Source organism: Bacillus sp. ABA4_010, from assembly GCF_056159105.1.
The window spans coordinates 1-113,524 of the sequence record NZ_JBSWUN010000001.1 but is presented as its reverse complement, the minus strand read 5'-3'; the positions used below and the strand labels follow the sequence as shown (position 1 = coordinate 113,524).

Below are 113,524 nucleotides of genomic sequence, written 5' to 3'. Positions count from 1 at the left end.
GTCCCAAAGTATACGTTAAGTGGAAAAGGATGTGGAGTTGCTTAGACAACCAGGATGTTGGCTTAGAAGCAGCCACCATTTAAAGAGTGCGTAATAGCTCACTGGTCGAGTGACTCTGCGCCGAAAATGTACCGGGGCTAAACGTATCACCGAAGCTGTGGATGGACATCTACGATGTCCGTGGTAGGAGAGCGTTCTAAGGGCGGTGAAGTCAGACCGGAAGGACTGGTGGAGCGCTTAGAAGTGAGAATGCCGGTATGAGTAGCGAAAGATGGGTGAGAATCCCATCCACCGTATGCCTAAGGTTTCCTGAGGAAGGCTCGTCCGCTCAGGGTTAGTCGGGACCTAAGCCGAGGCCGAAAGGCGTAGGCGATGGATAACAGGTTGATATTCCTGTACTACCTCCCCACCGTTTGAGCAATGGGGGGACGCAGAAGGATAGGGTAAGCGCGCTGTTGGATATGCGCGTCCAAGCAGTAAGGCTGAGAAGTAGGCAAATCCGCTTCTCGTAAGGTTGAGCTGTGATGGCGAGGGAAATAAAGTACCGAAGTTCCTGATTTCACGCTGCCAAGAAAAGCCTCTAGCGAGGTGGGAGGTACCCGTACCGCAAACCGACACAGGTAGGCGAGGAGAGAATCCTAAGGTGTTCGAGAGAACTCTCGTTAAGGAACTCGGCAAAATGACCCCGTAACTTCGGGAGAAGGGGTGCTCTGATAGGGTGCAAGCCCGAGAGAGCCGCAGTGAATAGGCCCAGGCGACTGTTTAGCAAAAACACAGGTCTCTGCGAAGCCGTAAGGCGAAGTATAGGGGCTGACACCTGCCCGGTGCTGGAAGGTTAAGGGGAGAGGTTAGCGCAAGCGAAGCTTTGAACCGAAGCCCCAGTAAACGGCGGCCGTAACTATAACGGTCCTAAGGTAGCGAAATTCCTTGTCGGGTAAGTTCCGACCCGCACGAAAGGTGTAACGATCTGGGCACTGTCTCAACGAGAGACTCGGTGAAATTATAGTACCTGTGAAGATGCAGGTTACCCGCGACAGGACGGAAAGACCCCGTGGAGCTTTACTGTAGCCTGATATTGCATTTTGGTACAGCTTGTACAGGATAGGTAGGAGCCTTGGAAGCCGGAGCGCCAGCTTCGGTGGAGGCATCGGTGGGATACTACCCTGGCTGTATTGAAATTCTAACCCGCACCCCTCATCGGGGTGGGAGACAGTGTCAGGTGGGCAGTTTGACTGGGGCGGTCGCCTCCTAAAATGTAACGGAGGCGCCCAAAGGTTCCCTCAGAATGGTTGGAAATCATTCGTAGAGTGTAAAGGCACAAGGGAGCTTGACTGCGAGACCTACAAGTCGAGCAGGGACGAAAGTCGGGCTTAGTGATCCGGTGGTTCCGCATGGAAGGGCCATCGCTCAACGGATAAAAGCTACCCCGGGGATAACAGGCTTATCTCCCCCAAGAGTCCACATCGACGGGGAGGTTTGGCACCTCGATGTCGGCTCATCGCATCCTGGGGCTGTAGTCGGTCCCAAGGGTTGGGCTGTTCGCCCATTAAAGCGGTACGCGAGCTGGGTTCAGAACGTCGTGAGACAGTTCGGTCCCTATCCGTCGCGGGCGCAGGAAATTTGAGAGGAGCTGTCCTTAGTACGAGAGGACCGGGATGGACGCACCGCTGGTGTACCAGTTGTCTTGCCAAAGGCATCGCTGGGTAGCTATGTGCGGACGGGATAAGTGCTGAAAGCATCTAAGCATGAAGCCCCCCTCAAGATGAGATTTCCCATAGCGTCAAGCTAGTAAGATCCCTGAAAGATGATCAGGTTGATAGGTCAGAGGTGGAAGCACGGCGACGTGTGGAGCTGACTGATACTAATCGATCGAGGACTTAACCAATTTTAAAGCACAACGTGCTTTTCTCAGCTGCAGTTATCTAGTTTTGAAGGAATAACCTTCATATTGTCTGGTGATGATGGCGAAGAGGTCACACCCGTTCCCATGCCGAACACGGAAGTTAAGCTCTTCAGCGCCGATGGTAGTTGGGGGTCTCCCCCTGTGAGAGTAGGACATTGCCAGGCAATATAAAAAGACTGACACCAATCAGTTTTTTTATATCCCATGGTTTCTTCTAAAAAAACATTTTAAAAAAATGATTGACTTAGAGAAAGGGAACATGGTAAGATATAAAAGTTGCTTCACAGCGACAATGAACTTTGAAAACTGAACAAAACAACAAAACGTCAACGTTTAATTTTTATTTTATGAGCAAGTCAAACATTTCTTCGGAGAGTTTGATCCTGGCTCAGGACGAACGCTGGCGGCGTGCCTAATACATGCAAGTCGAGCGGACAGATGGGAGCTTGCTCCCTGAAGTCAGCGGCGGACGGGTGAGTAACACGTGGGCAACCTGCCTGTAAGACTGGGATAACTTCGGGAAACCGGAGCTAATACCGGATAACACCGAGGACCACATGGTCCTTGGTTGAAAGATGGTTTCGGCTATCACTTACAGATGGGCCCGCGGCGCATTAGCTAGTTGGTGAGGTAACGGCTCACCAAGGCGACGATGCGTAGCCGACCTGAGAGGGTGATCGGCCACACTGGGACTGAGACACGGCCCAGACTCCTACGGGAGGCAGCAGTAGGGAATCTTCCGCAATGGACGAAAGTCTGACGGAGCAACGCCGCGTGAGCGATGAAGGCCTTCGGGTCGTAAAGCTCTGTTGTTAGGGAAGAACAAGTACCAGAGTAACTGCTGGTACCTTGACGGTACCTAACCAGAAAGCCACGGCTAACTACGTGCCAGCAGCCGCGGTAATACGTAGGTGGCAAGCGTTGTCCGGAATTATTGGGCGTAAAGCGCGCGCAGGCGGTTCCTTAAGTCTGATGTGAAAGCCCACGGCTCAACCGTGGAGGGTCATTGGAAACTGGGGAACTTGAGTGCAGAAGAGGAAAGCGGAATTCCACGTGTAGCGGTGAAATGCGTAGAGATGTGGAGGAACACCAGTGGCGAAGGCGGCTTTCTGGTCTGTAACTGACGCTGAGGCGCGAAAGCGTGGGGAGCAAACAGGATTAGATACCCTGGTAGTCCACGCCGTAAACGATGAGTGCTAAGTGTTAGGGGGTTTCCGCCCCTTAGTGCTGCAGCTAACGCATTAAGCACTCCGCCTGGGGAGTACGGCCGCAAGGCTGAAACTCAAAGGAATTGACGGGGGCCCGCACAAGCGGTGGAGCATGTGGTTTAATTCGAAGCAACGCGAAGAACCTTACCAGGTCTTGACATCCTCTGACAACTCTAGAGATAGAGCGTTCCCCTTCGGGGGACAGAGTGACAGGTGGTGCATGGTTGTCGTCAGCTCGTGTCGTGAGATGTTGGGTTAAGTCCCGCAACGAGCGCAACCCTTGATCTTAGTTGCCAGCATTCAGTTGGGCACTCTAAGGTGACTGCCGGTGACAAACCGGAGGAAGGTGGGGATGACGTCAAATCATCATGCCCCTTATGACCTGGGCTACACACGTGCTACAATGGACGGTACAAAGAGTCGCGAGACCGCGAGGTGGAGCTAATCTCATAAAACCGTTCTCAGTTCGGATTGCAGGCTGCAACTCGCCTGCATGAAGCCGGAATCGCTAGTAATCGCGGATCAGCATGCCGCGGTGAATACGTTCCCGGGCCTTGTACACACCGCCCGTCACACCACGAGAGTTTGCAACACCCGAAGTCGGTGAGGTAACCGTAAGGAGCCAGCCGCCTAAGGTGGGGTAGATGATTGGGGTGAAGTCGTAACAAGGTAGCCGTATCGGAAGGTGCGGCTGGATCACCTCCTTTCTAAGGATTACTAAGAAAAGCGAAGGCGTATGCCGTAGCTAGACAGTAAGAATCGTTGACGAAAACGTTTTGTTCAGTTTTGAAGGTTCATCCTTCAATATCAAATGCACCAAGTGGTGCATGGTTGTTCTTTGAAAACTAGATAACAGTAATAGCTGAGGAAAGTGAAAGCTTTTCTAATGTAAGAAACATGTAGCCGTAAGGCGAATGGTTAAGTTAGAAAGGGCGCACGGTGAATGCCTTGGCACTAGGAGCCGATGAAGGACGGGACTAACACCGATATGCTTCGGGGAGCTGTAAGTGAGCTTTGATCCGGAGATTTCCGAATGGGGAAACCCACTGTTCGTAATGGAACAGTATCTTTACCTGAATACATAGGGTATGGAAGGCAGACCCGGGGAACTGAAACATCTAAGTACCCGGAGGAAGAGAAAGCAATTGCGATTTCCTGAGTAGCGGCGAGCGAAACGGAATTAGCCCAAACCAAGAGGCTTGCCTCTTGGGGTTGTAGGACACTCTATACGGAGTTACAAAGGAACGAAGTAGATGAAGAGGCCTGGAAAGGCCCGTCAAAGAAGGTAACAACCCTGTAGTTGAAACTTCGTTCCCTCTTGAGTGGATCCTGAGTACGGCGGGACACGAGAAATCCCGTCGGAAGCTGGGAGGACCATCTCCCAAGGCTAAATACTCCCTAGTGACCGATAGTGAACCAGTACCGTGAGGGAAAGGTGAAAAGCACCCCGGAAGGGGAGTGAAAGAGATCCTGAAACCGTGTGCCTACAAGTAGTCAGAGCCCGTTAACGGGTGATGGCGTGCCTTTTGTAGAATGAACCGGCGAGTTACGATCCCATGCAAGGTTAAGTTGAAGAGACGGAGCCGCAGCGAAAGCGAGTCTGAATAGGGCGAATGAGTATGTGGTCGTAGACCCGAAACCAGGTGATCTACCCATGTCCAGGGTGAAGTTCAGGTAACACTGAATGGAGGCCCGAACCCACGCACGTTGAAAAGTGCGGGGATGAGGTGTGGGTAGCGGAGAAATTCCAATCGAACCTGGAGATAGCTGGTTCTCTCCGAAATAGCTTTAGGGCTAGCCTCAAGATAAGAGTCTCGGAGGTAGAGCACTGATTGGACTAGGGGCCCCCAACGGGTTACCGAATTCAGTCAAACTCCGAATGCCGAAGACTTATTCTTGGGAGTCAGACTGCGAGTGATAAGATCCGTAGTCAAGAGGGAAACAGCCCAGACCACCAGCTAAGGTCCCAAAGTATACGTTAAGTGGAAAAGGATGTGGAGTTGCTTAGACAACCAGGATGTTGGCTTAGAAGCAGCCACCATTTAAAGAGTGCGTAATAGCTCACTGGTCGAGTGACTCTGCGCCGAAAATGTACCGGGGCTAAACGTATCACCGAAGCTGTGGATGGACATCTACGATGTCCGTGGTAGGAGAGCGTTCTAAGGGCGGTGAAGTCAGACCGGAAGGACTGGTGGAGCGCTTAGAAGTGAGAATGCCGGTATGAGTAGCGAAAGATGGGTGAGAATCCCATCCACCGTATGCCTAAGGTTTCCTGAGGAAGGCTCGTCCGCTCAGGGTTAGTCGGGACCTAAGCCGAGGCCGAAAGGCGTAGGCGATGGATAACAGGTTGATATTCCTGTACTACCTCCCCACCGTTTGAGTAATGGGGGGACGCAGAAGGATAGGGTAAGCGCGCTGTTGGATATGCGCGTCCAAGCAGTAAGGCTGAGAAGTAGGCAAATCCGCTTCTCGTAAGGTTGAGCTGTGATGGCGAGGGAAATAAAGTACCGAAGTTCCTGATTTCACGCTGCCAAGAAAAGCCTCTAGCGAGGTGGGAGGTACCCGTACCGCAAACCGACACAGGTAGGCGAGGAGAGAATCCTAAGGTGTTCGAGAGAACTCTCGTTAAGGAACTCGGCAAAATGACCCCGTAACTTCGGGAGAAGGGGTGCTCTGATAGGGTGCAAGCCCGAGAGAGCCGCAGTGAATAGGCCCAGGCGACTGTTTAGCAAAAACACAGGTCTCTGCGAAGCCGTAAGGCGAAGTATAGGGGCTGACACCTGCCCGGTGCTGGAAGGTTAAGGGGAGAGGTTAGCGCAAGCGAAGCTTTGAACCGAAGCCCCAGTAAACGGCGGCCGTAACTATAACGGTCCTAAGGTAGCGAAATTCCTTGTCGGGTAAGTTCCGACCCGCACGAAAGGTGTAACGATCTGGGCACTGTCTCAACGAGAGACTCGGTGAAATTATAGTACCTGTGAAGATGCAGGTTACCCGCGACAGGACGGAAAGACCCCGTGGAGCTTTACTGTAGCCTGATATTGCATTTTGGTACAGCTTGTACAGGATAGGTAGGAGCCTTGGAAGCCGGAGCGCCAGCTTCGGTGGAGGCATCGGTGGGATACTACCCTGGCTGTATTGAAATTCTAACCCGCACCCCTCATCGGGGTGGGAGACAGTGTCAGGTGGGCAGTTTGACTGGGGCGGTCGCCTCCTAAAATGTAACGGAGGCGCCCAAAGGTTCCCTCAGAATGGTTGGAAATCATTCGTAGAGTGTAAAGGCACAAGGGAGCTTGACTGCGAGACCTACAAGTCGAGCAGGGACGAAAGTCGGGCTTAGTGATCCGGTGGTTCCGCATGGAAGGGCCATCGCTCAACGGATAAAAGCTACCCCGGGGATAACAGGCTTATCTCCCCCAAGAGTCCACATCGACGGGGAGGTTTGGCACCTCGATGTCGGCTCATCGCATCCTGGGGCTGTAGTCGGTCCCAAGGGTTGGGCTGTTCGCCCATTAAAGCGGTACGCGAGCTGGGTTCAGAACGTCGTGAGACAGTTCGGTCCCTATCCGTCGCGGGCGCAGGAAATTTGAGAGGAGCTGTCCTTAGTACGAGAGGACCGGGATGGACGCACCGCTGGTGTACCAGTTGTCTTGCCAAAGGCATCGCTGGGTAGCTATGTGCGGACGGGATAAGTGCTGAAAGCATCTAAGCATGAAGCCCCCCTCAAGATGAGATTTCCCATAGCGTCAAGCTAGTAAGATCCCTGAAAGATGATCAGGTTGATAGGTCAGAGGTGGAAGCACGGCGACGTGTGGAGCTGACTGATACTAATCGATCGAGGACTTAACCAATTTTAAAGCACAACGTGCTTTTCTCAGCTGCAGTTATCTAGTTTTGAAGGAATAACCTTCATATTGTCTGGTGATGATGGCGAAGAGGTCACACCCGTTCCCATGCCGAACACGGAAGTTAAGCTCTTCAGCGCCGATGGTAGTTGGGGGTCTCCCCCTGTGAGAGTAGGACATTGCCAGGCACGCTAAAAAGATTAGTCAAATGACTAATCTTTTTTTATTTTTTGCACAAGATTAGACAAATTTAATATGATAATCCATAATAAAATGAAAATACATACGTCAGATTACTAGTTATAATCTTTGCAGCAGGTTTTGAAAAGGTAAAGTTGGGTAATCCTATAATTAAACTACCATTAAATTAAAACGGTAGTGGGTGCCTGCGAATACCAGTGCATCCACCAGACTACCTTGTACGCTGACTCACTACTTCGTTGAGTGTGGGAATGGTTAGAACGTTGACGATTTTCCCTAGCAGACGTTTTTCCTGCTAGAATTTATATCTTCAGTTTTCAAAGAATTTAGATGCAGTTTGTCAATATAGAGTGGCTAGGCGTAAAATGCAAGTAAGAATGCTTGAAAAAAACTTTCATAAATTTTATATTATAGATAAAGTCAAATATAGTCAAAGTCAGAGGGAGGGACTTATGCGAAATATATCTGACATCATTGAACAATATTTAAAGCAAATTCTTAATTCGAGCGAAAAAGACATTTTGGAAATTAAGAGAAGCGAGATTGCTGATAAATTTCAATGTGTCCCTTCGCAAATCAATTACGTGATAAACACTCGCTTTACGTTAGAGCAAGGATATATAGTGGAAAGCAAACGAGGGGGCGGAGGTTTCATACGAATCATTAAAGTGAAATCTCATAACACCTCTCATTTATTTGAGCAAGTGCTCAGTATGATTCCAAATAAGATAGCACAAACGAGTTCAGAAAATCTTATTATACGTTTAGTAGAAGAAGAGGTCATTACTCACCGTGAAGCGAAGATGATGTTAAGTGTTATGGACCGCTCTGTTATCGGAGTAGAGTTGCCATATCGCGATGAATTGAGAGCAAAGTTATTGAAAGCAATGTTAAACGCTTTAAGATATCGATAATGAACCTCTAGTGTATTCAAAGTCGGGAGAGGTGGAAAAATGGTTTGTGAGCAATGTAATTTAAGACCAGCAACCCTTCATTTTACAAAGGTAATCAATGGACAAAAATCAGAAATCCGTTTATGTGAACAATGCGCGAAAGAAAATGGAGAGATGTTGGGCATGTCAGGTAGCACGGGCTTTTCCATTAATAATTTGTTAGCCGGTCTATTAAACATGGATTCCTCTCAAAAGGAAGCCTCAACACAACCTTTTAATCCGAGTCAGGTTGAACAATGTCCAAACTGTCAATTAACTTATCGGCAATTTGCTAAATTCGGACGATTCGGCTGTTCCCAATGCTATGATACTTTTCGAAGTTCACTTACCCCTTTTTTAAAAAGACTTCATGCTGGTAATCACGTTCATTCAGGAAAAATCCCTAAGAGAATCGGAAGCAATCTACATTTAAAAAAGGAATTAGAGCAACAAAGGTTGAAATTAAAAGAATACATTTTGCAAGAGGAATTCGAAAAAGCAGCAATGTTAAGGGATCAAATAAGAGAGTTGGAAAAGCAAATCCGAGATAAAAAAGGAGGGGGAAGGGCAAATGGAGAATGAATCCTTCTTTAATCAAGCGATTAGTTCTTGGATGAGCCAAAATGGACCTGATTCTGATATTGTGTTAAGCAGTCGAATTCGATTAGCTCGAAATTTAGAGCAATACCCTTTCCCAATTATCGCGACAAATGAACAAGCGTTGGAACTTGTAGCGATGTTTAAGGAGAATATAAAGGATCTTTCCCTTGCTTTGTCTAATCTAGAGTTCTTGGAGATGACCGACTTAAAACCACTTGAAAAAAGAGTATTAGTTGAAAAACATTTGATTAGTCCTCAATTAGCTGAAGAGGCCAATTTTGGAGCTTGTCTTCTTTCGCCAAATGAAGAAATCAGCATTATGGTGAATGAGGAAGATCATTTACGCATACAATGTTTATTTCCAGGGCTTCAGCTTTCAGCGGCACTTCAAAAAGCGAATGAGTTGGATGATTTGATTGAGGCACATGTCAACTACGCATTTGATGAACAAGTAGGTTACTTGACTAGTTGTCCAACGAATGTAGGAACAGGGCTTAGAGCATCTGTGATGATGCATTTACCTGCTCTAGTCATGACGAGACAAATAGATCGTATTATCCCTGCTATCAACCAACTTGGCTTAGTGGTCCGAGGAACATATGGAGAGGGAAGTGAAGCTCTCGGGAATATATTTCAAGTGTCTAATCAAATTACATTGGGCAAATCGGAAGAAGACATTGTTAATCATTTAAACAGTGTTGTTCAACAAATTATTGCCCAGGAGCGTTCGGCAAGGGATGCTTTAGTGAAAACGTCTAATTTAGAGTTAGAAGACCGTGTTTTCCGTTCTTACGGAACACTTCTTTATAGCCGCATTATTGAATCCAAGGAAGCTTCTCGGTGTTTATCAGATGTCCGTTTAGGAATTGATCTTGGATATGTCAAAGATATACCACGAAGTATTTTAAATGAATTAATGATTATTACCCAACCTGGATTTTTACAGCAATACGCAGGAAGAGCTCTAAGGCCTGACGAACGTGATATTAGAAGAGCATCTATTATTCGTGCATGTCTGACCTTAAGAAAATTTAATGATACAAATATGGAGGGTGATGAATAAATGATGTTTGGTAGATTTACAGAACGCGCACAGAAGGTCTTAGCTTTAGCACAGGAAGAGGCATTGCGTTTAGGTCATAATAATATTGGAACAGAACATATTTTATTAGGAATTGTTCGCGAAGGTGAAGGGATTGCGGCAAAGGCACTGCTAGCTCTTGGCTTAGGACCGGAAAAAATTCAAAAAGAGGTCGAGTCTCTAATTGGCCGGGGACAAGAAATTACACAAACGATTCACTATACTCCGAGAGCCAAAAAGGTTATTGAGCTATCAATGGATGAAGCACGTAAACTTGGACATTCTTACGTAGGAACAGAACATATTTTACTAGGACTTATACGTGAGGGTGAAGGTGTCGCTGCTCGAGTTTTAAATAATGTAGGGGTAAGCTTAAATAAAGCAAGGCAGCAAGTACTTCAGTTACTAGGAAGTAATGAAGCTTCATCAAGCCATCAAGGGGGAGCAGCAGCTAATGCTAACACGCCAACTCTTGATAGTCTTGCAAGAGATTTAACAGCTATTGCAAGAGAGGGAAGATTAGATCCTGTTATTGGGCGTAGCAAAGAAATTCAACGTGTGATTGAAGTGTTGAGCCGTCGTACAAAGAACAATCCTGTATTAATTGGTGAACCAGGTGTTGGTAAAACAGCTATTGCAGAAGGCTTAGCACAGCAAATTGTCAATAACGAAGTGCCTGAAATTTTGCGTGACAAACGTGTTATGACGCTTGATATGGGGACTGTAGTAGCTGGGACAAAATATCGCGGAGAATTTGAAGATCGTCTCAAGAAAGTAATGGATGAAATTCGTCAAGCAGGGAACATTATTTTATTTATCGACGAATTGCATACTTTAATTGGTGCTGGGGGAGCTGAGGGAGCAATTGATGCATCAAATATTTTGAAGCCATCTCTAGCTCGAGGCGAACTGCAATGTATTGGCGCCACAACGTTGGATGAATATCGTAAATATATCGAAAAAGATGCGGCTTTAGAGCGTCGTTTCCAGCCAATTCAAGTTGATGAACCAACGATGGAAGAGTCTATCCAAATCTTACAAGGATTAAGAGACCGGTATGAAGCACATCACCGCGTTTCTATTACAGATGAAGCTATTGAGCAGGCTGTGAAACTCTCAGATCGTTATATTTCAGATCGATTCCTGCCGGATAAGGCTATTGACTTAATTGATGAAGCTGGCTCTAAAGTGCGTTTACGTTCTTTCACAACGCCTCCTAATTTGAAAGAGTTGGAGCAACGATTAGAATCTGTGCGTAAGGAGAAAGATGCTGCTGTCCAAAGTCAAGAATTTGAAAAGGCTGCATCATTACGTGATACAGAGCAAAGACTACGTGAAGAATTAGAAGAAACAAAGAAAGAATGGAAAGAAAAACAAGGCCAAGAAAATTCGGAAGTAACGGTTGAAGATATTGCCATGGTGGTAGCAAGCTGGACGGGTATTCCTGTATCCAAACTCGCTCAGGAGGAAACAGAGCGTTTATTGAATATGGAAGAGATTCTCCACTCGCGTGTCATTGGTCAAGAAGAAGCTGTTAAGGCTGTAGCTAAAGCCGTTCGCCGAGCACGTGCGGGGTTAAAAGATCCAAAACGCCCTATTGGATCATTTATTTTCTTAGGACCAACTGGTGTAGGGAAAACTGAATTAGCTCGTGCATTGGCCGAATCCATCTTTGGTGACGAGGATGCGATGATTCGAATTGATATGTCAGAATACATGGAGAAGCATTCTACATCTCGTCTCGTCGGTTCTCCTCCAGGATATGTTGGGTATGATGAAGGTGGACAGCTAACAGAGAAAGTAAGAAGAAAACCGTATTCGGTTGTATTATTAGATGAAATTGAAAAAGCGCATCCCGATGTATTCAACATCTTATTGCAAGTATTAGAGGACGGACGTTTAACAGATTCAAAAGGACGTACAGTTGACTTCCGTAACACAATCTTAATTATGACATCGAATGTCGGAGCGGACACGCTAAAGAGAAACAAATATGTAGGCTTTAACGTGCAGGATGAGAGTCAGGATTATAAAGACATGAAAGGGAAAGTGATGGGCGAGCTTAAGCGTGCTTTCCGCCCAGAGTTCTTAAACCGTATAGATGAAATCATTGTCTTCCACTCACTCGAAAAGCAACACTTACAAAACATCGTCACGCTAATGGCGAAACAATTAACTACTCGATTAAAAGAACAAGACATCGAGTTACATTTAACAGATGAGGCTATTGCTAAGATTGCTGAGGAAGGGTTTGACCCAGAGTACGGGGCTCGTCCACTTCGTCGAGCAATTCAGAAGCATATTGAAGATCGTTTATCTGAAGAACTCTTAAAAGGGACGATCCAAAAAGGCCAAAAAATTGAGCTGGATGTGGTAGAAGGAGAATTTAAAGTTCGTTCTATTGAAGCGAGCGGAATTAGCCAATAAGACAAAATAGTTGATAAGCAACAGGCATACGTTTATAAGTCGTATGCCTTCTTTTTTCTCATTCTATAAGGAAAGCGCTTGACGGTGGAAGAATATTCTTTTGGGTAATATTGGATAAAATAACAAAAACGAGGTTACAACATGGCAAAGAAAAAAACAAAATTTATGTGTCAAGACTGTGGGTATGAATCACCTAAATGGATGGGGAAATGCCCGGGCTGCGGTAAATGGAATACAATGGTGGAGGAAGTCGAGCAAGTTACAGCCAATCGACGGGGAGCCTTCACGGGAGCGACGACTTCCGTTTCGCTAAAACCTCAATCCATCAGTTCAATCGAATCTACGAGCGAACCGAGAATTTTTACGAAGTTAGCTGAATTAAACAGGGTATTAGGGGGAGGGATTGTTAAAGGGTCCTTAGTGTTAATTGGAGGAGACCCTGGGATTGGGAAATCCACGCTGCTTCTACAAACATCCGCTCAATTAGCTGAAAGTGATTATAAGGTGTTATACATTTCCGGAGAGGAATCGACAAAGCAAACGAAACTCCGTGCCGATCGACTCAATATTAATGCCCCTCAACTATATGTACATTCTGAGACGAATCTGGAGCTAATTACGCACATCATCTCTGAAATGGATCCAGATTTTGTTGTTATCGATTCTATTCAAACCATCTATCACCCCGATATTACGTCAGCACCAGGGAGTGTCTCTCAAGTACGCGAGTGTACAGCCGATTTAATGAGAATTGCAAAAACAAAAGGAATTGCAATCTTTATTGTCGGGCATGTTACAAAAGAAGGAGCAATTGCCGGGCCTAGATTGTTAGAACATATGGTGGATACGGTGTTGTATTTCGAAGGAGAAAGGCACCATACGTATCGGATTTTAAGAGCCGTAAAAAATCGTTTTGGTTCTACGAATGAAATGGGCATCTTTGAGATGAAAGAAGTAGGATTGGAAGAGGTGCTAAACCCATCTGAGATTTTCCTAGAGGAACGTTCGCAAGGGGCGGCTGGTTCAATCGTTGTTGCATCAATGGAAGGAACAAGACCTGTTTTGGTAGAATTACAAGCATTAATTAGTCCGACAAGTTTTGGAAATCCGAGAAGAATGGCTACAGGTATTGACCACAATCGTGTGTCACTTATTATGGCGGTGTTAGAAAAGCGAGTTGGACTTTTATTGCAGAATCAAGATGCTTATTTAAAAGTAGCTGGTGGAGTGAAACTGGATGAACCAGCTATTGATTTAGCTGTTGCTGTGAGTATTGCTTCTAGCTTCCGAGATGTTTCTTCACAGGCGACGGATGTAGTAATTGGTGAAATTGGGCTGACAGGGGAAATTCGCCGGGTTTCTCGGATTGAACAACGTGTACAAGAAGCTGCTAAATTAGGGTTCCAACGAGTGATTCTTCCAGAACGAAATCTAGGGGGGTGGACTGTTCCGAAAGGTGTGGAAGTGATTGGAGTTTCGACTGTAGCGGAAGCATTGCAGTACACGCTAGGGGGATAGGGATGGAAAAAGAAAAGGACAATGATCAACAAATCTCTGACATTCTAAAGCTCGTGGCACCTGGAACACCCATCAGAGAAGGAATTGATAATGTGTTGAGGGCCAAAACGGGAGGCTTAATTGTACTAGGTTATAATGATCACGTGAAGCATCTCGTGGATGGCGGTTTTTCAATTGATTGCCTATTTACCCCTGCACATTTGTACGAATTGGCCAAAATGGACGGGGCGATTATTTTAAATGAGGAAGGGAGCAAGATTTTATTTGCGAATGCACAGCTCATTCCGAACCCCTCGACTCCGTCTTCAGAAACAGGAATGCGGCATCGAACAGCTGAGCGCGTAGCAAGGCAAACAGGTGCCTTAGTGATTGCCATATCTCAAAGAAGAAACGTTATCACGTTATACAAAGGCTCCTTACGTTACGTGTTAAAAGATATTGGTGTCATCTTAGCAAAAGCAAATCAAGCTTTAGAAACATTAGAAAAGTATAAGGCGGTGCTAGATGACGCGATTAATAATTTAACGGCCTTGGAGTTCGAAGAACAAGTCACGCATGTGGAAGTGATTCAATCTTTGCATCGGATTGAAATGGTATTGAGAATTAAAAATGAGATTTTAAGTTATATTGGTGAATTAGGGGTAGAAGGACGTTTAATTCGCCTCCAAATGAATGAGTTGCTGGCAGATGTAGAGCAGGAAGCCGTGTTGCTTATTAAAGACTATACCTTTAATTCAGAGCAAGACCCTTATAAGATTATTGCGAAAATGCAAGAGATGTTTAACAATGTACTGCTTGATGATCAGACGCTGCTCCGGTTAATGGGCTATCCGGTTTATACGAGTTTTGAGGATGCTATTCAGCCAAGGGGGTATCGAATGCTTCATAAAATTCCTCGACTCCCCATTATTATTATTGAAAATCTAGTGGAACATTTTCAACATTTAAGAGGGGTATTCAACGCATCTGTGGAAGAACTAGATGATGTAGAGGGAATTGGCGAAATTCGAGCGAAGAAAATTAAAGAAGGGTTGAAAAGACTAAAAGAACAGTATTTTCTAGGAAGGAAAATATAGCGAACCAACACATGCTCGTCTAGAACATAACATTTTGATTACAAATTGGACTTTATAGCAAATAAGAGGTTTCAATCATTGTAAACTGTTTATAATGAATAAAGGGAGGTGAGTACGTGTTAAAGCGTATTGTACAATTATTTTTTATTATCACAGGCGGAACACTAGGTGTTTTTTTTATACCGGAACTTATAGATTTATTAAATATGCAAGGTATGACGTTCTTAGAAAAATCATATGTTCATGCTGGATTAGGAGCATTGTTGTTTTACGTTGTGACATTTTGGGTTGTCGATTATGTCGTCAACTTTATCCGTTGGTTTGAAGAAACATTGGTAAAAGCCCCCGTGACGGATGTGTTATTTGGAAGTCTGGGATTAATTCTTGGGTTAGTGGTGGCTTATCTTGTGGTGTTACCTTTAAAGAGTGTTCAAATTCAAGTGGTCAACACCGTGCTCCCTATTTTTTTAACGATTTTACTAGGGTATTTAGGTTTTCAAGTGGGGTTTAAAAGAAGGGATGAGCTCGTCAATTTGTTCTCTATTCCTGCCCGTATTGGAAAAAAGAAGGCCTCAGAAGAAGAGCAAGAAGCAGAACGAGTAGCAGCAGGGAAAAAACTCAAAATTTTAGATACAAGTGTCATTATTGATGGGCGCATTGCGGATATTTGTCAAACTGGATTTTTAGAAGGGGTTCTTGTCATTCCCCAATTCGTCTTAGAAGAGTTGCAGCATATTGCGGATTCTTCCGACGTGTTAAAACGAAACCGTGGTAGAAGAGGACTCGATATTTTAAACCGTATTCAAAAAGAATTGGCCATCAAAGTAGAGATTTATGAGGGAGATTTTGATGAAATTCAGGAAGTAGACAGTAAGTTGGTCAAGCTGGCTAAACTAACTTCAGGTGTTGTGGTTACAAATGATTTTAACTTAAATAAAGTATGTGAGCTCCAAAGCGTATCGGTCTTGAACATTAACGATTTGGCGAATGCTGTTAAACCTGTAGTATTGCCTGGGGAAGAATTAACGGTACTTGTCATTAAAGATGGAAAAGAGCATAATCAAGGTGTTGCATATTTAGATGATGGGACGATGATAGTTGTAGAAGATGGTAGAGACTATATCGGAAAGACAATCGAAGTACTTGTCACGAGTGTTTTGCAAACATCTGCCGGACGGATGATTTTTGCCAAACCAAAGCTTTTAGAAAAGGCGTTATAAAAAATAGCACGGTTTCCTCCACGGATAACTTTTAGACAAAGTGAAAGAGAAAGATAGAGGAGAAGGCATTTATGAATTATACGGTGGTTATTCCTGCTGCAGGGCAAGGAAAGCGTATGAAGGCCGGGAAAAACAAACAATTTATTAAGTTGCGTGAAGCTCCTGTCATTATTCATACATTAAGAGTATTTGAGCAGGATGAATGGTGTAAAGAGGTTGTCTTAGTCATTAATCCAGAGGAACGAAAAGAATTTGAGCAACTTCTCACTTCATACAGCATTCAGAAAGTCCGCTCTTTAATTGAAGGTGGAGCAGAACGCCAGCATAGTGTGTATAATGGGTTGAACACGTTAGACGATGAAGGCATTGTGTTGATTCACGATGGGGCGAGACCATTTGTAGCACGAGAGTCCATTCATCAATTAGTACAGGTTGCCCAAGAGGAAAAAGCCGCTGTGTTGGGAGTTCCGGTTAAAGATACAATTAAGAGAGTTCAAGGCGGCCATATCGTCGATACGATTGAACGCTCAAGCTTGTGGGCTATCCAAACGCCGCAAGCTTTTCTTGTTCCTTTCATTAAGCTAGCCCATGAAGAGGCACGAAAGCAATCCTTTTTAGGAACTGACGATGCTAGTTTAGTGGAACAACTGGGGGAGCGGGTTAAAGTAGTCGAAGGCGACTATGATAACATCAAATTAACAACTCCTGAAGATTTATGGTATGCTGAAGCCATTCTACAAAAAAGAGAACAAACAAAATAAGGTGGGAATAAGATGAACATTCGAATTGGGCAAGGGTTTGACGTCCATGAATTCGCTGAAGGGCGTCCGCTTATTATAGGGGGAATTGAAATCCCGCACACGGTTGGATTGTTAGGTCATTCCGATGCAGATGTCTTATTGCATGCGATTTCCGACGCTATATTAGGAGCTATTGCGAAAGGGGATATCGGAAAGCATTTCCCGGATACGTCAGCAGACTTTAAAGATGCAGACTCGGCGGAATTATTGAAGCAAGTTTGGGCGATGGCAAAAGCGGAAGGATATGAACTAAGTAACGTTGATTGCACGATTATCGCTCAAAAGCCAAAGATGGCTCCTTATATTGATGTTATGAGGGAACGTATTGCTTCTTTGTTAGAAGTATCTGTTGCTCAAGTGAATGTAAAAGCAACCACGACAGAAAAGCTTGGTTTTACAGGACGGGAAGAAGGGATCGCAGCTCAAGCGGCTGTACTCGTTTATCAAAAATAAAGAAAGACGTTCTTTGCCAACCTGTTGTTTGGTGTTAAAATAACGATGGATACTACATACGATTAGATAAAATGGAGGGCACTCAGACCATGTCAAAAGAAGTACGCGTCCGTTATGCACCTAGTCCGACTGGACATCTTCACATTGGAAATGCACGAACGGCTTTATTTAACTATTTATTTGCCAAAAATCAAAATGGAAAATTCATCATTCGAATTGAAGATACGGATAAGAAAAGAAATATTGAGGGCGGAGAAGAAAGTCAGCTTAAATATTTAAAATGGCTTGGCATCAATTGGGATGAGAGCATTGATGTGGGCGGAGAGTACGGGCCGTATCGCCAATCAGAACGAACAGAGATTTATCAAAAATATACGGAAGAACTGCTTGAAAAAGGCTTGGCTTATAAATGTTATTGTACCGAGGAAGAGCTTGAGCAAGAGCGTGAACAGCAATCTGCTGAAGGGCAAACCCCTCAATACTCAGGGAAGTGCCGCCATTTAACAGAAGAGCAACGCGTTGAATTGGAAAAAGAAGGCCGCCAGCCAAGTGTTCGCTTCGCTGTCCAAAGCGAACGAATTTACACATTTAATGATATGGTAAAAGGTGAGCTTTCCTTTGAGGCAAATGGAATTGGTGATTTTGTTATTGTGAAAAAAGATGGGACGCCTACTTACAACTATGCAGTAGCAGTAGATGATCATTTAATGCAAATGACCCATATTTTGCGTGGGGACGACCACATTTCGAACACACCTAAACAATTAATGATCTATGAAGCACTTGGATGGGAACCACCTATCTTTGGACATATGACGTTAATTGTGAATGAAAGCCGCAAAAAATTAAGTAAACGTGATGAATCTATCATTCAGTTCATTGAGCAGTATGCAGATTTAGGTTACTTACCGGAAGCGTTATTCAACTTTATTGCCCTTTTAGGGTGGTCTCCAGTCGGAGAAGAGGAGATTTTCTCACAGGAAGAATTCATTAACATCTTTGATGCAGAACGCCTGTCTAAATCACCGGCGCTATTTGATACAAACAAGCTTCGCTGGATGAACAACCAATACGTGAAGCAGCTAGAAGTAGATCGATTAGTGGAACTTTCTCTGCCTCACTTGATTAAAGCAGGTAAGGTAGAAGAAACGATGGATGAAGAAAAGAAAAAGTGGGTTCAAGACTTAATCGTTCTTCATCAGGAAAAAATGAGCTATGGAGCAGAGATTGTTGAGTTGACGGAACTTTTCTTTAAACAAGAAATTGACTATAATCGTGAAGCGCGTGAAGTATTAGAAGAAGAGCAAGTGCCAGAGGTGTTAAAGGCGTTTGCGGATGAATTGAAAGCTTCAGATGATTTCTCTGCTGATGCGATTAAGGCTGCAACAAAAGCCGTTCAAAAAGCAACTGGCCAAAAAGGGAAAAAATTATTTATGCCAATTCGTGTGGCAACAACGGGGCAAACTCATGGGCCAGACCTTCCACAGGCGATTCACTTACTTGGAAAAGAAACGGTTTTAGCTCGTTTAGAGCGAGTTATTGGTTAACAACAGAGAAATTTTATAATATAGTGAATATAGATTTATATTGTTAAAAAGCGTCGAGAAGGAAAAGTAAAAAGTACGGCCATTACAGAGAGAACCGCCTTTGGCTGAAATCGGTTCATGAGTCCGCCTTTTGAAGTGCACCTTCGAGCCTTTTGCTGAACGGAGAACTATTTTTTAGTAGGCAAAAGCGGATTCTCTACCGTTATAAGAGCAGAGTTGGGGCTTTATCAGCCTAAACAGAGTGGAACCGCGTAACAAACATTACGTCTCTGTGTCTTAGACGCAGAGGCTTTTTTTTGTTCCATGATTGTGAAAATGAACTATCAAAAATAGGGGGATGGGCAAATGTTTAAGGTGTTAAAAGAGGATATTGAAGTTATCTTCGACCAAGATCCTGCAGCAAGGAGCTATATAGAGGTCATCCTAACTTACTCCGGACTGCATGCCATTTGGGCGCATCGTTTGGCTCATGCACTTTTTAAACGAAAATGGTTTTTTCTGGCCCGTGCCATCTCACAAATTAGCCGCTTTTTTACCGGAATTGAAATTCATCCAGGTGCTAAAATCGGCCGCCGCTTTTTTATCGATCACGGAATGGGAATTGTAATAGGGGAAACGTGTGAAATAGGAGATAATGTTACGGTTTATCAAGGAGTGACCTTGGGAGGGACAGGAAAAGAAAAAGGAAAGCGGCATCCGACTATTGAAGACAATGTTTTGATTGCGACAGGGGCGAAAGTTCTTGGGTCAATTACAGTAGGAGCTAATTCAAAAATCGGCGCAGGGTCGGTTGTGTTACACCCTGTTCCTTCTAACTCGACTGTCGTCGGTATCCCGGGGAAAGTGAGAATCCAAAACGGTGTTCATGTGGGCAAAGACTTAAACCACCGAGATTTACCGGATCCGGTAGCAGATAAGTTCAAAGAACTAGAAGAAGAGATGGAAAAGCTAAGACAAGAACTGAAACAATTAAAGGAAGGGACGTATGAAAATGAGCATTAAACTTTACAATACATTGACTCGGAAAAAAGAAGAGTTTCAACCGCTGGAAGAAAATAAGGTGAAAATGTATGTATGCGGTCCGACTGTATACAACTACATTCACATCGGAAATGCACGACCAGCAATTGTGTTTGACACCGTCCGCCGTTATTTAGAATTTAAAGGATATGAAGTGCAATACGTGTCTAATTTCACGGATGTGGACGACAAGCTCATTAAAGCCGCTAACGAATTAGGGGAAGATGTGCCAAGTATCGCGGAGCGTTTTATTGAGGCGTATTTTGAAGATGTCTCTGCCCTTGGATGCAAAAAGGCGACAGTTCATCCACGTGTAACGGAGAGCATGGATATTATCATTGACTTTGTTTCTGCTCTTATTGAAAAAGGGTATGCTTATGAAGCGGGAGGAGATGTTTATTACCGTACACGTAAATTTGACGAATACGGAAAACTGTCTCACCAATCAATTGATGAACTGCGTCTTGGTACTCGAATTGAAGTAGGAGAGAAAAAGCAAGATCCATTGGATTTCGTTTTATGGAAAGCGGCGAAAGAGGGAGAGATTTACTGGGATAGCCCTTGGGGGAAGGGAAGACCGGGGTGGCATATTGAGTGCTCAGCGATGGCACGAAAATACCTTGGAGAGACCATTGATATTCATGCAGGCGGACAGGATTTGGCATTCCCTCACCATGAAAATGAAATTGCGCAGTCGGAAGCTTTAACCGGCAAACCATTTGCTAAGTATTGGCTTCATAACGGCTATATTAATATTGATAATGAAAAAATGTCCAAATCGCTTGGGAATTTTGTTCTTGTTCATGACATTATTAAAAAACATGCTCCACAGCTGTTGCGATTCTTTATTTTATCCGTTCACTATCGTCATCCGATTAACTACAGTGAGGAAATTCTGGAGAATACAAGAAAAGGATTGGAGCGTCTCCACACATCTTATCAAAATTTAAAACATCGATTGGAGAGTTCTAATAATCTAACAGATCATGATGACCAATGGTTGAAGACGATACAAGCGCTTCATGAAACGTTTGTACGTGAAATGGATGATGATTTTAACACAGCTAATGCGATTGCCGTATTGTTTGATTTATCGAAACAGGCCAACCTGTACTTATTAGAAAAAAACACATCAAAAACGGTTGTGAAAGCTTTTATTGATGAATTGGTGTTACTTGCTAATGTTCTTGGCTTGAGCTTTGAAGAGGAAGAATTGCTCGACGAGGAAATTGAAGCATTAATCCAACAGCGTATAGATGCAAGAAAAAATCGTGACTTTGCTTTGGCAGACCAAATTCGTGATGAGCTGAAAGCACAAAATATCATTTTGGAAGACACAGCACAAGGAACGAGATGGAAAAGAGGCTAAGCAGTCATGACAGACAGTGTAAAACAAGTAGACGCAAAGCAGTTAAATAGTTTGGCTCTGGCGTACATGGGAGATAGCGTATTTGATGTCTATGTACGCCATCACCTCCTTGCTAAAGGGGGCATTCGGCCGAATCATTTGCATAATCAGGCAAAACAGTTTGTTTCAGCTAAAGCGCAAGCAAAAGTGGTCCTGACATTAAGAGACCAGGATTTCTTTTCGGAGGAAGAAACAGCTGTTTTGAAACGAGGACGTAACGCAAAATCAGGGACTGTTCCTAAAAATACGGATGTGCAAACATATCGATACAGTACCGCTTTTGAAGCATTGATCGGTTATCACTACTTACTGAAAAACGAACAGCGGATGGAAGAAATCATTTTTACTGCTATTCGTTTAACCGAAGAACAGAAAGGAGGCCAATAATATGGAACAGGAATACATCATTGGAAGAAACCCTGTCTTAGAGGCCTTAAAATCCGGAAGAGAAATTAATAAAATGTGGGTAGCAGAAGGTGCCCAAAAAGGCTCCATCAATCAAATTATTCAATTAGCAAAACAAAACGGAGTATTAACTCAAGTCGTTCCAAAGCGGAAAATTGAACAAATGGTAGAAGGCAACCATCAAGGGGTCGTCGCTCAAGTGGCAGCTTATGAATATGCAGAGATGGAGGACTTGTTTCAAAAAGCAGAAGAGCGAAACGAAGTACCGTTCTTTTTATTGTTGGATGAAATTGAAGATCCTCATAATTTAGGTTCCATTATGAGAACGGCGGATGCAGTGGGAGCGCACGGAATTATTATACCGAAACGCCGAGCAGTCGGTTTAACTGCGACAGTGGCTAAAGCTTCGACGGGAGCGATTGAACATATCCCTGTCACACGGGTTACCAATTTATCAAGGACGATCGATGAGTTGAAAGAAAAAGGATTATGGGTGGCAGGAACAGATGCAAAAGGAACGGATGATTATCGCCAGCTTGATGGAACAATGCCTCTATTATTGGTAGTCGGGAGTGAAGGAAAAGGCATGAGCCGCATTATCCGTGATAAATGTGACTTCCTTGTCCGCCTTCCAATGGTGGGGCAAGTAACTTCTTTGAATGCTTCCGTAGCGGCCAGTTTATTAATGTATGAGGTATTTCGTAAACGCCATCCGCTAGGTGGATAAAAATGAATATCCTGCTTGTAGACGGATACAACATCATTGGTGCCTGGCCGGAATTACGGCGATTAAAAGACTCCGATTTACCGGCTGCCCGTGATTTGTTAATTGAGAAGATGGCCGAATACAAAGCGTACACTGGTTTTCAGGTCATTATCGTATTTGATGCCCACCTTGTACATGGCATTGAGAAAAAGGCGAAAAATCATACTGTTGAGGTCATTTTTACAAGAGAAAATGAAACGGCGGATGAACGCATTGAAAAGCTTGCGATATCTTTAAATGATATCCGTACACAAATTCATGTAGCGACGTCGGATTTTACAGAGCAGTGGGCGATTTTTGGACAAGGTGCCTTAAGGAAATCAGCCCGGGAACTTAGAGAAGAAATGTTGGAGATTGAAAAAGATATTAAACAGGATGTCAAAGCGATTCAGGAAAAAAAACCGGTGGCACGAATCAAACTTTCAGATGATGTTGTAGAAATATTCGAAAAATGGCGACGAGGAGAGCGCTGAGACAGTTGACGCTTTAAAAAAAGCTACTGTATAATATTTCTATCTACATGCGGTCGGGGGGATTAGCGTGGGCTCTAAAATTGGGAGAAAGTCAAATGCAAATTTGGATCAGCTAGAGGATGAAGCAATCGTAGAGATGGTGCACAATGGTGACAGCGATGCATTGGAACATTTAATACACAAGTATAAAAACTTTGTGCGCGCAAAGGCAAGGTCTTATTTTCTAATTGGGGCAGATCGCGAAGACATCGTTCAAGAAGGAATGATTGGCTTATACAAAGCCATTCGGGATTTTAGGGAAGACAAGCTAACTTCTTTTAAGGCGTTTGCTGAATTATGTATCACACGCCAAATCATTACAGCGATTAAAACGGCTACAAGGCAAAAACATATCCCATTAAATTCATATGTATCGTTGGACAAGCCAATTTATGATGAAGAATCAGACCGTACCTTGATGGATGTAATTTCAGGGGCGAAGGTTATGGATCCTGAAGAATTAATTATTAATCAGGAAGAGTTTGACGACATTGAATTAAAAATGGCTGAGCTATTGAGTGATTTAGAAAGAAAAGTGCTAGTCCTTTATTTAGATGGACGCTCTTATCAAGAAATATCGGAAGAACTGAACAGACATGTGAAATCTATTGATAATGCTTTGCAAAGAGTGAAGCGGAAACTCGAGCGCTATTTGGAATATAGGGAAGTCACTTTATAGTTTTCTTTCCCGCCGAATATTGACATGAAAAGAACCAGTGTGTTAACTTTTTATGGACATCATCAATATATTGGGTGGTTTAACATGCGTAAAAAAGTAATACTCGCTTGTGAGGAATGTGGCAGTCGCAATTATACAACCATGAAAAGCGATGAAAATTCTCAAAAGCGTTTAGAAATAAAAAAGTTTTGCAAGGCTTGCAATAACCATACGAGCCATCGTGAGACGAAATAACATCGTGTTTTATTGAATAACTGACGGATTAAGCACCCCTGTATAATTGGAGGTAACCTATATTATGAATCGTCTTGGGAAATTTTTGCGTGACGTCGTACGGGAAATGAAAAAGGTAAGCTGGCCGAAAAGGAAAGAGCTGACTACCTATACAATTACTGTATTAACGACGGTTGTTCTCATGACTGTTTTTTTTGCTGCGGTAGATTTAGGCATTTCTTCTTTAATTCGATTAGTGCTTGAATAAATTGGCCAAAAAGATGGTATAATAGTTGGAGAATAAATTTTTAATTAAAAAGCCCGGAAACGGGTTTTTTAATTTGCTTTCTAAACATGTAAAAGTTGACGGATCAAGTCGGGTGTAATCCTAATTTAAAAGTAATTGGGGAGGGACGGACGGATAGTCCTCGTAAATGGAGAAAAATTGGTATGTTGTCCATACTTATTCTGGATACGAAAATAAAGTGAAAACAAATCTTGAAAAGCGTGTTGAAACAATGGCGATGCAAGATAAAATTTTCCGCGTGGTAGTTCCAGAAGAAGAAGAGAAAGAAATTAAGAATAATAAAACAAAAGTAACAAAGAAAAAAGTATTTCCAGGCTATGTTTTAGTCGAAATCATCATGACGGATGATTCTTGGTATGTCGTACGAAATACACCAGGTGTTACAGGGTTTGTAGGATCAAGCGGTTCAGGATCCAAGCCAACGCCGCTTTTACCTGACGAAGTGAACATGATTCTAAAGAGAATGGGCATGGATGACGACCTTGCTGATTTTGATTTTGAATTAAATGAAACAGTTATGGTAAAAGAAGGACCTTTTGCGAACTTTGAAGGTGCGATTGAAGAGATTGATATGGACAAGCGCAAAGTGAAGGTTCTTGTAAATATGTTCGGGCGTGAGACGCCGGTAGAATTAGATTTTAATCAAATTGATAAAATATAATTACAAAAAACTTGCATTTATCACAGATTGATGATAATATTTCATAAGTCAGTATGTCTCAAACAAGAGACTTATAATGCAATTTCCTTATTTGATATAAAGGAACATTTGAGTGGGAGGGTATTACCCTATTACCACATCACGGACTTAAGGAGGTGTGTCTCGTGGCTAAAAAAGTAATTAAAATGGTGAAGTTGCAAATCCCTGCTGGTAAAGCTAATCCAGCGCCGCCGGTTGGTCCTGCATTAGGTCAAGCAGGTGTAAACATCATGGGATTCTGTAAAGAATTTAATGCTCGCACAGCTGATCAAGCTGGTCTAATTATCCCTGTTGAAATTACGGTATTTGAAGACCGTTCATTTACATTTATTACGAAAACTCCTCCTGCTGCTGTATTGCTTAAGAAAGCAGCTGGCATCGAGTCTGGTTCTGGTGAACCAAATCGTAATAAAGTTGCAACAGTCAAGCGTGATAAAGTACGTGAGATTGCTGAAACAAAAATGCCTGACCTTAATGCTGCTAGCGTAGAAGCTGCTATGCGCATGGTTGAAGGTACAGCGCGCAGCATGGGTATTGTTATCGAAGACTAATCCCATGTTTAAACAGGTTGTTGAAGGTTGCGGGGAGGAAACGTCCAATTCGCAACCTTTATTCGTGGGAGGTTATTCCGCTAAAACCACATAAGGAGGAAATTAACAATGGCTAAAAGAGGTAAAAAGTACGTAGAAGCTGCTAAATTAGTAGACCGTACACAAGCTTATGCAGTAGCAGAGGCGATCGAATTAGTAAAGAAAACAAACACTGCGAAATTTGACGCAACAGTAGAAGTTGCTTTCCGTTTAGGCGTAGACCCTAAGAAAGCGGATCAGCAAATTCGTGGTGCGGTTGTATTACCGCACGGTACTGGTAAAGTACAACGCGTTTTAGTATTCGCAAAAGGTGAAAAAGCGAAAGAAGCAGAAGCTGCTGGTGCTGATTATGTTGGCGATGCAGACTACATCAACAAAATCCAACAAGGTTGGTTCGAGTTCGATGTAATCGTAGCTACACCTGACATGATGGGTGAAGTTGGTAAATTAGGTCGCGTATTAGGTCCTAAAGGCTTAATGCCAAACCCTAAAACTGGTACAGTAACATTTGATGTAACAAAAGCTGTTAACGAAATCAAAGCTGGTAAAGTTGAATACCGCGTTGATAAAGCTGGAAACATCCACGTACCAATCGGTAAAATTTCTTTCGAAAACGAAAAGTTAGTTGAAAACTTCGCGACAATTCACGAAACAATGATGAAAGTAAAACCATCAGCTGCTAAAGGTACTTACATGAAGAACGTAGCAGTAACTTCTACAATGGGCCCTGGAATCAAAGTTGATCCAGCGACATTCGTAGCGAAGTAATTTTACACAGAAAATACCATTTGACTTCGAGCGAGTCATTTATTATAATAGATTTTGTTGTTAAAAAAGAAATCATTTGTACCGTAGACAGTAGGTGCCTGGTTGGCTTAATTTCCTGCCGAGGTGTATTATAAAAGCATTTGTGTGTTTTGTATGCTTATAATACCTCCATGTCTGCCATGGAGGTATTTGTTTGCATTACACCTTGTTGATACGAGTGTACGGAACGAAATCTACAGGAGGTGTAACAATGAGCAAAGTAGTTGAAGCTAAAAAACAAGTAGTATCTGAAATCGCTTCTAAATTACGTGAAAGCAAATCAACAATTGTTGTTGACTACCGTGGTTTAACAGTTGCGCAAGTAACTGAACTTCGTAAAACTTTACGTGAAGCTGGCGTTGAGTTCAAAGTATACAAAAACACTTTAACTCGTCGTGCTGCTGAAGAGGCTGAATTAGCTGGTTTAAACGAATACTTAACAGGTCCAAATGCAATTGCCTTCAGTGCTGAAGATGTAATCGCTCCTGCGAAAGTATTAAACGACTTCGCTAAAAAGAATGAAGCTCTAGAAATCAAAGCTGGTGTTATCGAAGGAAACATCGCGACTGTTGAAGAAGTTAAAGCTCTTGCTGAACTTCCATCTCGCGAAGGCTTACTTTCTATGTTGCTTAGCGTTCTTCAAGCTCCAATCCGCAACCTTGCACTTGCTGCAAAAGCTGTTGCTGATCAAAAGGAAGAGCAAGGCGCTTAATTTAAACCCAAATCTTGTTTCAATAATATGAAAAGCAAAAATAAGGAGGATATTAAAATGACTAAAGAACAAATCATTGAAGCGGTTAAAAATATGACTGTTTTAGAACTTAACGACTTAGTAAAAGCTATCGAAGAAGAGTTTGGTGTAACTGCGGCTGCTCCTGTAGCTGTTATGGGTGGCGCTGCTGGTGGCGACGCTGCTGCTGAGCAAACTGAATTTGAAGTAGTACTTGCTAGCGCTGGTGCTCAAAAAATCAAAGTTATCAAAGTTGTACGTGAAATCACTGGTCTTGGCTTGAAAGAAGCTAAAGAATTAGTTGACAACACTCCAAAAGCTCTTAAAGAAGGCGTTTCTAAAGAAGAAGCTGAAGAAATGAAAGCTAAACTTGAAGAAGTTGGCGCTTCTGTAGAAGTTAAGTAATTTCCATTTAGTCTATTGAAAGCTCGCTTATCATAAGCGAGCTTTTTTGATTTTGTCGACAGAGAGCTTTATACTGAATAGTGGATGAGCTTTAAATACAATAGAAGGAGGTTGGTTGTGTTGGCGGAACATTATTACTCCAATCAACCATCTGTGGCAAGCGACCGTCAAGTTTGGGATTTCACGCTTCGTGGCAATAAATTGATTTTTACCACAGATCAAGGGGTCTTTTCGAAAAAGGAAGTCGACTTTGGGTCCCGGGTATTAATAGAAGCTTTTGCTTTCTCTGAGGTAGAAGGTCCAATTTTAGATGTTGGGTGCGGTTATGGTCCGATTGGTCTGTCGTTAGCGAAAGAGCGACCATCAACCGTTGTACATATGGTGGATGTGAACGAAAGAGCGATGGAATTAGCTCGACTCAATGCACAAAAGAATAACATTTTGAATGTGCATGTTTTCAATAGCCATTGTTATGATGGAGTAAAACCGTACGAGCAATATGCGGCTATTTTAACAAATCCTCCTATTCGGGCGGGGAAAACGGTTGTTCATGCTATTTTGGAAGGGGCTGTCCAACGGCTTTTGCCTGGTGGAGAGCTTTGGGTAGTTATCCAAAAGAAGCAGGGGGCGCCATCTGCCTTAGAGAAGTTGGAATCTTTATTTGGAGAAGTTGAGGTAGTGGAAAAGAAAAAAGGTTATTATATAATACGTGCAAAAAAGGTTGACGAGTAAAAGTCGTTGTGGTAGTATTATAAAATGCCAATATGTCATTATTCTGTATAAGCTTTTATTATACATAAAATGTATAAATTTGGTTTGTATGGAAATGCTAATAAAATCAATAGTTCGTTTTTTAGAAAGTTGTGGTTTCCTATTTAAAAGAAGCCATTTTTCTTTTGTTTAATAATAAACATTTTCTTGTTTATTATCAATGTTTAATTTATTAACAATAACGCTTTATTTGAGGGGTGAATGAGTTGACAGGTCAACTAGTTCAGTATGGACGCCACCGCCAACGAAGAAGTTATGCTCGTATCAGCGAGGTATTAGAATTACCAAACCTTATTGAAATTCAAACCTCTTCATATCAATGGTTTCTTGATGAGGGTCTTAGAGAAATGTTTCAGGATATTTCTCCGATTGAAGACTTTACTGGCAATTTATCACTTGAATTCATTGATTACAGCCTAGGCGAACCAAAATATTCTGTAGAAGAATCAAAAGAGCGAGATGTAACGTATGCAGCGCCTCTTCGTGTGAAAGTGCGCTTAATTAATAAAGAGACTGGGGAAGTAAAAGACCAAGATGTATTTATGGGTGACTTCCCGCTCATGACGGAAACAGGTACGTTTGTCATCAATGGTGCTGAACGTGTTATCGTTTCCCAGTTAGTTCGCTCACCAAGTGTGTATTACAGTGGTAAAATTGATAAAAACGGTAAAAGAGGCTATACAGCTACCGTTATTCCAAACCGAGGTGCATGGTTGGAATACGAAACAGATGCTAAGGACGTTGTATATGTACGTATTGATCGTACCCGTAAACTTCCAGTGACTGTACTGCTTCGTGCTCTTGGCTTCGGGTCTGATCAAGAAATCATCGATTTAATCGGTGACAATGAGTATTTACGTAATACTCTTGAAAAAGACAATACAGAAAATGCAGAAAAAGCGTTATTAGAAATCTATGAGCGTTTACGTCCTGGTGAACCACCAACTGTAGAAAACGCAAAAACGCTTTTAGTATCCCGTTTCTTTGATCCAAAACGCTATGATTTAGCGAATGTGGGACGCTATAAAATTAATAAAAAACTTCATATTAAACATCGACTATTCAATCAACGTTTAGCTGAAACACTCGTTGATCCAGAAACAGGCGAAATCATTGCAGAAAAAGGTACAATGATTGACCGTCGTACACTGGACCGCATTTTGCCGATGATTGAAAATGGAGTAAACTTCAAAAATTACAATCCTGTAAGTGGTGTGTTAGAAGATAGCATTACCCTTCAGTCTATTAAAATTCATGCTCCAAACGATCCGGATGGAGAAAAAGTAATCAATGTTCTTGGGAATGCGTATGTAGTTGAAGAAGTGAAAAATATCACACCAGCTGACATTTTAGCTTCCATCAGCTATTTCTTTAACTTATTGCATCATGTAGGAGACACAGATGATATTGATCATCTAGGTAACCGCCGTCTGCGTTCAGTTGGAGAATTATTGCAAAACCAATTCCGAATTGGTTTATCCCGTATGGAGCGTGTTGTACGTGAAAGAATGTCTATTCAAGACACAAACACGATTACACCGCAGCAGTTGATTAACATCCGACCAGTTATTGCAGCGATTAAAGAGTTCTTCGGAAGCTCTCAGTTATCACAGTTCATGGATCAAACAAATCCATTAGCAGAATTAACGCATAAACGTCGTTTATCTGCATTAGGTCCTGGTGGTTTGACACGTGAACGTGCTGGCTTCGAAGTTCGTGACGTTCACTACTCTCACTATGGACGTATGTGTCCAATTGAGACTCCAGAGGGTCCGAACATCGGGTTAATTAACTCCCTTTCTTCATTTGCAAAAGTGAATAAGTTTGGGTTTATTGAAACACCGTACCGTCGTGTAGATCCGGAAACAGGTAAAATTACGGCGCGTATTGATTATTTAACAGCTGATGAAGAAGACAACTATGTAGTAGCACAGGCGAATGCTCGTCTAGATGAAGATGGCTCATTCTTGGATGAAAACATCGTTGCACGTTTCCGTGGTGAAAATACGGTAGTTAAACGTGACCGTGTTGACTACATGGACGTATCACCAAAACAAGTTGTATCTGCTGCAACAGCATGTATTCCGTTCTTAGAAAATGACGATTCAAACCGTGCATTGATGGGTGCGAACATGCAACGTCAAGCAGTTCCGTTGTTAAAACCGGAAGCTCCAATCGTTGGTACAGGAATGGAGTATGTATCAGCAAAAGATTCAGGAGCAGCTGTTATTTGTAAACACCCTGGTATTGTTGAGCGTGTAGAAGCGAAGCAAGTTTGGGTGAGACGTTATGAAGAAGTAGATGGCCAAAGAGTCAAAGGTAATCTTGATAAATATAATTTATTAAAATTCATTCGTTCAAACCAAGGAACTTGCTACAATCAACGTCCAATCGTATCAGTTGGCGATGAAGTAGTAAAAGGAGAAATCCTAGCAGACGGACCGTCCATGGAGCTTGGAGAATTGGCTTTAGGACGCAATGTTCTTGTTGGATTCATGACTTGGGACGGATACAACTATGAAGATGCGATCATCATGAGCGAGCGCTTGGTAAAAGATGATGTTTATACATCTGTTCATATTGAAGAGTATGAGTCTGAATCTCGTGATACGAAATTAGGACCTGAAGAGATCACACGTGATATTCCAAACGTTGGGGAAGATGCCCTTCGTAACTTGGATGAGCGTGGAATTATCCGCGTTGGTGCTGAAGTAAAAGACGGAGATTTGCTGGTTGGGAAAGTAACACCAAAAGGTGTAACGGAATTAACAGCTGAAGAACGTTTATTACACGCTATTTTCGGTGAAAAAGCACGAGAAGTTCGCGATACTTCTCTTCGTGTACCACACGGCGGCGGTGGAATTATTCTTGATGTTAAGGTCTTCAACCGTGAAGACGGCGATGAATTGCCACCAGGTGTAAACCAACTAGTTCGTGTATATATTGTTCAAAAACGTAAAATTTCTGAAGGCGATAAGATGGCCGGACGACATGGTAACAAAGGGGTTATCTCCCGCATCTTGCCTGAGGAAGACATGCCTTACTTACCAGACGGTACACCAATCGATATCATGTTGAACCCATTAGGGGTACCATCTCGTATGAATATCGGTCAGGTACTAGAGCTTCATTTAGGAATGGCTGCTCGTAAATTAGGCATTCATGTTGCATCTTCTGTATTTGATGGTGCGCGTGAAGAAGATGTATGGGCAACAATCGAAGAAGCTGGCATGTCTCGTGATGCTAAAACAGTTCTTTATGATGGACGAACAGGTGAACCGTTTGATAACCGTGTATCAGTTGGTGTCATGTACATGATTAAATTGGCGCACATGGTTGATGACAAACTTCATGCTCGTTCAACTGGTCCTTACTCATTAGTAACGCAACAGCCGCTTGGAGGTAAAGCTCAATTCGGTGGTCAGCGTTTCGGTGAGATGGAGGTTTGGGCACTTGAAGCATACGGTGCTGCTTATACATTACAAGAAATCTTAACCGTTAAATCCGATGACGTTGTTGGACGTGTGAAAACATATGAAGCCATCGTTAAAGGAGAAAACGTTCCTGAGCCAGGCATCCCTGAATCATTCAAAGTATTGATTAAAGAGCTTCAAAGTTTAGGAATGGACGTTAAGATGTTGTCCGGTGATGAGAAAGAAATCGAAATTTCAGACATTGATGATGAGCATGAGCAATCAAATGATAACATCATGATGGAGTCTGAAAGGGAGCTTGTGGAAGAAGAACAAAAAGCCCCTGTTGTGAAAGAGTAATTTACGCTAAGCGTTTTACTATATAAGGGAAAACCTGGAGACTAAAAGGGAGGTAGGCCCCTTGCTAGATGTAAATAACTTTGAGTATATGAAAATTGGTCTTGCTTCACCTGATAAAATCCGTTCTTGGTCTTATGGCGAGGTCAAAAAACCAGAAACGATTAACTATCGTACGTTAAAGCCAGAAAAAGACGGGTTATTCTGTGAGCGCATTTTCGGCCCAACAAAAGATTGGGAATGTCATTGTGGTAAATATAAACGTGTACGTTATAAAGGTGTTGTATGTGATCGATGCGGAGTAGAAGTTACTCGTGCAAAAGTACGTCGTGAGCGTATGGGTCATATTGAATTAGCTGCACCTGTCTCTCATATTTGGTATTTTAAAGGTATCCCTAGCCGTATGGGACTTGTCTTAGACATGTCCCCTCGTGCGCTAGAGGAAATCATTTACTTTGCTTCTTATGTAGTGACAGAAACAGGTGATACACCGCTTGAGAAAAAGCAATTACTTTCTGAAAAAGAATACCGCGCTTACCGCGACAAATACGGTCAAACGTTCCAAGCTTCTATGGGAGCTGAGGCAGTTAAGAAGCTTCTTCAAGATATCGATCTTGAAAAAGAGGTTGATTCATTAAAAGAAGAATTAAAAACTGCTCAAGGACAGCGCCGTACGCGTGCTATTAAGCGATTAGAAGTGCTTGAAGCATTCCGTAACTCTGGAAATGAGCCTTCTTGGATGATTTTAGACGTATTACCTGTCATTCCACCTGAACTGCGTCCAATGGTTCAGCTTGACGGAGGTCGCTTTGCAACTTCTGACTTGAATGATTTGTACCGTCGTGTAATCAACCGTAACAATCGCTTGAAGCGTCTTCTTGATCTTGGAGCACCAAGCATCATCGTTCAAAACGAAAAGCGTATGCTTCAAGAAGCTGTCGATGCTTTAATCGATAACGGCCGTCGTGGTCGTCCGGTTACTGGTCCTGGTAACCGTCCATTAAAATCACTTTCTCACATGTTAAAAGGTAAACAAGGTCGTTTCCGTCAAAACCTTTTAGGAAAACGTGTTGACTACTCTGGACGTTCGGTTATCGTTGTAGGTCCGAACTTAAAGATGTATCAATGTGGGTTGCCAAAAGAGATGGCTTTAGAGCTGTTTAAACCTTTTGTTATGAAAGAGTTAGTGGAGCGTGGTTTGGCGCACAACATTAAGAGTGCCAAGCGTAAAATTGAGCGCGTTCAACCAGAAGTATGGGATGTTTTAGAATCTGTTATTAAAGAGCACCCGGTGTTGCTGAATCGTGCACCGACTCTTCACAGACTAGGTATCCAAGCGTTTGAACCGACTCTTGTAGAAGGGCGTGCAATTCGTTTGCACCCGTTAGTATGTACAGCATACAATGCCGACTTTGACGGTGACCAAATGGCCGTCCACGTACCGCTTTCTTCAGAAGCTCAAGCAGAGGCTCGTTTGTTAATGCTTGCGGCTCAAAACATCCTAAACCCGAAAGACGGGAAGCCGGTTGTTACTCCTTCACAGGATATGGTATTAGGTAACTACTACTTAACATTAGAGCGTGAAGGTGCAGTTGGAGAAGGTATGGTGTTCAAGGACACAAATGAAGCATTGCTAGCGTACCAAAACGGTTATGTTCATCTGCATACACGTGTCGCTGTATACGCAGGTTCTCTTCATAATGAAACATTTACAGAAGAGCAAAACCAACAGTTGTTAGTAACGACAGTCGGTAAATTAGTCTTTAACGAGATTTTACCGAAGTCATTCCCATATATTAATGAACCGACAAAGCAGAACCTTGAAGTGAAAACACCTGAGAAGTACTTTGTTGATAAGGGTGCCGATGTGAAAGAGTTCATTAAGAACCAACCAATTATCGACCCGTTCAAAAAGAAAATTCTTGGGAACATCATTGCAGAAGTATTCAAACGTTTCAAAATCACAGAAACGTCTAAAATGCTTGACCGCATGAAAGATTTAGGGTTCAAATATTCCACTAAAGCTGGTATTACCGTTGGTGTAGCGGATATCGTAGTATTAGGGGAAAAAGAACAAATCTTGAAAGACGCTCAAATTAAAGTAGATAACGTATTGAAGCAATTCAGACGTGGTTTAATTACAGAAGATGAGCGTTATGATCGTGTTATTGCTATCTGGAGTGCAGCAAAAGATGTAATCCAAGGCAAATTGATGGCGTCTCTAGACCGCCGCAACCCAATCTTCATGATGAGTGATTCAGGTGCCCGTGGTAACGCGTCCAACTTCACTCAGCTTGCAGGTATGCGCGGACTCATGGCCAACCCGGCTGGGCGAATCATCGAATTACCGATCAAATCAAGTTTCCGTGAAGGTTTAACAGTATTAGAGTACTTTATTTCTACGCATGGTGCGCGTAAAGGTCTTGCCGATACGGCTCTTAAAACAGCTGACTCTGGTTACCTTACACGCCGTCTAGTAGACGTAGCCCAAGATGTTATCATTCGTGAAGATGATTGCGGAACAGACCGCGGCCTTCTTGTAGCGTCATTAAAAGACGGTACAGAAGTAATCGAACATCTGGAAGAGCGTTTAGTCGGACGTTATGCGAGAAAATCAATTCGAAACCCAGAAACGAATGAAATCATCGTTGGTGAAAACGAATTGATTACAGAAGATACATCTAAAACTATCGTCGATGCTGGAGTGGAAGAGGTATGGATTCGTTCTGCCTTTACATGTAACACGCGTCACGGTGTATGCAAAAAATGTTATGGCCGTAACTTGGCAACTGGTGCAGAGGTTGAAGTGGGTGAAGCAGTTGGTATCATTGCTGCTCAATCCATCGGTGAACCAGGTACACAGTTAACAATGCGTACATTCCATACAGGTGGGGTTGCCGGAGACGATATCACTCAAGGTTTACCTCGTATCCAAGAGTTGTTTGAGGCGCGTAATCCGAAAGGTCAAGCTGTCATCTCTGAAATTGCAGGTACAGTAACGGCTATTAACGAAGGGCGCGACCGTCAGCACGAAATCGTTGTTCAAGGTGACATTGAGTCCCGTACGTACACAGCTCCTTATAGCGCAAGACTTAAAGTGGCAGAAGGCCAACAAGTTGTAGGCGGTCAAGAGCTGACAGAAGGTTCAATTGATCCAAAAGAATTACTAAAAGTAAAAGACATTACGTCTGTACAAGAGTACTTGTTGCGTGAAGTACAAAAAGTATACCGTATGCAAGGGGTAGAAATTGGTGATAAGCACGTTGAAGTTATGGTACGCCAAATGCTTCGTAAAGTGCGCGTAATGGATGCAGGAGATACAGATGTATTGCCTGGTTCTCTATTAGATGTTCACCAGTTTACTGATGCGAACGAAAAAGTTTTACTAGAAGGAAAACGTCCTGCTACAGGTCGCCCTGTTCTTCTTGGTATTACAAAAGCATCACTTGAAACAGATTCCTTCTTATCTGCAGCATCCTTCCAAGAAACGACTCGTGTTCTTACAGATGCAGCAATTAAAGGAAAACGTGATGAGTTGCTAGGCTTGAAAGAAAATGTTATTATCGGTAAGTTGGTTCCAGCAGGAACAGGTATGACTCGATACCGTTCAGCAGATCCGGTTGCACATCAAACTGAAGAGCCTGTCATGATTGACTAAAGCAAACTAGTTTTTATATCCACATTCTCTTGAATGGATGGGACAAAAAAATCATTTTTTGATGTTGACATCCATTCGGGAGAATGTTACTATAACAAAGGTGCTCCTATAAACCACCTGTTACTTTGGAGGATATTATGTCTTATGAAAAAGTAGCAAAAGCAAAAGAAGTGATTGTAGGAACGAAGCAAACAGTCAAAGCTCTTAGAAATCAAAGAGTACAAGAGGTATTTGTGGCAAAAGATGCTGATCCACACCTTGTTGAAAAGGTGATTCAGACAGCTATTGAGTTTCAAACCCCAGTTTCTTATGTAGATTCTATGAAAAAGCTTGGAAGAGCTTGTAATATAGAAGTTGGAGCTTCTGCTGTTGCAATAATTAGTTAACATGTTTTTGAACTGTATTAGTTTCAAAAACTTTGTTTTTTGTTTAAAAATGAACCACCTGGGTATGTGGTCTTAAAAAAGTCTGAAAGGAGGAACATAAATGCCTACTATTAACCAATTAGTACGTAAGGGACGCGAAAGCAAAGTAGAAAAATCAAAATCTCCTGCGTTAAACAAAGGTTACAACAGCTTCAAAAAAGCGCAAACTAACGTAATGTCTCCACAAAAACGTGGGGTTTGTACGCGTGTGGGTACTATGACACCTAAGAAGCCGAACTCCGCGCTTCGTAAATATGCTCGTGTACGTTTAACTAACGGTATTGAGGTAACAGCTTACATTCCTGGTATCGGTCACAACTTACAAGAACACAGCGTAGTATTAATTCGCGGTGGACGTGTAAAAGACTTACCAGGGGTACGTTACCACATCGTTCGTGGTGCGCTTGACACTGCAGGTGTTAACAACCGTATGCAAGGTCGTTCTAAGTATGGTACTAAGAGACCAAAAGCAGCGAAAAAATAATAAAAGCAAACTATAGTATGCAATACGAAAGGAGGAAATCAAATGCCACGTAAAGGACCTGTTGCAAAGCGTGACGTTTTACCAGATCCGATTTACAATTCTAAACTTGTAAGCCGTCTTATCAACAAAATGATGATTGACGGTAAGAGAGGTAAAGCTCAAGAAATTCTTTATAATGCATTCGATATCGTTAAAGACCGTACTGGTAAAGAGCCAATGGAAGTATTCGAACAAGCTCTTAAAAACATTATGCCTGTATTAGAAGTTAGAGCACGTCGTGTAGGTGGTTCTAACTATCAAGTACCGGTAGAAGTTCGTCCAGAGCGCCGTACGACTCTTGGTCTTCGTTGGTTAGTAAACTATACTCGCCTTCGCGGTGAAAAAACGATGGAAGAGCGTTTAGCGAACGAAATCTTAGACGCAGCTAACAACACTGGTGCTTCCGTTAAGAAACGTGAAGACACTCACAAAATGGCAGAAGCAAACAAAGCGTTTGCTCACTATCGCTGGTAATATAATATATTATTTAGAGCTGTTAGGATATTTATGCTTAACAGCTCTGAAAATAAAACTAACCTAATACTTAGCAAAGGAAGGAGAAAGACCCCATGGCTAGAGAGTTCTCCTTAGAAAACACTCGTAATATCGGGATCATGGCTCATATTGATGCTGGTAAAACAACAACAACTGAGCGTATCCTTTACTACACTGGCCGTATCCACAAAATTGGTGAAACTCATGAAGGAGCTTCACAAATGGACTGGATGGAGCAAGAGCAAGAGCGTGGTATCACTATCACATCTGCTGCAACAACTGCTCAATGGAAAGGCCACCGCGTTAACATCATCGATACACCTGGACACGTAGACTTCACAGTAGAAGTTGAGCGTTCTTTACGTGTACTTGATGGTGCTGTTGCTGTACTTGACGCTCAATCAGGTGTAGAGCCTCAAACTGAAACAGTTTGGCGTCAAGCAACAACTTACGGAGTACCACGTGTCGTGTTCGTTAACAAAATGGACAAGATCGGTGCAGATTTCTTATACTCTGTAAAAACTATCCATGACCGTTTAGGAGCAAACGCTCACCCGGTTCAACTTCCTATCGGTGCTGAAGATCAATTCGAAGGAATCATCGACTTGATCGAAATGAAAGCAACTTTCTACGGAAATGATTTAGGTACAGATATTCAAACTCGCGAAATTCCTGAAGAATATCAAGAATTAGCGGAAGAATACCGTGCGAAATTAGTAGAAGCTGCAGCTGAGCTTGATGAAGAATTAATGATGAAATATCTTGAAGAGGGAGAGCTTACAAACGATGAGTTGAAAGCTGCTATCCGTCAAGGTACAATCAACGTTGAATTTTTCCCTGTTCTTTGTGGTTCAGCATTCAAAAACAAAGGCGTTCAGCTTATGTTAGATGCTGTAATCGACTATTTACCTGCACCAGTTGATGTTCCTGCAATCAAAGGTACTACACCTGATACAGACGAAGAAGTAACTCGCGAATCTAGCGATGAGGCTCCGTTCTCAGCTCTAGCATTTAAAGTTATGACGGATCCTTACGTTGGTAAGTTAACGTTCTTCCGCGTATACTCTGGTGTATTAAACTCTGGTTCATACGTGCAAAACTCTACGAAAGGTAAGCGTGAGCGTGTAGGACGTATTCTACAAATGCATGCTAACTCTCGTGAAGAGATTTCTCAAGTATATGCAGGGGATATCGCTGCAGCTGTAGGTCTAAAAGATACTACAACTGGTGATACTCTATGTGATGAGAAGAGCCTTGTTATCTTAGAGTCAATGGAATTCCCTGAGCCTGTTATTTCTTTATCTGTTGAGCCGAAGTCAAAAGCGGACCAAGATAAGATGACAACAGCTCTACAAAAGTTACAAGAAGAAGATCCAACTTTCCGTGCGGAAACAAACCAAGAGACTGGACAAATCATCATCTCTGGTATGGGTGAGCTTCACCTTGATATCCTCGTTGACCGTATGCGTCGCGAATTCAAAGTAGAAGCTAACGTTGGTGCTCCTCAAGTAGCATACCGTGAAACATTCCGCGCTGCTGCTGAAGTTGAAGGTAAGTTTGCTCGTCAATCTGGTGGTCGCGGTCAATACGGTCACGTATGGATCGAATTCTCACCTAACGAAGAGGGCAAAGGCTTCGAATTCGAGAACGGTATCGTAGGTGGAACAGTACCTCGTGAGTACATCCCTGCAGTTCAAGCTGGTCTTGAAGATGCTATGGGCAACGGTGTATTAGCTGGGTACCCATTAATCGACGTTAAAGCTCGCTTATTCGATGGTTCTTACCATGATGTAGACTCCAGTGAGATGGCGTTTAAAATTGCTGCGTCTATGGCTCTTAAAAATGCTGCGAAGAAATGTAATCCAGTCATTCTTGAGCCAATGATGAAGGTAGAGGTTGTTATTCCAGATGAGTACTTAGGTGACATCATGGGTGACATCACTTCCCGTCGTGGACGTGTAGAGGGTATGGAAGCGCGTGGTAACGCTCAAGTTGTACGTGCATTCGTTCCACTTTCTGAAATGTTCGGTTACGCAACTGCATTACGTTCTAACACACAAGGTCGCGGAACGTACTCTATGCACTTCGATCACTACGAAGAAGTACCTAAAACAATTTCAGAAGAAATTATCAAAAAAAATAAAGGTGAATAATTGATTTTCATTCTTTATTGAAGTATAACTACTTATGTACGCTGTGAAAGTGAACAAAATTTACTTTCACAGCAACACATATATCTATACGATACTTACTTAAAAGGTTAAGGAGGATTTTCAAATGGCTAAAGAAAAATTTGACCGTTCGAAAACACATGCTAATATTGGTACAATTGGTCACGTTGACCATGGTAAAACTACATTAACAGCTGCTATCACAACTGTACTTGCTAAGCGCAGTGGTAAAGGTGCAGCTATGGCTTATGACATGATCGACGCTGCTCCAGAAGAGCGCGAGCGTGGTATCACAATCTCAACTGCACACGTTGAGTACGAAACTGAAAACCGTCACTATGCACACGTTGACTGCCCAGGACATGCTGACTATGTTAAAAACATGATCACTGGTGCTGCTCAAATGGACGGCGGTATCTTAGTAGTATCTGCTGCTGACGGCCCAATGCCACAAACTCGTGAGCACATCCTTTTATCTCGTCAGGTAGGTGTACCTTACCTTGTTGTATTCTTAAACAAATGTGACATGGTAGACGACGAAGAGTTATTAGAATTAGTAGAAATGGAAGTACGTGACTTACTTTCTGAATACGACTTCCCTGGTGACGATGTACCAGTAATCAAAGGTTCTGCTCTTAAAGCTCTTGAAGGAGACGCTGAGTGGGAAGAAAAAATTATCGAGCTTATGGCTGCTGTAGATGACTACATCCCAACTCCAGCTCGTGACACTGAAAAACCATTCATGATGCCTGTTGAGGACGTATTCTCAATCACAGGTCGTGGTACAGTTGCTACTGGTCGTGTTGAGCGTGGTGTAGTTAAAGTTGGTGACGTAATCGAAATCATCGGTTTAACTGAAGAGCCAAAATCAACTACAGTAACAGGTGTTGAAATGTTCCGTAAGCTTCTTGACTATGCAGAAGCTGGAGACAACATTGGTGCACTACTTCGTGGTGTAGCTCGTGAAGATATCCAACGTGGACAAGTACTTGCTAAACCAGGTACAATCACTCCACACACAAAGTTCAAAGCTGAGGTTTACGTTCTTTCTAAAGAAGAGGGTGGACGTCACACTCCATTCTTCACAAACTACCGTCCACAGTTCTACTTCCGTACAACTGATGTAACTGGTATTTGTAACCTTCCTGAAGGCGTAGAAATGGTTATGCCTGGCGACAACATCGAAATGACTGTTGAGCTTATCGCTCCAATCGCGATTGAAGAAGGTACTAAATTCTCAATCCGCGAAGGTGGCCGTACAGTAGGCGCTGGCGTAGTAGCATCTATCCAAGAGTAATCTTGATGGATCAAAGAGCAGGATTCAATCCTGCTCTTTTTTTATGTGATGAATACCTTTATTAGTTAAATGATTCCATTTGTATATTTCCTTGCAAAATGTACAGAAGTTATATATAATATTAAAAGTGTTCAACATTAGAGAAAAAATATTTTTTTAGTGTTGCAAGGTGAGCCCATTTTTAGTATAATAAAAATGTTGGTCTTTGACTGCGATGATATGGAAGGTTGCTGACACACCCGGCCGCTTTGCCATGGCGAGTGTGAGGAAATTTCCATTGAGAATGTCTATCTGAGAAATAGGCGAAAAAGGAGGGAAAATAATGGCAAAAGAAAAAATTCGCATCCGATTAAAAGCGTATGATCACAGAATTCTCGATCAATCTGCTGAGAAAATTGTTGAAACTGCAAAACGCTCAGGTGCTGCGGTATCTGGTCCAATTCCATTACCGACTGAGAAATCAGTTTACACGATCTTACGTGCGGTTCATAAATATAAAGATTCTCGTGAGCAATTCGAAATGCGCACTCATAAACGTTTAATCGATATTGTGAATCCAACTCCACAAACAGTTGATTCATTAATGCGTTTAGACTTACCGTCTGGTGTAGATATCGAAATTAAACTTTAATTTTAAATAAAAAGCAAATTATTCTAGGAGGTGTGACTAATGACCAAAGGAATCTTAGGAAGAAAGATCGGTATGACTCAAGTGTTTGCTGAAAACGGAGAGTTAATCCCAGTAACAGTAATTGAAGCTACTCCAAACGTAGTTCTTCAAAAGAAAACTGTTGACACTGATGGATATGAAGCGATCCAAATTGGTTTTGAAGATCTTCGCGAGAAGTTATCAAACAAACCAGCTAAAGGACATGCTTCTAAAGCAAACGCTACTCCTAAGCGCTTCGTTCGTGAACTTCGTGGTGCTAGTGAGTATGAGGTTGGTCAAGAAGTCAAAGTTGATATTTTCGCGGAAGGCGACATCATTGATGTAACAGGAATTTCAAAAGGTAAAGGTTTCCAAGGTGCAATTAAGCGTCACGGACAATCTCGCGGACCTATGTCTCACGGTTCTCGTTACCACCGTCGTCCTGGTTCAATGGGACCTGTTGCTCCAAACCGTGTATTCAAAGGTAAAAAACTTGCTGGCCGTATGGGCGGAGAGCGCATTACAGTTCAAAACTTAGTTGTTGTTAAAGTTGATACTGAGCGCAACCTTTTATTAGTAAAAGGAAACGTACCTGGTGCAAGAAAAGCATTAGTAACAGTTAAAAGTGCGGTTAAATCAAAATAAGCATTCTTTTAGGAAAGGAGGAAATACCCAATGCCTAAAGTAGCATTGTTTAACCAAAACGGTCAAAACGTTGGTGAAATCACATTAAACGAAGCCGTATTTGGTATTGAACCAAACCAACATGTACTTTTTGAAGCGGTAGTAATGCAACGTGCAGCTATGCGTCAAGGTACATCTAAAGTAAAAAATCGTTCTGAAGTAAGTGGCGGTGGTCGTAAACCATGGCGCCAAAAAGGTACTGGTCGTGCTCGTCAAGGATCTATCCGTTCTCCGCAATGGCGCGGTGGTGGTACAGTATTCGGGCCGGTTCCACGCAGCTACAGCTATAAATTACCTAAGAAGGTTCGCCGTTTAGCAATTAAATCGGCATTATCTTCAAAAGTTCAAGAGAATAACATTTTAGTTCTTGAAGCTTTAGCTTTTGAAGCTCCAAAAACTAAAGAAATGGTGGCGGTTCTTAAGAACTTATCAGTAGACCGCAAAGCTTTAATCGTAACTGGCGATGCAAACGAAGCTGTTGCATTATCAGCTCGCAACATTCCTGGTGTGACTGTTGTATCAGCTACAGGTTTAAGTGTGTTAGATGTTATTAGCCATGACAAACTTGTTATTACGAAAGATGCGGTTGAAAAAGTAGAGGAGGTGCTTGCATAATGAAAGATCCTCGTGATATTATTAAGCGCCCCGTAATTACTGAACGTTCAACTGATTTAATGACTGAGAAGAAATACACTTTTGAAGTGGACGTAAATGCTAACAAAACTCAAGTTAAAGATGCGATCGAAAAAATCTTTGACGTAAAAGTTGAGAAAGTAAACGTTATGAACTACAAAGGTAAATTCAAGCGTGTAGGTCGCTATAGCGGTCTTACAAATCGTCGTCGTAAAGCAGTTGTTACATTAACTCAAGACAGCAAAGAAATCGAATTCTTTGAAGCTTAAGTCTAAAAGAGAAGGAGGGAAATTCACATGGCGATTAAAAAGTATAAACCAACGTCAAATGGTCGTCGTGGCATGACAGTTTCTGATTTCGCTGAAATCACTACTGATAAGCCAGAAAAATCATTGCTTGCGCCTCTACACAGAAAAGGCGGACGTAATAACCAAGGTAAAATGACTGTACGTCACCAAGGTGGCGGACATAAGCGTCAATATCGTATCATCGATTTTAAACGCGACAAAGATGGAATACCAGGACGCGTTGCTACAATCGAGTACGATCCAAACCGTTCTGCTAACATCGCATTAATCAACTATGCGGATGGTGAAAAACGTTACATCCTAGCTCCTAAAAACTTAACAGTTGGTACGGAGATTATGTCAGGTCCAGAAGCTGATATTAAAGTAGGTAACGCTCTTCCTTTAGCTAACATTCCAGTGGGTACTGTTATCCACAACATCGAGTTAAAACCAGGTAAAGGCGGACAATTAATTCGCTCTGCAGGTACATCTGCACAAGTACTTGGTAAAGAAGGAAAATACGTACTTGTACGTTTAAACTCTGGTGAAGTTCGTATGATTCTTGCTACTTGCCGCGCTTCTATTGGTCAAGTAGGTAACGAGCAACACGAATTAATCAACATCGGTAAAGCTGGTCGTTCTCGCTGGTTAGGTATTCGTCCAACAGTTCGTGGTTCTGTAATGAACCCTAACGATCACCCACACGGTGGTGGTGAAGGTCGTTCACCAATCGGACGTAAGTCACCAATGACTCCTTGGGGTAAACCAACTCTTGGATTCAAGACTCGTAAGAAGAAGAACAAATCAGACAAATTTATCGTTCGTCGTCGTAAAAAATAACGGGATTGAGCTACGGTTCAGCCGAACCGTAGAACAATCACGAAGGGAGGTTCAATCATGGGTCGCAGCTTAAAGAAAGGACCTTTTGTTGACGGTCATTTAATGAACAAAATTGAGAAATTGAATGAAACTGACAGCAAGCAAGTAGTTAAAACTTGGTCTCGTCGTTCAACGATTTTCCCTCAATTTATTGGTCATACTATTGCTGTATACGATGGTCGTAAACACGTTCCTGTTTATGTTACTGAAGACATGGTAGGTCACAAGCTAGGTGAATTTGCACCAACTCGTACTTACAAAGGTCACGCAAGTGATGATAAGAAAACAAGACGCTAATATGAGAGGAGGCATTTAAATGCAAGCAAAAGCTGTTGCTAGAACAGTTCGTATTGCTCCTCGTAAAGTTCGTTTAGTGGTGGATTTAATTCGAGGAAAGCAAGTAGGTGAGGCAGTATCAGTTCTTCGCCTGACAAATAAAGCTGCTTCTCCAATCGTGGAGAAAGTGTTGAAATCTGCGATTGCTAACGCAGAACACAACTACGAAATGGACGTTAACAATTTAGTTGTTACTCAAGCGTACGTAAACGAAGGTCCAACTTTAAAACGTTTCCGTCCACGTGCTATGGGTCGTGCGAGCCAAATTAACAAACGCACAAGCCACATTACAATCGTGGTATCTGAAAAGAAGGAGGGGTAATCAGTGGGTCAAAAGGTAAATCCAGTCGGCTTGCGTATCGGGATTATCCGTGATTGGGAATCTAAATGGTACGCTGAAAAAGACTACGCAGATTTATTACATGAAGACTTAAAAGTCCGTGAATATATCACAAAACGCTTAAACGATGCGGCTGTTTCTAAAGTAGAAATTGAGCGTGCTGCAAACCGTTTAAACATCACTGTTCACACAGCTAAGCCTGGTATGGTAATTGGTAAAGGTGGTACAGAAGTTGAAGCACTTCGTAAAGCACTTAACCAATTAACTGGCAAGCGTGTTCACATCAACATCGTTGAAATTAAAAGAGCTGATTTAGATGCTAAATTAGTTGCTGACAACATTGCACGTCAACTTGAAAATCGTGTATCGTTCCGTCGTGCACAAAAACAAGCGATCCAACGCTCAATGCGTGCTGGCGCACAAGGTATCAAAACAATGGTATCTGGCCGTTTAGGTGGCGCTGATATCGCTCGTTCTGAACAATATAGTGAAGGTACTGTTCCTCTTCATACTCTTCGCGCTGATATTGACTACGGTACAGCTGAAGCTGATACAACTTACGGTAAATTAGGCGTTAAAGTATGGATCTATCGTGGAGAAGTTCTTCCTGCTAAGAAGAAAACTGAGGAAGGAGGAAATTAATTATGTTAATGCCAAAACGCGTTAAATATCGTCGTGAACACCGCGGAAAGATGCGTGGTCGTGCAAAAGGCGGCACTGAAGTACATTTCGGTGAGTTCGGTTTGCAAGCTTTAGAAGCTTCTTGGATTACAAACCGTCAAATCGAGTCTGCACGTATTGCGATGACACGTTACATGAAACGTGGCGGTAAAGTATGGATTAAAATCTTCCCTTCTAAGCCTTACACAGCTAAACCACTAGAGGTGCGCATGGGTTCCGGTAAAGGTGCTCCTGAAGGATGGGTAGCGGTAGTTAAACCTGGTAAAGTAATGTTCGAAATCGCTGGTGTATCTGAAGAGATCGCTCGTGAAGCATTACGTTTAGCTTCTCATAAATTACCAGTTAAATGTAAGTTTGTAAAACGTGAAGAAATTGGTGGTGAATCTAATGAAAGCTAATGACATTCGTGATCTTACCACTGCTGAAATCGAACAAAAAGTTAAAGCTTTAAAAGAAGAGTTATTCAACCTTCGCTTCCAGTTAGCTACTGGCCAATTAGAAAACACTACACGTATTCGTGAAGTGCGCAAATCGATCGCTCGTATGAAAACTGTTGTTCGTGAAAGAGAGATCGCTGCTAGCAAATAATATAGTCTGAAGGGAGGCTTTCAGAATGAGTGAACGCAATCAACGCAAAGTTTACACAGGTCGCGTAGTATCTGACAAAATGGATAAAACGGTCACTGTTCTTGTAGAAACGTATAAGAAGCATTCTTTATACGGCAAGCGCGTTAAGTACTCTAAAAAGTTCAAGGCTCATGATGAGAATAATGAAGCAAAAATGGGCGATATTGTGAAAATCATGGAAACTCGTCCGCTATCTGCTACTAAACGTTTCCGTCTAGTAGAAGTCGTAGAAAAAGCTGTTATTATCTAATGAATCTAATGATCGGATAGAATGATAAATCCGAAGGGAGGTTTCATGCATGATTCAACAAGAATCTCGTTTAAAAGTTGCCGACAACTCTGGTGCACGTGAAGTACTAACAATTAAAGTATTAGGTGGATCTGGACGTAAAACTGCTAACATCGGTGATGTTATCGTTTGTACAGTGAAACAAGCAACACCAGGCGGCGTTGTTAAAAAAGGTGATGTTGTTAAAGCGGTAATCGTTCGTACGAAAAGTGGTATGCGCCGTAAAGACGGTTCATACATCCGTTTCGACGAGAATGCTTGCGTAATCATCCGTGATGACAAAGGCCCACGTGGTACTCGTATCTTTGGACCAGTTGCACGTGAATTACGCGACAACAACTTCATGAAAATCGTTTCTTTAGCTCCAGAAGTTCTTTAATCATATAAAATTTTAGATAGCCTTTTAAGGAGGTGCGACTAGGATGCATGTTAAAAAAGGTGATAAAGTAATGGTCATCTCTGGTAAAGATAAAGGTAAACAAGGCGTTATCCTTGAAGCTTTCCCAAAGAAAGACCGTGTACTTGTTGAAGGTGTGAACATCGTGAAAAAGCACGCTAAGCCTTCTCAAATCAACCCACAAGGTGGAATCATTAGTAAAGAGGCCCCTATCCATGTATCTAACGTAATGCCATTAGATCCTAAAACTGGTGAGCCAACTCGTGTTGGTTACAAAGTGGAAGATGGCAAAAAGGTACGTGTAGCAAAAAAATCTGGTGAAATTTTAGATAAATAATGTAATGAAAGGAGGTACAACAGATGAACCGCCTAAAAGAAAAGTACGTTAAAGAAATTACACCTGCTCTAATGAGCAAGTTTAACTATAAATCAGTAATGCAAACTCCAAAGATCGAAAAAATCGTTGTGAACATGGGGATTGGTGACGCAGTTCAAAACGCAAAAGCGTTAGACGTTGCTGTTGAAGAATTAGCAACTTTAACTGGTCAAAAACCAATCGTAACTCGTGCGAAGAAGTCAATCGCTGGTTTCCGTCTTCGTGAAGGTATGCCAATCGGTGCAAAAGTTACATTACGCGGAGAGCGTATGTATGAATTCTTCGATAAATTAGTATCGGTTTCACTTCCACGTGTACGTGACTTCCGTGGAGTATCTAAAAAATCTTTCGACGGACGCGGTAACTATACTTTAGGTATTAAAGAGCAAATCATCTTCCCTGAAATTGATTATGATAAAGTAACAAAAGTACGTGGTATGGATATCGTAATCGTTACAACTGCAAACACAGACGAAGAAGCTCGTGAATTATTAACACAATTCGGTATGCCGTTCCAAAAGTAATGTACTGCCAACGTTAAGCAGAGGAGGCGAGAATGTGGCTAAAAAATCAATGGTTGTGAAACAAAAGCGTGAACCAAAGTTTAAAGTGCAAGCGTACACTCGTTGTGAACGCTGCGGACGTCCGCACTCTGTAATCCGCAAATTTAAACTTTGCCGTATCTGTTTCCGAGAACTTGCTTACAAAGGTCAAATTCCTGGTGTTAAAAAAGCTAGTTGGTAAAACCCAAGAGTGGGAAGGAGGTAAAATCACATGGTAATGACTGATCCAATTGCAGATATGCTTACTCGCATCCGTAATGCGAACATGGTGCGTCATGAGAAAATTGAAATTCCAGCATCAAACATTAAAAAGCAAATCGCAGAAATTCTTAAACGTGAAGGTTTTGTTCGTGATGTAGAATACATCGAGGACAACAAACAAGGTATCATTCGTATTTTCTTAAAATACGGTGCAAACAACGAACGTGTAATCACTGGTCTTAAACGTATCAGTAAACCTGGTTTACGTGTATACGCTAAGTCTACTGAAGTACCTCGTGTACTTAACGGTTTAGGTATTGCAGTTCTTTCTACTTCTCAAGGTGTGTTAACAGACAAAGAAGCTCGTCAAAAACAAGCGGGCGGAGAAGTATTAGCATACATCTGGTAATTATTTCGAAAGTGAACGGAGGTGTAAAGTATGTCACGTGTTGGTAAAAAACCATTAGAAATTCCTGCTGGCGTTACATTTACTAACGACAACAATACAGTAACTGTAAAAGGTCCAAAAGGTGAATTAACTCGTACATTTCATTCAGATATTGAAATTAAAGTTGAAGAGAACGTAATTAGCGTATCTCGTCCGAGCGACCAAAAAGAGCATCGCGCTCTTCACGGTACAACTCGTAGCGTTTTAGGTAACATGGTTGAAGGTGTTACTAAAGGCTTCGAGCGTGGCTTAGAACTTATCGGGGTAGGTTACCGTGCACAAAAGCAAGGTAACAAAGTCGTACTAAGCGTTGGTTACTCTCATCCAGTAGAAATCGTACCTGAAGCAGGTATCGAAATCGAAGTTCCAACTCAAACTAAATTGATCGTTAAAGGTATCGATAAAGAGCGCGTTGGTGCAGTAGCAGCAAACATTCGTGACGTTCGTCCACCGGAACCTTACAAAGGTAAAGGGATTCGTTATGAAGGTGAATATGTTCGCCGCAAAGAAGGTAAAACTGCTAAGAAGTAATGCCGCGTAGGTAGAAGAAAGGAGTGACCAAAATGATTACGAAAGCTGATAAAAATGCAACTCGTAAGAAAAGACATGCTCGTGTTCGTGCAAAATTATCTGGAACTGCAGTACGTCCTCGTTTAAACGTATTCCGTTCTAACAAACACATTTATGCGCAAATCATTGATGATGTTAATTCTGTAACAATCGCAAGTGCTTCTACTATGGATAAAGAACTATCTTTCGAAGGCACTAGCAATGCAGACGCTGCTCAAAAAGTTGGCGAGTTAGTTGCAAAGCGTGCGGTTGAAAAAGGTGTTAAAGAAGTAGTATTTGATCGTGGCGGTTATTTATATCATGGTCGTGTAAAAGCTCTAGCTGATGCTGCTCGTGAAGCTGGGCTACAATTTTAATCGCAAAAGGAGGGAAAAACAAAGATGCGTCGTATGGATCCAAACAAATTAGAACTTGAAGAGCGCGTAGTTACCATCAACCGCGTAGCGAAAGTTGTTAAAGGTGGTCGTCGTTTCCGTTTTGCTGCTCTTGTAGTAGTAGGCGACAAAAATGGTCATGTTGGTTTCGGAACTGGTAAAGCGCAAGAGGTACCAGATGCGATTCGAAAGGCTATTGAAGATGCGAAGAAAAACTTAATCACTGTACCTATGGTTGGAACTACAATTCCACACGAAGTGATCGGACAGTTTGGTGCAGGTGAAATCTTCATGAAACCAGCTTCTGAAGGTACTGGGGTTATCGCTGGTGGTCCAGTTCGTGCCGTGCTAGAATTAGCTGGCGTAAGTGATATCCTTTCTAAATCTTTAGGCTCTAACACACCAATCAACATGGTTCGAGCTACTATCGAAGGTTTAACACAGTTGAAGCGCGCTGAAGATGTTGCAAAGTTACGTGGTAAGACTGTAGAGGAACTGTTAGGATAAGGAGGGAAAACAAATGGCGAAAAAATTAGAAATTACCCTCACTCGTAGCGTGATTGGTCGTCCAGAAGATCAACGTGTAACTGTTCGTACTCTTGGTTTACGCAAGATGCACCAAACAGTTGTACTTGAAGATAATGCAGCGATTCGCGGTATGATTAATAAAGTTGCTCACTTAGTGACTGTTAAAGAACAAGACTAAGGATACAATGTTACTATAAGGAGGTGCTCCGAATGAAACTTCATGAGTTAAAACCAGCTGAAGGTTCTCGTAAAGAACGCAATCGTGTAGGTCGTGGTATCGGTTCTGGTAACGGTAAAACTTCAGGTAAAGGTCATAAAGGTCAAAACGCTCGTTCTGGTGGTGGCGTAAGACCTGGATTTGAAGGTGGTCAAACTCCTTTATTCCGTCGTTTACCTAAACGTGGTTTCACTAACATCAACCGTAAAGAATTCGCGATCGTAAACTTAGATACATTAAATCGCTTTGAAGATGGTACTGAAGTAACTCCAGAATTATTGATTGAAACTGGTGTTGTTAGCAACGCTAGAGACGGTATCAAAATTCTTGGTAAAGGTACTTTAGGTAAGAAGTTAACTGTTAAAGCTAACAAATTCTCCTCTACTGCTAAAGAAGCGATTGAAGCTGCAGGCGGTAAAACTGAGGTGATTTAATGTTTCAGACAATCTCCAATTTTATGCGCGTGGGTGATATAAGAAAGAAAATTGTATTCACCTTACTAATGTTAATTGTCTTTCGTCTGGGTACCTTCATTCCGGTACCAAGCGTTAACACCGATGTGTTAAAGCTCCAAGATCAATTTAATGTTTTTGGAGTTTTAAACACGTTTGGTGGGGGCGCTTTACAAAACTTCTCAATTTTTGCGATGGGTATTATGCCGTATATTACAGCTTCCATTATTGTACAGTTGCTACAAATGGATGTTGTGCCAAAATTTACGGAATGGTCAAAGCAAGGGGAAGTCGGACGCCGTAAATTAGCTCAGTTTACCCGCTATAGTACAATCGTGCTTGGATTTATCCAAGCATTGGGTATGTCTATAGGGTTTAATAATTTATCTGGCGGGCAATTAATTGCAAATCCTGGAATCCCAACATACCTTCTGATTGCTACAGTATTAACAGCAGGAACTGCTTTTTTAATGTGGCTTGGTGAGCAAATCACAGCAAAAGGTGTCGGGAACGGAATTTCCATTCTTATCTTTGCGGGGATTGTTGCTGGAATTCCAACCACAGTTAATCAGATTTACGCGCAGCAATTTGAAGATGTTGGAGATCAATTGTTTATCCGTATTGTTACGGTTATCCTAATTGCTCTAGCCGTTTTAGCGGTTATTGTTGGAGTTATCTTTATTCAGCAAGCGCTGAGAAAGATTCCAATTCAATATGCAAAAAAAGCAGCTGGCAACAACATGGTTGGCGGTCAGTCCACTCATTTACCTTTAAAAGTAAATGCGGCTGGAGTTATTCCTGTAATTTTTGCAGTTTCATTTATCATTACTCCACCAACAATTGCATCGTTTTTTGGATCAAATGATGTAACGGATTGGATTGAGAAAACGTTCGATTATACGAAGCCTGTTGGTATGATTATTTATGTTGCCTTAATTATTGCTTTCTCTTATTTCTACACCTTTGTTCAAGTAAATCCTGAACAAGTGGCAGAGAATTTGAAAAAGCAGGGCGGCTACATCCCAGGTATACGTCCAGGAAAGAACACTCAAGAGTATCTAACAAAGATTTTATATAGATTAACCTTAGTAGGTTCTCTATTCCTTGCAGTCATTTCTGTTCTTCCTGTCTTCTTTATCCAAATCGCTGACTTACCACCGTCTGCTCAAATTGGCGGTACAAGTTTGTTAATTGTTGTTGGTGTTGCGCTTGAAACAATGAAACAGCTTGAGAGTCAGTTAGTTAAACGCCATTATAAAGGATTTATTAAATAAGGAGTTTAGTGGGAGGCAGTCTTTGCTTTCCATTAAACTGATATAAGAGACTGAGGGGAGAATAATAGATGAATTTAGTTTTAATGGGCCTTCCTGGTGCTGGGAAAGGTACACAAGCTGAACGAATTGTAGAAAATTACGAAATCCCTCATATCTCAACAGGAGATATGTTCCGCGCTGCAATGAAAGAAGGAACAACACTAGGGTTAGAGGCAAAGTCTTATATAGATAAGGGTGAGCTTGTTCCCGATGAAGTCACGATCGGTATTGTTCGTGAACGGTTAGCGAAGGCTGATTGTGAAAAAGGCTTTTTGCTTGACGGGTTCCCAAGAACAGTGGCTCAAGCAGAAGCGCTGGAACAGATGCTTGATGGACTAAATCGTAAAATTGATTATGTCATCAATATTGATGTAGACCAAAGTATTCTAATGGATCGTTTGACAGGACGCCGCATCTGTAAAGAGTGTGGATCAACGTACCACCTTGTATTCAATCCGCCTACGCAAGAAGGTGTATGTGACAAGTGTGGCGGTGAACTTTACCAACGTGCAGATGACAACAGCGAAACTGTTGCGAACCGTTTAGAAGTGAACGTAAAGCAGTCAAAACCTTTACTTGATTTCTATGAAACAAAGGGCTACTTACGTAATATTGACGGCGATCAAGATATCAACGTTGTATTTGAAGATGTTCGCGCATTACTTGGGGGCTTACGTAAATGATTATTTGCAAAACGCCGAGAGAAATCGCGATTATGCGTGAAGCAGGGCGAATTGTTGCGTTAACTCATCAAGAGTTGAAAAAGCACATTCAACCAGGCATCACAACTCTGGAATTGGATGCAATTGCCGAAAAGTTTATTCGTCAACATGATGCAATTCCATCTTTTAAAGGGTATAATGGTTTTCGCGGTAGTATATGTGCTTCTGTAAACGAAGAATTAGTCCATGGTATTCCAGGCACGCAAGCTGAAGGATGGCGACATTATCAGTATTGATATTGGCGCTAAATATAACGGTTATCATGGTGATTCGGCTTGGACTTATGCTGTAGGGAATATTGATGAGGAAACTCAAAAGCTGTTAGAAGTAACAGAGCAATCCCTTTACAGAGGATTAGAACAAGCCAAACCAGAAGATCGTTTATCAAATATTTCCCATGCTATTCAAACATTTGTAGAAGCCCATAACTTTTCAGTTGTAAGGGAATATGTTGGTCACGGTGTTGGCCAAGACTTACATGAAGATCCGCAAATTCCGCATTATGGTCCACCGAATAAGGGACCTCGCTTACGTCCGGGGATGGTTCTTGCAATTGAGCCGATGGTGAACGCCGGCAGCCGTTATGTCAAAACATTGGCAGACGACTGGACTGTTGTCACTGTAGATGGTAAGATGTGCGCGCACTTCGAGCATACTATTGCAATTACTGAAACGGGCTATGAAATTTTAACAACGCTGTAACTAGTTAAGATATATAGATCAGTCTCTATCTCTATCCATTCCTCATTAGATAAAACTGGGCAGTATGCGGTAATTATCTAAATTCATGATGATCGTTTCGTCTGAATTGCTTCGAAAATGGTAAAGATGTATATTACAAACGTGATTCATCTTGAATTTAATGATTCCGAATCTCCGAATGTTGAGAACAGGTTGTAGATATAAGATAAATGAATATATTACTTGTTCAGAAAGAAAGGAGAGCAATTTGATGGCGAAAGACGATGTAATTGAAGTGGAAGGCACTGTTGTTGAGACTTTACCAAACGCAATGTTCAAGGTAGAATTAGAAAATGGTCATACAGTGCTTGCTCACGTTTCTGGTAAAATTCGTATGCACTTCATTCGTATCTTACCAGGTGACAAAGTGACCGTTGAATTATCACCTTATGATTTGACACGTGGTAGAATTACGTACCGATTTAAATAAAACCTATGCACTCCGTACTATCAAGGAGGTATGAACAATGAAGGTCAGACCATCGGTTAAACCGATTTGCGAAAAATGCAAAGTTATTCGCAGAAAAGGTAAAGTAATGGTTATTTGTGAAAACCCTAAACATAAACAAAAACAAGGCTAATAACAAGGAGGTGCACTTTTTACATGGCACGTATTGCTGGTGTTGATATTCCGCGTGACAAACGCGTAGTAGTATCACTAACTTATATTTTTGGTATTGGTCGCTCAACTGCTGAAAAAGTATTAGCAGAAGCAGGCGTTTCTGAAGATACACGCGTACGCGACTTAACAGAAGAAGAATTAGGTAAAATCCGTGACATCGTTGACCGTTTAAAAGTTGAAGGGGATCTTCGTCGTGAAGTATCTCTTAACGTTAAACGTTTAATCGAGATCGGTTCTTTCCGTGGTATCCGTCACCGTCGTGGTTTACCGGTTCGCGGTCAAAATACGAAAAACAACGCTCGTACACGTAAAGGCCCACGCCGTACTGTAGCGAACAAGAAAAAATAATTAGTAAAGGAGGTTCTTGACCTATGGCACGCAAAACTAATACACGTAAACGTCGTGTTAAAAAGAGCATTGAAGCTGGTATTGCTCACATCCGTTCAACATTCAACAACACTATCGTAACAATTACAGATGTTCATGGTAACGCTGTTGCTTGGTCTAGTGCTGGAGCACTTGGATTCAAAGGCTCTCGTAAGTCTACACCATTTGCTGCGCAAATGGCTGCAGAAACTGCTGCTAAAGCATCTCAAGAACATGGTATGAAAACTCTTGAAGTAACTGTTAAAGGACCTGGTGCTGGTCGTGAAGCTGCTATTCGTGCACTTCAAGCTGCTGGCTTAGAAGTTACAGCTATTAAAGATGTAACGCCAGTTCCACATAACGGTTGCCGCCCGCCAAAACGTCGTCGTGTATAATTAGTCTGTATAAAAATTGTATCTTTGTCTATAATGGGATAGGTACAGTATGATTCATACAGATAAGTTCATTGATTTGTTGTGCACATTCGGGAACTGTCTAATAGGGAATTTCGGTTAGACAATAGAGCGTAAGGCTTGTTGATTGTCTAGCCGGGGTTTCGACGTTTTGAAGGAGGGTTTAAAAAATGATAGAGATTGAAAAGCCAAAAATCGAAACGGTAGAAATCAGCGATGATCGAAAGTACGGTAAATTCGTCGTCGAACCACTTGAGCGTGGATATGGTACTACTTTGGGTAACTCCTTACGTCGTATCCTATTATCCTCACTCCCTGGTGCCGCTGTAACATCTATTCAGATAGATGGTGTATTACACGAATTTTCAACAATCCCTGGGGTGGTTGAAGACGTAACTAACATTATCTTAAATGTGAAAAAATTAGCGTTGAAAATCTATTCAGATGATGAAAAAACGTTAGAAATTGATGTTCAGGGCCAAGGTGCCGTGACAGCTGCCGACATTCAAGCTGATAGCGATGTTGAGATTTTAAATCCCGATCTTCACATTGCTACATTAGAAACGGATGCGCATTTACGTATAAGATTGACAGCTAAAACGGGTCGTGGCTATAGTCCAGCAGATTCGAATAAGCGTGAAGATCAACCGATTGGTGTTATTCCGATTGACTCTATCTATACACCTGTTACACGTGTCTCTTATTATGTAGAGAATACACGTGTTGGACAGATGACAAACTATGATAAATTGACGCTTGATGTCTGGACTGATGGAAGCATCGAGCCAGAAAAAGCTGTAGCGTTAGGTGCGAAGATTTTAACGGAGCACCTTAACATTTTTGTTAACTTAACAGACGAAGCGCAAAAAGCAGAGATTATGGTTGAAAAAGAAGAGGATCAGAAAGAAAAAGTTCTAGAAATGACTATTGAAGAACTTGATTTATCTGTCCGTTCATATAACTGTTTAAAACGTGCGGGTATTAATACTGTACAAGAGTTAGCAAACAAAACAGAAGAAGATATGATGAAAGTTCGTAACTTAGGACGGAAATCATTAGAAGAAGTAAAAGCGAAGCTTGAGGAATTAGGCCTAGGCTTACGCAAAGATGACTGAATAGTATTCAACAAAGGAGGGGACCTCACATGGCATACCGTAAATTAGGTCGTACAAGTGCTCAACGTAAAGCACTTCTTCGTGATTTAACGACTGATTTAATTATCAACGAGCGCATTGAGACAACGGAAGCTCGTGCGAAAGAGCTACGTTCAACTGTAGAAAAAATGATTACTTTAGGTAAGCGTGGAGATTTACATGCTCGTCGTCAAGCTGCTTCTTTCATCCGTAATGAAGTAGCAAATGAGGAAGCTGGACAAGACGCTTTACAAAAGTTATTCGCTGACATCGCACCTCGTTATGAAGAGCGTCAAGGTGGATACACTCGCATCTTAAAAGTTGGACCTCGTCGCGGAGACGGTGCTCCAATGGTAATCATTGAGCTAGTTTAATAATTGGGTATAATAACAAGGGCGTGACAGTTCAGAAATTGTCTAGCCCTTTTTTTATTAGCCAGTCTAAATAAAAGCAGCAGGCTATTAGCGTGAATGCATGCTTTCTATATTTATGAAAAGGGAGGGAGAGGATCGGTTTTAACACGGTCTAACTTCCTCTCATTAGAAAGCAAGACTACGCGTTTACATTTAGCACCGAAAGTCCCCTACAAGGTCGCAGACGCGACCTGTTACAGCTCTTAGGATACACCATCTGGAAATCAATCTTCTTTTGATGATGGTTGCTTCGATTGGGCTTGTCCTCAAACTGTCATTCCTCTTTAAAAGGGTACATTACACCTGTCGATGCCGTTCAACCATGTGCTAGTCGGGGATGAACAAGGTGCTTGCGCTTTCTTATTTATTTTTCATATTGATTATAGTAGAGTAGAGAATAATATAGAATTGTCTTGAAAGAGCTGAGAGGAGGATAGCCTTGTCAGATACAATACTAGAAGTGAAAAATTTATCTTTTCGTTATCGTGAAAACGCTGATTGGGCGTTGAAGGACGTCTCATTTTCTGTAAAACAAGGGGAATGGTTTGCTATTGTTGGACATAACGGTTCCGGTAAATCGACTATGGCTAAAATTTTAAATGGGTTACTCATTCCTCATGATGGAACGGTTACAGTAGGTGATGTTGCTTTATCTGAGGAAACCATTTGGGATGTTCGCAAAGAAATTGGTATGGTATTTCAAAATCCGGATAACCAATTCGTTGGGGCGACTGTGAAAGACGATGTCGCTTTTGGATTAGAGAATAATGGAGTATCAACGGAAGAGATGCGCGGAAGAGTCGAAGAGGCGATTGAGCTTGTTAATATGTCTGCTTTTGTGAATCAAGAACCGCACCATCTTTCAGGCGGTCAGAAGCAGCGTGTAGCCATTGCAGGAGTCATTGCGGTTCGTCCGTCCATCATTGTATTGGACGAAGCGACATCTATGCTTGATCCAATAGGAAGAAAAGAAGTGTTGGAAACGGTTCGCTATTTAAAGGAACAGCAAAACTTAACCATCATTTCAATTACCCATGACTTAGAAGAGGTAGCAGCCGCAGACCGAGCCATTGTGATGAATAAAGGCTCTTTATTTGCTGAAGGAACTCCAAGTGAGATTTTTGCTTTAGGCGAGAAACTCACCGATATTGGACTTGATTTACCGTTTTCCGCTAAACTGAGTCAGTCATTGAAACAAAGTGGGGTCCCGGTATCAAATATTCATATTACAGACGAGGATTTGGTGAAAGATTTATGGACATTATACTCAAAGATGTAGAACACCGTTATCAGCCCAATACACCGTTTGAGAAGCTTGCTTTATATGAGTTGAACCTAGGTATCCCGTCAGGTCAATTTGTAGCTTTAATCGGGCATACAGGTTCTGGGAAATCTACCATCATTCAGCACCTTAATGCGCTACTTAAGCCAACCTCAGGGACCATCACGATTGGTGACAGAGTGATTCATGCAAAACGGAAAGAGAAGGATTTAAAATCCATTCGAAAAAAAGTGGGGATTGTCTTTCAGTTTCCTGAACATCAGTTGTTTGAAGAAACGGTTGAGAAAGATATTTGTTTTGGGCCGATGAATTTTGGTGTAACAGAAGAAGAAGCCAAAAAAAGAGCTAGAGAAGTCATGGAGCTTGTGCGACTGCCGCAAGACGTTTTACAGCGCTCGCCGTTCGATTTAAGTGGCGGTCAGATGCGTCGTGTAGCAATTGCTGGCATTTTAGCTATGGAGCCGGATGTATTGGTGCTAGACGAGCCAACAGCTGGGTTGGACCCTAGAGGACGCGAAGAAATCATGAAAATGGTCGCAGACCTTCATCAATCGAAGCGTTTGACCATTGTATTAGTCACGCACAGCATGGAGGACGCGGCTCGTTTTGCTGATCAAATCGTCGTCATGCATAAAGGGACCATCGCGATGAAAGGGACCCCAAAAGAGGTATTTGGATCGTATGAACAGTTGCATGCGTACGGATTGGATGTTCCACATGCTTTGAAATTTATGAAAGAGATTGAAGAAAAGCTAGGTGTTCAATTTTCAGAACCGGCTTTGACGTTTGAAGAAGCCGTTCTTCAACTACAGAATTTGTTGGCAAAGGGTGAAGAACGATGATGAATGGAATGATTATTGGGAAATATGTACCTGGCGATTCACTTGTCCATCGTATGGACCCCAGAGCTAAACTTCTTATCGTCTTTTTTTATGTCCTTGTCGTTTTTCTAGCTAATAATTTTTATGGCTACGCTCTGTTAGGGCTGTATACACTAATGGCTGTAGCTGTTAGCAAAGTGCCGGTTCGCTTTATCTTAAATGGACTCAAGCCTGTTTTCTTTATTATCATCTTTACCTTTATTTTGCACATATTGATGACGAAAGAAGGCGAGCTGTTAGTCGATTGGGGATGGCTCTCTATTTATACAGGCGGCCTCGAACAAGGGATATTCATCTCGTTTCGTTTTTTCTTCTTAATTTTGATTACGACTTTATTAACATTAACGACAACTCCTATACAAGTAACAGATGGTATAGAGAGCTTGCTGAATCCGTTAAAAAAATGGCGCTTTCCCGTTCATGAGCTTGCTCTCATGATGTCCATCTCCCTGCGCTTTATTCCTACGTTAATGGATGAAACAGAGAAGATTATGAAAGCCCAAGCAGCGCGTGGAATTGACTTTTCAAGCGGACCGTTAAAAGATCGTCTCCAAGCAGTCGTGCCTCTTCTTGTGCCATTGTTTATTAATTCCTTTAAACGGGCAGAGGAATTAGCCATTGCAATGGAGGCAAGAGGTTATAAAGGCGGAGAAGGAAGAACGAAATTTCGTCAACTGAAGTGGATGACGCTTGATACACTTATGCTTTTTGTGCTTGCTATATTGACAGTCGTGCTATTATTTGTGCGCACTTAACTTTTTTGATGTGGTGATACATTCATGAAACGATTAAAATGTACAATCTCCTATGACGGCACGCACTTTGCTGGCTATCAAGTACAACTCAATCAACGAACCGTTCAAGGAGAAGTGGAAAAGGTATTACGAAAGATGCATGGAGGAGAGGCAGTTAAAGTTCATGCTTCTGGCCGGACGGATGCTCATGTTCATGCATATGGACAAGTTCTACACTTTGATACCTTCCTTCAAATTCCTGAAGATCGATGGAAAAAAGCGTTAAATTCACTTTTACCGAGTGACATATCCGTAAGAGAGGTACAATTCGTCTCTCCGCAATTCCATGCCCGTTTTGACGCTTCATCTAAGGAATACCGCTATAAAATCATCCGTTCCGAGGAACGGGACGTGTTTCAACGTTATTATGCGTATCACTTTCCATACAAACTTGATTATGCGGCGATGAAAGAAGCCAGCAAATCTATGTTAGGAACACATGATTTTACCAGCTTTTGTTCAGCAAAAACAGAGGTGGAAGATAAGGTGCGTACTTTATATGAAATCGAGTTTTTGGAAGAAGCCGATGAGCTTGTGTTTCGATTTGTCGGAAATGGATTTTTGTATAATATGGTAAGAATTTTAGTCGGAACATTGCTGGATGTAGGGCAAGGAAAAATACAACCAGAAGAAATGAAAAAAATTTTAGCAGGACGTTCAAGGGAATTAGCAGGCAAAACAGCACCAGGACATGGACTTTATTTATGGGAAGTGCACTATGACAACTAAACCTGGTGTATAATATTTTCTTGACATTGTCTTCACAAAGCTTTAATATATCATATGTTATGGTATTTTAACCCCACGGTTAGCCCCGGAAATTAATCGTGTTGAAAATAGAGGTTGAAATCAAGTTTTTAGATTTGAATGATAAAATTTAGGAGGGAAACTCATGCGTACAACTTTCATGGCTAAAGCGAACGAAGTAGAACGTAAATGGTACGTTGTAGACGCTGAAGGTAAAACTTTAGGTCGTCTTTCAAGCGAAGTCGCTTCAATTTTACGCGGTAAACATAAACCAACTTATACACCACACGTTGACACTGGTGATCATGTAATCATCATCAACGCTGAAAAAATCGAATTGACTGGTAAGAAATTAACTGACAAAATTTACTACCGTCACAGCCAACATCCAGGTGGTTTGAAACAACGTACAGCATTAGAAATGCGTACAAACTACTCTGAGAAAATGCTTGAGCTTGCTATCAAAGGCATGCTTCCAAAAGGTAGCTTAGGTCGTCAAATGTTCAAAAAGTTACATGTGTATGCTGGCGCTACACATCCACATGAAGCTCAAAAACCAGAAGTTTACGAACTTCGCGGATAATTTAAGAGGAGGGAATCACTTTGGCACAGGTACAATATTACGGCACAGGCCGTCGTAAAAGCTCTGTTGCACGTGTACGTTTAGTACCAGGTAACGGACGTATTGTTATTAACGATCGTGAAATCGAAAACTACATTCCATTTGCTGCATTACGAGAAGTTGTAAAACAACCTCTTGTTGCAACTGAAACTACAGGCAGCTACGATATTTTAGTAAACGTAAAAGGCGGCGGATACACTGGTCAAGCTGGTGCAATTCGTCACGGTATCGCTCGTGCGTTACTGCAAGCTGACCCAGAATACCGCACTACTTTAAAACGTGCTGGTTTATTAACTCGTGACGCTCGTATGAAAGAACGTAAAAAATACGGTCTTAAAGGCGCTCGTCGTGCACCTCAGTTCTCAAAACGTTAATTTTTGTTTTCAAAACCCTATCCATTTGGATGGGGTTTTTTTATGTCTTGTTTTAGACAGACTGAGATGCTTTCTTCTTTTAGTAGTCCCCTTTTATCGCTTGTTCATATTTTGCCAGTCAAACTTTAGACGCAAGAACGCATGAGAAAAGGAAACACGTAAAAAATAGGGAAAAGGGGGCGCTAAGTGATTATGAGTGTGATAACGAATCTAAAGGATAAAAGAAGAGAAAAGCAAATGACTTATGAGCGAAAAATGTTGCGGGAGCTATCTTTGGATGTGTTGCAAAACAAGACTGTTGCCTATTTTAAACCGCTGTTAACAATGGAAACGGATTGCAAAACTTCCCTGCAAGAAGGATGCATTGATATTGCAATTGAATCATTTTTATTGGGAGCCCATTTCAGTCGGTTTGGTTTCTATGGAGAGTCTCTTTCGTCTGTGAAAAAAAGATGCCATCACGAAGAAAAAACACTGATTAACGCCTTATATGATTATTTATGCTTCTGGTCACCTCTCGGTCAAGATGAACTGTATCATGACAGCATTTATTATACATGTGAAAAATATGTAAAAAGTTGGTGGGAGGAAGGCTTTTTAAAAGGGGCTAAACGTTATCGGCTGCGTCTTCGTTAAAAATTACTCATAAATCCCGTTCTTGTCCCATATAGAGATAATAGGGCAAGGAAGCTGGAGGGATGAGATGAGGCCGTTTAAAGCGTTATTTTTTATTATGGGGATTACGTTATTGTTTTTTATTATTCAATATGAAATATGGGATAAAAATTCTTGGAGTTCTTGGAATTTGCCCTTAAGCGGGAAAATCATTGTATTAGATCCTGGTCACGGCGGTCCTGATGGCGGTGCTGTAGGAGGAGACATACTAGAAAAGGATGTTGCGTTAAACATTGCTCTTGAGACAAAAGATTATTTACAGGAGCAAGGAGCATTAGTAATTTTAACGAGAGAAGATGACCGAGATTTGGCTGATAAGGATACAAAAGGTTACAGCAGAAGAAAAGTAGAAGACTTAAAGAAAAGATTAGACATTATTAACGAATCTCAAGGTGACTTATACTTGAGCATCCATTTAAATGCTATTCCGTCCCCAAACTGGAGAGGAGCTCAAACCTTTTATCATGGGAGCTTAGAGGAGAATGAGTCTGTGGCTAAATTCATTCAGGCAGAACTGAAGAACAGTTTAAGCAACACATCAAGAGAAGCCAAAATCATTCAAGGGATTTATCTTGTTAAGCATGCGAAAATTCCAGGAGCTTTAGTTGAGGTTGGGTTTTTATCTAATATGAATGAACGGGCGTTACTGGAAACAGAACCTTATCAGAAAAAAGTAGCAGAAGCGATTTACAGGGGGGTTAACCGCTATTTTACTGAAGAGGAATTTGAGAAAAAATGATGTATTGGATGTTTCACATGAAACAATCTATAACGTAGTTTCTCCTGCCATAGGTGTTTGATGTCCGCATCTATTAGAAAAATATGTTATACTAAAGCTTGTAAACGAATTCATGGGGTGGTGGGAGACTATGTTAACAGAAGACAAAGTGTACTCGTTGTTAAATGAACTGAAAGATCCGTTTTTACATAAAACCTTAAAAGAAACAAATGCGTTAAAAGAAGTAACATTGAAAGAAGAAAAGGGTCATGTCAGCGTAAAAATCGCTCTTGCCAAAACAGGAACATCTGAACAATTACAATTCCAAGAACAAATTGTCCATACATTGAAAGAAGCAGGAGCTGTGACAGTAGGGTTACGTTTTATTGAGCTTTCTCCAGAAGAGTTAGCTCAGTTTAGAGCAGAAGTTCCAAGCAGTGCTTCTAATAACTTATTGGTGAATGCAGGGTCTACCAAATTTTTAGCTATTGCCAGTGGAAAAGGTGGCGTTGGAAAATCCACGGTCTCCGTCAATCTGGCTGTTGCCTTAGCTAGGTTGGGGAAAAAAGTGGGATTGATTGATGCGGATATTTATGGGTTTAGTGTGCCTGATATGATGGGGGTTACAAAAAGACCTGTCGTTCGCGGGGACAAAATCATTCCTGTGGAACGCTTCGGGGTAAAAGTAATTTCTATGGGCTTCTTTGTAGAAGATAATTCCCCTGTGATTTGGCGCGGTCCAATGCTTGGAAAAATGCTGACAAGCTTCTTTACAGAAGTAGAATGGGGAGAACTCGATTATCTTTTGTTAGACTTGCCGCCTGGTACAGGAGATGTAGCGTTAGATGTTCATTCGATGTTGCCGGCATGTAAAGAAGTTATCGTGACAACGCCACATCCAACGGCTGCTTTTGTTGCAGCTAGAGCGGGTGCTATGGCTATTAAAACGAACCATGAAGTTATTGGTGTGATTGAGAATATGTCTTATTTCGAGAGTAAGACTACCGGAGAGAAAGAGTATGTATTTGGGAAAGGCGGAGGCGAGAAATTAGCGGAGGAACTGCAAACAGATCTTATTGGCCAATTACCGCTTCAGCAGCCAGATTGGAATGAAGAAGATTTTGCTCCGTCCGTTTATGGGGAAGATCACCGATTAGGAAGAATATATTTGGAGATTGCTGGACAAGTTGCTCAAAGATGTGAGCAAACCATTTCTCAATAAGGATAATAGACGAAAGGAACGTATGGTTCAGGTACGTTCCTTTCGTGTTAAAGAGACGAAGAAAGGCAGTAAAAGAAAGATTGAGCCTTATCTTATGTTGTGGATATGTCGAGCGTCACGCGAAGAATCATTTTATTTTTCTTCTTGGGAACCGCCTTCTTCTCCACCTTCTCCGCCTTCTTCACCCTCTTTTGTTTCTGATTGACCTTGCTCTACTTCTCCAGCCGCTTTTAACAACAAATCTTGAATTTTTGCCTTGTAAAGGGGGCTCTCAAACGTTTCGGTCATAATTTTTTGAAGGTGACTTCGATATTCTTGGCTTTTTAAAACGGTGAGCATTTGCTTTTCCATTTCAGGGTCTTGCAGTATTTCAATTAGCGATTTTTGAAAATCAGGATCTTTCATTAGTTGCTTGAGAATCTTTTCTTGTTCTTTCTGAATGCTTGTAGCAAAGCTTTCGGCGAATTTCGGATCTTCGAAAATTTTCTTCCAAAATTCAGTGCCTTTTTCGGATGTTAGTGTATTTTGAATGGTTTCTTTGACAATGGCTTCATCCATAATTAACTGTTGTTTAATCTCTTCATCATTCATGACTTGCTCAATTGCTTGTTTGCCTTCGTCTGTTTTCAAAATATCGACAACCATCTTTTTTGTTTGGTCGTAATCCATGCGTTCGCCTTCTTGTTCTGCGGCCGCGCACGATGTGAGGATAAATAAAGCAAGGCTTGCATACAAGAGGAGCAATAGCCTTCTTTTCATTATAAAAGCTCCTTCCTTTAAAGAAATATGCCTAATCTTAATATGAAGTAATCTGAAAAAAATATGCACAAACAAAACATCTAGATTTTGAATAAAACGGTTGATACAATTTAAACAACAGATGAAAAATGAACAGTTGGGGGATTATAGTGTGAACAGTCGAAACTGGGTTCGATTATTTATGACCACTCTTCTTTTAGGAGGGGGAAGTACAGCTATCACAGGCTTTGTTGTCAGATGGGACAAATATAAGTCTTTATTATTCTCGGTAGATATAGGGGGCATTTTATCTGTCCTTGTTCTTTTATTCGGAGTAGGCCTTATCTTTAGTATTATCAGCCAAATGGGCTTTTTTGCTTATTTGACCATTCATCGTTTTGGATTAGGGATTTTTCGCTCGGCTTCCTTGTGGAATTCGGTGCAAATCATCCTTATTGTGTTTGTCTTATTTGATCTTGTTTACTTTCGTTATCGCTTTTTTGCACAAGCTGGAGACAGTTTCTTTTCTTATCTCATACCGGCTGTTAGCATTTTAGGTGTTGGACTTTTTATTGCGTATGTAAGAGCGGGTAAAACTGATAACCAAACGTTTATCCCTGCCTTATTTTTCATGACGGTAGTGACTATATTAGAATGGGTGCCGGCTTTACAAATTAACGATAAAAACTGGCTTTACCTGATGTTATTTCCTTTATTGATTTGCAATGCGTATCAATTACTTGTGTTACCCAAGCTTCTTGCAGATAGTGGAGCGGCAAAGGCTAGGGATGGAGTGCTACGTTCTAAAAGTATAAAATGAAGAGAAGGCCTTTCCATCGCAGTAAAGAGGACCGTTTATCGTAATAGATAAACGGTCCTCTTTACATGAAAACAGAAACCTTCTTACTTCACTTCGCTGCTCTTAACATTTGTATTGGAAATGAGTTCGGAAACGGTAATGTTTTTTAGTTGTTTTTGCTGCATCTTTTCTGCAATGATTGGAATGGCTTTTTGTGTTTGCTGAACGGAATCAGAAGCATGTAGTAAGATAATGTCTCCGCCGTTCATCTCGTTTGTAACATTCTCCACGATTTGATTCACTCCAGGATTAATCCAATCTTTCGAATTAATGCTCCAATGAACAACGGTGTAGCCTGAGTTGTGCGCGATTTTTAACACTTCATCATTAAATTGTCCAGAAGGCGGTCTTAACAGTTGGATATCTTTGACTCCTAAAGCATCAAACACTTTTTTAGATTGAGCCAAGTCTTGCCGGATTTTATTAGTGTCAAGTTCGGTGTAAGATTTATAATTATAGCCCATTGTTCCAATTTCATGACCATCATCTTGAATCTTCTTTACAATATCTGGGTGCCTTTCTGCCCATGAAGCGGAAAGAAAGAAGGTAGCGTTTTTAATATTCGCTGCTTTAAGTTCGTTTAAAATGAGAGAAGGTTTCTCGTCTCCCCAGCTAATATCAAATGTTAACGAAAGTTTCGTCCGCTGCTGGTCATTTTTGTAAATTGCTTTTGGACCATCTTTAGTTGAAAAAACAGGAATGCCTATAATATTACTTTGCATAAATAGAAAAATGCCTGAAAATAAAGCGGCAACTAAAATTATGGCTAGTCGTTTTAATCGCTTGGCGGTAACTGCATTAAAGAAATTCATATGTGCCTCCTTAAAAAGTAATACTTGTCTACATTTTATGTTGGAATTTTTTTATCTATAACAAACTTTATAATTTGTTTATAAAAATCTATCTAAGGAGACAATGGATGAAACAAGGTATTTTGTGATTGGCGTTATATGCGCTAGTCAACGTTAAGCTTTGAGAAAAAAGTAGTCATCCTGTTTACGATAAAAAATTTAAAAAACTATTGACGGTTAAAAATAAAAGTGATATATTTATAAACGTCGCTGATGACCTTAGCGAAAAAAAACAAAAAAGCATTGACAATGACTTAGTTGATGTGATACATTTAAAAAGTCGCTCTTGAGTGACAATGAACTTTGAAAACTGAACAAAACAACAAAACGTCAACGTTTAATTTTTATTTTATGAGCAAGTCAAACATTTCTTCGGAGAGTTTGATCCTGGCTCAGGACGAACGCTGGCGGCGTGCCTAATACATGCAAGTCGAGCGGACAGATGGGAGCTTGCTCCCTGAAGTCAGCGGCGGACGGGTGAGTAACACGTGGGCAACCTGCCTGTAAGACTGGGATAACTTCGGGAAACCGGAGCTAATACCGGATAACACCGAGGACCACATGGTCCTTGGTTGAAAGATGGTTTCGGCTATCACTTACAGATGGGCCCGCGGCGCATTAGCTAGTTGGTGAGGTAACGGCTCACCAAGGCGACGATGCGTAGCCGACCTGAGAGGGTGATCGGCCACACTGGGACTGAGACACGGCCCAGACTCCTACGGGAGGCAGCAGTAGGGAATCTTCCGCAATGGACGAAAGTCTGACGGAGCAACGCCGCGTGAGCGATGAAGGCCTTCGGGTCGTAAAGCTCTGTTGTTAGGGAAGAACAAGTACCAGAGTAACTGCTGGTACCTTGACGGTACCTAACCAGAAAGCCACGGCTAACTACGTGCCAGCAGCCGCGGTAATACGTAGGTGGCAAGCGTTGTCCGGAATTATTGGGCGTAAAGCGCGCGCAGGCGGTTCCTTAAGTCTGATGTGAAAGCCCACGGCTCAACCGTGGAGGGTCATTGGAAACTGGGGAACTTGAGTGCAGAAGAGGAAAGCGGAATTCCACGTGTAGCGGTGAAATGCGTAGAGATGTGGAGGAACACCAGTGGCGAAGGCGGCTTTCTGGTCTGTAACTGACGCTGAGGCGCGAAAGCGTGGGGAGCAAACAGGATTAGATACCCTGGTAGTCCACGCCGTAAACGATGAGTGCTAAGTGTTAGGGGGTTTCCGCCCCTTAGTGCTGCAGCTAACGCATTAAGCACTCCGCCTGGGGAGTACGGCCGCAAGGCTGAAACTCAAAGGAATTGACGGGGGCCCGCACAAGCGGTGGAGCATGTGGTTTAATTCGAAGCAACGCGAAGAACCTTACCAGGTCTTGACATCCTCTGACAACTCTAGAGATAGAGCGTTCCCCTTCGGGGGACAGAGTGACAGGTGGTGCATGGTTGTCGTCAGCTCGTGTCGTGAGATGTTGGGTTAAGTCCCGCAACGAGCGCAACCCTTGATCTTAGTTGCCAGCATTCAGTTGGGCACTCTAAGGTGACTGCCGGTGACAAACCGGAGGAAGGTGGGGATGACGTCAAATCATCATGCCCCTTATGACCTGGGCTACACACGTGCTACAATGGACGGTACAAAGAGTCGCGAGACCGCGAGGTGGAGCTAATCTCATAAAACCGTTCTCAGTTCGGATTGTAGGCTGCAACTCGCCTACATGAAGCCGGAATCGCTAGTAATCGCGGATCAGCATGCCGCGGTGAATACGTTCCCGGGCCTTGTACACACCGCCCGTCACACCACGAGAGTTTGCAACACCCGAAGTCGGTGAGGTAACCGTAAGGAGCCAGCCGCCTAAGGTGGGGTAGATGATTGGGGTGAAGTCGTAACAAGGTAGCCGTATCGGAAGGTGCGGCTGGATCACCTCCTTTCTAAGGATTACTAAGAAAAGCGAAGGCGTATGCCGTAGCTAGACAGTAAGAATCGTTGACGAAAACGTTTTGTTCAGTTTTGAAGGTTCATCCTTCAATATCAAATGCACCGAGTGGTGCATGGTTGTTCTTTGAAAACTAGATAACAGTAATAGCTGAGGAAAGTGAAAGCTTTTCTAATGTAAGAAACATGTAGCCGCAAGGCGAATGGTTAAGTTAGAAAGGGCGCACGGTGAATGCCTTGGCACTAGGAGCCGATGAAGGACGGGACTAACACCGATATGCTTCGGGGAGCTGTAAGTGAGCTTTGATCCGGAGATTTCCGAATGGGGAAACCCACTGTTCGTAATGGAACAGTATCTTTACCTGAATACATAGGGTATGGAAGGCAGACCCGGGGAACTGAAACATCTAAGTACCCGGAGGAAGAGAAAGCAATTGCGATTTCCTGAGTAGCGGCGAGCGAAACGGAATTAGCCCAAACCAAGAGGCTTGCCTCTTGGGGTTGTAGGACACTCTATACGGAGTTACAAAGGAACGAAGTAGATGAAGAGGCCTGGAAAGGCCCGTCAAAGAAGGTAACAACCCTGTAGTTGAAACTTCGTTCCCTCTTGAGTGGATCCTGAGTACGGCGGGACACGAGAAATCCCGTCGGAAGCTGGGAGGACCATCTCCCAAGGCTAAATACTCCCTAGTGACCGATAGTGAACCAGTACCGTGAGGGAAAGGTGAAAAGCACCCCGGAAGGGGAGTGAAAGAGATCCTGAAACCGTGTGCCTACAAGTAGTCAGAGCCCGTTAACGGGTGATGGCGTGCCTTTTGTAGAATGAACCGGCGAGTTACGATCCCATGCAAGGTTAAGTTGAAGAGACGGAGCCGCAGCGAAAGCGAGTCTGAATAGGGCGAATGAGTATGTGGTCGTAGACCCGAAACCAGGTGATCTACCCATGTCCAGGGTGAAGTTCAGGTAACACTGAATGGAGGCCCGAACCCACGCACGTTGAAAAGTGCGGGGATGAGGTGTGGGTAGCGGAGAAATTCCAATCGAACCTGGAGATAGCTGGTTCTCTCCGAAATAGCTTTAGGGCTAGCCTCAAGATAAGAGTCTCGGAGGTAGAGCACTGATTGGACTAGGGGCCCCCAACGGGTTACCGAATTCAGTCAAACTCCGAATGCCGAAGACTTATTCTTGGGAGTCAGACTGCGAGTGATAAGATCCGTAGTCAAGAGGGAAACAGCCCAGACCACCAGCTAAGGTCCCAAAGTATACGTTAAGTGGAAAAGGATGTGGAGTTGCTTAGACAACCAGGATGTTGGCTTAGAAGCAGCCACCATTTAAAGAGTGCGTAATAGCTCACTGGTCGAGTGACTCTGCGCCGAAAATGTACCGGGGCTAAACGTATCACCGAAGCTGTGGATGGACATCTACGATGTCCGTGGTAGGAGAGCGTTCTAAGGGCGGTGAAGTCAGACCGGAAGGACTGGTGGAGCGCTTAGAAGTGAGAATGCCGGTATGAGTAGCGAAAGATGGGTGAGAATCCCATCCACCGTATGCCTAAGGTTTCCTGAGGAAGGCTCGTCCGCTCAGGGTTAGTCGGGACCTAAGCCGAGGCCGAAAGGCGTAGGCGATGGATAACAGGTTGATATTCCTGTACTACCTCCCCACCGTTTGAGCAATGGGGGGACGCAGAAGGATAGGGTAAGCGCGCTGTTGGATATGCGCGTCCAAGCAGTAAGGCTGAGAAGTAGGCAAATCCGCTTCTCGTAAGGTTGAGCTGTGATGGCGAGGGAAATAGAGTACCGAAGTTCCTGATTTCACGCTGCCAAGAAAAGCCTCTAGCGAGGTGGGAGGTACCCGTACCGCAAACCGACACAGGTAGGCGAGGAGAGAATCCTAAGGTGTTCGAGAGAACTCTCGTTAAGGAACTCGGCAAAATGACCCCGTAACTTCGGGAGAAGGGGTGCTCTGATAGGGTGCAAGCCCGAGAGAGCCGCAGTGAATAGGCCCAGGCGACTGTTTAGCAAAAACACAGGTCTCTGCGAAGCCGTAAGGCGAAGTATAGGGGCTGACACCTGCCCGGTGCTGGAAGGTTAAGGGGAGAGGTTAGCGCAAGCGAAGCTTTGAACCGAAGCCCCAGTAAACGGCGGCCGTAACTATAACGGTCCTAAGGTAGCGAAATTCCTTGTCGGGTAAGTTCCGACCCGCACGAAAGGTGTAACGATCTGGGCACTGTCTCAACGAGAGACTCGGTGAAATTATAGTACCTGTGAAGATGCAGGTTACCCGCGACAGGACGGAAAGACCCCGTGGAGCTTTACTGTAGCCTGATATTGCATTTTGGTACAGCTTGTACAGGATAGGTAGGAGCCTTGGAAGCCGGAGCGCCAGCTTCGGTGGAGGCATCGGTGGGATACTACCCTGGCTGTATTGAAATTCTAACCCGCACCCCTCATCGGGGTGGGAGACAGTGTCAGGTGGGCAGTTTGACTGGGGCGGTCGCCTCCTAAAATGTAACGGAGGCGCCCAAAGGTTCCCTCAGAATGGTTGGAAATCATTCGTAGAGTGTAAAGGCACAAGGGAGCTTGACTGCGAGACCTACAAGTCGAGCAGGGACGAAAGTCGGGCTTAGTGATCCGGTGGTTCCGCATGGAAGGGCCATCGCTCAACGGATAAAAGCTACCCCGGGGATAACAGGCTTATCTCCCCCAAGAGTCCACATCGACGGGGAGGTTTGGCACCTCGATGTCGGCTCATCGCATCCTGGGGCTGTAGTCGGTCCCAAGGGTTGGGCTGTTCGCCCATTAAAGCGGTACGCGAGCTGGGTTCAGAACGTCGTGAGACAGTTCGGTCCCTATCCGTCGCGGGCGCAGGAAATTTGAGAGGAGCTGTCCTTAGTACGAGAGGACCGGGATGGACGCACCGCTGGTGTACCAGTTGTCTTGCCAAAGGCATCGCTGGGTAGCTATGTGCGGACGGGATAAGTGCTGAAAGCATCTAAGCATGAAGCCCCCCTCAAGATGAGATTTCCCATAGCGTCAAGCTAGTAAGATCCCTGAAAGATGATCAGGTTGATAGGTCAGAGGTGGAAGCGCGGCGACGTGTGGAGCTGACTGATACTAATCGATCGAGGACTTAACCTAAACGAAAAGCGGAGAAAGCCCGTTTAAATCGATAGGATGTTGGAGCTTCTGGCGGAAGAGACGTTAGTCTCAGACAGAAGAAGCGAAACAGCCGTACGATTTGGCTTTCATAGCTGGACAATCAAGTAAAGCAAGTACTCAGCTGCAGTTATCTAGTTTTGAAGGAATAACTTTTTTCAAAAAAAGTATTGAAATTTCTTCTGAATAGTGTATAATGTAATATGTCTGGTGATGATGGCGAAGAGGTCACACCCGTTCCCATGCCGAACACGGAAGTTAAGTTCTTCAGCGCCGATGGTAGTTGGGGGTTTCCCCCTGCGAGAGTAGGACATTGCCAGGCTTATATGATTCCACAGTAGCTCAGTGGTAGAGCAATCGGCTGTTAACCGATCGGTCGTAGGTTCGAGTCCTACCTGTGGAGCCATTGCTTCCATAGCTCAGTAGGTAGAGCACTTCCATGGTAAGGAAGAGGTCACCGGTTCGAGCCCGGTTGGGAGCTTAAGAATCGATATTTTTTGGCCCGTTGGTCAAGCGGTTAAGACACCGCCCTTTCACGGCGGTAACACGGGTTCGAATCCCGTACGGGTCACCATATTACGGAGGATTAGCTCAGCTGGGAGAGCACCTGCCTTACAAGCAGGGGGTCGGCGGTTCGATCCCGTCATCCTCCACCATTTACTAAATGCCGGTGTAGCTCAATTGGTAGAGCAACTGACTTGTAATCAGTAGGTTGGGGGTTCAAGTCCTCTCGCCGGCACCACTTGAAATAAAATATGTGGAGGGGTAGCGAAGTGGCTAAACGCGGCGGACTGTAAATCCGCTCCCTCCGGGTTCGGCGGTTCGAATCCGTCCCCCTCCACCATTTTCATTGGGCTATAGCCAAGCGGTAAGGCAACGGACTTTGACTCCGTCATGCGTTGGTTCGAATCCAGCTAGCCCAGCCAAAGAGCCATTAGCTCAGTCGGTAGAGCATCTGACTTTTAATCAGAGGGTCGAAGGTTCGAGTCCTTCATGGCTCATATTGCGGAAGTAGTTCAGTGGTAGAACACCACCTTGCCAAGGTGGGGGTCGCGGGTTCGAATCCCGTCTTCCGCTCCAGAGAATTTCAGATGGGGCCTTAGCTCAGCTGGGAGAGCGCCTGCCTTGCACGCAGGAGGTCAGCGGTTCGATCCCGCTAGGCTCCACCAATCACTTACATATAATAATTCAAACCTTTAAGTATTATTGTACTTAAAGGTTTTTTTGTGCTTTTTTCTATTGTTGAAATTGTATATATATTCAAAAATATGTTGAGTTGAGCCATCTATAATTTATAAGATACAATATAGAAAAGACAAAGGGGAGGAACATATACATATGAAAGCGATTTCTATTATTGGGGTGCCGATGGATCTTGGACAAACTAGAAGAGGGGTAGATATGGGACCGAGCGCAATTCGCTATGCGGGGGTCACTGAAAGAATCGAAAACCTTGGTTATCAAATTCATGATGAAGGAGATATTAACATTGAACCGAGGGAAAAAGTACATACAGATCATGACACAAATTTAAAAAATTTGAAGGCTGTGGCAGATGGAAACACGAGATTGGCAGAAAAAGTAGATGAAGTCATTCAAGCGAACCGATTTCCGCTTGTGCTTGGTGGGGATCATAGTATTGCGATTGGGACTTTAGCTGGTGTGTCTAAGCATTATGAAAATTTAGGGGTTATCTGGTATGATGCTCATGGGGATTTAAATACAGCTGAAACGTCTCCTTCAGGCAATATACATGGCATGCCGTTAGCAGCAAGCTTAGGACTTGGACATCCTGTTTTAACTAATATTGGAGGGTATAGCCCGAAAGTAAAACCAGAAAATATTGTGATTATCGGTGCTCGTTCGTTAGATGAAGGAGAGAGATCCTTAATTAAGGAACTGGGTATTAAAGTATATACAATGCATGAAATTGACCGATTAGGCATGACAACAGTAATGGAAGAAACGATTAACTATTTAAAAGAACGTACAGATGGTGTTCATCTTTCATTAGATTTAGATGGTTTGGATCCTCATGATGCGCCTGGAGTCGGCACACCGGTGATTGGTGGAATTAGTTATCGTGAAAGCCATCTTGCTATGGAGATGCTTGAAGAGTCTAATCTGGTTACATCCGCAGAATTTGTAGAGGTAAATCCTATTTTGGATGAGCGAAACAAAACGGCAACAGTTGCTGTTGCTTTGATGGGGTCACTATTGGGAGAGAAGCTACTGTAATCGAGTAAATGCTTTATCGCCAATTAATGGTTTACTCTTATAATTAACATGTTTAAAATAGATTTATATGAAAAAACAGTAACTAAATCGTTACTGTTTTTTCCATTTGTCGTACTCATTTAATAAATGATCCAGCTTCGTACTGACTTCAATAACATGGTGAGAAGAAAGAGAAGTTTGAGTGGCCAGATTCACCATTAATAACCTGCATTGTTCAATTTCGTGCAGTAATGCTTTTTCACCATACATGCAATTCTCACCTCTTTTAATTCGGTTCTTCCATCTTTGAATGCCTTGTGAATGTCGTTAAGAAAGGCTAACAGAAAATATGCGAAACGAAGCCTCATTTGAAATCAGTCCGTTACTGAACAGAATGTAGTAAATAAGTAACCTAATTTTTCAATCCTTAAACTCAGTGTTCTCACTTTTTTTCTTTTTAGACGAAACTTTTTAAGAAATAATGCGTATGTATAGTATCCCGCAATGGGCGGAGGTAAAAAATTAATGGATTTGTTAATCAGCAAAAAAATTAAACAAGTGAAAAAGGGAGACCAAGATGCCTTTGCCGAAGTCATTGAATATTACAAGGACAAAGTGTATCAACTGTGCTACCGAATGCTCGGAAATGCTCATGAAGCAGAAGATTCTGCACAAGAAGCGTTTATTCGCGCATATGTAAATATCCATAGCTATGACTCATCGAAGAAATTTTCAACCTGGCTTTATCGCATTGCGACAAATCTTTGTATAGATCGTATCCGAAAGAAGAAGCCGGATTATTATTTAGACGCGGAAATCAATGGAACAGATGGACTGAATATGTATTCCCAAATTCCAGCTAATGAAAAGCTTCCTGAAGACCAGTTAGAGAAGCTGGAATTACAAGAATACATACAGCAAGAAATTTTGAAACTTCCAGATAAATATCGATCTGTCATTGTATTGAAGTATGTTGACGAGCTTTCCTTAAAGGAAATTAGTGATATTTTAGATTTACCGATTGGTACTGTCAAAACAAGAATCCATAGAGGGCGGGAAGCTTTGAGAAATAAGCTAAGTCATCTATAAGAGGTGAGAACGAATGAAATGTGAATCTTATATTGATTTGATGCACGATTATCTAGATGGCGATATGTCAAAAGATCACGAAGAAACATTAAAGGAACATCTTCATTCGTGTGAAGAATGCCAACAACATTTTCGAGAATTGAAAAAAGCCATAGCGTTCGTGCAAAGCACTTCACATATTGAAGCACCAGCCAATTTCACAATGAATGTAATGGCGGCTCTTCCAAAAGAACATAGACGAGCGAAAGTGAATCGGTGGTTTAGGCTGCACCCTTTTATGACCGCTGCGTCTGTGTTTATGATTTTAATGTTTGGTAGTCTTATGTCATCTTGGACGAACAGCCAAGATTTCTCTGTTTCGAAGCATAGTGGACTTATGATTCAGGAAGAAACGGTTGTCGTACCAAAAGGTAAAACGATAGAAGGTGACATTGTCGTGCGGAATGGGGATATTAAAATTGAAGGGAAAGTAAACGGAAATGTGACCGTCATTAATGGCGATCAATATTTAGCGTCTGCAGGCCAAGTAACGGGCGAAATACAGGAACTAGACGAGTTATTTGAATGGTTATGGTATGGAATTAAGTCCAATATGTCCAATGCGCTAGACGTTTTTCAGGAAGAGAAATGATGATGAACAAAGCGGCCCTTTTAAGGGACCGCTTTGTTTATTAAAGGCGGAATTTGTTGAGAAATGATGGGGATCTTATAGGGTTTGAAAAGGAAAAAATAGAGGATTTTATGGTATACTATTAAAGTTACATGAGTGAATATCTTTTTATTACATATTAGAGGAAGTGAGATAATGCCGATTGGAGAGCTACCGATCTTCACGTATGTAGGAAAAGCAATCGATGTTCTCCTTGTTTGGTTTGTTATATATAAACTAATAATGGTCATAAGAGGGACAAAGGCTGTCCAATTGCTTAAAGGAATTATCGTCATTGTTATGGTTCGGTTCTTAAGCAGTTTTTTAGGGCTGACAACTTTAGAATGGCTCATGAATCAAGCTTTGGAATGGGGATTTTTAGCCATTGTTATTATTTTTCAGCCAGAGTTGCGAAGAGCTCTTGAACAATTGGGAAGAGGGAAGTTGTTCTCAAGAAGCAATATACCCGAAGAAGACGAGACGACTTATACGGTAGAAGCAATTGTCAAGGCGACTGATTACATGGCTAAACGCCGTATTGGGGCCTTAATTTCTATTGAGAGAGAAACAGGTATGGGCGACTATATTGAAACAGGGATCCCTTTGCATGCCAAGATTTCTTCTGAATTACTTATTAATATCTTTATTCCTAATACCCCGCTTCACGATGGAGCAGTGATTTTACAGCGAAATCAAGTGGCCGCTGCCGCCTGTTATCTTCCGTTGTCAGAAAGTCCTTTCATCTCGAAAGAACTAGGGACTCGACATCGGGCTGCTGTTGGGATTAGTGAAGTAACAGATAGTTTAACCATTGTTGTTTCAGAGGAGACAGGCAATGTTTCGATGACCAAAAACGGAGAACTGCATCGAGAACTAACGCAGGATATGCTGAAAGAAATGTTAACCACTGAATTAATAAGCAGTTCGAAAGCAGCTTCTTCAACTCGCTGGCAATGGAGGGAGAAGAAGAATGGATAAGCTTATGAACAACCATTGGTTTGTAAAAATTATGGCTTTATTATTAGCGTTATTGCTTTATATGTCTGTCAACTTAGACCCGGAAATTGCTAAAAATGCATCTAGCGGGGGATCTGCAGTGAATTATGAGACAGAAATCCTTGAGGATGTACCCGTAAATGTTTACTACGATAGTGAAAATACGACGATTAAAGGGATTCCTAGTACTGTAGATGTCATTTTAAATGGTCCGAAAAGCATTTTGCAGCCGACGAAACTTCAGCGGGATTTTGAGATTTATGTGGACTTAACGAATATGCAGTTAGGCACTCATGAAGTGAAGTTGAAGCATCGGGATATCTCTGACAAACTAGATGTGAAAATAGACCCAGAAACATTGACTGTTGTCATGGAAGAGAAAATCTCGAAGACCGTTTCTGTCGAAGTAGATGTAGCCATCTCAAGTATTCGTGAAGGTTATATAACTGAGGAAGCGACGGCTAACCCAAGTGCTGTCAAGATTGTTGGTGCCAAAAGTGAAGTGGAGAGGGTTGCCTTTGTCAAAGCGATCGTGACGATAGATGAGGCTTATGAAACCATTGAAAAACAAGTGAAATTAACAGCGCTTGATAAACAATCGAATAAAGTGGATGTAGCCATTCAACCTGAAACGGTCAGTATTAAGATTCCGGTCGTTAGCCCGAGCAAAAAAGTCCCTTTAAAGATTAAAACAGTGGGTTCATTACCAGAGGGAGTCGATATTAAAGATATCACGTTATCACCTAGTGAAGTGACTGTATATGGGTCCAAGGATAAACTGGATGCACTAAAGGTAATTGATGATATAGAAGTTGATTTGAGCAAAGTGTCCAAGTCTAAAAGCATTTGGGTAGATGTTCCCGTCCCTAAAGGGGTGAATGGGGTATCTCCTGAAAAAGTAGCCATACAAGTAGAAGTGGAACAAGAAGGGCAAACGGAAGCGACAGAGTCCGAAAAGCGTTTATTTGAGGGAATTCCTCTTTCCTTGACAGGTAAATCGTCCTCGTTTGCATATCAAGTGTTAAATCCTAAAACAGGGGATATGAATATAGAAATCGAGGGCCCTTCCTCTGTTATTGCGGACATTCAGCCAGGAGATATTGAACTTTCCATCGATGTGGCTAATTTGTCTGCAGGTGAACATGATGTTCCGGTTGTGGTCAAAGTCCCACAAACTGTTACGTATGAGCTGGCGTTAAAACAATCAAAAGTAAAAATTACCGAAAATCCAGATAATAATGACACAGAGAGCGAGCCTGCTAGTCAGCAGGATGTTCCTGATAATCCAGTTGATAAAAATGAGAAGAGTTATGATGATCAAACGATAAGTAACATACAACTACAAGGTTAATAGCCATCACAGATTGTAATGAAGGAGCGAAACAAGTATGGGTAAATATTTCGGAACAGACGGAGTGCGTGGTGTAGCAAATAGTGAGCTTACACCGGAATTAGCATTTAAGATCGGACGTTTTGGAGGATATGTATTAACAAAGAATGAAGAAAGGCCTAAAGTTTTGATCGGACGTGACACAAGGATTTCAGGGCATATGTTGGAAGGTGCTTTAGTAGCAGGTTTGCTTTCCATTGGTGCGGAAGTAATGCGTTTAGGTGTGATTTCTACTCCAGGTGTCTCTTATTTAACAAAAGCGCTGGGAGCTCAAGCAGGTGTTATGATTTCTGCTTCTCACAATCCTGTTCAAGATAATGGAATTAAATTTTTTGGTCCAGATGGTTTTAAGTTGTCAGATGAACAAGAGTTGGAGATTGAAAACCTTTTAGATAATCCACAAGATGAACTGCCGCGTCCAACGGGGAAACAATTGGGGCAGGTCAACGATTACTTTGAAGGTGGTCAAAAGTACTTGCAATATTTGAAGCAGACGGTTGATGAAGATTTCTCTGGCATTCATGTAGCTTTAGACTGTGCACATGGTGCAACTTCGTCATTAGCAGCCCACTTATTTGCTGATTTAGAAGCGGATATTTCGACGATGGGGGCTTCACCGAATGGATTAAATATCAATGATGGTGTAGGTTCTACACACCCTGAGGCATTAGCTTCTTTCTTAAAAGAAAAAGGAGCCGATATCGGTCTTGCTTTTGATGGAGACGGAGATCGATTGATTGCCATTGATGAAAACGGTGAAATCGTCGATGGAGACCAAATTATGTACATTTGCGCTAAATATTTAAGCGCACAAGGACAATTAAAGCATAACACACTTGTATCAACGGTCATGAGTAACTTAGGCTTTTATAAAGCGCTTGAGGCGCATGGCATCCAAAGTGCTCAAACAGCCGTTGGTGACCGCTATGTTGTAGAAGAAATGAAAGCGAAAGGCTATAACTTAGGGGGAGAACAATCTGGTCATATTATCTTCTTAGATTATAATACGACAGGAGACGGTATGCTTTCTGCGATCCAATTGGTTAACATTATGAAGGCAACGAAAAAGCCATTGTCAGAATTAGCTGGGGAAATGAAAAAGTACCCTCAATTGCTTCAAAATGTGAAAGTCACAGATAAATATAAAGTGACCGAAAATGAAAAAGTGATGGCGGTTATTGGTGAGGTAGAAAAAGAAATGGCTGGAAATGGCCGTGTGCTTGTTCGTCCTTCTGGAACAGAACCGTTAGTACGTGTGATGGTAGAGGCTCCGACAGACAGTGAATGTGCGGGCTATGTAAAGCGTATTGCGGACGTGGTCCAAGCAGAAATGGGCTTAGAGTAAAAACGAGATAAACCCTCAAGTTATTCAGCAAGATACAGCAGAATGATGGGGATTCGTGAATATGCATGCACTGTAACCAAATAAACAGTGCATGCATATTTTTTATATGGGAGACTATTTTATGTTTTTTTTAGTAAAAGCGGCTAAATGCATGAGGTGTCTTTTTCATCTTGAATCAAAATAAATTGACGGTTTATCAGCACGTATTGTAATATTAGGTTTGTTCGTCTCTTAATATTTGTTAAAGGAGGGAAAGATAAGTTTGTTTTATATAAAGCGCCTGAACTAAGCAAAGGGACGCAAGTGCTTAGTTGACGAGGAGGAGGTTTATCGAGATCTCGGCGGATGCCTCCCGGTTGGAATAGTCACAGCCGTGTAATTCCTTGCTAAAAGCAAAAGGGTGACCTTTTGGACAAAGGTAAGGAAATGACTTGATTATAAGGGTCTTATGTCAAGGAGGAACTAGTTTATGTGCGGAATTGTAGGTTATATCGGAAGTAATGATTCAAAAGAAATTTTATTGCGCGGATTAGAAAAGTTAGAGTACCGTGGATATGACTCTGCCGGTATTGCGATTGCCAACGAGCAAGGAATTCATGTATTTAAAGAAAAAGGACGCATTGCAGAGTTACGTGCGATTGTAGATGAATCTGTTGTCGCAACAACAGGGATTGGTCATACCCGTTGGGCTACACACGGTGTCCCAAGTCAATTGAATGCCCATCCACATCAAAGCACAACAGGTCGTTTTACACTTGTTCATAACGGAGTAATTGAGAACTATGCTATTTTAAAGCGCGACTACCTTCAAGGAGTCGAGTTTAAAAGTGATACGGATACAGAAGTAATTGTTCAATTAATCGAGAAGATTGCACAGGAAGGGTTGTCCGTAGAAGAGACTTTCAAAAAAGCAATCAGCTTACTTCACGGTTCCTATGCAATTGCCCTTTTAGATAATGAAGACAAGGATACAGTTTATGTAGCAAAAAATAAGAGTCCATTACTTGTTGGCTTAGGAGATGACTTTAATGTTGTTGCCAGCGATGCCATGGCGATGCTTCAAGTAACGAACCAGTATGTAGAGTTAATGGATAAAGAAATTGTAATCGTGACAAAAGAAAACGTTACAATTAAAAAATTGGACGGTCAAGTTGTTGAACGTGCCCCTTATACAGCTGAATTGGATGCTAGTGATATTGAAAAAGGTACGTATGCTCACTACATGCTGAAGGAAACGGATGAACAACCGCTTGTTATCCGTAAAATTATCCAAGCATATCAAAATGAGCAAAATGAGTTGACGATTGACCAAGATATTCTTTCAGCGATGAAAGAAGCGGACCGTATTTACGTCATTGCTTGTGGTACCAGCTACCATGCAGGATTAGTCGGAAAACAATTCATTGAACAATGGGCAAAAATTCCGGTAGAAGTTCATGTAGCGAGTGAGTTTTCTTACAATATGCCGTTATTATCGGAAAAGCCGTTATTTATCTTTATTTCACAAAGCGGTGAGACAGCAGACAGCCGTGCGGTACTTGTACAAGTAAAAGAATTAGGCTATAAAGCATTAACGATTACGAACGTACCAGGCTCTACCCTTTCTCGTGAAGCGGATTACACGTTATTGCTGCATGCAGGTCCAGAAATTGCGGTTGCTTCTACAAAAGCATATACAGCTCAATTAGCGGTATTGTCCATTTTAGCGGCTGTGACAGCGAAAGCAAAAGGTGTAAGCTTAGAGTTTGATTTAGTGCAGGAATTAGCGATTGCTGCGAACGCAATGGAAGTGCTTTGTGATGATAAAGAAGAGATGGAGAAGATTGCACGCGAATTTTTAGCGACAACACGTAACTGCTTCTTTATCGGCCGTTCATTAGACTTCTATGTTGGACTAGAGGGAGCGTTAAAGCTAAAAGAAATCTCTTATATCCAAGCAGAGGGCTTTGCAGGTGGAGAACTGAAGCACGGTACGATTGCTTTAATTGAGAACAATACACCAGTTATCGCATTAGCAACACAAGAGCATGTGAACTTAAGCATTCGTGGTAACGTTAAGGAAGTAGCAGCACGTGGCGCTAACCCTTGCATTATTTCCATGAAGGGCTTAGAGACGGAAGAAGATCGTTATGTTCTTCCTGAAGTGCACGAAACGTTAGCACCACTTGTAGCGGTTATTCCGTTACAATTAATTTCATACTACGCAGCTCTACACCGCGATTGCGATGTAGATAAGCCACGTAACTTAGCGAAATCTGTTACGGTTGAGTAATCAGTTTTTAATCACATGACTTTATTATTAATGAATAATGAAGTTGTCTAAATATGGGAGTTTAACATCCGTTCGCTTATAATTAAAACAAGCGAACGGATGTTTTTTATTTAAAGGAGAAAAGACATGAATTTTGGATTCCTCTGTTATCTCGTATTGTTACATCCAGTACAGACAGAAAATAAGAGATATAAGCGAGGAAACAATGGGAAAGTGATTCAGCTCTATATAGGCATGGCCATTGTTTATTTCCACTGTTTGATGGAACTAGTGAACTTACCAAGCCAGGATTTATTGGCACGGTAAAAAGTAAAATATCCATCCTCACGGGTAGTTTTCTTTTTTTAGGAAATACTTAAAACAAGAATACGGCTAGGAGGGGGAAATAACAATGAAACAGTCCAATGAAGTAGAGAATCACAGTCATCGTCATAGTATTTCTTGTGGTCATACAAAAATCCGTCATAATGATCACATTGATTATGTTCATAATGGTCATCTTCATCATGAACAAGAAGGGCATTGGGGTGAATGTAAGATTCCTGTTAATGAGGTTAATCCTGAAGATTGTCGACCAACTACATGCGGTTGTAATCATGATGAGGATTGTGGACATGAGATGGTACCACATGGTGATCATATGGATTATCTTGTTAATGGGAGATTACATCATGTTCATAACGGTCATTGTGATGATCATGGACCTGTGGAGATTATAGATGTTGTAAAGTGAATAGGAATGTCCATTTTAAAAACTATAGTCGCCTTTAAGCGGCTTTTTTTAGGGTTTTAAAAGAAAATCGATGTTTGTATTTATCGGTAAGAATTTGACGAAGGAAATATTCGATTCTTTATTTGAAAGCAGGAAAGGCTCAATATCGATGTGTTACGAAAAGAAAAGGCAAAATAAAATTCTTATTGGGGATGAATAAAAAGCATGAGGTAGAGCTCGGTCCATGCTTTTTATTCCACAAGAAGATTAATGGTAATGACCATGCAGTTTAGATTTTAGATGCTTCCTTTTTATGTTTAATAACATTTATCTATTTTTCGCTGCCATAATATTTATCAGAAGCTGGTAGAGAATGTTTGCATTCTTCATCCAGATAAATGCGACTTTGTGAGGCTCGTTCCTGTCCATTGTATTTGCCGGAATAAGCAGGACCTGCTTGATCAAGATTGGCAAAAACTAGCTGACAAATTCGTCTGCCAGCTTGAACTTCGATCGGTACTGAATTTGCATTGTACAGTTCCAGTGTAATGCGTCCTTCAAATCCTGGATCTACCCACCCTGCGTTCTGGATAAATAACCCTAACCTTCCAATTGAACTTCGTCCTTCGACAAAAGCGGTTAAGTTGTTAGGAAGCTTGATCCATTCAAGGGTTGTGCCAAGGACAAACCCATGTGGAGGAATAATAAATTTTTCCTCCACAAACTCTTTGTATTCAGCAGCATGTTCTAACGAAAGGTATGGAACAGATGTTTCATCAATAGCTAAAAAATGGTTTCCAAGACGCAAATCAAGAGAAGCCGGCTGAAATTGAGTTTGAGTAATGGGGTGAATTATTAGTTTGTTTTCAGCTATCTTCTTTTGAATGGATGCATGGGAAAGAATCATAAATAAGACCTCCTATAGGAATAAGGGGAAAATGAAGAAAAATCCCCCTTGCAAAGCGTAATGATTACGATTTATAATATTAACTATAATTTAACAGTTTACTTGGATTATAACAAGTTTTTTAGAGAAATTGCTTTTCGGTAAGTAAAATCATTAGGTTTAGTGAAAGTCAATCAATGGAGGAGTTATCTATATAAGAGGTTGGCGTCATCTGCATAGGTTTGTTTTTTAAGGTCTTCACATGCTCTTTTTAGGGAATTTACACTGAGTATGGAAAAAGAATGAAGTGAGAGTTAGTGACTTAGTGTTTATCGGGAAGAACCTCCATAAAAACGAATTACAACCATAATATAAGAACTGGATTGCTTATTAGCCCTGTGTTCCTTCACAGATGGGGAGGCTTGAAAAAATGCTTGACAATTTATATCGAAGAGTCATTATGGATCATTATAAAAACAAGCGAAACTTTTATGAACTTGAAGGAAAGCAGATCAATAAAACCCATTATAAAAATCCGACTTGCGGAGATGTGATGACTCTATTTTTAGAAATGAAAGGTTTAACAGTGGAGAATGCCTCCTTTCTTGGTCAAGGCTGCAGCATTAGTATGGCATCGGCTTCCATGATGACGGAATTGATTAAAAATAAATCACTAACAGAAATCTTCGCACAAAGAATGACTATGGAAGAATTAATTCGTAAAGGGCACACACAAAGAACGAGTATCTCGTCATAAAACAAAGCTAGAACATATTTAGAGCTGATCTATTGGACGCCCAGATAAAATCAAGTGCAAGTAAAGGTCCTTCTTCTCATCTTGCAGAGTTAAATCATGCGCATGCATAATCTCAACAATAGCTAAATAAATAATATTTAACGAAAAACTTTTCACAACATGAATATTGTATCGTTATTAAAACGTAATAATTACGATTTGAGGGGGCTAATTGGCTAAAGAAAATAACCATTACAGTTTTGAGAGGCTGATTAGGAGCAAAAAAACCACCGTTGTATAGATAAAAATAAAAAATATGGCTGCAAAGGTGTATATTAATGAATCATAAAATTGTCATCGTTGGAGGAGAGCCTGTGTCTGCTGACTGCTTAATTTGGGCAACAGGAGAGTACCAAACCCCAAATGACTGTCCTTTTGAGGGTGCTGAGTATTGTCTTCATAATAGTCAGATCCATTCATGGGATGAAATTGAAGAAGATGATGTGATAATCATAGGCGGGTATGAGAGCGACAAGTGCATTGCAACTTATTTCAAAACAAATGGCCACTTCTTTTCTTTGCACGGGCATTCTTTTTAGTTTTAGCCTGCTTTTTAACTGATTATAAATGAACATAATTGAAGAGGTTACTGAATCTCATAAAAACGAGTTGTTATCTGATGCATTTGAAGTACAAAGTTTTGATCATGACTTGAAAAGTCAATTCAAATTACGTTTAAGACTAAAAGGAGAGAAGTCGATTGTTCATTAAAAAATGTAAGTTAATGAGTCTGATATTTTTGGTTATATCTATTTTAATTGCCTGTTCTGCAGAAAACTCTAATAGTGAAAAAAAGGAAGATGGCGCAGTTAAAAGTGAAAACGAGTTAATTTATGCATCAACTAAAGACATCAATGATATGAACCCTCATCTTTACGCAGGTTCCATGCCAGCACAAGGGATGGTATATGAATCATTAGTTGAGAACACTGAAGATGGAATTAAGCCTTTACTTGCTGAGTCGTGGGAAGTTTCAGAAGATGGAAAAGTCTACACGTTCTTTTTAAGAAAAGGTGTGAAATTTCATGATGGTGAGCCGTTTAATGCAGAGGCAGTGAAGAAAAATATTGAAGCTGTACAGAACAATGCAGAAAAACATGCCTGGATTAAGTTATCTACAAAGATAGAAAGTGTGAATGTAGTAGATGAGCATACTGTTGAATTAGTACTGTCCGATACATACTATCCAACTTTAGTTGAATTGTCTATGACCCGACCGTATGTATTCGTATCACCTAAAGATTTTAAAGACGGGGAAACTAAAGATGGCGTAAGTGGTTTTAATGGTACCGGCCCATATAAGCTTACCGAACATAAAATCGATGAATTCGCCATTTTTACAGCCAATGAAGACTACTGGAATGGACCACCTAAAATTAAGAAGATTACCTCCAAAGTACTTCCGGTTGGGGAAACGACATTATTAGCTTTACAAAAAGGAGAAGTCAACTTTGTATTTACAGATGATCGTGGCGCAGATAGTCTCAATGTTGAAGCGATGAATCAATTGGTAGATTCCGGAGAATACCAACTTGTAAGAAGTGAACCAATGAATACTAAAATGATTGTAGCTAATAGCAGTAAAGCTGATAATCCAATAAGTGAAAAAGCTGTTCGTGAAGCTATTTGGTACTCGATTGATAGAGATACCATTAGTAAAGATATTTTTAATGGCACAGAATCAGTCGCCCATACACTGTTCTCTTCTAATGTGAATTATGCAGATGTCGACTTAAAGAAGCGAGACTATGATATAGAAAAAGCCAAGGAGATTCTAGAACAAAATGGCTGGAAGTTAGAAAATGGTGAAGAAGTTCGAATTAAAGATGGTAAAAAATTAGTTATGAAACTCTATTATGATAGCAACTCTTCTTCTCAAAAAACACAGGCTGAATTTATTCAAGCATCATTAAAAGAGGTTGGCTTTCAACTGGAGATTATTGGTGAAGAGTCAACTTCAATCGCTAATAGAAGATCGACTGGTGACTATGATTTATTATTCAATCAAACTTGGGGTCTAGCGTATGATCCACAGAGTACAATTGCTGCTTTTACATCTGAGGTTTCTTATTTACACACCACAAAAGGCATTGATGAAGCAGATGAACTATACAATAAAATTGAGCAAGTTATGATATCTACAGATGAGCAAACTAGAAAAGCTTTGTACGCTGATATTTTGACGATTGTTCATGAAGAAGCGGTTTTTATTCCTATTTCAAATGGAAGTGTTACTGTAGTAGCCCCCAAAAATCTAAACGGAATATCATTCAAGCAAACTCAATTTGAACTACCATTTGAGTTAATGAACTTTGAATAGAAATAAAAAGGGGGAATTTTCCCCTTTTTATTTTTGAGAAAACATAAATATTTAAAGTCTTGATACTTTAATGAAAGGAGAATATCTATGGGAAGCTACATCATTAGGAGAATACTAATTGCTGTGCCTTTACTTTTAACCATTTCGTTTTTGACCTTTATGTTAATTAATCTTTCTCCTTTAGATCCAGCTGAGGTGGTATTACAAGCTCAAGGTGTCCCAGAGATAACAGAAGATTTATTAGAACAAACAAAAGAGCAGCTTGGGATGGATAAGCCGTTTATTTTACAATATTTTGACTGGCTTTATGCTACATTGCAATTGGATTTTGGAGATTCCTATATTAATGGGAAGCCAGTGTGGTCGTTAATAGGTCCGGCATTTTTGAATACATTCAAGTTAACGTTCGTTTCATCGGTTTCAATTATCTTGATGTCAATAGTATTAGGTGTAATTTGTGCGTTAAATGAAGGGAAAATATTGGATAAATCAGTGAGAGGATTTTCGTTTTTCTTAACCGCAATGCCGTCATACTGGTTGGCGTCTATTATGATTTGGTACATATCGGTTAAATTAGATTTATTACCAACAAGTGGTATGGAATCGTATAAAAGTTATTTTTTACCAGTTATTGTCATTACGATTAGTTATGCTGGTATATATTTTAGAAATGTTAGAACATCTATGTTAAACAATTTACATGAGGATTACGTTTTATATGGAAGGGCATCTGGGTTATCAGAACTAAAGATCACTAAGCATATACTAAGAAATTCATTGCAGGTCGCCATTTCTATATTTGGTATGTGCATACCTATCATATTGGGAAGTACAGTTGTTATAGAAAATGTTTTTGCATGGCCAGGTTTAGGGACTCTAAGTGTTAAAGCTATTCTAAGCCGAGACTTTCCTGTTATACAAGCCTACGTTCTTATAGTAGCAGCAGCCTTTGTGTTGTTTAATACTATCTCCGATATTATAAACGCTGCGATGAATCCTAAGTTAAGGAATGATTTTTAAAATGAGAATATTGAAAAAATTAAGTGAAGATAAAATAGCTACGATATCTTTATTGATCATTGTTGTCACAGTTATTGTTGGTATTTTCGCGCCATTATTTGCCCCATCTGCCCCTAATGAAGTCAATATGAGTCTTCGATATGCTTCACCTTCGTGGGAATACTTACTAGGTAATGATCATCTAGGGAGATGCATTTTATCAAGAATCATCTACGGAATTCGACCAAGTGTATTATGGGTATTAGTGGTTCTGTTCATCTCGGTTTTAATTGGTGCTATCTTAGGTTTTCTAGCTGGCTATTTTAGAGGGAAAGTGGATGCCATCATCATGAGAATGTGTGACACGATGCTATCTTTTCCAGGATACGTGATGGCGCTAGCAATTATTGGAGTTTTAGGTGTGGGTCTTGAAAATATTTTGATTGCATTTGCTTTGATTAAATGGGCATGGTTCGCTCGAGTTATCAGAACTTCTGTCATGCAGTATGCTGAATTAGATTATGTGAAGTTCTCCAAAGCATCAGGTAGTAGTGACATAAAAATAATTTGTAAGCACATTGTTCCAGTTACCTTTTCTGATATCGCAGTAATTTCTAGTGGCTCTATTGGATCGATGATTTTGCAAATTTCAGGGTTTTCATTTTTGGGCTTAGGAATTCAGGCCCCAAATGCTGAATGGGGGATGATGTTAAATGAAGCAAGGGATGTTATGTTTACGAGACCAGAGTTAATGTTAGCTCCCGGTTTAGCCATTGTTATTGTCGTATCAGCATTCAATTTTTTATCTGATTCCCTCCAAGTTGTTCTAGACCCTAAACTAGTGAGCTCAAAAAACAAGTATAAAGATAATTTCCCCCTTTCGAAAATAAAGGTTCAAGAAAAAGAGGTGGCTAATTAGATGATGAATATATTAGAAGTCAAAAATTTAAAGGTGTGGGATATCAATTCAGGAGAAGAAATTATTCACGACAGTTCATTTCATGTGAAGGCAGGGAACTGCCTTGCGATTGTGGGGGAAAGTGGAAGTGGGAAGTCAGTTACTTGTAGAGCGATTATGAGATTAAACAGGTCCACTCTTCCCCAATCAGGAGATATATTCTTTAAAGGAGAAAATATTAGCCAACTTTCTGCAAAAGAAATGAGAAAGAAGAGGGGAAAAAACCTCTGCATGATTTTACAAAATGGGATGAGTGCATTTGATCCCTCTTGTGTGGTTGGTGTTCATTTACGAGAAACACTTGCTGAACACTTCAATTGGACGAGAAATGAAATAGAACTAAGAATGACAAGTGCGATGGAAAGTGTCATGTTGAAAGACCCGACAGAAATTATGAACAAATATCCTCATCAGTTATCAGGGGGGATGCTGCAACGAGTTATGATTGCATTGTCCATTGTCTTAGAGCCGGATATTATTATTGCGGATGAACCGACTACAGCACTTGATACCATCTCACAATATGAAGTAGTTGACCAATTTATTAAATTGCGAGAAAGAATGGGATGTTCAATGATCTTTATTTCCCATGATTTGGGTGTTGTGAGAAAGATTTCAGATGATGTCCTAGTTATGAAAGATGGGAAAATTATAGAACGAGGGAAAACCGAAGCCATTTTCTCAGAGGCGCAACACGAGTACACAAAGTACTTAGTATCCACTAGATTGGCGCTGAGTGAAAATTTTAAGAAAGTAATGGGGGAGGGTCTACTAGTTGCTGAAGGTCGATAGTGTTGGGAAAACCTATAAAAAAGGTGGATTGTTTTCTTCAGAGAGGCAGACCGTTTTAAAGAGTGTTAGTTTTGAATGTAAAAATGGAGAATGTCTTGGTATTATCGGAGAAAGTGGAAGTGGAAAATCGACGTTAGGACGTTTGCTATTAGGGATTGAGAAGCCGGATTGTGGAAGGGTTTTATTGGATGGAAAAAATGTAGAAGATAGAAAAGTAAGACTAGGTAACATTAGTGCTGTTTTTCAAGATTATAAATCTTCCATTAATCCCTTCTATACTGTTGAGGATGCAATCTTGGAATCAATGAAAATTCAGAACAAGAGTCGAGGAGAAAATAAAGACAAGGTTGTAAAACTGTTAAATCAAGTTGGATTACCCGCTTCTTATCGAAATAAATATCCTCATGAGTTATCAGGGGGAGAGGTTCAAAGAGTCTGTATTGCAAGAGCCATTTCAACTGAAGCAAAATGTATCATATTAGATGAAGCAATCAGTTCATTAGATATATCTGTTCAAACGCAAATTCTTGATTTACTTAAAGAATTAAAGAAAATCTACAACATGAGTTACATTTTTATCACGCATGACATACAGGCTGCTAGCTATATTTGCGACAGAATCATTATTTTTAGGGATGGACAAATTGAAGAGATAGTTGGAATTGAACAATTAAAGGATGTGCAGTCTGTTTATGCAAGAAAATTATTACAGTCGTTGATCACTTTTTAACCGGATGCTTAAAATAACAGAATTTGTACATATATGGAGGAAATAACTGTGAGTGGAGCTATGTCCTGGCCTTTTCTACGTTTGTATCTGTTAGTACTTCTTTATTTTAGTGCCAACGCTATACTGAATGTGATTATCCCACTACAAGGGGGAGCGTTGGGAGCGACGAATACAACAATAGGTTTGATTATGGGGGCCTATTTGTTTACAACCATGTTTTTTAGACCATGGGCAGGTCATGTCATTCAAAAGCATGGACCGATAAAAGTGTTACGCCTTATTCTTATTATCAATGGTTTTGCATTAATTTTATATACGGTAACTGGACTAGGTGGCTACCTAGTTGCTCGTATGTTACAAGGGGTATCAACAGCTTTCTTTTCAATGGCCTTACAGATTGGCATTATTGATGCACTGCCAGAGAAAGACCGTTCTCAGGGAATTTCACTTTATTCCTTATTTTCTTATATACCAGGTATTATTGGACCTTTACTGGCATTAGGCATCTGGCCAGGGAGAATGGAATACTTTGCAATTGTAATGATAGCAATTGCCATATTTACTTGTGTGGTTGGCTATAGTACAAAAATGGATAATGCTGAGGTTCCCCCTTTTACCAAAAATGCTGAGCAGGGTGTAAATATGTTTCATTCATTTGGCCAGTTAGTAAAAAATCCACATTTATTCAAATGTAGTGTACTGATGTTAGTTGGTTCGATTGTATTTGGAGCAATTACTGTTTTTATCCCTCTTTATGCAGAGCAGATGAAAAGTGGAAATGCTGGAATTTACTTGATGCTTATGGCGGCAACTGTTGTCATCTCTCGATTTGCGTTAAGAAAACAAATCCCTTCTGATGGCAAATGGCACTCAAACTTTATGATAGGGACAATGCTTCTTTTAGCACTGGGAGTACAATGTGTGAGCTATTCTATAGATGGTGGGGCAGTATTTTTCTATGTGGGTGCTATTTTAATAGGAGTAGCTCAGGCGTTTCTCTACCCAACATTAACAACGTATTTAAGTTTTGTCCTACCTAAGGTGAATCGTAATGTGCTACTCGGGTTATTTATCGCCACGGCTGATTTAGGTGTATCACTTGGTGGTGTCATAATGGGTCCGATAGCTGACATATTCTCATACTCAACTATGTATCAGATATGTGTAATTTTAGCTATAGTGATGAGTCTCTTTTCCTATGAACGGCGCAAGATATTTATCGGATAAATCAATTTTTAAGTGTAGGTATATAAAACAAAGAATGCTCAGTGATATGAGTTTTTTGAAAAGAGAATCCACCTTTAAAATAAATTCATGAGAAACAATCCCTTTAGATAACCCTTATCTAAAGGGATTTTTTTACTTTTTGAATTGAACTTACCAAAAAATGATGTATAATAATCTACGGTTTAAAAATAAACTTTTTGTTTTGTTTGAGTAAACTTTATTGATTGAAAGTTTACTTATTTTAAACATGATTGAGGGTCACATGATGCAAATTGGGAAGAAAATTAAAAATTTACGTGTAAAAAAGGGATTAACACAGGAAGAGTTGGGTGAGCGCACTGATTTAAGCAAAGGTTACATTTCGCAGCTTGAACGCAATTTAAGCTCACCATCTCTTGAGACATTTTTCAGTCTTTTAGAAGTATTAGGATGTACGCCGAGGGAGTTCTTTAATGAGGAAGAGCGGGAACAAAAAGTGGTGTACAGAGAAGAGGATCACACGAGTTTTGTCGATGAAGAGCGAGGCTATCATATTCAATGGCTTGTTCCGGAATCCAATGAGAAAGAAATGGAACCAATCAAGCTTCTTTTAGAGACGAAAGGTGAATTCAAGCAATTTGAGCCTTCGCTGTCTGAAACGTTTGCTTATGTATTAAAAGGAAAAATCCAAATTAAACTTGGACGGCATACTTACTATGCTAAAGCTGGAGAAGCTATTTACTTCCACGCGTCAGATGAGCATCAAATTATCAATGATGCAGATGGGCAATCTGAGCTACTTCTTGTAGTGACAGATTCTTATTTATAGGTACAGTAAATTATGTTAGCAAGAAAGGGGAGGTCATAATGACAGATAACACAATTATTCGGTTTGAACATGTTACGAAACAGTATGATGATCATTCGACAGTATTGAATGATGTGAGTTTCGAAATTGAACGAGGGAAATTTTATACACTGCTCGGTCCTTCAGGGTGTGGAAAAACAACCATTCTTCGTTTAATTGCAGGATTTACGGAGCCATCCAAGGGACACATTTACTTTAACGGAAAAGTTATTAACGATGTGCCGGCTAATAAGCGTCAGGTCAATACGGTATTTCAAGATTATGCTCTATTCCCGCACTTAAATGTGTTTGAAAATGTGGCTTTTGGTTTGCGCATTCGAAAGATGAAAGAAGCGGATATTCAATCGAAAGTTAAAGAGGCGCTTCGTTTTGTTAACTTGGAAGGATATGAGGCAAGAGAAATTAAAGAGATGTCTGGGGGACAGCGACAGCGTGTGGCTATTGCAAGAGCCATTGTCAATGAGCCGGAAGTAATCTTGCTGGACGAGCCGCTTTCTGCGCTTGATTTGAAATTGCGTACGGAAATGCAATATGAATTGCGTGAACTGCAAATGCGCCTTGGCATTACCTTTATTTTCGTGACCCATGACCAAGAGGAAGCACTCGCTATGTCAGATGAGATTTTTGTCTTAAATGAAGGGCAAATTCAGCAAAGTGGAACCCCGACAGACATTTATGATGAACCGATTAATCGGTTTGTGGCAGACTTTATTGGAGAATCCAACATTGTTCCTGGAAAAATGATTAAAGATTTTTTAGTGGAGTTTGGTGGAAAAGAGTTTGAATGTGTCGATCGAGGATTGAACGTGAATGAAAGTGTCGAAATTGTTATCCGTCCGGAAGATTTAGAAATTACAACAAGTGACCAAGGAAAGCTGCAAGTTCGGGTTGATTCTCAGTTATTCCGAGGTGTGCACTACGAGATTTGCTGCTACGATGAGTTGGGGAACGAATGGCTTGTGCATTCTACAAAGAAAGCGGTAGTAGGAGAGCAGATTGGCTTGTATTTTGAGCCGGAAGCGATTCATGTTATGCGCTTTGGAGAAACAGAAGAAGAGTTTGATAAGCGACTTGAAGGATATGGCGGGGCGACTCATGTTGAGTAGAACACGTCATTTGTACTTGATTCCTTATGTTTTATGGCTTGGGATGTTTGTCATCGTCCCTATCCTGCTTGTGTTGTATTACTCCTTTTTTAATATAGAAGGACAATGGACGGTGGAGAACTACCAAAAGTTTTTAACGCCCGTTTATTTACAAATGACGTTGAGTTCGTTTTGGTACGCCTTTTTAATTACCCTTTTTTCATTGCTAGTAGCTTATCCAGCTGCGTATTTGCTGACCAAAACGAAGCATAAACAGCTTTGGTTGCTGTTCATTATTTTGCCATCGTGGATTAATTTATTGTTAAAGGCGTATGCGTTTCTTGGTATCTTTGGGACGTATGGGGCGGCCAATGCTTTTTTAGAAGCGATTGGGTTTGGGACGAAACAAATTTTATTTACGGATTTCAGTTTTATTTTCGTATCGGTCTATATCTTTATTCCATTTATGATTTTACCGATTTTCAACTCTTTAGATAAATTAAATGCCTCGTTTATTGATGCGGCAAGGGATTTGGGCGCTTCGCCGTGGACAACATTTTACCGTGTTGTATTTCCGTTGACATTAGACGGTGTCAAATCGGGAATTCAAGCGGTCTTTATTCCTGCCTTATCGTTGTTTATGATTACAAGGTTAATTGCCGGGAATCGCGTGATTACGCTTGGTACAGCGATTGAACAGCATTTCCTTGTGACGCAGGATTGGGGAATGGGTTCTGCCATCGCCGTATTCCTTATTATTGTTATGGCCGTTATTATGATCATAACAGGCAATCGGAAGCGAGGTGTGTAATGTGAAGAAGATATCGAAACTTTCCACGATCTATTTAGCCATTGTCTTTTTCATCCTTTATGCGCCGATTTTCTACTTAATGTACTATTCATTTAATAGCGGTGGAACGATGTATGGGTTTGAAGGATTTACCTTGGAGTGGTACAAAGAGTTATTTCAAGACACTCGTTTATTAATTATCGTGTTGAACACCCTTGTCATTGCCCTTTTATCGGCGGTGATCTCGACGGTTATCGGGGTGCTTGGAGCTCTCGCCATTGTGTATGCAAAGAAACAAACATTTAAGAGTACCCTTTTAGCCTTAAATAATGTGTTGATTGTTAGTCCGGACGTCATTATCGGTGCGTCTTTTCTTATTTTGTTTACTATGGCCGGAATTAAACTTGGTTTTACCTCTGTACTTCTTTCACACATTGCGTTTAGTGTTCCAATTGTAGTCATTATGGTGCTTCCAAAACTTCAAGAGATGAGCCCTACATTAATTGATGCCGCGCTCGATCTCGGAGCGAGCAGATGGGATGTGTTATCGAAAGTAACGCTTCCGTATATTACACCTGGTATTTTTGCTGGTTTTTTTATGGCGCTTACGTATTCTCTCGATGATTTTGCTGTGACCTTCTTTGTGACGGGGAATGGCTTTACGACATTGTCGGTTGAAATTTATTCTTTAGCGAGACAAGGAATTTCACTTACGATTAATGCCTTGTCTACGATTATTTTCTTGTTTACGATGCTGCTCGTTCTCGGTTACTACTTTATTGCGCAGCGTAATAGCAGGGCAAACGGAACAGGAGGGGAAAAATGAAACAGCTGACTCGTGCATTTATTATCATTCTTGCCGTTTCCTTCGCCTTGCTGTATCTTATTTCCCAACTTAATGCCGCGCAAGGATATTCAAAAGGCAACACGCTGACGATTTATAACTGGGGAGATTACATTGATCCTGAGTTAATTGAGAAATTTGAAGAAGAAACTGGCATTAAAGTAATCTATCAAACATTTGATTCCAATGAAGCGATGATGACAAAAATCGAGCAAGGGGGAACGACTTTTGATATTGCGGTTCCTTCAGAATATGCCATTAGCAAAATGAAAGATGAAAAACTGCTCATTCCATTAGATCATTCGCAACTGCCGAATTTGAAATACATTCATCCACGTTTTTTAAATTTGTCCTTCGATGAGGGGAACGAATATTCCATCCCGTATTTTTGGGGAACAGTCGGAATTGTATATAACCCAGATATGTTAGAAGGCAAAACCATTCGCAGTTGGAATGACTTATGGGATGTGGAATTACGCAACCAAATCCTACTAGTCGATGGGGCCCGTGAAGTAATGGGGATGGGGCTCAATAGCTTATCCTACTCGTTAAATGATACGAATCAAGAGCATTTACTGGAAGCGAAACAGAAATTAGACACTCTTACGCCTAATATTAAGGCGATTGTAGGAGACGAAATTAAAATGCTTCTAGCGAATGAAGAAGCGGCGGTTGGAATTGTTTGGTCCGGCGATGCGGCAGAAATTATGTGGGACAATGAAAAGTTGGATTATGTCGTTCCAGAAGAAGGTTCTAACCTTTGGTTCGATAACATGGTGATTCCAAAAACGGCTAAAAATGTAGAGGGAGCCCACATGTTTATTAATTTCATGCTCGATCCACTCAATGCGGCCCAAAATGCAGAATATGTAGGCTATTCGACTCCGAATGAGAAAGCCCTTGAATATATGCCTCCTGAAATTACTGAAGATGAGCGATTCTATCCAGATGAGGCGTTAACGGAAAAGTTAGAGGTATATGAAAATCTTGGGAAAAAGATGTTAGCCTACTATAATGAATTGTTTCTTGAGTTTAAAATGCACAAGAAGTAACAACTCACTCATGGCTATTTAGAGAGAAGTGGTCTCCTTCATTTTTGAGGAGAAAGTCTCTTGTGGAAATAGGATAAAACGGTCCTGTTCAGCCTTTTATGCGCTGGACAGGATTTTTTGTTTATAGCGGTGATGAAGTCAAACCCAATAGCAAAATTTCGCTTTATGAATCCCCTATTTTGCTTTACAATGTTGCTTATGTATTTTCTGTACACATTGTTTGAAGGAAGAACGAATCTTTTTCGTAAACATATGATGGAAATGATAAAATAGAAAAGATGAAGAACTATGAGGAGGATCACTCGTGAAGATCAAACTTGGACTATTATATGGTGGGAAATCTGCTGAACATAAAGTATCGATGCAAACAGCCCTTTCGGTTATTCGAGCACTCGATCAAGAGAAATATGACATACATCCAATATATATTACAGAAACTGGTGAATGGATTTCCGGAGAACCGTTGTCAGGCCCTGTGGAACATGTTGCCGAGCTTCAGTTGAGTCGTAAAGAAGAAACTTCACCGACATCTTTAAGCGGTACAGCAGCAAACCTCCAGGAAAGTGTAGATGTGGTATTTCCTCTGCTTCATGGTCCGAACGGTGAAGATGGAACGGTTCAGGGTATGCTTGAGTTGCTAAACATTCCTTATGTCGGGAATGGCGTTTTAGCTTCTGCGGCGGGAATGGATAAAGTCATTATGAAAAATTTATATGCGCAGGCAGGATTGCCTCAAGTGAATTATACATGGCTCATTCGAAGTGAATGGGAGCAAAATAAAGAGCAAGCCTATACAGAGGTAGAAGAAAAGCTAGGTTACCCTTGCTTTGTTAAGCCGGCTAACTTAGGGTCAAGTGTAGGCATCAGCAAATGTAAAGATCGCGAAGAGCTCGCTGCGGCATTTACGGAAGCGTTCGCTTTTGATCGTAAAATCATTATTGAAGAAGGCGTGACAGCCCGCGAGGTCGAAATCGGGGTGTTAGGAAATGACGAACCGCGTTGCTCTGTGGTAGGAGAGATTGCGCCAAAGAAAGAATTTTATGATTATAAAGCAAAATATGAAGACGGCGATACGGCGTTAATTATTCCTGCAGAGATTGATGATTCCACTTATGAGCAGATGAAGGAAATGGCGATTCGTGCGTTTAAAGCCATTGATGGTGCGGGGTTGGTGCGCGCTGACTTTTTCTTGACTCAAGAAGGAAAGCTGTTAATTAACGAAGTAAATACAATGCCAGGCTTCACCCCTTACAGCATGTTCCCTCTTTTATGGAAGCATGCGGGAGTAGCTTATCCAGAACTGATTGAACAGCTTGTGAATTTAGCTATTGAACGTCATGAAGAAAAACAAAAAATTCGTTACACGATGTAATAATAGAGGATGAAGAAATAGACAGGTTCAACCTGTGTGTTCATCTTGTGGAAAAGACCCGTCATCAGAATCCGGTAACGTTGCGGTTTTCTTGGCGGGTTCTTTCTGTAACGAACGGTGTTGAACAATTACGGTGTGATACTACATATCCGTTGAAAGGAGCCGAGTGAAAAATGATTACACGTACAATAAAAGAAGTACAAAACATGATTCCTCAAAGTACACTGCAAGGTAACGGTGAGCTTGTAATCAAGGGGGTATCGATTGATACAAGAACGATTGAAGAGGGAAGTTTATTTGTCGCTATTAAAGGGGAAAAGTTTAATGGGCACGAATTTGTGCAGCAAGCGGTCAACAGCGGGGCTGCGGCCGTTCTGTGGAACCGAAATGAACCGAACGTACCAAGCGATATTCCAGTCATCCTTGTTGAAGACACGCTGACAGCCCTTCAACAGCTGGCGAAGGAATATTGTAAACAAGTAGGGGCCAAAATTGTCGGGGTCACGGGAAGCAACGGGAAAACGACGACAAAAGATATGATTCATGCGGTCTTGTCCACGACGTACCGTGTGTTAAAAACAGAAGGAAATTTCAATAATCATCTTGGGATGCCGCTAACGATGCTCCGCTTACAGGAAGATACGGAAATTGCGATCTTAGAAATGGGAATGAGCGGCAGAGGAGAAATTGAGTTACTTTCTCAATTGGCCATGCCGGATGTAGCGGTTATAACGAATATCGGTGAAGCACATTTGCAAGATTTGGGCAGCCGGGATGAGATTTCTAAAGCGAAACTGGAAATCGTGAGTGGTTTAAAAAAGGAAGGGGTATTGATTTACAATGGGGATGAGCCGCTTCTAACGTCGAAGTTAACTCACTCTGCTTTTAATACTGTTACTTTTGGTAACAGCGAGGCCGCGGACTATTATCCATTATCAAGTGAACAACAGCGCCAAAGTACGCTTTTTACCATTTCACAAGCTCCGGATGTAGCCTATGAAATTCCGGTTCTCGGCATGCATAATGTCCAAAATGCATTAGCTGCTATTGCGGTCGGAGCCTATTTTAATCTGTCTTTTCCGGTGATGGCAGATGGATTAAAATCATTAAAATTAACGACGATGCGAATGGAATTAATTCCGTCTTCCACTGGTTTTGATATTATTAATGATGCGTACAATGCGAGTCCAACGTCCACGAAGGCGGCCATTTCGCTGCTCGAAGAGTTGACGGGGTATGATCGAAAGTTCATCGTTCTTGGTGATATGCTGGAACTTGGCGACCAGGAAAAAGACTTCCATTATGAAGTAGGACAAATGATCAATCGAGAGAAAATTGATTATGTATTCACATATGGGGAATTAGGTCGAGAAATTGCCCGTGGAGCTCAACAATTGTTTGGCAGCAAGCATGTTCGACATTTTGACGAGAAAGAACGGCTCATTGCGGAGTTATCGTCCCTGCTTCAACAAGGAGATGTTGTTTTGATTAAAGCATCTAGAGGGATGAAGCTTGAAGAAGTGGCGGAATCTTTGAAGAAGTAAGCGGAAATAAAGCGTGCATGACCTCGCATGAAAAAACGTACATTTGCCAGATTAATCGTCTGCGAAAAGGTAGATACTAAACAAGGAAGAATGTTGATCCTGTATTACCGGGCAGTAACCCCTAACGGATGGAAGTTTCCTTTATGTGACCAAGAAAATTTCTTTGTACTGAAAAGATGGATATTGCATATAAGAGGCGGAAATGTTATTATAGAGTTTAATGTGTGTTATTTACTGCCCAACACGCTTAGTTTTAATGGTTCAGGGCATTTTCCGCTAGTGTGGAGAATGTCCTTTTTTATAATTTTAGAACAGGAAGTTTTTGTTATATACTAGGAATGATAAATAGATGAAACTAGAAGGAGTTTGGAAAATTGGCATTATTTAAAGACTTAGGAATCAGTGAACAGTTGAGAAAATCGATTAATGAAATGGGATTTGAAGAGGCAACTCCGATTCAATCTCAAACAATTCCACTTGCGCTTCAAGGAGAAGACGTAATTGGGCAAGCACAAACTGGAACGGGAAAGACAGCTGCTTTTGGAATTCCATTAACGGAAAAAATTGATACGACACAAGATCGTATTCAAGGGATTGTTATCGCTCCGACACGTGAGCTTGCAATTCAAGTATCAGAAGAGTTGTACAAAATTGGACGCACAAAGCGTACACGTGTATTAGCTATCTACGGAGGCCAAGACATCGGTCGTCAAATTCGTTCATTAAAGAAACAACCGCATATTATTGTTGGTACACCAGGACGTTTACTTGACCACATCAACCGTAAAACAATGCGTTTGAATGATGTAAACACGGTTGTATTGGATGAAGCAGATGAAATGTTAAACATGGGCTTTATCGAAGATATTGAAAAAATCTTAGAAAATGTACCAGAAGATCACCAAACATTACTTTTCTCTGCAACAATGCCAGGTCCAATCCAACGTATTGCAGAGCGCTTCATGAGCGAACCGAAAATCGTAAAAGTGAAAGCGAAAGAAGTAACAGTACCAAACATTCAACAATATTACTTAGAGACGCAAGAGAAGAAGAAGTTTGATGTGTTAACTCGTTTGTTAGACATTCAATCTCCAGAATTAGCGATTGTATTCGGAAGAACGAAACGCCGAGTAGATGAGCTTTCTGAAGCGTTGACGGTAAGAGGCTACGCTGCACAAGGAATCCACGGTGACTTAACGCAAGCGAAACGTATGTCTGTTCTTCGTCAATTTAAAGAAGGAAGCATCGATGTACTTGTAGCAACAGATGTTGCGGCGCGTGGATTAGATATCTCTGGTGTAACACATGTTTACAACTTTGATGTTCCACAAGATCCAGAAAGCTATGTACACCGTATTGGACGTACAGGACGCGCTGGTAAAACGGGTGTAGCAATGACATTCGTAACGCCAAGAGAAATGGGTCAGCTTAAAAACATCGAAAACACAACGAAGCGTAAAATGGATCGCATGAAAGCGCCAAGTTTAGATGAAGCGTTAGAAGGCCAACAACGCCTTGCGATGGAGAAGTTGACAAATATTCTTCAGTCACAAAACTTGTCATTCTACCGCCAAGCAGCAGAAGAATTGCTTGAAGAGCATGATTCTTTATCCATCGTGTCTGCAGCAATTAAGTTGTTAACGAAAGAGCCAGATACAACGCCTATTCAATTGACAGCAGAATCGCCAGTTGTTGGCAAGCGTGATAGAGGCGGTTCTCGTGGAAGAGATAACCGTAGAGGTGGACGCGACCGTGATGGACGTGGTGGCCGTGATCGTGATGGCAATAATGCTTCATTCCGTAAAAAAGGTCCACGCAGCAACGGCGTAAACGTAAAACGTAAGCCGCAAGCGAAAAGCAAATAATATTACATGAGCTGTTATCTCTTTATGGGGTAACAGCTTTTTTCGTGCTGTTTTTATTTACGTGAGTTTGGGGCATGCTAGAAATAATTCAACTAGCGGGGTGGCTCAATTGACCATTGTCAGATTAGGCTATGTAGCCATGAGTGTTCACTTACAAAATAGTTCCCCTTCCCAAACGATGACCTTTGCGCAATTTAGCAAGCTGAAAAATAGGGAAGCGGCAATAAGGAAATTGGAGAGAATTGCAATATCCAATTTGGAAAATTGTTTGCGCCTTCTTAAACATAATGTGGGGAATGACATTCACTTTTTTCGTTTCAGCTCTCGTTTGATCCCTCTTGCCAATCATGAAGAGCTAGCAGGGTGGGATTACTTGAGTCCGTTAAAAGGTATCTTTCAGGAAATTAAAGCTTATTTAGAGGAGCATCCTATGAGGGTGGATTTTCACCCTGATCATTTTGTGTTATTAAACTCCACAGATGTTGAAATTTTAAAACGTTCCATTAAAACGTTGCAACTTCACGCTGCTCTTTTAAAAGGGATGGGAATTCCTCTTTCCGAGCGTTGCGTCATGCATGTGGGCGGAGCTTATGAAGATAAAGAGAAAGCTTTGGAGCAATTTATTCATAACTGGGGATTTGTTCCTTCTGCGATTCAACGCATGATTATGCTCGAAAATGACGATACGACGTTCAATATTCAAGATACCCTTTATTTATGTGAGAAACTCAATATTCCTCTTGTATTCGATTTGCATCATCATCTTGCTAATCATGATGGCATCAGCTGGGAGGAGAATTGGGAACGAATCACTAGAACGTGGAACGCATCAGAACTTCCGATTAAAATGCATATTTCTAGTCCGAGGGATGAACGTGACTTCCGTGCGCATGCCGATTATGTGGATGTAACGATGTTTATGGAATTTTTATCGAAAGTAAAAGGGAGTATTCCTAAAATAGATTGCATGATTGAAGCGAAGAAAAAAGATGATGCGTTGTTTCAATTGAGCAAGGAGTTAGCGACTTATCCAGAAATTGAATTGATCGATCAATCTAGCTTTCGTATACGTTAGCAAAAGCCTCTTTGTTAGAGGCTGTTTTCGTGACTGTTGATAAGGAATAACCGAAACAGAAGGCAAGAAAAGGTCGAAATTGGTACAATACGAATAATGGGTTTTGAAAGGAATGGGGAAATTGATTAAAGGAATTGGGATAGATATTGTTGAGATTAAGAGAATCGAACGTATTTTCGAGCGGCAGCAAGCGTTTGCGGATCGTATTCTTGGAGAAAAGGAAAAAATATATTATGAGCAGTTATCTTCTCCGCGGAAAATTGAGTTTTTAGCGGGCAGGTTTGCTGCGAAAGAAGCCTATGCGAAAGCGTTAGGAACCGGAATTGGGGAACATGTAAGCTTTCAAGATATTCAAGTCGAGTATGGTGAGTATGGTAAGCCGTTTATTCCTTCGCCAGATAGTCATACGGCTGTTCATTTGTCCATTTCTCATAGTGAGGAATACGCAGTGGCACAAGTAATTATTGAAAGCCTGTCAAGCTAGTCTGCATATTCACAGTCCTTGTCTCATATATTCATATTGCAGATGGAAGAGCGTTATGGACTCTTCAACAATAAGAATAGAGGCAAAGGGGTTGAGAGAATGAGGAAAGTGCTGGGCGGCTTCTTAAGTTGCTTTTTTATGCTTTTTTTAATAACAGGATGCGGAGAGAAAAGCCAGGAAGACGTAAAAAATGCATTAGATGCCAAGCTTGAAGAGATGACAGGTTATAAAGCGAGTGCCAACATGATGTTAAAAACGGGGAAAGAATCTCAAGTTTATGAGGTTGAAGTATGGCACAGCAAGCCATCTTATTATCGTGTGAACTTGAAGAATGCAGCGAAAGACCAAAGTCAAATGATTTTGCGCAATGATGAAGGAGTGTTTGTATTAACGCCAGCTTTAAATAAAAGCTTCCGTTTTCAAAGCGATTGGCCGCAAAACAGCAGTCAAGCTTATTTATATGAGTCATTGGCCAAAGACATTTTAGACGACAAGGAAGCAGTGTTCAAAGCAGAGAAGGATTCCTATGTATTTGAAACGAAAACGAATTATCAAAACAGTGCGATGTTGCCAAAACAAGAAATTACATTGGATAAAAAGAATTTAACGCCTCGCCTTGTTAAAATTATGGATACGGATGCGAATGTCGTCATTGAAATTGAATTTTCGAAGGTGGAGTTGAATGCTAAATTCGACAAAGGGGCTTTTGATACAAAACGTAATATGACTGGAGCTCAAATGGAAGTACCAACACTTGCTCAAAATACAGAACAACCGTTTGAAATTAAAGTGCCAACCAATACACCAGAAGGCACCGCTCTTGTTGAACAAAAAGAAATGAAGACGTCTAGTGGCAAACGGGTAATTTTGACGTATGGAGGCGAGAAAACCTTCACGCTCATTCAAGAACGCGCCCTCGTCAAGGAGACGGCTGCTGCTACGTTTGTAGACGGTGAACCTGTCGATTTAGGGTATGCGATTGGAGTTCTTTCTAATCAATCATTAACATGGTCTTACGAAGGAGTCGACTTCATGGTTGCTTCCAATGATTTAACGCAAGCGGAAATGATCATGGTAGCTCGTTCAATGGAAGGGCAAATGTCTAAATAAGGCGGATGGCGACAGGCTCAAGTGTGATTTTTGAGCCTGTTATTTTTCTTTCTATGTATTATACTAAAAACGCGGCATATTCTTTATAATGGCTCGGAAAGAAGGAAGTGGATACAGAAATGGACTCATTTTACCGTGATACATGGGTGGAAGTAAACTTAGATCATATTGCATATAACATTCGGTCCGTTAGGGCGGTTTTACCGGATCAACAGCATCTTATCGCGGTAGTCAAGGCAAATGCTTATGGACATGGTGACGATCAAGTAGCGCGAGTAGCGATTGAAGAAGGAGCCGATATGCTGGCTGTTGCGTTTTTGGATGAAGCCATTGCGTTAAGGAGTAAGGAAATTCGTCACCCTATTCTTGTTTTAGGTGCAGTTTCTCCTCTTTATATACAGGAGGCGTCCCGTGCAGGGGTGCGTTTGACCATCTATAGTGTCGATTGGCTGGAAGAAGCGGTGAAACAATGCGCTCATTTGTCATCTCCGTTATATGTTCATTTAAAAATAGATACGGGAATGGGGCGCCTTGGTGTTCGTTCATCAGAAGAAATGGAAAGGATTGCGCGATTGCTGCAGGAGCATACCAATATTGTGCTAGAGGGCATCTTTACTCATTTTGCGACGGCGGATGAACTGGATAATCAAAAATATATGGAGCAATGCCGTTTATTTAAAAAAAGGATTGAACAGTTAAAAGTAAGCGGATTGAGCCCGCTCTATATTCATAGTGCTAATAGCGCCGCTTTGCTGCGATTCCCTCAAGAGATGTGTAATACAGTGAGGGTTGGCATTGCGATGTACGGTTTAAGCCCTTCTGAAGATATCAAACCTTTGTTGCCATTTCCTTTAAAAGAGGCCTTTTCTTTGCATAGTCGAATAGTTCATGTAAAGAAGGTCCAAAAGGGTGAAACGATTAGTTACGGGGCGACTTATAAAGCGAAGCAAGATGAATGGATTGGTACCGTTCCGATTGGATATGCAGATGGATGGATTCGTGGCATGAAAGATTTTCAAGTGCTTGTAGGTGGACAATTTGTCCCGATTGTAGGCAGAGTCTGTATGGACCAGCTGATGGTTCGACTTCCGCATGAATACGTGCCGGGGCAACAAGTGACATTGATTGGACGACAGGCAGATAAGGAAATTTCCGTTGATGACGTGGCTGTCCATATGAATACCATCAATTACGAAGTGCCTTGTTTAATTTCTTATAGGGTTCCTCGGCTCTTTATTCGAGATGGTGCTGTAGCAGATGGGAAAAACTATCTCCTATCTTCCAACTTGTTTTAAAGTGTCGATAAAATCCAACATTGTGATATTTTTGATTCTTTTTTGACGAATCATGCATAAAAGAAGGCTGGAAATGACGATAATAGTTGAGGAATTAAGAGAATGACCTTTGCAGAAGCCATAATCGGTGTTATTATAAATTTAGGTGAGATTATTGGTGTGTGTATTGATGGTGGAGGTGTATGTTTGTGTCTGAAGCGAGCGCAACTACAGAAATTTTGGTTCGATTACCACAAAATCTATTGTCAGAGTTAGATGTGATTGTGAAGCAGGAGAACGGAAACCGCAGTGAATTTATTTATCAAGCGACAAAGATGTATCTTCGGGAGCGAAAAAAGCGCCAGATTCGTGAATCGATGAGAAGAGGGTACATGGAAATGGCTAAAATAAATTTAAACATCGCATCTGAAGCCTTCTTAGCAGAGTATGAAGCAGATCACACCGTAGAACGCTTAGTTAGCGGGGGGTAATGGTTTGGTAGTTAAGCGAGGCGACGTGTATTTTGCTGATTTATCCCCAGTTGTGGGTTCCGAGCAAGGAGGCGTTCGCCCTGTACTCATTATTCAAAATGATATCGGAAATCGCTTTAGCCCGACGGTAATTGTAGCAGCCATTACTGCTCAAATACAAAAGGCGAAGCTTCCTACTCATGTGGAAATTGATGCAAAAAAATATGGTTTCGAACGGGATTCAGTCATTTTACTTGAACAAATAAGAACAATCGACAAACAACGATTAACTGATAAAATCACTCATCTTGATGATGAAATGATGGAAAAAGTGGATGAAGCACTCCAAATCAGTTTAGGATTGATTGATTTTTAACCTTATAAGCCATTAATAAAGAAAGCTGCTCGAGCAAGAGCGGCTTTTTTTATTTGACGAAGAAACTAGGATAAATTTATAGTGGAGAAAGAAGTGATTTCTGTTATTAACTTTTAGTTAAACAGAACAGCGAGACGTCCGTATGATAAAGGAGGAAATTATGAATCATCAATTACGTGATTATATTCAAAACCATAAAGCAGAGATTTTCGAAAACTGGTTACAAGCGATGGAATCCAATGAACTCGAACGGATTAAAAGCATTATATCTGAGCAAGTGTATATGAATATGAGTTCTGATTTCGTCAACCTCATTTTAGTCCATGCGGCACATTCAACGGAAACGTTTTGGGAAGAGATGGAGGATTTTGTAGAGCGCGTCGTAAGGTTAGGGTGGCCTCTTAGTTATTTAACAAGCGGTGCTCAAACGATTAGTAAAGTAGTATTTGAAGGTTTCACAGAGAAAGAGACTATGATCAGCAAGGAATTGGTATCTGAATTCGATCGCTGGTTGACTCCTATCCACACAAAGTTAGTTGACCTTTATTCTAACTCTTGGGAAAATACCATTATGCTTCAAAAAGTCGCGTTGCAAGAGTTATCAGCACCGCTCATCCCGGTTTTTGATAAAATCACCGTTATGCCTCTTGTTGGAACAATTGATACAGACCGGGCAAAAAAAATAATGGAAAACCTCCTTCAGGGAGTGGTAAAGCATCGCTCACAAGTCGTTTTAATTGATATTACCGGTGTACCTGTCGTGGATACGATGGTCGCTCATCATATTATTCAGGCTGCAGAAGCTGTTCGCCTAGTTGGTGCTCAATGTCTTCTTGTTGGTATACGTCCTGAAATCGCCCAGACAATTGTTAATCTTGGGATTAATTTGAATCAAATCATTACGAAAAATTCGTTGAAAAAGGGGATAGAAGATGCTTTGGCGATGACAAATCGCAAAATTGTGGAAGTGGAGGAATAAAGATGAGAATACCTATTTTAAAACTTCATGACTATTTATTAGTGTCTATACAGTGGGAGTTGGATGACCAAACAGCTATTCAATTTCAAGAAGACCTATTAAATAAAATTCACCAAACAGGTGCTAAAGGGGTAGTAATTGACTTAACGTCTATTGATATGATTGACTCTTTTATTGCCAAAGTATTAGGTGATGTCGTCAGTATGTCGAACTTAATGGGAGCAAAAGTAGTACTAACAGGAATTCAGCCGGCTGTAGCGATTACATTAATTGAGTTAGGAATAGGATTAAATGACGTTCTTACGGCCCTTGATTTAGAACAAGGTTTGGAAAAACTCCAAGCGGAATTGGGGGAATGAGAATGGAATTTCAATCCTGCGTAAAAATTGTTACGGAGTGGGACATTGTTGCTGCAAGACAGCTTGGGCGGAATGTCTCAAAAGAACTAGGGTTTGGTACAGTAGATCAAGCGCGCATTACAACAGCGATTTCTGAGTTGGCTCGTAATATTTATTTGTACGCTGGCAAAGGGAATGTCTGTATAGAGAAAATAAACCGTATGGGGAAACGGGGACTGCTAATTATTGCTTCTGATGAGGGACCTGGGATTGCGGACATTCGTAAAGTGATGGAAGACGGCTATACAACATCTGGTGGATTAGGCGCAGGGTTGCCTGGAGTGAAACGCTTAATGGATGAGTTTGAAATCGAATCGACTGTAGGGGAAGGGACAGAAATCAAAGCAATTAAGTGGCTCCGTTAGGAGGACATAAATCATGAGTTTTCATGAAGAGATGAAGGAGTTATATAAAGATATTTTAGAAAGTTACGTTCAAACTCCGAATGAACAAGTGCTTTATCAAGGGCAAAAGTTAAGTAGGAAGTCTTTGGAGAGTGAGATAGCACCAGAGGATATTGTGAGTATTCATAAAGAAGTCATTGAAGAAATTCATCCTGATATTCCGGAACGTGTGCTTCATTCGTTAGATTTTCTATTAGAAATTATGATTAGTTATGGATTAGCTTTAAGAGAACATCAAACCTTGAGAACGAAACAGAAAGAATTGGATTCGGAGATTGAAGTTGCTGTCAATGTTCAGCAGCAATTGCTCGGTACATCGGTGCCGGTCGTCTCTTCAGTAGACATTGGAGCGATTAGCGTACCAGCTAAGAAAATGAGCGGCGACTATTATCATTTTGTGAAAGATGAAAATGATCGCGTGAATATTGCTATTGCAGATGTTATTGGTAAAGGGATTCCTGCAGCGATGTGTATGTCGATGATTAAGTACGCGATGGACAGCTTGCCTGAGTCAAGAAAAAATCCAAGTTATGTATTGGAAAATTTGAATCGAATTGTGGAAAAAAACGTAGATCCAAGTATGTTTATTACAATGTTTTATGGCACATACGATCCGGCGCTCCATCTTTTTCACTATGCATCTGCTGGGCATGAACCTGGATTTTACTATTCATCTAAAGAAGACCGATTTTATGATTTAGAAGCGAAAGGGCTGGTTCTTGGAATTGACTGCAATGTGAAATATGCTCAGTACGAAAAAGAGCTTTGTCCTGATGATATGGTCATTCTTCTTACGGATGGAGTTACAGAATGTCGCATTGATGAACAGTTTCTCGAACGAGAGGACATCATCGAATTGATAAGAAAGTATATGCACTTATCAGCCCAAGAATTGGTTGAGGCCATTTATAAAGAATTAGAAAAAGTGCAAAATTTCCAATTAAGGGATGATTTTACGCTAATCGTTTTAAAAAGATTAGTTTAAGTTATCTAAGGGCGGGTAATGAAAAGATAGTATAAAGTTCGAGGGGGAAATGGCATGAATTTAAAAATAGACATTCAACAAACAGACCAGCAAGTTTATGTGGCACTTGCTGGTGAAATAGATGCATATACAGCACCAGAGCTAAAGGGGAAACTAATGAGCATGACCGAACAGGATCATCCTCATATTGTTGTAGATTTTAAGGGAGTTTCATATATGGACAGTACCGGCCTTGGGGTTTTCATTGGTCTTCTAAAATCAATCAAGAAAACAGAAGGTTCTTTGAAATTTGTTGGGGTATCTGATCGTCTGAAACGGCTGTTTGATATTACAGGATTAACGGATATTTTAAATTTAAATTCTCAAATAGAAGGTGGCGTAAAATGAAACAAGCGTACGACTTTGTAGAGATGAAAATTCCGGCTAAGCCAGAGTATGTGGCAATCGTTAGGCTGACCTTGTCGGGTGTAGCCAATCGCATGAGCTTTTCTTATGATGATATTGAAGACATGAAAATTGCCCTCAGTGAAGCATGTACTAATGCTGTACAACATGCGTATAAAGAGAAAGATGGTGAAGTGACAATCGGGTTTGGTCTGTTTGAAGATCGGTTGGAAATTATGGTGGCAGACCAAGGGGCAAGCTTCGATTTTGAGCGTTTAAAGCAAAAGATCGGACCTTATGAAACATCACAGGAAGTCGAACACCTTCCAGAAGGTGGCTTAGGCTTATATTTAATTAACACGTTAATGGATGATGTTAAGATGATGACATCTCAAGGGAGTACCGTGTTAATGATAAAGTATCTACAGAGAGAGCAGGTGGAGAGTGATGGAAATACAGTCTCAACCTACGAAACTAACTAAAGAAGAGGTCTTGAGTCTGATCGAGCAATTTCAATTAAATCAATCAGAACAGGCTCAGAGTAGGCTTGTTCTTCACTATAAAAACTTGGTCGAATCTATTGCCCGCCGTTACTCAAAAGGGAGTTCTTTGCATGAGGACATTGTTCAAGTTGGGATGATTGGGTTATTAGGAGCTATTCGTCGTTATGATGTTTCTTTTGGCAGAAATTTCGAATCGTTTGCGATTCCGACAATTATTGGGGAAATTAAACGCTTTTTGCGAGACAAAACGTGGAGTGTGCATGTGCCAAGGAGAATTAAGGAACTTGGTCCGAAAATTAAGGCTGCGGTTGAAGAGTTGACAAATAAACTGCAACGTTCACCTCAAGTTCGAGAGATTGCTGAATTTTTAGAAGTGACGGAGGAAGAAGTGCTAGAAACGATGGAAATGGGGCAAAGTTATCAAGCTTTATCTGTCGACCATTCGATTGAAGCAGATTCTGAAGGAAGTACGGTCACCATTTTAGATTTGGTAGGAGAAAAAGAAGTTGGTTATGAAAGAACAGATCAACGTCTAGTTCTAGAGAAAATTTTGCATGTTTTAACAGAGCGAGAGCGAGCGATTATCCGTTGTACATTTATGGAAAATTTAAGTCAAAAAGATACAGGTGAAAAACTTGGAATTTCTCAAATGCATGTGTCTCGTTTGCAACGAAGGGCCTTAGAAAAATTGAAGAATGCGGCTCAAGCGGATTCCGCCAGCATGGAGTACATGTCGTGACAGAAAAAGGGCAAACCGTTAAGACGCAAATTGAAACATTTCAACAAGCTAAAAAAGGAAACATCCATTGTGGAGACAGCTTCTACGTTAAAGAAAATGACGACTATTTACTTTGTGTTGTAGCAGACGGGCTCGGCAGTGGAGAGCACGCAATGCTTGCTTCTTCCTCCATTACAGACACAGTGAGAAAACATGCGGATGACAGTGTAGATGAATTGATGGTTAAATGCAATGAAGCGGTAAGAAATACAAGGGGAGCGGCTGTGGCGATTTTAAAGTTTTATAAGCGTACATATGAGTTTGCTTATAATAACGTGGGGAATATTCGTTTCTATTTGTATTCTCCTGAAGGTATACTCACATATCCGCTGCCTATAAAGGGTTTTTTGTCAGGGAAACTTCAACAGAGCTTTCGAACGCAGACTTTTACGTTCCATCCGGATTCTCGCTTTTTAATTCATACAGATGGACTGGAATTAAAAGAAGTGAAGTCGATGTTTGCTAGGTCTGTCTCAATTGAGCGACTATCATCTGAACTGCAACGTTCCATCGCTTCAGCTCCAGCGAAGGATGATGTTACGTACGTGATTGGTTATTTACAACCATAGATATCAAGCTAGTTCAAACCCGTGTATGCTAACGGGTTTTTTTGTTGAACATTTTCACATATGAACAAGGGATTTGGAGTAGCGAGGGGAAATGGTAAAATAGAAAACATTAAGCGTTTGAAGGAGGAGTTTGTTTGACTGTAGGAATGAAGCAACGAGATTTTTTATTAAAATCTGCTGCAGATGAATTGAAAATCGATGTAAAAAAAATAGAGAGTGTTATCTCCTTACTTGAGGGAGGGAATACAGTCCCGTTTATCGCCCGTTACCGTAAAGAGCAAACAGGAGCTTTAGATGAAGTGCAAATTCGGGCGATATCTGAAAGTTGGACGTATTTATTAAACCTTCAAAACCGTAAAGAAGAAGTCATACGGTTGATTGACGAACAGCAAAAACTGACTCCTGATCTTCAAAAGAACATCAACCAAGCAACGAAACTTCAACAAGTAGAGGATTTGTATCGTCCGTATAAACAAAAAAGGCGAACAAAAGCGACGGTGGCGAAAGAAAAGGGGTTAGAACCCTTTGCGAAATGGATGATGACGTTTCCTTTAGGAGAGGATGTTTACGTAAAAGCACAGACGTTCATTTCGAATGAAGCGAAAGTTTTATCCGAAGATGATGCTATTCAGGGAGCAGTAGATATTATTGCGGAAAACATTTCGGATGATCCGGTCTTTCGTCAATGGATTAGAGGCGAGACTTTTCGAAAAGGGAAAATCGTTTCAGTTGTGAAAAATAAAGAAAAGGATGAGAAAAATGTCTATGAAATGTATTACGAGTATGAAGAATCAATTGGAAAGATTGTTCCTCACCGTATTTTAGCGATGAATCGAGGAGAAAAGGAAGACATTTTAAGGGTGTCTATCATAGCTCCAACTGAATCGATGGTGCAGTATTTACATAAAAAGATTGTGAAAACGGAATCGTCTTCTGTGGCTGTTTGGGTAAAGAAGGCTGCGGAGGAAGCGTATAAACGTTTAATTGAACCTTCTGTTGAACGGGAAATTCGAAAGGAGCTATCAGAGAAAGCAGAAGAACGTGCCATTCATATTTTCTCTGAAAACTTAAAGAATCTTTTGCTTCAGCCTCCTTTAAAAGGAAAAATGGTGTTGGGGGTCGACCCTGCCTATCGTACAGGATGTAAACTGGCGTTAGTCGATGAAACAGGGAAGATGCTTGCTGTTGATGTTATTTATCCTCACCCGCCTGTTAATAAGGCAAAGGAAGCTCAAGAGAAGATGCTATCAATCCTTAAGCAATATAAAGTAGAGATTGTGGCTGTAGGAAATGGGACAGCTTCAAGAGAAACGGAACAATTTGTAGCAGATACGTTAAGGTTAGTCGATAGAGATATTCTGTATTTAATCGTCAATGAAGCGGGAGCAAGTGTGTACTCGGCTTCTGACCTGGCAAGAGAAGAGTTTCCTCAGTTACAAGTAGAAGAAAGAAGTGCGGTGTCCATTGCAAGAAGGCTTCAGGACCCACTAGCGGAGTTGGTGAAGATTGACCCGAAGTCTGTAGGAGTTGGCCAATATCAACATGATGTCTCGCAAAAGAAATTGAGTGAATCGCTTCATTTTGTGGTAGAAACCGCAGTTAACCAAGTTGGGGTTAATGTAAATACAGCTTCAGCTTCTCTGTTGCAATATGTAGCGGGTCTTAATAAAACCGTTGCTCAAAATATTGTGAAATACCGAGAGGAAAATGGGAAGTTTACTACGCGCAAAGAGTTAAAAAATATTCCCCGTTTAGGTGCGAAAACATATGAGCAATGTATCGGATTTTTACGGATTGTAGATGGTGAACAACCGCTGGACCGAACAAGTATTCACCCTGAAAGTTATTCTCATGTTCAACAACTGTTAAATGAGCTTGGTTTTTCCGTCCGAGATTTAGGGGGAGAATCTCTTAAACAACAACTAGAAGAGTTGAATAAAGAAGAGACCGCTCGTAAATTAAATGTTGGAGTCTTAACTCTTAAAGATATTATTGGTGCCTTAATTCAACCTGGAAGAGACCCGCGTGATGATTTACCAACACCATTGCTTAAAAAAGATATCTTACAGCTAGAGGATTTATCGAAAGGGTTAGAACTTGAGGGAACTGTTCGTAATGTAGTAGACTTTGGAGTTTTTGTAGATATAGGTGTAAAGCAAGATGGGTTAGTTCATATTTCTAAATTAAGCCGCAGTTATGTCAAAAATCCATTAGATGTTGTATCCGTTGGAGATTTAGTGACAGTATGGGTAGAAGATGTGGATGTTAAAAAAGGAAGAGTATCGCTTTCAATGGTACGGGACGCTTAGTCTTTTTATCTTGAGAAAGAAGCGCTGCTTATTAAGAGCAGTGCTTCTTTCTGTAAAAAAACCAGCATTGGTTTAATACTTTAATTTGGTAACGATCTTTTTTGTAATAGGCTCGTTTCATTTGGTTTTGAAGCCAGTTGGGCATAGACATAATTGTATCTCCCCTTTTCACACGATGTAGTATAAAATTGTATGCGAATTAGGCTAGTCATGTTCTTAAAAATAAAGTGGTTTTTGCATTGGATGGATTGGGAGAGAGGGTGTGTCATGTTCAAAAGGCAGGTTAACGCTAGGGAGGAGAATGGATTGAATGATGAACAACTTCAACATTTAGTTGAAAGTATATCTATAAAATATTTTGGGAAAAGGTTTGAACATAGAGCCTACTTTAATAATCGTCTGCGTACAACAGGTGGTCGTTATTTATTGGCATCTCACAATATTGAGGTGAACAGACGGTATTATGAACAACAAGGACTAGAAGGGATTGAAGGAATTATTAAACATGAGTTGTGTCATTATCACCTTCATATAGAAGGAAGAGGATACAAACATAGCGATCGGGAGTTTAGAGAGTTGATGCAACAGGTCGGTGCCCCGAGGTTTTGTATGCCGCTTGTGAAAGAGCATGCTCGAAAGCAAACGTTTCATTATTATGAGTGTGAAGCGTGTAGTTATATTTATTCAAGGCGCAGGCGAGTGGATGTGAAACGATACGTATGCGGGAAATGTAAAGGTTGTTTGAAAAAAATCGAAAAATGATATTGACTCGAAATGATCTATTATGGTAAATTAATAAAGCCGTCGTTGTTAAGACGGAATTTCAAAAAACTGATTGACAATGTAGACAAATTGTTGTATCATAATAAAAGTCTTATCAAGTCATTCCACAGTAGCTCAGTGGTAGAGCAATCGGCTGTTAACCGATCGGTCGTAGGTTCGAGTCCTACCTGTGGAGCCATACAGAGAAGTACCCAAGTGGCTCAAGGGGCTCCCCTGCTAAGGGAGTAGATCGCTAACGCGGTGCGAGGGTTCGAATCCCTTCTTCTCTGCCACGGCCCGTTGGTCAAGCGGTTAAGACACCGCCCTTTCACGGCGGTAACACGGGTTCGAATCCCGTACGGGTCATATCGATTTGCAGATTGAATAATCTGCATTATGGAGGATTAGCTCAGCTGGGAGAGCACCTGCCTTACAAGCAGGGGGTCGGCGGTTCGATCCCGTCATCCTCCACCATTTTAAATTATCGCGGGGTGGAGCAGTCTGGTAGCTCGTCGGGCTCATAACCCGAAGGTCGCAGGTTCAAATCCTGTCCCCGCAACCAAATTATTTTATATGTGTGGTCCCGTGGTGTAGTGGTTAACATGCCTGCCTGTCACGCAGGAGATCGCGGGTTCGAGTCCCGTCGGGACCGCCATTTATTTTTAAGGATGGGCTATAGCCAAGCGGTAAGGCAACGGACTTTGACTCCGTCATGCGTTGGTTCGAATCCAGCTAGCCCAGCCATTTACGAGCCATTAGCTCAGTCGGTAGAGCATCTGACTTTTAATCAGAGGGTCGAAGGTTCGAGTCCTTCATGGCTCACCATTTATATCATGCGGGTGTGGCGGAATTGGCAGACGCACCAGACTTAGGATCTGGCGCCGCAAGGCGTGGGGGTTCAAGTCCCTTCACCCGCACTCTTGACTAACATGCGGTCGTGGCGGAACGGCAGACGCGCTAGGTTGAGGGCCTAGTGGGGGCAACCCCGTGGAGGTTCAAGTCCTCTCGGCCGCACCAAAAAAACTATTGACTTTATAAATTAGAAGTGATAAGATTGTAAAGTCGCTAAAAAACGCGCCCGTAGCTCAATTGGATAGAGCGTCTGACTACGGATCAGAAGGTTATGGGTTCGACTCCTGTCGGGCGCGCCATATATCGGGGAGTAGCTCAGCTTGGTAGAGCACTTGGTTTGGGACCAAGGGGTCGCAGGTTCGAATCCTGTCTTCCCGACCATTTTTCAAAAGAATATGCGGGTGTAGTTTAATGGTAAAACCTCAGCCTTCCAAGCTGATGTCGTGGGTTCGATTCCCATCACCCGCTCCATTATAACAA

116 protein-coding genes, 23 tRNA genes, 8 rRNA genes, 1 pseudogene and 2 other annotated features (1 of these 150 cut by a window edge) are annotated in these 113,524 nt (G+C 41.5%); of the genes and pseudogenes, 143 read left to right on the top strand and 5 right to left on the bottom strand.

The features are described 5' to 3' along the window. The 75 genes and pseudogenes from ACXAEO_RS00740 to ACXAEO_RS00370 all read left to right on the top strand — a co-directional run. Nucleotides 1–1,885, top strand: a 23S ribosomal RNA gene (locus ACXAEO_RS00740); it begins 1,047 nt to the left of the window's first position. A 66-nt stretch (nt 1,886–1,951) separates the two neighbouring features. Further along, a 5S ribosomal RNA gene (gene rrf, locus ACXAEO_RS00735) occupies nt 1,952–2,067 on the top strand. Nucleotides 2,068–2,268: 201 nt separating this feature from the next. Continuing rightward, nucleotides 2,269–3,818: ribosomal RNA gene (locus ACXAEO_RS00730) — 16S ribosomal RNA — on the top strand. Between the two features lie 209 nt (nt 3,819–4,027). After that, nucleotides 4,028–6,959: ribosomal RNA gene (locus tag ACXAEO_RS00725) — 23S ribosomal RNA — on the top strand. 66 nt (nt 6,960–7,025) lie between these two features. Next, nucleotides 7,026–7,141: ribosomal RNA gene (rrf, locus tag ACXAEO_RS00720) — 5S ribosomal RNA — on the top strand. Together the 16S, 23S and 5S rRNA genes form the textbook arrangement of a ribosomal RNA operon. 465 nt (nt 7,142–7,606) lie before the next feature. Then, on the top strand, nt 7,607–8,068 hold the full coding sequence (locus ACXAEO_RS00715) for a CtsR family transcriptional regulator (protein ID WP_474876860.1): 462 nt from the start codon (nt 7,607–7,609) through the stop codon (nt 8,066–8,068). Nucleotides 8,069–8,107: 39 nt separating this feature from the next. Continuing rightward, nucleotides 8,108–8,668, top strand: coding sequence for a UvrB/UvrC motif-containing protein (locus tag ACXAEO_RS00710; RefSeq protein ID WP_474876858.1), 561 nt, complete (start codon nt 8,108–8,110; stop codon nt 8,666–8,668). Further along, on the top strand, nt 8,658–9,749 hold the full coding sequence (locus tag ACXAEO_RS00705) for a protein arginine kinase (RefSeq protein ID WP_474876856.1): 1,092 nt from the start codon (nt 8,658–8,660) through the stop codon (nt 9,747–9,749). Before ACXAEO_RS00710 ends, ACXAEO_RS00705 begins: the two co-directional genes overlap by 11 nt. Next, a complete protein-coding gene (clpC, locus tag ACXAEO_RS00700; protein WP_474876854.1) occupies nt 9,750–12,194 on the top strand; it encodes an ATP-dependent protease ATP-binding subunit ClpC in 2,445 nt (814 codons plus the stop codon). 141 nt (nt 12,195–12,335) lie between these two features. Continuing rightward, on the top strand, nt 12,336–13,712 hold the full coding sequence (gene radA / locus ACXAEO_RS00695) for a DNA repair protein RadA (protein ID WP_474876852.1): 1,377 nt from the start codon (nt 12,336–12,338) through the stop codon (nt 13,710–13,712). 2 nt (nt 13,713–13,714) lie between these two features. Continuing rightward, nucleotides 13,715–14,788: a DNA integrity scanning diadenylate cyclase DisA gene (disA, locus tag ACXAEO_RS00690; protein WP_474876850.1), complete on the top strand. Its 1,074-nt coding sequence runs from the start codon at nt 13,715–13,717 to the stop codon at nt 14,786–14,788. Between the two features lie 116 nt (nt 14,789–14,904). After that, nucleotides 14,905–16,008, top strand: coding sequence for a PIN/TRAM domain-containing protein (locus ACXAEO_RS00685; RefSeq protein WP_474876848.1), 1,104 nt, complete (start codon nt 14,905–14,907; stop codon nt 16,006–16,008). 71 nt (nt 16,009–16,079) lie between these two features. Further along, nucleotides 16,080–16,769, top strand: a complete 690-nt coding sequence (gene ispD, locus ACXAEO_RS00680) for a 2-C-methyl-D-erythritol 4-phosphate cytidylyltransferase (RefSeq protein ID WP_474876845.1) — start codon at nt 16,080–16,082, stop codon at nt 16,767–16,769. A 12-nt stretch (nt 16,770–16,781) separates the two neighbouring features. Then, nucleotides 16,782–17,261 (top strand): 2-C-methyl-D-erythritol 2,4-cyclodiphosphate synthase, encoded by a 480-nt coding sequence (gene ispF, locus ACXAEO_RS00675; protein ID WP_474876841.1) that lies wholly within the window; start codon nt 16,782–16,784, stop codon nt 17,259–17,261. A gap of 89 nt (nt 17,262–17,350) precedes the next feature. Next, nucleotides 17,351–18,808: a glutamate--tRNA ligase gene (gene gltX, locus ACXAEO_RS00670; RefSeq protein WP_474876838.1), complete on the top strand. Its 1,458-nt coding sequence runs from the start codon at nt 17,351–17,353 to the stop codon at nt 18,806–18,808. A 44-nt stretch (nt 18,809–18,852) separates the two neighbouring features. Then, nucleotides 18,853–19,082, top strand: a binding site (T-box leader). Between the two features lie 71 nt (nt 19,083–19,153). Next, complete coding sequence (gene cysE, locus ACXAEO_RS00665) at nt 19,154–19,810, top strand: serine O-acetyltransferase (protein WP_474876836.1); 657 nt, start codon at nt 19,154–19,156, stop codon at nt 19,808–19,810. Next, nucleotides 19,800–21,197, top strand: coding sequence for a cysteine--tRNA ligase (gene cysS / locus ACXAEO_RS00660; protein ID WP_474876881.1), 1,398 nt, complete (start codon nt 19,800–19,802; stop codon nt 21,195–21,197). The genes cysE and cysS overlap by 11 nt, the downstream gene beginning before the upstream one ends. A gap of 6 nt (nt 21,198–21,203) precedes the next feature. Then, nucleotides 21,204–21,623 (top strand): Mini-ribonuclease 3, encoded by a 420-nt coding sequence (locus ACXAEO_RS00655; RefSeq protein ID WP_474876832.1) that lies wholly within the window; start codon nt 21,204–21,206, stop codon nt 21,621–21,623. Nucleotide 21,624: 1 nt separating this feature from the next. After that, entirely contained in the window at nt 21,625–22,368 is a 744-nt protein-coding gene (rlmB, locus tag ACXAEO_RS00650; protein WP_474876829.1) for a 23S rRNA (guanosine(2251)-2'-O)-methyltransferase RlmB, read from the top strand. 2 nt (nt 22,369–22,370) lie between these two features. Next, nucleotides 22,371–22,880 (top strand): NYN domain-containing protein, encoded by a 510-nt coding sequence (locus tag ACXAEO_RS00645; protein ID WP_474876827.1) that lies wholly within the window; start codon nt 22,371–22,373, stop codon nt 22,878–22,880. Between the two features lie 61 nt (nt 22,881–22,941). Then, entirely contained in the window at nt 22,942–23,598 is a 657-nt protein-coding gene (sigH, locus tag ACXAEO_RS00640) for an RNA polymerase sporulation sigma factor SigH (RefSeq protein WP_474876879.1), read from the top strand. 84 nt (nt 23,599–23,682) lie between these two features. Next, nucleotides 23,683–23,832, top strand: a complete 150-nt coding sequence (gene rpmG / locus ACXAEO_RS00635) for a 50S ribosomal protein L33 (protein ID WP_474876825.1) — start codon at nt 23,683–23,685, stop codon at nt 23,830–23,832. Nucleotides 23,833–23,896: 64 nt separating this feature from the next. After that, entirely contained in the window at nt 23,897–24,079 is a 183-nt protein-coding gene (gene secE / locus ACXAEO_RS00630) for a preprotein translocase subunit SecE (RefSeq protein ID WP_028397324.1), read from the top strand. 166 nt (nt 24,080–24,245) lie between these two features. Continuing rightward, complete coding sequence (nusG, locus tag ACXAEO_RS00625; RefSeq protein ID WP_474876822.1) at nt 24,246–24,779, top strand: transcription termination/antitermination protein NusG; 534 nt, start codon at nt 24,246–24,248, stop codon at nt 24,777–24,779. 164 nt (nt 24,780–24,943) lie between these two features. Beyond that, nucleotides 24,944–25,369: a 50S ribosomal protein L11 gene (gene rplK / locus ACXAEO_RS00620; protein WP_028397322.1), complete on the top strand. Its 426-nt coding sequence runs from the start codon at nt 24,944–24,946 to the stop codon at nt 25,367–25,369. Between the two features lie 108 nt (nt 25,370–25,477). Further along, nucleotides 25,478–26,176 (top strand): 50S ribosomal protein L1, encoded by a 699-nt coding sequence (rplA, locus tag ACXAEO_RS00615; protein ID WP_474876819.1) that lies wholly within the window; start codon nt 25,478–25,480, stop codon nt 26,174–26,176. A gap of 63 nt (nt 26,177–26,239) precedes the next feature. After that, nucleotides 26,240–26,377: a sequence feature (ribosomal protein L10 leader region), on the top strand. 49 nt (nt 26,378–26,426) lie between these two features. Beyond that, nucleotides 26,427–26,927, top strand: coding sequence for a 50S ribosomal protein L10 (gene rplJ, locus ACXAEO_RS00610; protein WP_474876817.1), 501 nt, complete (start codon nt 26,427–26,429; stop codon nt 26,925–26,927). 57 nt (nt 26,928–26,984) lie between these two features. After that, nucleotides 26,985–27,350 (top strand): 50S ribosomal protein L7/L12, encoded by a 366-nt coding sequence (rplL, locus tag ACXAEO_RS00605; RefSeq protein ID WP_078415001.1) that lies wholly within the window; start codon nt 26,985–26,987, stop codon nt 27,348–27,350. A gap of 120 nt (nt 27,351–27,470) precedes the next feature. Continuing rightward, nucleotides 27,471–28,082, top strand: coding sequence for a class I SAM-dependent methyltransferase (locus tag ACXAEO_RS00600; protein WP_474876877.1), 612 nt, complete (start codon nt 27,471–27,473; stop codon nt 28,080–28,082). A 245-nt stretch (nt 28,083–28,327) separates the two neighbouring features. Next, the gene (rpoB, locus tag ACXAEO_RS00595) at nt 28,328–31,894 is read left to right on the top strand and encodes a DNA-directed RNA polymerase subunit beta (protein WP_474876814.1); all 3,567 of its coding nucleotides are present in this window, start codon (nt 28,328–28,330) and stop codon (nt 31,892–31,894) included. A 61-nt stretch (nt 31,895–31,955) separates the two neighbouring features. Next, nucleotides 31,956–35,549 carry a DNA-directed RNA polymerase subunit beta' gene (rpoC, locus tag ACXAEO_RS00590; protein WP_474876812.1) on the top strand — a complete coding sequence of 1,198 codons (3,594 nt, stop codon included), beginning with the start codon at nt 31,956–31,958 and terminating at the stop codon, nt 35,547–35,549. Between the two features lie 137 nt (nt 35,550–35,686). After that, nucleotides 35,687–35,935 (top strand): 50S ribosomal protein L7ae-like protein, encoded by a 249-nt coding sequence (locus tag ACXAEO_RS00585; RefSeq protein ID WP_474876809.1) that lies wholly within the window; start codon nt 35,687–35,689, stop codon nt 35,933–35,935. Nucleotides 35,936–36,035: 100 nt separating this feature from the next. Then, nucleotides 36,036–36,458: a 30S ribosomal protein S12 gene (rpsL, locus tag ACXAEO_RS00580; RefSeq protein WP_474876807.1), complete on the top strand. Its 423-nt coding sequence runs from the start codon at nt 36,036–36,038 to the stop codon at nt 36,456–36,458. 42 nt (nt 36,459–36,500) lie between these two features. Next, on the top strand, nt 36,501–36,971 hold the full coding sequence (gene rpsG, locus ACXAEO_RS00575; protein WP_474876805.1) for a 30S ribosomal protein S7: 471 nt from the start codon (nt 36,501–36,503) through the stop codon (nt 36,969–36,971). 95 nt (nt 36,972–37,066) lie between these two features. Continuing rightward, the gene (fusA, locus tag ACXAEO_RS00570; RefSeq protein WP_474876803.1) at nt 37,067–39,145 is read left to right on the top strand and encodes an elongation factor G; all 2,079 of its coding nucleotides are present in this window, start codon (nt 37,067–37,069) and stop codon (nt 39,143–39,145) included. 124 nt (nt 39,146–39,269) lie between these two features. After that, nucleotides 39,270–40,460 (top strand): elongation factor Tu, encoded by a 1,191-nt coding sequence (tuf, locus tag ACXAEO_RS00565; RefSeq protein WP_474876800.1) that lies wholly within the window; start codon nt 39,270–39,272, stop codon nt 40,458–40,460. A 322-nt stretch (nt 40,461–40,782) separates the two neighbouring features. Further along, nucleotides 40,783–41,091, top strand: a complete 309-nt coding sequence (gene rpsJ / locus ACXAEO_RS00560) for a 30S ribosomal protein S10 (protein WP_028397310.1) — start codon at nt 40,783–40,785, stop codon at nt 41,089–41,091. A 39-nt stretch (nt 41,092–41,130) separates the two neighbouring features. Beyond that, nucleotides 41,131–41,754: a 50S ribosomal protein L3 gene (gene rplC, locus ACXAEO_RS00555; protein ID WP_474876797.1), complete on the top strand. Its 624-nt coding sequence runs from the start codon at nt 41,131–41,133 to the stop codon at nt 41,752–41,754. Nucleotides 41,755–41,784: 30 nt separating this feature from the next. Next, a complete protein-coding gene (gene rplD, locus ACXAEO_RS00550) occupies nt 41,785–42,408 on the top strand; it encodes a 50S ribosomal protein L4 (protein WP_474876795.1) in 624 nt (207 codons plus the stop codon). Then, nucleotides 42,408–42,695: a 50S ribosomal protein L23 gene (rplW, locus tag ACXAEO_RS00545; protein ID WP_474876793.1), complete on the top strand. Its 288-nt coding sequence runs from the start codon at nt 42,408–42,410 to the stop codon at nt 42,693–42,695. The genes rplD and rplW overlap by 1 nt, the downstream gene beginning before the upstream one ends. 27 nt (nt 42,696–42,722) lie before the next feature. After that, nucleotides 42,723–43,553 carry a 50S ribosomal protein L2 gene (gene rplB / locus ACXAEO_RS00540; RefSeq protein WP_474876790.1) on the top strand — a complete coding sequence of 277 codons (831 nt, stop codon included), beginning with the start codon at nt 42,723–42,725 and terminating at the stop codon, nt 43,551–43,553. A 57-nt stretch (nt 43,554–43,610) separates the two neighbouring features. After that, complete coding sequence (rpsS, locus tag ACXAEO_RS00535) at nt 43,611–43,889, top strand: 30S ribosomal protein S19 (RefSeq protein ID WP_474876787.1); 279 nt, start codon at nt 43,611–43,613, stop codon at nt 43,887–43,889. Between the two features lie 19 nt (nt 43,890–43,908). Further along, nucleotides 43,909–44,250 carry a 50S ribosomal protein L22 gene (rplV, locus tag ACXAEO_RS00530; RefSeq protein WP_474876785.1) on the top strand — a complete coding sequence of 114 codons (342 nt, stop codon included), beginning with the start codon at nt 43,909–43,911 and terminating at the stop codon, nt 44,248–44,250. A 3-nt stretch (nt 44,251–44,253) separates the two neighbouring features. Continuing rightward, nucleotides 44,254–44,910 carry a 30S ribosomal protein S3 gene (gene rpsC / locus ACXAEO_RS00525; RefSeq protein WP_474876783.1) on the top strand — a complete coding sequence of 219 codons (657 nt, stop codon included), beginning with the start codon at nt 44,254–44,256 and terminating at the stop codon, nt 44,908–44,910. A 2-nt stretch (nt 44,911–44,912) separates the two neighbouring features. Continuing rightward, entirely contained in the window at nt 44,913–45,347 is a 435-nt protein-coding gene (gene rplP, locus ACXAEO_RS00520) for a 50S ribosomal protein L16 (RefSeq protein ID WP_474876781.1), read from the top strand. Next, the gene (gene rpmC, locus ACXAEO_RS00515) at nt 45,337–45,537 is read left to right on the top strand and encodes a 50S ribosomal protein L29 (RefSeq protein ID WP_474876778.1); all 201 of its coding nucleotides are present in this window, start codon (nt 45,337–45,339) and stop codon (nt 45,535–45,537) included. Before rplP ends, rpmC begins: the two co-directional genes overlap by 11 nt. Nucleotides 45,538–45,562: 25 nt before the next feature. Continuing rightward, nucleotides 45,563–45,826, top strand: coding sequence for a 30S ribosomal protein S17 (gene rpsQ, locus ACXAEO_RS00510; protein WP_474876776.1), 264 nt, complete (start codon nt 45,563–45,565; stop codon nt 45,824–45,826). 49 nt (nt 45,827–45,875) lie between these two features. Continuing rightward, a complete protein-coding gene (gene rplN, locus ACXAEO_RS00505) occupies nt 45,876–46,244 on the top strand; it encodes a 50S ribosomal protein L14 (protein WP_474876774.1) in 369 nt (122 codons plus the stop codon). A 43-nt stretch (nt 46,245–46,287) separates the two neighbouring features. Further along, the gene (gene rplX, locus ACXAEO_RS00500) at nt 46,288–46,599 is read left to right on the top strand and encodes a 50S ribosomal protein L24 (protein ID WP_474876772.1); all 312 of its coding nucleotides are present in this window, start codon (nt 46,288–46,290) and stop codon (nt 46,597–46,599) included. Nucleotides 46,600–46,622: 23 nt separating this feature from the next. Further along, nucleotides 46,623–47,162 carry a 50S ribosomal protein L5 gene (gene rplE, locus ACXAEO_RS00495; protein ID WP_474876770.1) on the top strand — a complete coding sequence of 180 codons (540 nt, stop codon included), beginning with the start codon at nt 46,623–46,625 and terminating at the stop codon, nt 47,160–47,162. A 34-nt stretch (nt 47,163–47,196) separates the two neighbouring features. Then, on the top strand, nt 47,197–47,382 hold the full coding sequence (locus tag ACXAEO_RS00490) for a type Z 30S ribosomal protein S14 (protein WP_028397296.1): 186 nt from the start codon (nt 47,197–47,199) through the stop codon (nt 47,380–47,382). A 30-nt stretch (nt 47,383–47,412) separates the two neighbouring features. Next, on the top strand, nt 47,413–47,811 hold the full coding sequence (rpsH, locus tag ACXAEO_RS00485; protein ID WP_028397295.1) for a 30S ribosomal protein S8: 399 nt from the start codon (nt 47,413–47,415) through the stop codon (nt 47,809–47,811). 30 nt (nt 47,812–47,841) lie between these two features. Continuing rightward, entirely contained in the window at nt 47,842–48,381 is a 540-nt protein-coding gene (gene rplF, locus ACXAEO_RS00480; protein WP_474876766.1) for a 50S ribosomal protein L6, read from the top strand. A gap of 32 nt (nt 48,382–48,413) precedes the next feature. Next, nucleotides 48,414–48,776 carry a 50S ribosomal protein L18 gene (rplR, locus tag ACXAEO_RS00475; RefSeq protein ID WP_474876763.1) on the top strand — a complete coding sequence of 121 codons (363 nt, stop codon included), beginning with the start codon at nt 48,414–48,416 and terminating at the stop codon, nt 48,774–48,776. A gap of 24 nt (nt 48,777–48,800) precedes the next feature. After that, nucleotides 48,801–49,301, top strand: a complete 501-nt coding sequence (rpsE, locus tag ACXAEO_RS00470; RefSeq protein ID WP_474876761.1) for a 30S ribosomal protein S5 — start codon at nt 48,801–48,803, stop codon at nt 49,299–49,301. A 13-nt stretch (nt 49,302–49,314) separates the two neighbouring features. Further along, on the top strand, nt 49,315–49,500 hold the full coding sequence (gene rpmD / locus ACXAEO_RS00465) for a 50S ribosomal protein L30 (RefSeq protein WP_474876759.1): 186 nt from the start codon (nt 49,315–49,317) through the stop codon (nt 49,498–49,500). 32 nt (nt 49,501–49,532) lie between these two features. Continuing rightward, nucleotides 49,533–49,973, top strand: a complete 441-nt coding sequence (rplO, locus tag ACXAEO_RS00460) for a 50S ribosomal protein L15 (protein WP_474876757.1) — start codon at nt 49,533–49,535, stop codon at nt 49,971–49,973. After that, entirely contained in the window at nt 49,973–51,265 is a 1,293-nt protein-coding gene (gene secY / locus ACXAEO_RS00455; protein WP_474876754.1) for a preprotein translocase subunit SecY, read from the top strand. The genes rplO and secY overlap by 1 nt, the downstream gene beginning before the upstream one ends. A gap of 68 nt (nt 51,266–51,333) precedes the next feature. Next, nucleotides 51,334–51,987, top strand: a complete 654-nt coding sequence (locus tag ACXAEO_RS00450) for an adenylate kinase (protein ID WP_474876752.1) — start codon at nt 51,334–51,336, stop codon at nt 51,985–51,987. Next, a pseudogene (map, locus tag ACXAEO_RS00445) lies at nt 51,984–52,728 on the top strand (type I methionyl aminopeptidase). The gene ACXAEO_RS00450 and the pseudogene map overlap by 4 nt, the downstream one beginning before the upstream one ends. Nucleotides 52,729–52,978: 250 nt before the next feature. Continuing rightward, nucleotides 52,979–53,197, top strand: coding sequence for a translation initiation factor IF-1 (infA, locus tag ACXAEO_RS00440; protein WP_003348578.1), 219 nt, complete (start codon nt 52,979–52,981; stop codon nt 53,195–53,197). Between the two features lie 37 nt (nt 53,198–53,234). Further along, nucleotides 53,235–53,348, top strand: coding sequence for a 50S ribosomal protein L36 (rpmJ, locus tag ACXAEO_RS00435; protein WP_003156543.1), 114 nt, complete (start codon nt 53,235–53,237; stop codon nt 53,346–53,348). Between the two features lie 23 nt (nt 53,349–53,371). Beyond that, entirely contained in the window at nt 53,372–53,737 is a 366-nt protein-coding gene (rpsM, locus tag ACXAEO_RS00430; protein WP_028397286.1) for a 30S ribosomal protein S13, read from the top strand. A gap of 23 nt (nt 53,738–53,760) precedes the next feature. Further along, nucleotides 53,761–54,150: a 30S ribosomal protein S11 gene (gene rpsK, locus ACXAEO_RS00425; protein ID WP_474876748.1), complete on the top strand. Its 390-nt coding sequence runs from the start codon at nt 53,761–53,763 to the stop codon at nt 54,148–54,150. 188 nt (nt 54,151–54,338) lie between these two features. Continuing rightward, a complete protein-coding gene (locus tag ACXAEO_RS00420) occupies nt 54,339–55,283 on the top strand; it encodes a DNA-directed RNA polymerase subunit alpha (RefSeq protein WP_474876745.1) in 945 nt (314 codons plus the stop codon). Between the two features lie 29 nt (nt 55,284–55,312). After that, nucleotides 55,313–55,675 carry a 50S ribosomal protein L17 gene (rplQ, locus tag ACXAEO_RS00415; protein ID WP_474876743.1) on the top strand — a complete coding sequence of 121 codons (363 nt, stop codon included), beginning with the start codon at nt 55,313–55,315 and terminating at the stop codon, nt 55,673–55,675. Between the two features lie 478 nt (nt 55,676–56,153). Next, nucleotides 56,154–56,993 (top strand): energy-coupling factor ABC transporter ATP-binding protein, encoded by an 840-nt coding sequence (locus ACXAEO_RS00410; RefSeq protein WP_474876741.1) that lies wholly within the window; start codon nt 56,154–56,156, stop codon nt 56,991–56,993. Then, nucleotides 56,969–57,838 carry an energy-coupling factor ABC transporter ATP-binding protein gene (locus ACXAEO_RS00405; protein ID WP_474876739.1) on the top strand — a complete coding sequence of 290 codons (870 nt, stop codon included), beginning with the start codon at nt 56,969–56,971 and terminating at the stop codon, nt 57,836–57,838. The genes ACXAEO_RS00410 and ACXAEO_RS00405 overlap by 25 nt, the downstream gene beginning before the upstream one ends. Further along, nucleotides 57,835–58,632, top strand: a complete 798-nt coding sequence (locus ACXAEO_RS00400) for an energy-coupling factor transporter transmembrane component T family protein (RefSeq protein WP_474876736.1) — start codon at nt 57,835–57,837, stop codon at nt 58,630–58,632. Before ACXAEO_RS00405 ends, ACXAEO_RS00400 begins: the two co-directional genes overlap by 4 nt. Nucleotides 58,633–58,656: 24 nt before the next feature. Further along, on the top strand, nt 58,657–59,400 hold the full coding sequence (gene truA / locus ACXAEO_RS00395; RefSeq protein ID WP_474876734.1) for a tRNA pseudouridine(38-40) synthase TruA: 744 nt from the start codon (nt 58,657–58,659) through the stop codon (nt 59,398–59,400). Nucleotides 59,401–59,563: 163 nt separating this feature from the next. Next, complete coding sequence (rplM, locus tag ACXAEO_RS00390) at nt 59,564–60,001, top strand: 50S ribosomal protein L13 (protein WP_474876731.1); 438 nt, start codon at nt 59,564–59,566, stop codon at nt 59,999–60,001. Between the two features lie 20 nt (nt 60,002–60,021). Continuing rightward, complete coding sequence (gene rpsI, locus ACXAEO_RS00385; RefSeq protein WP_474876729.1) at nt 60,022–60,414, top strand: 30S ribosomal protein S9; 393 nt, start codon at nt 60,022–60,024, stop codon at nt 60,412–60,414. Between the two features lie 192 nt (nt 60,415–60,606). Next, on the top strand, nt 60,607–61,050 hold the full coding sequence (locus ACXAEO_RS00380) for a DUF2521 family protein (RefSeq protein WP_474876727.1): 444 nt from the start codon (nt 60,607–60,609) through the stop codon (nt 61,048–61,050). Between the two features lie 97 nt (nt 61,051–61,147). Next, on the top strand, nt 61,148–61,828 hold the full coding sequence (cwlD, locus tag ACXAEO_RS00375) for an N-acetylmuramoyl-L-alanine amidase CwlD (protein WP_474876875.1): 681 nt from the start codon (nt 61,148–61,150) through the stop codon (nt 61,826–61,828). A gap of 130 nt (nt 61,829–61,958) precedes the next feature. Next, complete coding sequence (locus ACXAEO_RS00370) at nt 61,959–63,029, top strand: Mrp/NBP35 family ATP-binding protein (protein WP_474876725.1); 1,071 nt, start codon at nt 61,959–61,961, stop codon at nt 63,027–63,029. Nucleotides 63,030–63,161: 132 nt separating this feature from the next. Here the strand turns inward: ACXAEO_RS00370 and gerD are convergent, their stop codons facing one another. Next, entirely contained in the window at nt 63,162–63,788 is a 627-nt protein-coding gene (gene gerD / locus ACXAEO_RS00365; RefSeq protein WP_474876723.1) for a spore germination lipoprotein GerD, read from the bottom strand. A gap of 151 nt (nt 63,789–63,939) precedes the next feature. Between gerD and ACXAEO_RS00360 the strand changes: the two genes are divergently transcribed. Continuing rightward, nucleotides 63,940–64,587 carry a KinB-signaling pathway activation protein gene (locus ACXAEO_RS00360; RefSeq protein ID WP_474876720.1) on the top strand — a complete coding sequence of 216 codons (648 nt, stop codon included), beginning with the start codon at nt 63,940–63,942 and terminating at the stop codon, nt 64,585–64,587. An 83-nt stretch (nt 64,588–64,670) separates the two neighbouring features. Here the strand turns inward: ACXAEO_RS00360 and pdaB are convergent, their stop codons facing one another. Then, the gene (gene pdaB / locus ACXAEO_RS00355) at nt 64,671–65,438 is read right to left on the bottom strand and encodes a polysaccharide deacetylase family sporulation protein PdaB (RefSeq protein WP_474876717.1); all 768 of its coding nucleotides are present in this window, start codon (nt 65,436–65,438) and stop codon (nt 64,671–64,673) included. Nucleotides 65,439–65,846: 408 nt separating this feature from the next. Between pdaB and ACXAEO_RS00350 the strand changes: the two genes are divergently transcribed. The 14 genes from ACXAEO_RS00350 to rocF all read left to right on the top strand — a co-directional run bounded on the left by ACXAEO_RS00350 (nt 65,847) and on the right by rocF (nt 72,793). Further along, nucleotides 65,847–67,396: ribosomal RNA gene (locus ACXAEO_RS00350) — 16S ribosomal RNA — on the top strand. 209 nt (nt 67,397–67,605) lie between these two features. Then, nucleotides 67,606–70,537 (top strand): 23S ribosomal RNA (locus ACXAEO_RS00345). 224 nt (nt 70,538–70,761) lie between these two features. Beyond that, a 5S ribosomal RNA gene (rrf, locus tag ACXAEO_RS00340) occupies nt 70,762–70,877 on the top strand. Between the two features lie 9 nt (nt 70,878–70,886). Beyond that, nucleotides 70,887–70,961: transfer RNA gene (locus ACXAEO_RS00335), tRNA-Asn, on the top strand. A gap of 2 nt (nt 70,962–70,963) precedes the next feature. After that, nucleotides 70,964–71,036 (top strand) — tRNA-Thr (locus ACXAEO_RS00330). A gap of 18 nt (nt 71,037–71,054) precedes the next feature. Beyond that, nucleotides 71,055–71,129 (top strand) — tRNA-Glu (locus ACXAEO_RS00325). Nucleotides 71,130–71,135: 6 nt separating this feature from the next. Beyond that, nucleotides 71,136–71,211, top strand: a tRNA-Val gene (locus tag ACXAEO_RS00320). Between the two features lie 10 nt (nt 71,212–71,221). After that, nucleotides 71,222–71,297 (top strand) — tRNA-Thr (locus ACXAEO_RS00315). A gap of 17 nt (nt 71,298–71,314) precedes the next feature. Next, nucleotides 71,315–71,399: transfer RNA gene (locus ACXAEO_RS00310), tRNA-Tyr, on the top strand. Between the two features lie 7 nt (nt 71,400–71,406). Further along, a tRNA-Gln gene (locus tag ACXAEO_RS00305) sits at nt 71,407–71,481 on the top strand. A gap of 2 nt (nt 71,482–71,483) precedes the next feature. Then, nucleotides 71,484–71,556, top strand: a tRNA-Lys gene (locus ACXAEO_RS00300). Between the two features lie 4 nt (nt 71,557–71,560). Then, nucleotides 71,561–71,635 (top strand) — tRNA-Gly (locus ACXAEO_RS00295). Between the two features lie 13 nt (nt 71,636–71,648). Next, nucleotides 71,649–71,724 (top strand) — tRNA-Ala (locus ACXAEO_RS00290). Nucleotides 71,725–71,893: 169 nt separating this feature from the next. After that, entirely contained in the window at nt 71,894–72,793 is a 900-nt protein-coding gene (rocF, locus tag ACXAEO_RS00285) for an arginase (RefSeq protein WP_474876715.1), read from the top strand. Between the two features lie 90 nt (nt 72,794–72,883). On the opposite strand, the gene ACXAEO_RS00280 is transcribed toward rocF, so the two are convergent. After that, nucleotides 72,884–73,042: an aspartyl-phosphate phosphatase Spo0E family protein gene (locus ACXAEO_RS00280; protein ID WP_474876713.1), complete on the bottom strand. Its 159-nt coding sequence runs from the start codon at nt 73,040–73,042 to the stop codon at nt 72,884–72,886. Between the two features lie 255 nt (nt 73,043–73,297). Between ACXAEO_RS00280 and sigW the strand changes: the two genes are divergently transcribed. From sigW to ACXAEO_RS00240, 8 genes are all read left to right on the top strand, one after another. After that, complete coding sequence (gene sigW, locus ACXAEO_RS00275) at nt 73,298–73,861, top strand: RNA polymerase sigma factor SigW (protein WP_474876710.1); 564 nt, start codon at nt 73,298–73,300, stop codon at nt 73,859–73,861. 13 nt (nt 73,862–73,874) lie between these two features. After that, nucleotides 73,875–74,492, top strand: coding sequence for an anti-sigma factor family protein (locus ACXAEO_RS00270; protein ID WP_474876708.1), 618 nt, complete (start codon nt 73,875–73,877; stop codon nt 74,490–74,492). Nucleotides 74,493–74,666: 174 nt separating this feature from the next. Continuing rightward, the gene (gene cdaA, locus ACXAEO_RS00265; protein ID WP_474876706.1) at nt 74,667–75,488 is read left to right on the top strand and encodes a diadenylate cyclase CdaA; all 822 of its coding nucleotides are present in this window, start codon (nt 74,667–74,669) and stop codon (nt 75,486–75,488) included. Continuing rightward, on the top strand, nt 75,481–76,857 hold the full coding sequence (locus ACXAEO_RS00260) for a CdaR family protein (protein ID WP_474876704.1): 1,377 nt from the start codon (nt 75,481–75,483) through the stop codon (nt 76,855–76,857). The genes cdaA and ACXAEO_RS00260 overlap by 8 nt, the downstream gene beginning before the upstream one ends. 37 nt (nt 76,858–76,894) lie before the next feature. Next, nucleotides 76,895–78,241 carry a phosphoglucosamine mutase gene (gene glmM, locus ACXAEO_RS00255; RefSeq protein ID WP_474876702.1) on the top strand — a complete coding sequence of 449 codons (1,347 nt, stop codon included), beginning with the start codon at nt 76,895–76,897 and terminating at the stop codon, nt 78,239–78,241. 469 nt (nt 78,242–78,710) lie between these two features. Next, nucleotides 78,711–80,513, top strand: coding sequence for a glutamine--fructose-6-phosphate transaminase (isomerizing) (gene glmS, locus ACXAEO_RS00250; RefSeq protein WP_474876700.1), 1,803 nt, complete (start codon nt 78,711–78,713; stop codon nt 80,511–80,513). 126 nt (nt 80,514–80,639) lie between these two features. Further along, nucleotides 80,640–80,819: a hypothetical protein gene (locus ACXAEO_RS00245; protein WP_474876698.1), complete on the top strand. Its 180-nt coding sequence runs from the start codon at nt 80,640–80,642 to the stop codon at nt 80,817–80,819. 85 nt (nt 80,820–80,904) lie between these two features. Then, entirely contained in the window at nt 80,905–81,246 is a 342-nt protein-coding gene (locus tag ACXAEO_RS00240; protein ID WP_474876696.1) for a hypothetical protein, read from the top strand. A gap of 310 nt (nt 81,247–81,556) precedes the next feature. On the opposite strand, the gene dcd is transcribed toward ACXAEO_RS00240, so the two are convergent. Then, a complete protein-coding gene (gene dcd / locus ACXAEO_RS00235) occupies nt 81,557–82,132 on the bottom strand; it encodes a dCTP deaminase (protein ID WP_474876694.1) in 576 nt (191 codons plus the stop codon). 409 nt (nt 82,133–82,541) lie between these two features. Between dcd and sufU the strand changes: the two genes are divergently transcribed. The 31 genes from sufU to ACXAEO_RS00080 all read left to right on the top strand — a co-directional run bounded on the left by sufU (nt 82,542) and on the right by ACXAEO_RS00080 (nt 111,430). Further along, nucleotides 82,542–82,868, top strand: coding sequence for a Fe-S cluster assembly sulfur transfer protein SufU (sufU, locus tag ACXAEO_RS00230; protein WP_474876692.1), 327 nt, complete (start codon nt 82,542–82,544; stop codon nt 82,866–82,868). A gap of 317 nt (nt 82,869–83,185) precedes the next feature. Continuing rightward, nucleotides 83,186–83,446 (top strand): NAD(P)-binding domain-containing protein, encoded by a 261-nt coding sequence (locus ACXAEO_RS00225; RefSeq protein ID WP_474876690.1) that lies wholly within the window; start codon nt 83,186–83,188, stop codon nt 83,444–83,446. Nucleotides 83,447–83,631: 185 nt separating this feature from the next. Further along, nucleotides 83,632–85,227: a staphylopine-dependent metal ABC transporter substrate-binding lipoprotein gene (cntA, locus tag ACXAEO_RS00220; protein ID WP_474876872.1), complete on the top strand. Its 1,596-nt coding sequence runs from the start codon at nt 83,632–83,634 to the stop codon at nt 85,225–85,227. An 87-nt stretch (nt 85,228–85,314) separates the two neighbouring features. Next, nucleotides 85,315–86,247: a nickel/cobalt ABC transporter permease gene (gene opp1B / locus ACXAEO_RS00215; RefSeq protein WP_474876688.1), complete on the top strand. Its 933-nt coding sequence runs from the start codon at nt 85,315–85,317 to the stop codon at nt 86,245–86,247. Between the two features lies 1 nt (nt 86,248). Continuing rightward, nucleotides 86,249–87,145 (top strand): staphylopine uptake ABC transporter permease subunit CntC, encoded by an 897-nt coding sequence (gene cntC, locus ACXAEO_RS00210; RefSeq protein ID WP_474876685.1) that lies wholly within the window; start codon nt 86,249–86,251, stop codon nt 87,143–87,145. A 3-nt stretch (nt 87,146–87,148) separates the two neighbouring features. Beyond that, the gene (gene cntD / locus ACXAEO_RS00205; protein ID WP_474876870.1) at nt 87,149–87,976 is read left to right on the top strand and encodes a staphylopine uptake ABC transporter ATP-binding protein CntD; all 828 of its coding nucleotides are present in this window, start codon (nt 87,149–87,151) and stop codon (nt 87,974–87,976) included. Next, a complete protein-coding gene (locus tag ACXAEO_RS00200) occupies nt 87,960–88,706 on the top strand; it encodes an ABC transporter ATP-binding protein (RefSeq protein WP_474876683.1) in 747 nt (248 codons plus the stop codon). The genes cntD and ACXAEO_RS00200 overlap by 17 nt, the downstream gene beginning before the upstream one ends. A 48-nt stretch (nt 88,707–88,754) precedes the next feature. After that, the gene (gene cntE, locus ACXAEO_RS00195; protein WP_474876680.1) at nt 88,755–89,933 is read left to right on the top strand and encodes a staphylopine family metallophore export MFS transporter CntE; all 1,179 of its coding nucleotides are present in this window, start codon (nt 88,755–88,757) and stop codon (nt 89,931–89,933) included. A 265-nt stretch (nt 89,934–90,198) separates the two neighbouring features. Further along, nucleotides 90,199–90,741 carry a helix-turn-helix domain-containing protein gene (locus ACXAEO_RS00190; RefSeq protein ID WP_474876868.1) on the top strand — a complete coding sequence of 181 codons (543 nt, stop codon included), beginning with the start codon at nt 90,199–90,201 and terminating at the stop codon, nt 90,739–90,741. Between the two features lie 38 nt (nt 90,742–90,779). Next, nucleotides 90,780–91,886, top strand: a complete 1,107-nt coding sequence (locus ACXAEO_RS00185; RefSeq protein WP_474876678.1) for an ABC transporter ATP-binding protein — start codon at nt 90,780–90,782, stop codon at nt 91,884–91,886. Further along, entirely contained in the window at nt 91,876–92,676 is an 801-nt protein-coding gene (locus ACXAEO_RS00180) for an ABC transporter permease (protein WP_474876675.1), read from the top strand. Before ACXAEO_RS00185 ends, ACXAEO_RS00180 begins: the two co-directional genes overlap by 11 nt. A 1-nt stretch (nt 92,677) precedes the next feature. Then, complete coding sequence (locus ACXAEO_RS00175) at nt 92,678–93,481, top strand: ABC transporter permease (protein WP_474876673.1); 804 nt, start codon at nt 92,678–92,680, stop codon at nt 93,479–93,481. After that, the gene (locus ACXAEO_RS00170) at nt 93,478–94,551 is read left to right on the top strand and encodes an ABC transporter substrate-binding protein (RefSeq protein WP_474876671.1); all 1,074 of its coding nucleotides are present in this window, start codon (nt 93,478–93,480) and stop codon (nt 94,549–94,551) included. Before ACXAEO_RS00175 ends, ACXAEO_RS00170 begins: the two co-directional genes overlap by 4 nt. Nucleotides 94,552–94,855: 304 nt before the next feature. Continuing rightward, nucleotides 94,856–95,923, top strand: a complete 1,068-nt coding sequence (locus ACXAEO_RS00165; protein ID WP_474876669.1) for a D-alanine--D-alanine ligase — start codon at nt 94,856–94,858, stop codon at nt 95,921–95,923. 173 nt (nt 95,924–96,096) lie between these two features. Beyond that, nucleotides 96,097–97,467 carry a UDP-N-acetylmuramoyl-tripeptide--D-alanyl-D-alanine ligase gene (locus ACXAEO_RS00160; protein WP_474876667.1) on the top strand — a complete coding sequence of 457 codons (1,371 nt, stop codon included), beginning with the start codon at nt 96,097–96,099 and terminating at the stop codon, nt 97,465–97,467. 374 nt (nt 97,468–97,841) lie between these two features. Next, nucleotides 97,842–99,332 carry a degradosome RNA helicase CshA gene (gene cshA, locus ACXAEO_RS00155; protein ID WP_474876665.1) on the top strand — a complete coding sequence of 497 codons (1,491 nt, stop codon included), beginning with the start codon at nt 97,842–97,844 and terminating at the stop codon, nt 99,330–99,332. Between the two features lie 109 nt (nt 99,333–99,441). Beyond that, nucleotides 99,442–100,407, top strand: a complete 966-nt coding sequence (gene uvsE, locus ACXAEO_RS00150) for a UV DNA damage repair endonuclease UvsE (protein ID WP_474876662.1) — start codon at nt 99,442–99,444, stop codon at nt 100,405–100,407. Nucleotides 100,408–100,528: 121 nt separating this feature from the next. Further along, on the top strand, nt 100,529–100,891 hold the full coding sequence (acpS, locus tag ACXAEO_RS00145; RefSeq protein WP_474876866.1) for a holo-ACP synthase: 363 nt from the start codon (nt 100,529–100,531) through the stop codon (nt 100,889–100,891). A 99-nt stretch (nt 100,892–100,990) separates the two neighbouring features. Further along, nucleotides 100,991–102,001, top strand: a complete 1,011-nt coding sequence (locus ACXAEO_RS00140; protein ID WP_474876658.1) for a LolA family protein — start codon at nt 100,991–100,993, stop codon at nt 101,999–102,001. A gap of 119 nt (nt 102,002–102,120) precedes the next feature. After that, nucleotides 102,121–103,296, top strand: a complete 1,176-nt coding sequence (gene alr / locus ACXAEO_RS00135) for an alanine racemase (RefSeq protein WP_474876654.1) — start codon at nt 102,121–102,123, stop codon at nt 103,294–103,296. Nucleotides 103,297–103,484: 188 nt separating this feature from the next. Next, nucleotides 103,485–103,766, top strand: coding sequence for a CopG family ribbon-helix-helix protein (locus ACXAEO_RS00130; protein WP_474876652.1), 282 nt, complete (start codon nt 103,485–103,487; stop codon nt 103,764–103,766). 4 nt (nt 103,767–103,770) lie between these two features. Further along, nucleotides 103,771–104,121, top strand: coding sequence for a type II toxin-antitoxin system endoribonuclease NdoA (gene ndoA / locus ACXAEO_RS00125; protein WP_474876650.1), 351 nt, complete (start codon nt 103,771–103,773; stop codon nt 104,119–104,121). 160 nt (nt 104,122–104,281) lie between these two features. Then, nucleotides 104,282–105,100, top strand: a complete 819-nt coding sequence (locus ACXAEO_RS00120; protein ID WP_474876647.1) for an STAS domain-containing protein — start codon at nt 104,282–104,284, stop codon at nt 105,098–105,100. 2 nt (nt 105,101–105,102) lie between these two features. Next, a complete protein-coding gene (locus ACXAEO_RS00115) occupies nt 105,103–105,459 on the top strand; it encodes an STAS domain-containing protein (protein WP_474876644.1) in 357 nt (118 codons plus the stop codon). Between the two features lie 2 nt (nt 105,460–105,461). Continuing rightward, nucleotides 105,462–105,863: an anti-sigma regulatory factor gene (locus tag ACXAEO_RS00110; RefSeq protein ID WP_474876641.1), complete on the top strand. Its 402-nt coding sequence runs from the start codon at nt 105,462–105,464 to the stop codon at nt 105,861–105,863. 13 nt (nt 105,864–105,876) lie between these two features. Continuing rightward, entirely contained in the window at nt 105,877–106,887 is a 1,011-nt protein-coding gene (locus tag ACXAEO_RS00105) for a PP2C family protein-serine/threonine phosphatase (protein ID WP_474876639.1), read from the top strand. 54 nt (nt 106,888–106,941) lie between these two features. After that, entirely contained in the window at nt 106,942–107,274 is a 333-nt protein-coding gene (locus ACXAEO_RS00100; protein ID WP_474876635.1) for an anti-sigma factor antagonist, read from the top strand. Beyond that, nucleotides 107,271–107,753: an anti-sigma B factor RsbW gene (gene rsbW, locus ACXAEO_RS00095; RefSeq protein WP_474876632.1), complete on the top strand. Its 483-nt coding sequence runs from the start codon at nt 107,271–107,273 to the stop codon at nt 107,751–107,753. Before ACXAEO_RS00100 ends, rsbW begins: the two co-directional genes overlap by 4 nt. Beyond that, nucleotides 107,719–108,513 (top strand): RNA polymerase sigma factor SigB, encoded by a 795-nt coding sequence (gene sigB, locus ACXAEO_RS00090; protein WP_474876629.1) that lies wholly within the window; start codon nt 107,719–107,721, stop codon nt 108,511–108,513. The genes rsbW and sigB overlap by 35 nt, the downstream gene beginning before the upstream one ends. Beyond that, complete coding sequence (locus tag ACXAEO_RS00085; protein WP_474876625.1) at nt 108,510–109,121, top strand: PP2C family serine/threonine-protein phosphatase; 612 nt, start codon at nt 108,510–108,512, stop codon at nt 109,119–109,121. Before sigB ends, ACXAEO_RS00085 begins: the two co-directional genes overlap by 4 nt. Before the next feature lie 146 nt (nt 109,122–109,267). Then, nucleotides 109,268–111,430, top strand: coding sequence for a Tex family protein (locus ACXAEO_RS00080; RefSeq protein WP_474876864.1), 2,163 nt, complete (start codon nt 109,268–109,270; stop codon nt 111,428–111,430). Nucleotides 111,431–111,461: 31 nt separating this feature from the next. Here ACXAEO_RS00080 and cmpA read toward each other — a convergent pair whose 3' ends face one another. Then, the gene (gene cmpA, locus ACXAEO_RS00075; RefSeq protein ID WP_474876862.1) at nt 111,462–111,575 is read right to left on the bottom strand and encodes a cortex morphogenetic protein CmpA; all 114 of its coding nucleotides are present in this window, start codon (nt 111,573–111,575) and stop codon (nt 111,462–111,464) included. 161 nt (nt 111,576–111,736) lie between these two features. Between cmpA and ACXAEO_RS00070 the strand changes: the two genes are divergently transcribed. The 14 genes from ACXAEO_RS00070 (at nt 111,737) to ACXAEO_RS00005 (ending at nt 113,515) form a co-directional block, all read left to right on the top strand. Further along, nucleotides 111,737–112,192, top strand: a complete 456-nt coding sequence (locus ACXAEO_RS00070) for a SprT family protein (protein ID WP_474876623.1) — start codon at nt 111,737–111,739, stop codon at nt 112,190–112,192. A 124-nt stretch (nt 112,193–112,316) separates the two neighbouring features. Continuing rightward, nucleotides 112,317–112,391, top strand: a tRNA-Asn gene (locus tag ACXAEO_RS00065). A 3-nt stretch (nt 112,392–112,394) separates the two neighbouring features. Continuing rightward, nucleotides 112,395–112,485: transfer RNA gene (locus tag ACXAEO_RS00060), tRNA-Ser, on the top strand. 1 nt (nt 112,486) lies between these two features. Continuing rightward, nucleotides 112,487–112,558, top strand: a tRNA-Glu gene (locus ACXAEO_RS00055). Between the two features lie 32 nt (nt 112,559–112,590). Then, nucleotides 112,591–112,666, top strand: a tRNA-Val gene (locus tag ACXAEO_RS00050). Between the two features lie 11 nt (nt 112,667–112,677). Beyond that, nucleotides 112,678–112,754, top strand: a tRNA-Met gene (locus ACXAEO_RS00045). 17 nt (nt 112,755–112,771) lie between these two features. Continuing rightward, nucleotides 112,772–112,847 (top strand) — tRNA-Asp (locus ACXAEO_RS00040). A gap of 14 nt (nt 112,848–112,861) precedes the next feature. Further along, a tRNA-Gln gene (locus tag ACXAEO_RS00035) sits at nt 112,862–112,936 on the top strand. 5 nt (nt 112,937–112,941) lie between these two features. Continuing rightward, nucleotides 112,942–113,017, top strand: a tRNA-Lys gene (locus tag ACXAEO_RS00030). Between the two features lie 10 nt (nt 113,018–113,027). Next, nucleotides 113,028–113,109 (top strand) — tRNA-Leu (locus ACXAEO_RS00025). Nucleotides 113,110–113,123: 14 nt separating this feature from the next. Beyond that, a tRNA-Leu gene (locus tag ACXAEO_RS00020) sits at nt 113,124–113,209 on the top strand. A 57-nt stretch (nt 113,210–113,266) separates the two neighbouring features. After that, nucleotides 113,267–113,343 (top strand) — tRNA-Arg (locus ACXAEO_RS00015). A gap of 5 nt (nt 113,344–113,348) precedes the next feature. Then, a tRNA-Pro gene (locus ACXAEO_RS00010) sits at nt 113,349–113,425 on the top strand. 16 nt (nt 113,426–113,441) lie between these two features. Beyond that, a tRNA-Gly gene (locus ACXAEO_RS00005) sits at nt 113,442–113,515 on the top strand. Nucleotides 113,516–113,524: the final 9 nt, after the last annotated feature.

What these genes read in the sequence shown, in the direction of transcription:
- ACXAEO_RS00715 (WP_474876860.1), top strand. Translation starts at nt 7,607, where the DNA reads ATGCGAAATATATCTGACATCATTGAACAATATTTAAAGCAAATTCTT.
- ACXAEO_RS00710 (WP_474876858.1), top strand. Translation starts at nt 8,108, where the DNA reads ATGGTTTGTGAGCAATGTAATTTAAGACCAGCAACCCTTCATTTTACA.
- ACXAEO_RS00705 (WP_474876856.1), top strand. Translation starts at nt 8,658, where the DNA reads ATGGAGAATGAATCCTTCTTTAATCAAGCGATTAGTTCTTGGATGAGC.
- clpC (WP_474876854.1), top strand. Translation starts at nt 9,750, where the DNA reads ATGATGTTTGGTAGATTTACAGAACGCGCACAGAAGGTCTTAGCTTTA.
- radA (WP_474876852.1), top strand. Translation starts at nt 12,336, where the DNA reads ATGGCAAAGAAAAAAACAAAATTTATGTGTCAAGACTGTGGGTATGAA.
- disA (WP_474876850.1), top strand. Translation starts at nt 13,715, where the DNA reads ATGGAAAAAGAAAAGGACAATGATCAACAAATCTCTGACATTCTAAAG.
- ispD (WP_474876845.1), top strand. Translation starts at nt 16,080, where the DNA reads ATGAATTATACGGTGGTTATTCCTGCTGCAGGGCAAGGAAAGCGTATG.
- ispF (WP_474876841.1), top strand. Translation starts at nt 16,782, where the DNA reads ATGAACATTCGAATTGGGCAAGGGTTTGACGTCCATGAATTCGCTGAA.
- gltX (WP_474876838.1), top strand. Translation starts at nt 17,351, where the DNA reads ATGTCAAAAGAAGTACGCGTCCGTTATGCACCTAGTCCGACTGGACAT.
- cysE (WP_474876836.1), top strand. Translation starts at nt 19,154, where the DNA reads ATGTTTAAGGTGTTAAAAGAGGATATTGAAGTTATCTTCGACCAAGAT.
- cysS (WP_474876881.1), top strand. Translation starts at nt 19,800, where the DNA reads ATGAGCATTAAACTTTACAATACATTGACTCGGAAAAAAGAAGAGTTT.
- ACXAEO_RS00655 (WP_474876832.1), top strand. Translation starts at nt 21,204, where the DNA reads ATGACAGACAGTGTAAAACAAGTAGACGCAAAGCAGTTAAATAGTTTG.
- rlmB (WP_474876829.1), top strand. Translation starts at nt 21,625, where the DNA reads ATGGAACAGGAATACATCATTGGAAGAAACCCTGTCTTAGAGGCCTTA.
- ACXAEO_RS00645 (WP_474876827.1), top strand. Translation starts at nt 22,371, where the DNA reads ATGAATATCCTGCTTGTAGACGGATACAACATCATTGGTGCCTGGCCG.
- rpmG (WP_474876825.1), top strand. Translation starts at nt 23,683, where the DNA reads ATGCGTAAAAAAGTAATACTCGCTTGTGAGGAATGTGGCAGTCGCAAT.
- secE (WP_028397324.1), top strand. Translation starts at nt 23,897, where the DNA reads ATGAATCGTCTTGGGAAATTTTTGCGTGACGTCGTACGGGAAATGAAA.
- nusG (WP_474876822.1), top strand. Translation starts at nt 24,246, where the DNA reads ATGGAGAAAAATTGGTATGTTGTCCATACTTATTCTGGATACGAAAAT.
- rplA (WP_474876819.1), top strand. Translation starts at nt 25,478, where the DNA reads ATGGCTAAAAGAGGTAAAAAGTACGTAGAAGCTGCTAAATTAGTAGAC.
- rplJ (WP_474876817.1), top strand. Translation starts at nt 26,427, where the DNA reads ATGAGCAAAGTAGTTGAAGCTAAAAAACAAGTAGTATCTGAAATCGCT.
- rplL (WP_078415001.1), top strand. Translation starts at nt 26,985, where the DNA reads ATGACTAAAGAACAAATCATTGAAGCGGTTAAAAATATGACTGTTTTA.
- ACXAEO_RS00585 (WP_474876809.1), top strand. Translation starts at nt 35,687, where the DNA reads ATGTCTTATGAAAAAGTAGCAAAAGCAAAAGAAGTGATTGTAGGAACG.
- rpsL (WP_474876807.1), top strand. Translation starts at nt 36,036, where the DNA reads ATGCCTACTATTAACCAATTAGTACGTAAGGGACGCGAAAGCAAAGTA.
- rpsG (WP_474876805.1), top strand. Translation starts at nt 36,501, where the DNA reads ATGCCACGTAAAGGACCTGTTGCAAAGCGTGACGTTTTACCAGATCCG.
- fusA (WP_474876803.1), top strand. Translation starts at nt 37,067, where the DNA reads ATGGCTAGAGAGTTCTCCTTAGAAAACACTCGTAATATCGGGATCATG.
- tuf (WP_474876800.1), top strand. Translation starts at nt 39,270, where the DNA reads ATGGCTAAAGAAAAATTTGACCGTTCGAAAACACATGCTAATATTGGT.
- rpsJ (WP_028397310.1), top strand. Translation starts at nt 40,783, where the DNA reads ATGGCAAAAGAAAAAATTCGCATCCGATTAAAAGCGTATGATCACAGA.
- rplC (WP_474876797.1), top strand. Translation starts at nt 41,131, where the DNA reads ATGACCAAAGGAATCTTAGGAAGAAAGATCGGTATGACTCAAGTGTTT.
- rplD (WP_474876795.1), top strand. Translation starts at nt 41,785, where the DNA reads ATGCCTAAAGTAGCATTGTTTAACCAAAACGGTCAAAACGTTGGTGAA.
- rplW (WP_474876793.1), top strand. Translation starts at nt 42,408, where the DNA reads ATGAAAGATCCTCGTGATATTATTAAGCGCCCCGTAATTACTGAACGT.
- rplB (WP_474876790.1), top strand. Translation starts at nt 42,723, where the DNA reads ATGGCGATTAAAAAGTATAAACCAACGTCAAATGGTCGTCGTGGCATG.
- rpsS (WP_474876787.1), top strand. Translation starts at nt 43,611, where the DNA reads ATGGGTCGCAGCTTAAAGAAAGGACCTTTTGTTGACGGTCATTTAATG.
- rplV (WP_474876785.1), top strand. Translation starts at nt 43,909, where the DNA reads ATGCAAGCAAAAGCTGTTGCTAGAACAGTTCGTATTGCTCCTCGTAAA.
- rplP (WP_474876781.1), top strand. Translation starts at nt 44,913, where the DNA reads ATGTTAATGCCAAAACGCGTTAAATATCGTCGTGAACACCGCGGAAAG.
- rpmC (WP_474876778.1), top strand. Translation starts at nt 45,337, where the DNA reads ATGAAAGCTAATGACATTCGTGATCTTACCACTGCTGAAATCGAACAA.
- rpsQ (WP_474876776.1), top strand. Translation starts at nt 45,563, where the DNA reads ATGAGTGAACGCAATCAACGCAAAGTTTACACAGGTCGCGTAGTATCT.
- rplN (WP_474876774.1), top strand. Translation starts at nt 45,876, where the DNA reads ATGATTCAACAAGAATCTCGTTTAAAAGTTGCCGACAACTCTGGTGCA.
- rplX (WP_474876772.1), top strand. Translation starts at nt 46,288, where the DNA reads ATGCATGTTAAAAAAGGTGATAAAGTAATGGTCATCTCTGGTAAAGAT.
- rplE (WP_474876770.1), top strand. Translation starts at nt 46,623, where the DNA reads ATGAACCGCCTAAAAGAAAAGTACGTTAAAGAAATTACACCTGCTCTA.
- rpsH (WP_028397295.1), top strand. Translation starts at nt 47,413, where the DNA reads ATGGTAATGACTGATCCAATTGCAGATATGCTTACTCGCATCCGTAAT.
- rplF (WP_474876766.1), top strand. Translation starts at nt 47,842, where the DNA reads ATGTCACGTGTTGGTAAAAAACCATTAGAAATTCCTGCTGGCGTTACA.
- rplR (WP_474876763.1), top strand. Translation starts at nt 48,414, where the DNA reads ATGATTACGAAAGCTGATAAAAATGCAACTCGTAAGAAAAGACATGCT.
- rpsE (WP_474876761.1), top strand. Translation starts at nt 48,801, where the DNA reads ATGCGTCGTATGGATCCAAACAAATTAGAACTTGAAGAGCGCGTAGTT.
- rpmD (WP_474876759.1), top strand. Translation starts at nt 49,315, where the DNA reads ATGGCGAAAAAATTAGAAATTACCCTCACTCGTAGCGTGATTGGTCGT.
- rplO (WP_474876757.1), top strand. Translation starts at nt 49,533, where the DNA reads ATGAAACTTCATGAGTTAAAACCAGCTGAAGGTTCTCGTAAAGAACGC.
- secY (WP_474876754.1), top strand. Translation starts at nt 49,973, where the DNA reads ATGTTTCAGACAATCTCCAATTTTATGCGCGTGGGTGATATAAGAAAG.
- ACXAEO_RS00450 (WP_474876752.1), top strand. Translation starts at nt 51,334, where the DNA reads ATGAATTTAGTTTTAATGGGCCTTCCTGGTGCTGGGAAAGGTACACAA.
- infA (WP_003348578.1), top strand. Translation starts at nt 52,979, where the DNA reads ATGGCGAAAGACGATGTAATTGAAGTGGAAGGCACTGTTGTTGAGACT.
- rpmJ (WP_003156543.1), top strand. Translation starts at nt 53,235, where the DNA reads ATGAAGGTCAGACCATCGGTTAAACCGATTTGCGAAAAATGCAAAGTT.
- rpsM (WP_028397286.1), top strand. Translation starts at nt 53,372, where the DNA reads ATGGCACGTATTGCTGGTGTTGATATTCCGCGTGACAAACGCGTAGTA.
- rpsK (WP_474876748.1), top strand. Translation starts at nt 53,761, where the DNA reads ATGGCACGCAAAACTAATACACGTAAACGTCGTGTTAAAAAGAGCATT.
- ACXAEO_RS00420 (WP_474876745.1), top strand. Translation starts at nt 54,339, where the DNA reads ATGATAGAGATTGAAAAGCCAAAAATCGAAACGGTAGAAATCAGCGAT.
- rplQ (WP_474876743.1), top strand. Translation starts at nt 55,313, where the DNA reads ATGGCATACCGTAAATTAGGTCGTACAAGTGCTCAACGTAAAGCACTT.
- ACXAEO_RS00405 (WP_474876739.1), top strand. Translation starts at nt 56,969, where the DNA reads ATGGACATTATACTCAAAGATGTAGAACACCGTTATCAGCCCAATACA.
- ACXAEO_RS00400 (WP_474876736.1), top strand. Translation starts at nt 57,835, where the DNA reads ATGATGAATGGAATGATTATTGGGAAATATGTACCTGGCGATTCACTT.
- truA (WP_474876734.1), top strand. Translation starts at nt 58,657, where the DNA reads ATGAAACGATTAAAATGTACAATCTCCTATGACGGCACGCACTTTGCT.
- rplM (WP_474876731.1), top strand. Translation starts at nt 59,564, where the DNA reads ATGCGTACAACTTTCATGGCTAAAGCGAACGAAGTAGAACGTAAATGG.
- ACXAEO_RS00380 (WP_474876727.1), top strand. Translation starts at nt 60,607, where the DNA reads ATGAGTGTGATAACGAATCTAAAGGATAAAAGAAGAGAAAAGCAAATG.
- cwlD (WP_474876875.1), top strand. Translation starts at nt 61,148, where the DNA reads ATGGGGATTACGTTATTGTTTTTTATTATTCAATATGAAATATGGGAT.
- ACXAEO_RS00370 (WP_474876725.1), top strand. Translation starts at nt 61,959, where the DNA reads ATGTTAACAGAAGACAAAGTGTACTCGTTGTTAAATGAACTGAAAGAT.
- gerD (WP_474876723.1), bottom strand. Translation starts at nt 63,788, where the DNA reads ATGAAAAGAAGGCTATTGCTCCTCTTGTATGCAAGCCTTGCTTTATTT.
- pdaB (WP_474876717.1), bottom strand. Translation starts at nt 65,438, where the DNA reads ATGAATTTCTTTAATGCAGTTACCGCCAAGCGATTAAAACGACTAGCC.
- rocF (WP_474876715.1), top strand. Translation starts at nt 71,894, where the DNA reads ATGAAAGCGATTTCTATTATTGGGGTGCCGATGGATCTTGGACAAACT.
- ACXAEO_RS00280 (WP_474876713.1), bottom strand. Translation starts at nt 73,042, where the DNA reads ATGTATGGTGAAAAAGCATTACTGCACGAAATTGAACAATGCAGGTTA.
- sigW (WP_474876710.1), top strand. Translation starts at nt 73,298, where the DNA reads ATGGATTTGTTAATCAGCAAAAAAATTAAACAAGTGAAAAAGGGAGAC.
- ACXAEO_RS00270 (WP_474876708.1), top strand. Translation starts at nt 73,875, where the DNA reads ATGAAATGTGAATCTTATATTGATTTGATGCACGATTATCTAGATGGC.
- cdaA (WP_474876706.1), top strand. Translation starts at nt 74,667, where the DNA reads ATGCCGATTGGAGAGCTACCGATCTTCACGTATGTAGGAAAAGCAATC.
- ACXAEO_RS00260 (WP_474876704.1), top strand. Translation starts at nt 75,481, where the DNA reads ATGGATAAGCTTATGAACAACCATTGGTTTGTAAAAATTATGGCTTTA.
- glmM (WP_474876702.1), top strand. Translation starts at nt 76,895, where the DNA reads ATGGGTAAATATTTCGGAACAGACGGAGTGCGTGGTGTAGCAAATAGT.
- glmS (WP_474876700.1), top strand. Translation starts at nt 78,711, where the DNA reads ATGTGCGGAATTGTAGGTTATATCGGAAGTAATGATTCAAAAGAAATT.
- ACXAEO_RS00245 (WP_474876698.1), top strand. Translation starts at nt 80,640, where the DNA reads ATGAATTTTGGATTCCTCTGTTATCTCGTATTGTTACATCCAGTACAG.
- ACXAEO_RS00240 (WP_474876696.1), top strand. Translation starts at nt 80,905, where the DNA reads ATGAAACAGTCCAATGAAGTAGAGAATCACAGTCATCGTCATAGTATT.
- dcd (WP_474876694.1), bottom strand. Translation starts at nt 82,132, where the DNA reads ATGATTCTTTCCCATGCATCCATTCAAAAGAAGATAGCTGAAAACAAA.
- sufU (WP_474876692.1), top strand. Translation starts at nt 82,542, where the DNA reads ATGCTTGACAATTTATATCGAAGAGTCATTATGGATCATTATAAAAAC.
- ACXAEO_RS00225 (WP_474876690.1), top strand. Translation starts at nt 83,186, where the DNA reads ATGAATCATAAAATTGTCATCGTTGGAGGAGAGCCTGTGTCTGCTGAC.
- cntA (WP_474876872.1), top strand. Translation starts at nt 83,632, where the DNA reads ATGAGTCTGATATTTTTGGTTATATCTATTTTAATTGCCTGTTCTGCA.
- opp1B (WP_474876688.1), top strand. Translation starts at nt 85,315, where the DNA reads ATGGGAAGCTACATCATTAGGAGAATACTAATTGCTGTGCCTTTACTT.
- cntC (WP_474876685.1), top strand. Translation starts at nt 86,249, where the DNA reads ATGAGAATATTGAAAAAATTAAGTGAAGATAAAATAGCTACGATATCT.
- cntD (WP_474876870.1), top strand. Translation starts at nt 87,149, where the DNA reads ATGAATATATTAGAAGTCAAAAATTTAAAGGTGTGGGATATCAATTCA.
- ACXAEO_RS00190 (WP_474876868.1), top strand. Translation starts at nt 90,199, where the DNA reads ATGCAAATTGGGAAGAAAATTAAAAATTTACGTGTAAAAAAGGGATTA.
- ACXAEO_RS00185 (WP_474876678.1), top strand. Translation starts at nt 90,780, where the DNA reads ATGACAGATAACACAATTATTCGGTTTGAACATGTTACGAAACAGTAT.
- ACXAEO_RS00180 (WP_474876675.1), top strand. Translation starts at nt 91,876, where the DNA reads ATGTTGAGTAGAACACGTCATTTGTACTTGATTCCTTATGTTTTATGG.
- ACXAEO_RS00170 (WP_474876671.1), top strand. Translation starts at nt 93,478, where the DNA reads ATGAAACAGCTGACTCGTGCATTTATTATCATTCTTGCCGTTTCCTTC.
- ACXAEO_RS00160 (WP_474876667.1), top strand. Translation starts at nt 96,097, where the DNA reads ATGATTACACGTACAATAAAAGAAGTACAAAACATGATTCCTCAAAGT.
- ACXAEO_RS00140 (WP_474876658.1), top strand. Translation starts at nt 100,991, where the DNA reads ATGAGGAAAGTGCTGGGCGGCTTCTTAAGTTGCTTTTTTATGCTTTTT.
- alr (WP_474876654.1), top strand. Translation starts at nt 102,121, where the DNA reads ATGGACTCATTTTACCGTGATACATGGGTGGAAGTAAACTTAGATCAT.
- ACXAEO_RS00120 (WP_474876647.1), top strand. Translation starts at nt 104,282, where the DNA reads ATGAATCATCAATTACGTGATTATATTCAAAACCATAAAGCAGAGATT.
- ACXAEO_RS00115 (WP_474876644.1), top strand. Translation starts at nt 105,103, where the DNA reads ATGAGAATACCTATTTTAAAACTTCATGACTATTTATTAGTGTCTATA.
- ACXAEO_RS00110 (WP_474876641.1), top strand. Translation starts at nt 105,462, where the DNA reads ATGGAATTTCAATCCTGCGTAAAAATTGTTACGGAGTGGGACATTGTT.
- ACXAEO_RS00105 (WP_474876639.1), top strand. Translation starts at nt 105,877, where the DNA reads ATGAGTTTTCATGAAGAGATGAAGGAGTTATATAAAGATATTTTAGAA.
- ACXAEO_RS00100 (WP_474876635.1), top strand. Translation starts at nt 106,942, where the DNA reads ATGAATTTAAAAATAGACATTCAACAAACAGACCAGCAAGTTTATGTG.
- rsbW (WP_474876632.1), top strand. Translation starts at nt 107,271, where the DNA reads ATGAAACAAGCGTACGACTTTGTAGAGATGAAAATTCCGGCTAAGCCA.
- sigB (WP_474876629.1), top strand. Translation starts at nt 107,719, where the DNA reads ATGGAAATACAGTCTCAACCTACGAAACTAACTAAAGAAGAGGTCTTG.
- ACXAEO_RS00080 (WP_474876864.1), top strand. Translation starts at nt 109,268, where the DNA reads ATGAAGCAACGAGATTTTTTATTAAAATCTGCTGCAGATGAATTGAAA.
- cmpA (WP_474876862.1), bottom strand. Translation starts at nt 111,575, where the DNA reads ATGCCCAACTGGCTTCAAAACCAAATGAAACGAGCCTATTACAAAAAA.